Here is a 115343-nt window from a genome sequence, read left to right on the forward strand (position 1 = left end):
AAAAATACAGCATGTCTTATTAATAAGTATTCCAATATAATCATTTCAAATGAAATAATCATCTCTTCTAAATCATCGCTAACACAACTACTTAAAACTTTTGATACAATACAGTTTTCAATTAAGTTATCATATTCTTTAAATAAATTCTTAAGGTCTTTCCAATTATTAAAAAGCTTTTCTATATTAATTTCTTCAGCAAATTTATAAATATCCTTTAGAACTTCTTTAAAAATAGGAACATTTCTATAGTTTTCTATTATATCTATAAACAATGAATTTATTTCTTTTAAATTTTCTATAGTATCTTTATTTACATAGTCTTTGTATTTATTTAATTCTTCTTTTATATATTTTTCGGATTTATAATTATCTAAAAACTCTATTAAATTTTCATAATCTAAATCATCACTTTCTAGCATATTAAAAAGCATATCATAAGAAAGAATAAGTTTATTTTCTATGCTTATATCTTCTTTTTGAAATATCTTAACTAGACTCTCCCTTATTTTTAAACATCCTAAATCTTCAATATAAGATAGTGAGTCATTAGAATCTATATAAACTTTTTCTTTCATATTACTAATTATGTTAACTACCTCGGGACAAGAACAAGATAAAGTAAGCTCTTTTACATAATCAAAATTATTTTCTATTCTAGGGAAGTTCTTACAAGTTAAAGATAAGTATTCATCTCCATGATCTATAACTATATTACATAAACCTTCATTAGTTAATAAAGGACACTCTCCCTTTGTTTCTTTCTTAATTAAATATGTATTTTCCCCATGACTTTTTATAAGCCTTACATTATCTAAAAGATAATTAAGATTATCTTTTTCTCTCCATTTATTATAAGTATTAGTATCTACATTAATATCCCAACCCTTACAACAAGTGAACTTGCATTTATCTGCTGTACACTTAAATTTATGATATCCTTTTATCTTTAAGATATTTTCTATTTTGTTCATATAATAACTCCAACTTCAAATTTAGTCTTTATGGATTTAATTTTGCTATTTCTTCTTTAGTTAATTCTCTCCACTTTCCTGGTTCTATTCCCTTAGAAAGTATGTTTACTATCCTTATTCGTTCTAATTTAATAACATTATATCCTAAAGTTTTGCACATTCTTCTTATTTGCCTGTTTAATCCTTGAGTTAAAATTATATTGAATGTATTATTATCTAATCATCCAACTGAAAAAACATATTCCTCATAGTTTAAAAAATCAATTATATTATCTTTTATTTCTCTTGATGAAGTACAAACTATTCCTCTAGGCTTATTCAAGGCTATATATATCTTTTCCTTTTTCTTAATCTTTTCTCCATCTAATAATATATCATCACTTTCTTCAACCCACTGTCCTTGCTCACAGAGTCTTTCATTAACCATTATTCTTTTCTCTTCAATTAATCTACTTACTTCTTTTCTTGAGCAATATCCATAGTTGCTTAATAGTTTATTTATTCTCAAAGCTAATTATCCTTCCTATTTACGAAAATTATCTTATCTATATTTTTTTATTTCATAATTTTTCATTTGAATTTAATATAGTAAATTCTAGTATAAATTAATGAAATTACCTAATTATAATAACATATTTAAGGCTATATTTCTTAAGTTAGTATAATTCAGTAGACACATTAAGTCTAACTAAGTAAAATAATACTTAGTTAGACTTAATTTGTCCATTATGAAAAAGTATAAAAGATACCATAGGAATATAAAGCTATTGCCATATTTTTAATTATTTACGATATATACATTTTGTATTATCATATTATAATGTATTTTGCATTTTAGAAATGAGGTGATTATTATTACTATAGAACAAGTACAATATTTCCTTGCAATAAAAAAATTCAATGGATTTTCCCTAGCTGCTCAAGAATTATGTGTTTCACAATCATCTCTATCAAAACAAATAAAAGCATTAGAAAACGAACTTAATACAATATTATTTGACAGATCTTCTAGGGTTACTAAATTGACAGCTGCTGGTGAAGACTTTTATAAATATGCTGAAAAGTTTTTAGAAGAGTATAATAACATTATCCAAGGCATGAAAAGGCACTCTATGTCAAAAAAATTAGATTTCAAATTAGGTACTATAGCTGTATTAACACAATATGGATTAACATCAACAATAGCATCTTTTAAAAATAAATATCCAAATATAGATATTAGTATTTTTGAGGATGAAAATGATGTTATATTAAATATGCTTATAAAAGGTGAAATAGATTATGCAATTATTAGAGATTTTAACTTATCTAGGGATTCCTTTGATGTAACTACTTTAGCAGAGGATGAATTAGTTGTAGTTACATCTAACACTCACCCATTTACAAAGAAAAAATATATTTCTTTTGCTGATCTAAAGGATGAAAAATTTATCATTTGTGCTAAATCAGGAGTTTATGATATTTGCATTAAGGAATGTGGCAAACTAGGTTTTGCTCCAAATGCAGTACATAATATAAACAAAATAGAAACTATCTTAGGCTTAGTCTCAGAAGGTCTTGGAATAACATTGATAGTAAATAATGTATTAAAACCTTTTAACAACCCTAATATATCTATTCATCCACTTAAAACACCAATAAGCTCAAATTTAGCTTTAGTTACAAATATAGACTCTACTAAGTCTAATGAATTTAATACTTTTAAAGAATTTATTATAAATAATACTAAGTTAAAAAAATAAGATATATTAATATAAGAAGCAATATTTTACTATTGCTTCTTATATTAGGATAAAAATTAATTTCTATTATTTATGTTAATTATTTCATTATATAAATCAAATGCAACCTTAGGATGATATAGATATACTAAAAATGAATCTAAAATATATGGAGAATAGGTTAATTGTAATAACTCCTTTGCAAATGCCATTCCTGCTATTTCACCTAAACATACTATGTTAGAATCATTTTTTAAAGGTCCAAATTTCCATAATCTAATCTTCTCTCTTTGTGTAAATAATTCTTCTCCATTATGTTCTTCTATATAATGAAAAATCTCATGGGCTAATAATATTTCTTCAATATTTACATTTAAAAATAAATCCTTTAAATTTTCTTTTTCTATTAAATCTACAGCTTTATCAACACTATCTTTAAATACGGTTACCTTATTAGGATTTACAAACTGAGCAAATATAATATGTCCTCCTCCATTAGGTCTTTGTGGATAATCTACATCTATTCCTAATTTCTTAGCAAGTTCATATATATCTCCACTTCCATATTCCTCTCTTATTTTCCTTGCATATTCTCTACCACATTCATTAGCCTTTTTTATTAATTCTATTTTTTCATCCTTACTAAACTTACCCCTTAATGGTTCCCTACGAAATGCATACATTCCCCAATCTTCATCACAAACTTTAATTAAATCTTTCAACATTACTTTTATATGTGGTATCTTAACTTCATTTTTTTCTTCTTCTTTTTTACCTATAAAAGATTTCATAAATTTTTGTGCAAAATTATCATTATATTTCATTTTTAACTCCTATAACTAATATATCATCATCTTCTTGTACATCTTGAACTATTACATCCATTAGCATTAAGTTTTGCTTAAGTTCAGTCCCTGAATCAAAATCCATTACTCTAGGACCTACACATAAATAGAAATCTGGTCTTAACACACTATCTGCTTTAAATACAGTAAGTTTATCATATATATTTTTAACAGCTTCCTTATAGTCTTTTGCCTTTACCTTTATTACACTTCCACCATTTCTTTGTACTTTAATAAACCCTTTTTTATTTAAAATACGAATTGTCTCTTTTCCTTTTACATCACCATTAAAAACATAAAAATGATTAGATTTTTCTTCTAATTTTACTTTATTTAGTTCTAGGTGCATATCTTTTGCAGCTAATTCCTTAGCTTCTTCTTCAGTGCATTCTTTTAGTAAATCTGTTGATTTAACTTCTGCAGAGCCAGTTGCAATTGCAATAAGCTTAGATGTAATACTATCGATTTCAATATGTATATCTACAGTTGATGGGTCTGCTCCATTTTCTATTACCCTATTCATAACTTCATTTCTAATATTCTTAACATCTTGTGGTGTTGGATTAGGTATAACTCTTTCAACAGATTCTCTTATCATAGAAAGTGCTACACCTATAGATGAAATAACTTCTGCATTTCCAGGTATATTATAATTAATATCCATTTTATTAGCACAATATCCTATAAGTGATGAAGCTCCACCACCTACACCAATAAGTGAAATTTGACTTTTATCTAATTTATACTTTTCAGCTAGTTCCATAATTACAGGTTGTATTTTTCTAAAAGATTTTTCTAATATTTGAGCTGCTACATCTTCAGGTGTAGTTCCCATATAATCAGCAACAACCTGCATTGCTTTTCTTGCAGAATTTACATTCCCATAGGAAAACTCATCTGGTTTTACTAATCCTAATAGATTTGCCGCACATGTGTTAGTTATAGTAATTCTCTTACCATTTTTTAATTTTATTGCAATATAATCTTTAGGATCTCCTTCCCTAGGAGAGAAAAACTCTATTTCAGGTTCTACTATTTCCTCTTCTTCTGTAAATACTGAATAATTCATTCCTGCAATATGAGCACTTCTTGGGCCTACATCTATTACACTATTTTTATTTCCTCTAATCATACTTCCACCAGCAACACCTAAAACCCTAACATCAATAGATGAAATATAAGTTTTATGTTCATCTACTACAGAATAATCTATAGCAGGTCTTCCATTTTTAATTACTCCAATATTAGTTGATGTTCCTCCAACTTCAAAGTAAATTCCATTAGATACGCGAAGATACATTAATGATCCCATAACACTAGCTGCAGGTCCTGATAGCATTGTAAGAACTGGCCTTTTCTTCATTTCTTCAATATCCATAGCTCCACCATCTCCACGCATTATCATAAGTGGAACTGTTATCCCTGCATTTCTAACAGACTTTTCTGTACTATTAGCAACTTCTAACATCTTAGGTAATATACTTGCATTAATAGCACCTGTTTTTGTTCTTATTGTAAGTCCATAAAGCTTTGTAATATCAGAAGCTACTGTTATAGGTATTCCCATTTCTTTTGCTACTTCTGCCACCATTAATTCATCACTCATATCATCTACACCAAAAGCTCTAGATACAACAAGTACTTGTGCTCCTAAATTTTTCAATTCATTAATTTTTTCTTCTATATTAGTAATAGTTAAATCTCTTTTATTTATAATTACATTAGATATTCTTATGACTCGTCCTGTACCTAAATCTATATCCTTTAATTGAACTTGCTTTTTAGCTAAATAGCCTTCTATTCCTCTATCTACAATTCCTATAATTCCAACATGAGCTACATCCCCTTCTAATAATGCATTAGTTGCTTGTGTTGTACTATGAGCAACAAAAATAACATCTTCTGGTTTTATATTATTAGTATCTAGGCAGCCGTTAAATGCATTTATTACACCTGTAGCTACACCAAATTTATCATCATGAGTAGTTTTTACTGAATACTTTCCTATAATTTTATGTGTATTATTATCAATAGCAACTGCTTTGGTATGTGTTCCTCCAACATCAATTCCTATTCTAACTACATTGCTCTTCACGAAGACACCTCTTTTTCTACTTAATATATAACTAAGAAATGCTTTTTTATATTATTCCAATATAAAAACTCTTTATATTAATGTATATACTCTTATACCACTAAGTTTTTAGATTATATCATAGTCTCCAGTATAAGTATGTAAAAAATAATTTCCGCCCTACACAGTGATAAGACGGAAATTAGAAATTTTATCTTACATACCAAACATAATGAATGTTACTATACTTAATATAGCACAGATTATCCATCCTAGTGGTATACTTCTCTTTAAGAAATCTTTTGTATCTACTTTTGTATATCCAAGTCCCCAAACTATCCATGATTGAGTTATACAACTTGATATATTCATTGTTACTGTCGGCGCATACATTAATGGGAATAATAATAGGTTTGAGAATCCAACACTCTTTAATATTCCTAATGTAGCAGCTCCACATCCAGCTAATGTAAATGGTCCTCTGAACATTCCAAGTGGTGCAAGTATTGCAAAAACAATACAAATTACTATTGGGCTATTTGGTATTATTCCACCTAATACTGCATTGAAGTATGGTACACATAATTCAGCTGCTTTATTAAACATTGGTATCATAAGCATAAATCCAACTAATGGAGCAGTATCAATTGCACCATCATAAAACGTCTTACTAAATACTTCAGTTGAAGCTTTGTATGAAGTTAACTTTCCGCATACTGCCAAAGCAAAGAAACTTGCTACTAAGAATCCAACAATTACTGGTATGTTAAATCCTATTGCTAATACAACTGGTATAAATGGAGTTATTAATGCAATAGTTGGTGCTGACTTAACTTCTTCATTAGTAGGAGCTTGAGCTGCCCATGCATGAACTCTCTTTTTCTTTTTTAAAGCTATCATAGGAACTAATATAGCTACTAATAATTGAACTCCTAAAGCTACAAATCCCCATTTTAAATATGTAGAATCATAGAAGTAGGCTTGTTCCCCATTTGGCCCTAAATAAAATGCTTGATATTGGTTAAATATAACTGGATTTATATATAAACCAGCTCCAATTGATAATAAAAATGATATAATTGCTGTAACCTTAGGAACACCTAATGATAATAATATTGGAAGTACAATTACTCCTATAGCAACAACTGCCCCAGCTCCAAACATACTTGAAAATACTGCTGTTGTAACTATAGCTAAAAGAGTTGAAGTAACAATTGGCTTATCTCCACCAAATTCAACTGTCTTTTTAATCATAGTAGATGCTATACCTGTTTCTAGCATTATTCTACCAAACCATGCTCCAAATATGAAGTTAACTAAAACTCCACCCCATCCTTCAGGACCTCCTTGGAATACATGTTTAAGGGCATCAACTACACCTATACCCACTATATTACTATTTTGGGCTATAAAATCTGGATTTGTAACAAATGCATTTCCTATAAGAGGTAATACTGTCCAAATCACTGCCATAATTAAGATACCTGTCATTAAGTTTCCACCCTTAACAGCATATACAACTAAACCTGCAAATGATATTAATAGTAAAATACCGATAATAAATTCAATACTCATCTTAGTTTCTCCTTAACTTTTCATTAGTTCGTTAATTTATTAATTAACAATATTGTTGAAAATTTTTAGTTTTGCATTGCTAATACTGCCTTTATTAATAATAAGATCTTAGTCCAATATTAACAATGCAATTTACTAAAATTTAATTAATATCTTTTTCTATACTCTTCTAATATTTCATCCATTACTTTTATAACGTGTGCTGCACTTTCTAAGTCAGCTGGAGATTTCTCTTTTCCAATTAACTCGTTAACTATAGTTTGAATATATGGTTGAGCTACATGTTCTGGCTCTTGATAGTCAATAACTTCTTCTTGTCCATCAATTATAACCTTAATTGGTCCATAGAATAATCCTGTAGTGCTTATTCTACCCTTGTCACCTACTATTAACATTTCTTCTTCATCATGGTCTGCAACGTAACACCATATTCCGTTACCCATAACTCCACTTTCAGTTTTGAAGATTGCATTTACTGTATCTTCAACATCATAGTATCCACCGTAGTTTTCAGCCATACCACTTACATTTTCAATTTTTCCAAATAAGTACTCAACTATATCTAAAACGTGAGCAACCATATCTACAAACTTACCACCGCCTGCAGCTTCTGGTTTCAATCTCCATGGTAAGTTCTCTCTATCTAAATCAATATCTTCAACTTTCATAAATTGTCTTAAGTGAACAAAGTTGATTTTTCCTAATGCCCCACTCTCTATTATTTCTTTTATTTTTCTGTACTTATCCATACCTCTTCTGTAGAATGCTACGTATATTGGTAGGTTAACTTCCTCTGATTTTGCAATCATTTCTAAACATTCCCCATAAGTTAAAGCCATTGGCTTTTCAGTGTAAGGAATCTTACCTGCTTCTAAGCACTTCATTGAATAATCTTTATGGAACTTTGGAGGTGTTGGGAGATATACTGCATTTATTTCTGGATCTGCAAGCATTTCCTCTACAGTCTTATAAACAACTGGTACTCCATGTCTCTTAGCATAATCACATGCTCTATCATAATCTAAGTCAAATACTGCCTTTAATTCTGAGTTTTCTGATTTGTATAAGCCTGGTCCACTTTTCTTTTCAGTTACGACTCCGCAACCAACCATACCCCATACTACTTTGTCAAACTTTTCCATTTTAATTTCTCCTTTATATAAATTTAATTTTATAATGTAGAAACTTTAACCTTTATAACTATCTTTCTTATTGTCATTGCTTCATCCTTGATTATTGCTGGGATGTGAACATCATGTGGATAGAATACTGCATAAGAACCTTCTTCCATTTCTAAATGAGTTTCTCTTGCATTCTTATTATTCTTATAGAATATAAGATCTCTAGTTTCTAAAAGATTTTCATCTATTTCATTGTCTCCCATATCTGGATAACAACCTATTTTTTCCTTACCTTTTGCTAAGAATTGAACATCGATATATGTTTCATGTACTTCTGGACGCAAATTACATCTTTCAGTAGTTTCTACATCTAATACTTGTAAGATCATATTATCGCCATCTAGCTCATATCTTCCCGGTTCCATAGCTACTAAATCATTTTCTTTAAGATAATTAATAGCTTTTTGAATAGCTTTTGGGTAACTTGATATATTTTCATTACACTTTATATTTCCGAAAATCATTTTATACCTCCCTGAAATTTACATATAAATCAACCTGTGTTTTAATTGTTATTTTTTCTACAAATCCAAATAAAATTTTTACAAGCTTTACATCTGCTATCTTACATAGAATATTATATATATTCAATTCATTTTAGGAATATTATTATTCCTTTTTTGAATATAATTATAGAATCAAATTAATCCCTTTGTTATTGTTTTATCATTATTATAGAGTTTTCAACGGTTAAGAATATTTTTCTATCTACACTATGAAAAGTGTTAATGACATTTTTTTATTTAACTTATTTATTTTCTTAAAGAAAAAAACTATCACAATAGGGTATTAAATCCCCTTAGCGATAGTTGTTTTTTGTCTAATTTATAGTACTATATTTTTTTATTAAAATTATATTTTATAGTTATGCAAATTTACAATATCCTTCTTATCAACAAATCCTGCATTAAACCATGGAAATTCTTTAATTAAATTTTCTATTGATTGTGATAACCATCTAACATAAGGGTCATATATATAATTTATTAAATTCTCATCCTCTATGTGATAATAAGGACATAAGTCAAATTCTCTTCTTCCTAATATGGTTAGACCAGAGAAATGGTAAAATAATAAAGGTGAATCATCTAAATACACTACATTATTCTTTTTTGAAACTTTATAATTTTTTATATTCCACAATGCAGCATTTGCTCCAATAGATTTTACTATATGAACATTTTTAAATATATTAGGCCAGTCTTCTACATACCTTTGGTCTCCAAAAGTTTTATTAACTGTATCATATTCAATAGTACACTTTTTTAAGCACCTATCCCCCCAAAGTTTTACTGCAGCTTTTGCTTCATTATTATTTTTGAATCCCACAAATCCTGTATTATATAATCCGCTTAATTCATAATAGTGCTTAAATTCTTCTGAGTTTCTATGATCTATAAGAAAAATTGATGCCTCAGGATTCTCATTGAAAATATAATCTAAGTCAGAAAAAAAGAATAAATCTGCATCTACATGTGCATAATATTCTGCATTGTCATATTTATTAACAATATAATATAAAAAAATAGGCTTTAGTGTCCAACAATATTCATGAAATATTCTATTAGACTTAGCTATTTCTAAATCATAATTATTTTCTTCTATATCCTTAAGTTTTACTAAAATGATGTTTTTAAAACTTATTTTGTTTAATATATTATAAACAGAGTCATCCATACATAGAATAAATAACTTAAAATCACTGCAAGAGTTTTCTAAAGAAACATACATTGGTATTAATTTAAATAAATTTGATTCTGATAAAATCATTGATAAATGATATTTGCTCATTGTTATCCTCCTCTTCAGTACATTTTAAAATTTAATAATAAACATTATAAATGTCTTTTATTAAGGCTAACATGGCTTCTGTAAAATATTTAATTCCAAATATATCTCTTAAAATTTTAACTTCCATAATTAATTTGTTTACATCTATATCTATAGTTGGCATAACTTTATTTATATCCGTAACACCTTCTATAACGTAGCGTCGTCTACATGTCTGAAGTAATTCTAAAAATATATCTAAAAGAGGCATGAAATAGCTTACAGCTATCATATTATTTATATCTTTAGTTAATTCATTAAAATCATAATCATTAATTGATGTTATACCATAGGTACAAACTAATATTACATCTATAAAATAATTATTATTGTATTTTTTACATATATAATTTATATTTTCACGGGTTTCAAATATATTATTATTTGTAGGATGTTCTTGGTGAACACTTAATATATTATTATCAAATATAAATTTGCTACCAGATTTATATAGCCTTATTCCTAAGTCATAATCTTCAAATCCATATCCAACTATATTTTCATCAAACATTCCTACTTCTATAACTCTGTTTCTTTCTGCAGAAGCATTATTAGTTAAAAAAAATCTCCAGGGCAGAAGATAGTCTTTTAATTCGTCATTGTGATTTTTCAATATCTCTTTTAGCCCTCGTATAAATTCTGCATCTAAGTCAAAAGATTTATTTAAATAACTTCCATCAATTATTGATTCAACATCTATTAATGGGTATTTATCTATCAGATTAAAATTTTCATCTGGCTTACTCACTGTTTTATCTAAATAATTCTCAATGCTTAATTTTAATTCTTTGTAATAAAAAGTAAAAATCCTTTTCCACAGAATTCCACATACAACTATATTTTTTTCTTCATGATTTTTTAAATGCCTAGTTATAAAATCTCTGCTTGCTATCATGTCACTATCATGAAATATTAGAATATCACCAACTGCTCTTCTTATTCCTTCATTTCTTCCACGAGCTATTCCTCTATTTTCTTCAAGTCTAACAAATTTAAAGTTAAATTTAGCTTTAAAATTTTCTAACATTTCTAGAGTATTATCATTAGATCCATTATCCACTACAATAACTTCAAAAATGTTGAAGCCACAATCTTGATTATTTAAGGATATAAGATTATAGTATAATCGCTCTTTAGAATTATATGCTGGTATTATAACACTTGCTTTCATTTCGTCTCTTCCCCTTTTAATCTTTTCTAATTATCATCAATAGCTGCTACCGTAAAATATTCCTTAAACTCTGGATCTATCTTTTCAACATCATCAATAATTTTTTCCAATGCTCTTCTGTATATTTGATAAATAAATGGGATATTTACTCTATTTTCTTCATGAACCTGCCTAATATCATATTTACTAATTATTCTAAAGCCACTAAAGTGATAAAATATTAATTTGTTATTATTCACCACTATAGTATCATTTAAAACTGTAAACTTATATTTTAAATAATTCCAATGTCCAATATTTATTCCTGGAGTGGTTATTTCGTAAACATTGTTAAATAGAAATGGCATGTCATCAAGATATTTTTGATCTCCAAATTTATTATCTTTAGGATTTGAAGTACAACTTTCTATACACATTTTATCCCACCAATTAACACAAGCTAATCCGTCGATGTCTTTTTTAAAGCTAATGAACCCCGAGTTAAAATTTCCAGTTAGAGATTGTACAGTTTGATTAATATCTTTCGAAGCCATAGGCAAAAATATTTCTCCACTAGATAGTAAGACAGAAGCATCTGGTTGATTTTCAAATATTAAATTAGGATTTTGATAAAAGAATAAATCTGAATCTATATAAGTTACTCTTTCAATTGAATCATCTAAAGTAAAGATATACTTAATAAAAGCAGGTTTTAATGTCCAACAATATTGATTTAATTTTCTCGAAGCTTTGATTTCTAGCAAATCTTTTCTATTTAATTCATCAATTGTTACTAAAACTATCCTATCTAAATTTATTTTTTTAAGAAATTCATAGCTTTTTTCATCTACACAAAGAATATATATTTTAAAGTCATCCATAGTTTTATATAAGGATAGAAAACATGCAATTGCTTGAATTAATCTAGTCTTTGATACTACCATAGAAAAAACACTATTTTGCATTTTTATATCTCCTTTTTAAGGAAATTTTTATACCATTCTATAGTTTTACTTAGCCCCTCATCAATTGTATAATTTGGACTCCATCCTAATACAGTTCTTGCTTTCTTTGCTGATAAATATTGATGTATTATCTCATTACTTCCTTGATTTAATATTAGAGGCTTTATATCACTACCCATAATTTTCAATATTTTATCAACTAATTCTAAAACTGTTAATTGTATTTCATTACTAAAATTAAAAGATTGTCCCCCTAAGTTGAGAGCAACAAGTTTTTCTGCTAAATTAATATATGCATCTACTGCATCTTCTATATAAAAATAATCACGAATAAAGCTTCCGTCACTTCTTATTACAGGAGCTTCTTTGTTTAATATAGATTGAATACTTTGTGGAATAATTCTATTGAAATTTAAATCTCCACCACCATAAAGATTTCCACATCTTGTAATACATACTGGTAGCTTGTAAGTCTCGTAATAAGTTTGAGCAATTAAATCTGCACAACTTTTTGAAACATCATAAGGGTGCTTTCCTTGAAGCGGCATATTTTCATCATATGGAAGTTTTTCTTGGTCTCCATAAGCTTTATCACTAGATGCTACTATCACTTGCTTAATCAATGGACTTTTTCTTGCTGCCTCAAGTATATTCCAAGTCCCTTCTATATTAGATTTAAAAGTTCCTAATGGGTTTCTATTTGCAACTCCAACAATAGCCTGAGCTGCTAAATGAAATACTGTATCTATCTCATATTCTCCAAGTGCTCTTTCTATTAATAAATAATCTTCTAAGACACCGTGTACAACATTAACCTTCTTATATTCTTCTCCAATATATATATTTGATTGTGGTATATAATCTCTTACTAATATAGTTACATTAGCCCCATAGTTTACTAATTTTTTAACTAAATAACTTCCTAAAAATCCAGTACCACCAGTTACAAAAACATTTTTATTATTCCAAAACTTATTTACCATATTTTCCATACTCCTTTTCCTTCGTTCCAAATTTTATTAACATTATTTATATCATTTAAAGTGTCCATAGCAGTCCAAAAACCATTATGAATATATACTGCCAATTCATTATCTTTAACTAATTTTTTTAATGGATTTTGTTCTAAAACGCATGTTGTATCATCATCCAAATAGTTAAATATTTCTGGTTCAAAAACAAAAAATCCGCCATTGATTATTCCATCAGTACTCTTCTTTTCGTCAAAAGATTTAGCTAATCCATCTTCTATAGTTAAAATTCCATATTGACTTTTCTTATATATTCCTGTAACTGTGGCTATTTTGCCTTGTTCTTTATGAAATTTTAATAATTCATCTATATTTATGTCTGCTAGTCCATCTCCATAAGTTAACATAAACCTTTCATTTCCAATATACTTTTGAGCCCTTTTTAATCTTCCACCTGTCATAGTTTCAATACCTGTATCAATGAAGTTTATCCTCCATGGCTCTGGTTCAGAATCTATATTAATATCTCCACTTTTCATATCTAAAAGAAAATTTCTAGTTTTCCATGAAAAATCTATAAAATATTCTTTTATTTTTTCACCCTTATAGCCTAATAAAAACATAAAATCATTAAATCCATAATGACTATATATTTTCATTATGTGCCATACTATTGGCATATTCCCAACCTCACATAAAGGCTTAGGTATATTCATTGTTAACTGACTCATTCTAATTCCTTTGCCTCCAGCAAGTATAACAACTTTCATCTTTTGCCCTCCGTTATTTATCTTTTAATTAGTTTTGTTATTTTTCAAATCTACTATTGAATCAAGATCTAAATATCCGCCATGATTGTATTCATCGTATAAAATTATAAATACCAAAATATTTATACACCTGTCATATATCTTAGAAGTTACTATCTCATGACTTATTTTTATAATACATTTATCTTTCATAAACTCATTAATTTCACATTCTAAATTTTGTATATTTGTGCCTTTAAACATCTTTACTTTCATTTTAATTCCCTATCCCTCATCAGTTTTCATAATATATATATTATTCACAAAATTTTATTGTGCTACTTATTTTTATATCTCACTAAATATAGATATTTCTCTGATAACACATTTATTTAGTCTATATTGGTATACAATAATAAATTAGATATCCAAATTAAGTTAACAGAATGATTAGATCTCTATATAAAAAAGTACTTCTATATAATTTTGCTTATTCCGTCGCAAGCTCCAAGTCATCGCAAAATTAATAGAAGCACTTCAAAGCTGAAGGAAGAAAATTATAAAAAAGTTATTCACGGGGTAACATCTTTATAATTTCCTAAAGAGTAAAAAATCCACGAAAATCTAATATTTAGATTTTCGTGGATTTCATTGTGAAAGCGAAGTATAACATACATAAGCAGTTCTAATATAAATATTAAAAAGTGTATTAATCTATAGCCAATATTTCCTCTTTAGTTAAATATCTCCACTTACCAACTTCTATTCCATTAGAAAGTATATTTACTATTCTTATTCGTTCTAACTTTATAACATTATATCCAAAAGTTTTGCACATTCTTCTTATTTGCCTGTTTAGCCCTTGAGTTAAAATTATAGTAAATGTATTATTGTTTATTCTTGTTAACTTGCAAGGTCTTGTAACTGTTCCTAGTATATTAACGCCCCTTGACATTTTATAAATAAACTCATCATCAAAATCTTTATCTAAAGTTACTGTATACTCCTTTTCATGATAGCTTTCTGAAGATAATATTTTATTTGCAAAGTCTCCATCATTAGTCATTAATATTAGACCCTCTGAATCTTTATCTAATCGTCCAACAGGGAAAACATAATCCTTATAATTTAAAAAATCAATTATATTATCTTTTGTTTCTCTCGATGAAGTACAAAGTATTCCTCTAGGCTTATTTAATACTATATATACCTTTTCCTTTTTCTGAACCTTTTCTCCATCTAATACTATATCATCACATTCTTCAACCCACTGGCCTTGCTCACACAGTTTTCCATTAACCATTATTCTTTTATCTTCAATTAATCTACTTACTTCTTTTCTTGAGCAATATCCATAGTTGCTTAATAGTTTATTTATTCTCAAAACAAAATGTCCTTTCTATTTATTAAAATTATCTTATGCATATTTTTTATTTTATAATTTTTCATTTAAATTTATTAAAAGGCTCCTGATCCACCTCCGCCTCCTCCTGAAAAATCATTACCGCTAAAGAAATTAGTACTATTACTGTCTATTGTTGAGTTAGGTGGATTTACTGTGTCATATGCTTGATTAGTAATGCTATTAAACATTGCTATATAGAAAAAATAATCATTTATATACATATAGTGAAAATCATTGAATGACTCCATATTTAAGCTTGCTCTATCTATAATTAAATTAACAATCTCTTTTAAATCATTCTCATTTATTTCTAAAGCTAATGCATAAATTATTGTTAAATCACTTAATGAATTCTCATCAATATTATTAGTTTTGTACATATTTTTCAAGTAATTCTTGTAACTGATCCATTTTTTCTTTTCATTATACCAATTATTTTCAAGTACATTCTTATTTCTTATTTTTATATAAAACCCTATTTCCTCTCCATCTTCTTTTACTTTAGAAATCCATTTTTCTAAATTATTTATAAATTTATTTGCATTTCTTTTAGATGAAACTTGATTCTTTATTTGCTTCATAGAGAAGCTACCATTAACTTCATACTCTTCAAACCAATCTAATATATATTGCAAATGACTATATTCTGGAGTTTTGCTATAATTTATTCTAGTAAAAACTAAATCTTTCTTCTTTTTCTTAGATTTATTATTTTTTTCTTCTATTGTATAATAGCCCTTATTAGCTAAATAGAATAATGTTGAAATTAACATGTCATTAGATACTTTTTTCTCATCTATTAATAAGTTCACTAATCCAGGTGGCATCTCTGATGGTGGCTCCATAACAAACTCTTCATTACTAAATATATATTTTGATCTATACTCATCAAGCTCCTTTTGAAATTTACTTTTATTTAAAGCAAAAAGCAAAATACCTCCACCTGCTCCTATAAAAATAAATAATGCTAGAATTCCAAACCCTTCATCATTTCCTTTATTGTCGTAATAATCTACATCACCAAAATTATAATTTTCATCATAATCATCAATTACTATTTCTTCTGACATTGATAAATAATCTTTTTGGAAATTCATATTTATACCTATTAAGTTTGTTAAATCTTTAAAGTTAATAATTATAGATTTTTCTGTATTACTTGCTGTAATATCACCATCACCATAAATATCATAAGTTAGGTTATTAATATCAAGATTTTCATCTTTTAATGAAATTTTAAGTGTACCTTCTTTAACCGAAGCTATATTTTCAACATCATAAAAATTCCAATATAACTTAGAATAATCAGTGTACTTTTTAGCTGCACCTTTTATAGTATAATTTAAATTAAACTTTTTGCTTTCATTACTACTTTTACTAAAAATCTTAATCTGAGTTGTATTATAATCTTCATTTATCTGGTATGTATTATTTTCATCATTATACTCTTCTGTAGCCTCTATAGTATTCCCTGTATTATCGATAATTGAAATTCCATTTACTAAATAGGTATCTGCTCCTTCTAAATTTAAATTTCTATAAATCCCATTAAAATCACCATTAAATCTATATTCAATTATTTCATTTACAACTACATCTCCATTATTAAGAATCTGTGCCTCAATATTTAATTTATCAACAAAATATTCTTTATTATCTGCATATACACTTTGAGGTGCCATTAAAATAAATATCATTAGAAAAATTACCCATACTTTTTTCATCTTTTTTCTCACTCCCTTTACTAAATTTATATTCTACTCCGAAAGAAATTATTTTATAAAGTTTCTATATTTATAGAAACTAAGCTTAACTTTCCAATATCTCAACAAACTTTGTAGAGGCTAATGAAAGTGGAACACTCTTTAAATGACAAACACCAATACTTCTGCTTGGAATTTCCTCTAAAATATTAACCTCATACAATAATCCCTTTTCTAAATAATCTTCTGAGAATTCTTTTACTACACAGGCAATACCTAGGTTTATCTTTGCAAATTCTAATAATAAATCAAAGGATCCAAGTTCAAACTCTGGAGATATTTTTATCCCTTTAGATAGCATGAATTTCTCTACATACTTTCTTGAATTTGAATTAGGTTCTAGAAATATTAAAGGATATTTCACTATTTCTTCTAATGAAATTTTTTCTTTTGCTAAATCTTTATACTTCTCACCACAAACAAAAATATCTCTAACTTCTCTACAAGGTATTACTTCTAATGAAGGATCATTAATTGGAAGATTACAAATTGAAATATCAATTTCTCCTGATTTAATTAATGCACAAAGCTCTAAAGTAGTTCCATTTATAATTTTAAATTTAAGATTAGGATATTTATTATGGAATATTTCTAAATATGGAAGCAAAAAGTACTTAGATATAGTATCTCCTACTCCAATCTTTAACTCTCCTACAGTTAAATCTTTAAATTCCAATATTTTTTCTTCTCCTACATTTATTAAATTAATTGCTGAATTTACATATTCAAATAAAAGATTTCCTTCAGTAGTTAATGATACCCCTTTTGGTGCTCTATTAAAAAGCCTAATATCTAACTCTCTTTCTAATTGCATTATAGCCTGACTAACTGCTGGCTGTGTCATGTAAAGTTCCTTTGATGCCTTTGAAAAACTTTTACTTTTTGCTACCTGACAAAATACTCTATATAAATCTAATTTAGTTATCATATAAGCACTCCTTATATCATATATTGATTCTATTTATTTTACTTATATCATTAATTGATGTATATTACAAGAGTATGAAATATTTAAAATGAATTTTAAATTGTTAGGAGAGATTGTTTTGGAAAGAGTTGTTGGTACAGTTGTTAGAGGACTTCGTTGCCCAATCATTAAAGAAGGTGATAAAATTGAGGATATCGTTGTAGAAAGCGTACTTAAGGCTTCAGAAGCTGAAGGCTTTACTATAAATGATAAAGATATAATTACTGTAACTGAATCAATAGTTGCACGTGCTCAAGGAAATTATGCTTCTATAGATAATATTGCTACAGATGTTAAAGCTAAGTTTGGTGACGATACTATTGGTGTAATATTCCCAATCTTAAGTCGTAACCGTTTTGCAATATGCCTTCGTGGTATAGCAAAGGGAGCTAAGAAAATAGTACTAATGTTAAGCTATCCATCTGATGAAGTTGGAAATCACTTAGTTGATTTAGATATGTTAGATGATAAGGGAGTTAATCCTTGGACAGATGTTTTAACAGAACAAGAATTCCGTAATCTATTTGGATATAATAAACATACTTTCACAGGTGTTGACTATATTGATTACTATAAATCTTTAATAGAAGAATATGGTGTTGAATGTGAAGTAATATTCTCAAACAATCCTAAAACTATATTAAATTATACAAAGAATGTTCTTACTTGTGACATTCATACAAGATTTAGAACTAAGAAAATTTTAAAAGCAAATGGCGGAGAAAAAATTTACAGCCTTGATAATATATTAAGTGAATCTATAGATGGAAGTGGATATAATGAAGCCTATGGATTATTAGGTTCAAATAAATCAACAGAAGAAACTGTTAAACTTTTTCCTCGTAACTGTCAACCAGTAGTTGATAATATACAAGCTATTCTTAAAGAAAAGACAGGAAAAGATGTTGAAGTTATGATTTATGGAGATGGAGCTTTCAAAGATCCAGTGGGTAAGATTTGGGAACTTGCTGATCCAGTTGTTTCACCAGCTTATACATCAGGTTTAAATGGTACTCCAAATGAAATAAAATTAAAATATCTTGCAGATAATAACTTTGCTGATTTAAAAGGTGAAGATCTTAAGAATGCAATATCAGAATATATTAAAAATAAGGAGTCAGATTTAGTTGGAGCTATGGAATCTCAAGGTACTACTCCAAGAAGACTTACTGACCTTATAGGATCATTATCAGACTTAACATCAGGAAGTGGAGATAAAGGAACACCTATAATCTTCATCCAAGGTTACTTCGATAACTATACAAAGTAATAATTCAAACTAGCTACAATTAATAAATTAAAATTCTGTTAATTGCCAATATCGAGAAAGTAACTAATTTTGTATAATTGTTATTTTTATTATTTTAATATTACTGGAAATTTAAAATTCCAGTAATATTTTTTATATTTTATCTGAAAAATGCCATTTAAGTACCTTTCATTTATATATTTTTATAACATAAATTACATTTAGCATATTTATTATTTTCTATTTCATTACCAGTAACTAAAAAATAACAGATACCTAAAAGGAAAGATATCTGTATATTTTTTATTTCTTTATTCCATATTTAATTATCATTGGGGTTATTATACTTGTTATTATTGATGCTAATGCTATCTGAGACATTGCAACATCCATAAAAGGAGTATACACATTACTAATTTCAGCGGCTAATGATGGTACTGAAATAGATAATCCTGCTACAGATGACATTGCAATAGCTGCATAACCAGGTCTCTTTATAACTTTTCTATCTATTAATACTAGCGGTAAAAGACTTGTTAAATAGAATATTACTGTAAGAATTATTCCTGATATTCCTGCTTTTAAGGCTACTATAAAGTTTATACTACTCCCAAAGCATATTCCCATAAAAGGTAAAAGTATTACTGTAGCTGGTGCATATAACTTCTTAAAATCACTATCTAAATTTCCTAATACCATTCCTAATAAAAATGGAAAAAGGTTAGCCATTATTATTTTTAAATCTATTCCTTGTCCACTTGCCGAACTTAAAATCATTAGTGGAACTGCAGGTACCACTATTAGATTTAAAAATCCAAAAGCTGCACCATCTATTTCATCTCCATAATCATTAACTAAAGCTAAATATAATCCAGGGTTACAGCTTGTAATTGTAGCGATAATAGCAACTGCTGATATTCCAAATACTCCTTCTATTCCAAAGAATTTTATTACTAATAATCCACTAATATATGACATTAATAACTTTCCAACACATAATATACCTGCTCTTTTAATAACGTAAACTGTCTTTTTTAAATTGAATTGTGTTCCAGAGGCAAATAGCATTAGTCCTACTAAAACCATAGTACTTTTATTAGTAAAAAGTGCTGTTGTTGGATTCCCTATTTGAAAAATCTCAGGGAAAAAAGTATTTATTATTGCAGAAAGTATCATAGGGACTATAAGAAGTCCCCCTGGTACTTTCTTAATACTATTTAGTATTTTCATAAATATTAAAGCTCTTCTCCATTAGTATCTATAACATTCTTATACCAATAAAATGAATCTTTCTTGTAACGTTTCATTGTTCCATTACCATAATCATCTTGATCTACATATATAAACCCATAACGTTTTGACATTTCTGATGTTCCTGATGAAATCATGTCAATTGGTCCCCACATTGTATAACCAATAACTTCTACTCCATCTTCAATAGCAAGCTTTAATTGTTCAATATGTTTACGTAAAAAATCAACTCTATATGGGTCATGTACTTTATTATCCTCTGTTAATGTATCAAAAAATCCTGAACTATTTTCAAGTATAAATACAGGTAATCCAAATCTATCATATACATGATTTAATGTATATCTTAATCCTATTGGGTCAATTTGCCATCCCCATTCATTTGCATCAAGATGTGGATTTTTATAAACACTATGAACATTACCCGCAGTAAGCTCTAATTGATCTCCATCATTACTAGATATCATAGAGTTATAGTATGACATTCCTACAAAGTCAGCTGTATTTTCCTTAATAACTTCTAAATCTCCATCTTTTATATCTAAATTAATATTATGTTCCTCAAAATATTTCTTTGAATAATATGGGTACTTACCACCATTTAAAATATCTAAATAGAATAGATTCTTCATTTGGTCATCCTTTTGCATTGCTAAAGCATCTTCTGGCTTGCATGTATAAGGATAAGTAGTAAAGTATGCTACCATGCTACCTATCTTATTTTCTTTATCTATTTCATGAGCAAGCTTTGTAGCCTTTGCAGCTGCAACAAATTGATGATGAAGAGCTTGGAATAACATTTCTTCATAGTTTTCTTGCCCTTCATCTATTACACCCATAGTTTTAGGACCTGCTTTAATACTCATATTTATTTCATTAAATGTTACCCAATACTTTACTTTTCCTTTATATCTATTGAATATTACCTCGCAATATCTTAGGTATAAATCGATTAATTCTCTGTTATACCATCCACCAAACTTCTCAACTAGAACTATTGGAAAATCAAAGTGTGATATTGTTATTAATGGTTCCATACCATTTTTTAAGCATTCATCTATGATACTATCATAGAATTTTAATCCTAATTCATTTGGTTCTCTGTCATCCCCATTTGGGAATAAACGTGCCCAAGAAATTGAATATCTAAATACCTTAAATCCCATTTCTTTAAATAGAGCCATATCTTCCTTATATGTATGATAAAAATCTATACCTCTTCTCTTTGGATATTTTATTGTATCTGGATCATTTTTAGCTTCTTCTATCATTTCTCTTGTAATTTTAAGTTGCTTAGTTACTTTTCTATCGTTTTTAGGATTAAATGGCATTACTTCTGGAATAGTAAGTGTCTTACCATCTACATTGTAGGCACCCTCAGCTTGACAAGCTGATAAGGCACCTCCCCATAAAAAGTTCTTTGGAAATCCTTTATTCATATAAATCTACCTCTTTCGCTACTTATTTATACTAAGTTTAATAAATCATCATTATTTGTTACTTCACCATTTTTTACAGCTATAACATCATTAAATTTATCAGAATTTGTAATTATAAATGGGGTTATAACATCATATCCTTCTTTTTTAATTCCATCTATATCAAATTCAACTAATAAGTCTCCTGCCTTTATTCTTTGTCCTTTAGTTATATGACTCTTAAAATATTTACCTTCTAAGTTTACAGTATCTAATCCAATGTGAATTAATACTTCTACACCATCGTTAGATTTTAAACCAATAGCATGATTTGTATTAAAAATCGCTTCAACTACTCCATCAAATGGAGCTATTACCTTACCTACCTTGGGTTCAATTGCAATTCCTTTTCCCATTAATCCATCAGAAAATACAGTATCATTAACTTCAGCTAAATCTTTAACTGTTCCTTCTACTGGGCTTTTTACCATAATACTTTCACAAGAAATCACGTTTTCTTTTTTATCTTCCTTCTTATCTTCCTTCTTATCTTCACCCATTACAGAATCATCAACTCCAGCAATAAGAGTAAATACACATCCTAAAACAAAAGCTGCTACTACACCAATTATTATATAAATATATTTATTTGCACTAAATGTTGTAAGAGATAAAATTCCTGGAATAGCGATAGCATTTGCCTTTGCATTAACCATACCATAAAATCCGCTTACTAAACCTGCTGCTAAACACCCAGCAAAGAAAGGTTTTTTATATCTTAAAGTAACTCCGTAAATAGCAGGTTCTGTAATTCCAAATACAGCTGTTAATGAACTTGATCCTGCTGCTGCCTTCATAGTTTTATTTCTAGTCTTTAAGAATACAGCAAAGGCTGCACCACCTTGTGCAATATTAGCAGCTAAAGCACTTGCTGTTAATACAGTAAATCCTGTATCTGCAACTTGTTGAACTTGCATTGGCATTATTGAATAGTGCATACCAAACATAACAAGTATCGGTCTAAAGAATCCTAATAAAGCTCCTGCAACTATTCCACTTTTTGCAAATAATATATCTAATCCTTCTGCAATCCATGTACCTACATATGAACCAAATGGTCCTATTGCAATCAATTGAACTGGAACCATAATTAATAAAGTAATCATTGGGACAATTAATACCTTAAGCATATCTGGAACTATCTTTTCAACAAATCTATAAACATAACTTAATAGCCATACTGATAATATTATTGGAATTACCGTAGAAGTGTACTTAACTAATAAAATAGGTAATCCTAAAAAACTTATCCTATCAACACCAGTTTGAGCAATCTTACCTGCTGCATCTAAAATTGTCGGATGAAGTAAACATCCTGCTAAAGCAACTGCTAAATATTCATTAGTTTTGAATTTTCTTGCAGCACTAACAGCTAAGAAGAATGGCATAAAATAAAATACACAGTCAGCTATCATATTGAATATTGTAATAAACCCCATTGATGGATCTACCATACCTGTTGTAGTCATTAATGATGATAAACATTTCATCATCCCACATCCAACAAGTGCAGGAAGTATAGGTGTAAATATTCCTGCTATAGTTTCTATAAATACATTAAAAGGATTTTTCTTAACCTTTGGCATATCTTCTCCATCATTGTTTGAGAAATTACCAAGTTGTATAAATTCTCCATATACTTTATTAACCTTAGCCCCAATTACAACTTGTAATTGTCCACCACTATGTTGTGCTTTTAAAACACCTTCTAAAGTATCTATTGCTTTTAAATTCACTTCTGCTTCTGATTTAACAACAAGTCTTAATCTTGTAGCACAATGAGTAACAAGATTAATATTCTTTTCTCCACCACTTAATTCAAGAATCTTTTGAGCTAATTCTTTATTATTCATCTATCTCTCCACCTTTTGCTTTATGATAAATATATTTAAAACTTTTAAATCTAGCTAGCATTTGATTTATAAGTTATAAAATCAAAATAAAAATGACCAAATATTAGCGTAATTATAGTTATAATAAATAATCACATTAATATTTGGTCATGCCTGATCGAATCAGTAACAGTCCTAATTTTTTTCTTTCCTTATTCTTTGGATATGAAGCATTAAATATAATTTTTCATCATTTGTACACTTCCATCCATAATTTTTATTTAAATGTTTCTCTATTACTTCAACACACTCTAACTCTTCAGTTAATTTGTCCTTCATAAGAGCAAACATGTCATTATTATCATTATCTAATGGTTTTTTGTTTACTTGTCTTATAATAAAATATCTTATATGAGTTACAAATCTAGTAAACTCAAAGGAGTCTTCATTAAATTCTATTTTAAACTTATATTTTATTAAATTAAGAATTTCTCCCATAATAGTTGTTATCTTTGTTGTTTCAGTCATATCATGCTTACCAATCTGAGCATTTATAAAATGTAGTGCTATAAAAGCTGCTTCATTTTTATCTAATTTAACTCCAAGGTCATTTTCAATAATATCTAGTGAATGAAATCCTATCTCATACTCCTTAGGATAAAGATGTTTGATTTCCCATTGAAGAGGACTTCTCATTCCTACCCCTTCTTTACTCCTTTGAATAGCAAAATTAATATGGTCAGATAAAGTTAATAAAATATCTGCATTGAACTCCATATTAAGTTCTTTATATCCACTTCGTATAACCTTTTCTGTTACCTTTATTACTTCATTAGGGATAGATTCTAAGATTTCAGAAGCTTTTGTATTTTGAGGAATTATATACTTTTTCTCTATTAAAGATAGGTCTTCTAAAATATATGGCATTTTACGGAATCCTAATCCCTTTCCAGTAACTATAATTTCTTCTCCTTTATCGTTTAAAGCTAATACAACATTGTTATTTAACTTTTTTAATATCTTCATCTTTAGCATCTTCCCCCCTATTTATTTTAAAAAGCAAAAAATGACCAAACATTAATATAATTATACATAAATAATCACATTAATTTTTGGTCATGCCTGATCGAATCAGTAACAGTCCTTACATGAATACGATAACAGAACATTTCATGCTTGTCAATATTTTTTGAATTTTTTTTGCTAAACTCCTTACAAAAATAATATTATTTACATGATCATACTCAGCTAAAGAAACTATAATCTCCTTATTAACTGTAAAGTATTCTTTTTCGTATCCTGAATTCTCAAGTCTTAGATAAACTCTACAGCTACAACGAGCCTGTTTAAAATAAACTCTGACTATCCCATTGCAAACATTAATTACACTTCCTAAAAACTCAATTGAGTCAATCTTCCTAGAAAAATAATTCATATATTAAGTCAAAAATGTAATAATAGGTAAAATTCAGTAGAAATCCCAACTTATTTCTTTATGATAACCTCTCTTCTGGTTCAATGGAAGTATACAAACTTTGATAATATTTTTCCTAGGTATATAATTAAAATATTAATAAAAATATACTACGGAAGGATACTATTGAAGGTGAAAAAATGAAATTTATCCGAAAAGATGTTATTAATCTAACCTTGCCAATATTAGCTGAACAATTATTTGTAATATCCATGGGAATGGTAAATACAATGATGGCAGGTCATATAGGAAAAGAAGCAGTTTCTGCAATTGGTATGGTAGATTCCATAAACAATATAGTAATTGCTTTTTTTTCTGCTCTTGCAGTGGGTGGAATGGTAGTAGTTGCTCAATTTATAGGACAATCTAATATAAAAAAAGCAAATTCCGCTATGAAGCAAGCTCTTTACTCATCTATACTTATATCTGTACTTATTACTTTGCTAATGTTTATTTTTAAAAGATTTATACTATCTTTTCTTTTTGGTGCTGCTGAGGCTGAAGTTATAAGTTCAGCAAATACATATTTATCTATAACCCTACTAACTTATCCTTTAATTACAATGGATCTTATTTGTAATGGGATTTTAAGAGGAGCAGGAGATACTAAAACACCTATGAAGATAACAATATTTATGAATGTTATGAATGTTATTTTTACTTTTACATTTATAAATATTTTAAAACTTGGCATAATAGGTGCAGCTTTAGGAATAGCTTTAGCTAGAAGTATAGGGGCTTTTATTGTTCTATTTGTTCTATTAAAAGGTTCAAGTATATTAAAATTAACAAACCTTAGAAAATTCAAGTTTGATTTAACTCTATTAAAACCAATTTTTTCAATTGGAGTCCCTGCAAGTATAGAATCTCTATTATTTAATGGTGGAAAATTAATAACTCAAGTATTTATTGTTGATATGGGTACAATATCTATAGCTTCTAATTCTATAACTAGTTCTATTGGTAGTATGCTTAATATACCTGGAAATGCCTTATGTATAGCTGCTACAGCTTTAGTAGGTCAACATATGGGTAAGGGTGAAACCGAGGAAGCAAGTGATACTTTAGCTTATATAACAAAATTATCAACTATTTCATTAATTGTTATGGCTTTAGTATTCCTACCTTTTTCAGGTTTAGCTCCTAGATTATATACAAGTGATACTAATATAATTAATTTAAGCAGAAATGTATGTATATTATATGCAATATTTATTCCTATATGGTCTATATCATTTGTTCTTCCTGCTGGATTAAAGGGTGCAGGTGATGCAAAATACACAATGGTTACCTCCTTAATAGGTATGTGGTTATTTAGAATTACCCTTGGTTACTTTTTAGGAATAAATCTAAATTTAGGCCTTATTGGTGTTTGGAGTGGAATGTTTGTTGACTGGGCTGTAAGAGGAGTTTTATACCTTATAAGATTTAAAAAAGGTACTTGGAAAGAAAAACAAGTAATAGCACGAGTAACTTCTAGCTAACTAAAACTTGTTTTCAAATTTCATATATTAAACACCATAAATTGTAATCTCTATGAAATAAAAAGACTTATATTTTTATAATCTAGTACCTTTTAATTATAAGTTTAATATAATAAACATAATCACTTGTTTTAAGGTAATAAAATGAATTTTAATGGATGGGGTAATTTTGAGGATTTATTAAAAGCTTGCGGTTATACTAATTTTTCTGATGACAACGCTAACTCCGGATGCAATGATATACCAAATGGATTTCAGTCTCTTCCACCAGAACTTTTTGCAATAATAGGTGAAATACTTGGTAATATAATAGCAGGAAATATTCCTTTTAATGTACAAAATGTAATTGGAAACTGGCTCGAATTAGTTGGCCAAGTTATTTTAGTATTTAATTCTCAGCAACAGTATTTTGAATCAGGTCCAGGTAGATATTATAATCCTAGTAATTATAATGTTGATAATCCTTTTTGTAGCACTAACTCTACAAGTTCTACTTCCAATACCTCAAGCACCTCTACTACTTCCAAATCTTCTAACTCCAAAAGTAATGACATAGATAAAATAAAAGATTTAGAAAAACAAGTACAAGAGTTAACTAGTGAAATAAATAAAATTAAAATATTATTACAAAAAGAATAAGCTAGTAACTATTTTTATATAAGTTATTAGCTTATTCTTATTTTAATATCTAGGAAAGTATAAAAAGTCTACCCGCTTAATAATTATTTATACTTTACTTCCTTTAGCTTTGAAGTAATTCTATGGCATAAAAATTCATAATTCCGAGGAATGAGGAATTATTACCTTTAGTTTGTGGAAGTAAATAAGTTGTGTTAGGGCGACTTGGAGCTTGCGACGGAGCAACTAATATAACTTATTTACTTCTTTTTTTATTCTACAGATTTTAATGCATCTATCATATTAATATTCTTTAATTTTATATGCATCATTATCATTACTAAAAATGCAAATAATAAAGTCATTAGTCCTGATAATACATAACTACTCATATAAACATCTGGTATCATCATCATTGTATCTGTTTCTGCAGTATTAAGTATAAAGTTATAAAGAATTTTTCCCATAAAGGAACCTACCAATATACCTACCAATGTTAGTATTATATTTTCTCTAAATACATACATTGTAACTTCATTATCAAAAAATCCTAAAACTTTTATAGTAGATAGCTCTCTTATACGTTCAGATACATTAATGTTAATTAAATTATATAAAACTACAAAGGCTAAACAACCTGAAGCTATTATTATAACTAACATTACTAAACCTAAACTAGAATTGTTACTTGAACTTCTAACCTTAGACATCATTGTAATGTTCATAACTTTATCTGATTCCATAATAGTAGTTTGTATATCTTCTTCATTTACATCAGATTTTAAATTTAAAAACTGTGCATTGTATGTGATATCCTTATTGAATATCTCTTTATAATACTCCGGTGACATATATATATAATGTGATACGTAATTTTCTGCTATATCATCAATCCTAACTTCATAGGAATTTTCATCCGAATCCTTTAATGTTACAAAATCACCAACAGATGCATTTAAAAGTTTCGCTAATTTTTCACTTATAATCACACCATTATTTGATAACTTATACTCTATTTCAGTTTTCCTATCATTTAATGATACATATTTATTTAATTCATCTACTTCTTTAGGAACGTACATCATAGCACTTTGTTTATTCATTCCCTCTTTACTGAATGTTATTGATTCTTGATGTATATCTAGGCTTGATTCGTATTCATCTAATGAAGTTAAAGTACTATTATAATTTTCATCTTCCTCTTCACTTGAATCATCATTAAATACTACTATAGCATCATATTTCATTAATTTATTAAACTGCTTTTCTATCATAGCGTTATTAGACTTATTTAAAGAAAATCCTGTTACAAGCATTGCCATACATCCAGCTATACCTAATATAGTCATTATCATACGTTGTTTATATCTAAAAAGATTTCTAAATGTTACCTTCTGATTAAAATTAAATCTTTTCCATAAAGGAGTTATTCTTTCAAGTAGTATCTTTTTACCTATCTTTGGAGCTTTTACCCTCATAAGATTTGAAGGATTCTCTTTTAGTTCTGCACTTAATACAAATAAAGATGCCCCTACTGTACAAAGTATTGATATTAAAATTGATTGAACTATATAGGAAGTATAATAATGTATTTCTACTTTTGGTAAATTAAACATATCTCCATAAGCCATGTTCACTATATATGGAAGCCCATTACTTCCTACTAATATACCAAGTACACTACCTACTATACTTGCTAAGGCTGCATATATAACAAACTTCTTAGAAATTTCTAAGTCACTGTACCCTAAAGCCTTTAGTGTACCTATTTCTGTTCTATTTTCTTCTACCATCCTAGTCATTGTTGTTAAGCAAATTAAAACTGCAACTAGAAAGAAAAATACTGGAAATACTGCAGCTATGTTATCTAGACTTTGTATTGAATCTCCATATGTTGAATACCCAGGATTATCATCTCTATCAAAGAAATAATACTTACTATTATCTAAATCATTTAATTTAGATTGTTGCTCTTCTACTTCTTTTCCTACATCTAATAAATTTTGATTTCCATATTCTATTTCTTTATATAACTCATTAAATTTCTGTTGAAATTCTAATTTTACTTCTTCTATTCTTTCTATTGATCTATTAGCAAATAAATTTTTAAGATACTTAATATTTTCCTCCATCTTATCTTTATAATCATCACTATAAGCATCAATATTTTCTACGTTTTTAAATCTTACATAAACTTCAGTATATGCATCCATTGATATATCTGAGCTATTTATTACTGCAAAATAATCAATACTACCAGTTCCTATGGTTGTACTACCTCTAGATTCTTTATCTATATACATTGGACTTTTTATAAAACCAACTATTTTATAAGTTTTACTGTTAAAATATCCCATAGTATCTTTATCAGATTCTATTGTATACTCATCTCCTATATTTAATCCTTCATCTAAAACTTTTTCATCTAATGCTATCTCTCCAGAAGTTTGAGGAAGCCTTCCATCTACTATTGTGAATTTATTTATATAATTAATATCTTCAGGATTATACTCTATAAATTTAACCACACTATTCATATTAGTTAGGTTGACATCTAAACTATGGGTTGGATAATAATCTAAAATATTTTCATCATTCTTTAACAGTTCTAAATCATTATCATTAAGACCTAAATCTGATACAATTTTACTATCCATAAGATTAGAATCCCTATAAAAATTACTTATAGAAGCTTCTAAATCTGGTCCACTTGATTTAATTCCTGAATAAAATGCTACTCCTAAAAATATTATTGCTAGTATTGAAATAAATCTTGCCTTTGATGATAAAATTTCTCTTATTATTGATTTACTATGTGCTTTAACTCGCATTTATTGTCACTCCTACCATTCTATCTTATCAACTGGTACTGGATTTTTATTTACTTCAATGCTTCTAACTTTTGCATCATTAATCTTAATTACTCTATTTGCAATTGGAGCAATCGCAGAATTATGAGTTATAATTATAACCGTTGTCCCTGTATTCTTACAGGTATCTTGCAATGTTTTTAAAATTTGTTTTCCTGTTTTGTAATCAAGAGCTCCCGTTGGCTCATCGCAAAGTAAAAGCTTTGGATTCTTAGCTATAGCTCTTGCAATAGCAACCCTTTGTTGCTCCCCTCCTGATAGCTGTGATGGAAAATTATTTTTTCTATGACTAAGACCTACGGCCTCAAGAGTCTCATCCACATCTAAGGCATTTTTTGAAATTTGAGAAGCAAGTTCTACATTTTCTCTAGCTGTCAAATTTTGTACTAAATTATAAAATTGAAATACAAACCCAACATCATTTCTTCTATAATTTGTTAGCTTCTTATTATTAAACTTAGCTATATCTATATTATCTATTATTATCTTACCTTCATCACAAGTATCCATTCCACCAAGTATATTAAGAACTGTAGATTTACCAGCACCACTAGGACCTAATATTATAACTAACTCTCCTTTTTCTACTGAAAAAGTTATTCCATTATTAGCAACAACAACACTATCTCCCATTTTATATCTTTTATATACATCAATTATTTCTATATATGGCATACTCAACCTCCATTTATTCTATTAAAATTGTCATCAATACTAAATGTTATAAAATATACACTACGTATGATTAATAATAAAATAGGAATAGTAGTTAATTTTGTATAAAAACAAAACTAACTACTATCCTTTTATTCACCTATAAAACGCATTATATCATCAACGTCTTTTCTTTGCGTTGCTTTTGGGTGTTCATCTTCATAACCATAAACAATAAGTGCTGCTACTGTTTCTTCCTCTGGTAATCCTATAATTTTAGCTATTGACTCCTCATCAATAACTCCCATGATACACGTTCCTACACCTTTAGCATGAGCTGCTAAGCAGAAGGTTTGGCATGCAATACCAGCATCAAATACTTCCCAAGCATTAGCTTTTGAAGTTGCATAGTTATCTTCGTCCATTTTACCACTTTTGCACTTGACAAAACTTAATACCGCAACACCTTTTGCATTTTTTAAAGTCTTAATATTATAAACAAACCCATTAACGCCTTCAGTTGCAAGTTGCTTAATAATATCTTCATTATCAACTAATGTATATCTTGCTATTTGTAAATTCTTCCATGATGGAGCCCATCTACTAATTGAAATAATCTCCTTCATAGTTTCTCTATCTACTTTTTCATTTTTAAATTTACGAACACTTCTTCTCTCTTCTATCATTTTTATTGCATCCATTTTAGATACCTTCTTTCCATTTTCAGATATTAAATTCTGTACAAGTTTCATGGGACAAAGTTCATATTTATTCGTTGTATCTTTAAAATTAAAAATACAATTATTACCCTGTACCATTTATACCCTCAATTATACCTTATTCACGTTTAAATCTTCAAGGCATATTTTCCGTTACCTTTTATTTACTTTCTTTTCCCTATAACATATTTTTATATAAAATAAGGATATTACTTATAGTTAGAAACTATTTGTAATATCCCTATAAATTTATATGTTATTCATATACTTATATAATATTTCTTTAAATCTATCTTAAAAGATTTTTTATATCTTCAACTATTAATTCATCTGTTAAATGATAACGTCTATATAATTCATTTATATTAGCTTTATCAGTAAATTCCTTAGTAGCTCCAAAGTTTAATACTTTCATATCTTTATCTCCATAGAATCTTGATATCTTTTCTCCAAATCCTCCATCAAGTATTCCATCCTCTAAAGTTATTACTAGCTTGTGATTTTCTAATAAACCATTTAGCATATTTTCATCTATTCCAGTTATAAATCTTGGATTGATTAATGTTGCATTTATATTTAATTCTTCTTTTAATTTAATTTGTACTTTTTCACCTAATTGATAGAAGGCTCCAAGTCCTATTATAGCTACTTCTTCACCTTCATTTGTTTTTTTATAAGTATTTAGATTAGAAAAGTCTGCTTCTACTCTTTCTCCAGTTAACACTACACCATTGCTTGGCACTCTTACTACAACAGGGTGCTCATCTTGCTCTATTCCCCACTCCATCATAGCTAGATACTCCTCCTTATTTGTAGGTGCAAGGTATACTATATTAGGTATATTAGATATTAAAGGTATATCAAATATTCCTAGATGAGTTATATCTGATCCACTTATACCATTTCCATGAATAAGTATTAAAGCTGGATTATCATTTATAGCTAAGTCTTGTGATAATTGGTCATAAGTTCTTTGAATAAATGAACTATAAAAAGATGCTACTGGCTTACAACCTTGTGATGCCATCCCTGAAGCTAAAGCTATTGCATGTTCTTCAGCTATACCTACATCAACAAATTGATCTTTAAATTTATATCTAAATTCATTTAATCCTACTCCCATTGGTGTAGCTGCTGTTATACCAACTATTTTTTTATCTTTGCTAGCTTTTTCGCATAAAAAGTTGTCAGTTATTTTTGAATAGCTTTCACCAGAAAAATTAGATAGAGGTTTTTTAGTTTTTAAATCAAATGGCATAACCCAGTGGAAAGCTTCTTTATTTACTTCAGCATCTTCATAACCCTTACCTTTTATAGTATGCATATGTATAACTACTGGATGATCTATATCCTTAACCTTTGTAAATACATCTATTAAAGACTCTAAATCGTGGCCTTTTACATAATGATATTCAAATCCAAATGATTTGAAGAAGTTATCTTCTGATTTACCTTCAGTTTCACGAAGCTTTGCTAGGTTTTGATATATACCCCCATAGTTTTCAGCTATAGACATATCATTATCATTTACAAGTATTATTATATTTTTTCCTGAAGCTGATGCATTATTAAGACCTTCTAAAGCTTCTCCACCACTTAATGATCCATCACCTATTACAGCTATTATATTTTCACTATCTCCTTTTACATCTCTTGCCTTAGCAAGACCACAAGCTAAGCTTATTGAAGTAGATGTATGACCAATTCTAAAAAAATCATGTTTACTTTCTAATTGAGAAGTATATCCTGTTATACTATTAAATTTATCTGGATCTAAAAAACCATACTTTCTACCTGTCAAAATTTTATGTGGATATGATTGGTGAGAAACATCATATACAATTTTATCTACTGGTGAATTAAATACATAGTGTAGTGCAATTGTTGCTTCAACCATTCCTAAATTTGGTCCAAAATGTCCTCCAGTTTGGCTAACTTTATTTATTATTACTTCTCTTATTTCACTAGCCAGCTCTTTTAAGTCACTTATATTAAGTACTTTTAAATCCTTTGGCGAATCTACTTTATTTAAAATATTCAATTTCATATGTATTCCTCCTTGAATATATAAGTTTAATTTTATTTTAAAATTATATCCATGTAAATTAGTATATCTCTTAGAGTTAACTCTAAGTCAATACTTTTTTCATTTTTATATACTCTACGCTTCAAAATAAATTACTTGATAAATCTCTTCATTATAGGTGTCAATTCTAATACTTATATAAATATAAAAATATCCTAGTAAAGTAAATTAATATCTTTACTAGGATAACTTTAATTTCTATTTCAACATATTATAGAAGCTTTAATATCTCTGTGTTTTTCAAAATATCCTTTAATGTAATATCCTTTATTGGTAATTTATCTACTCCAAGACATGTTTTAGCTGCATTAACTAATACACGAATATCATATTGACTAGGGAATACTGGATCAACTACTTTATTAAGCTTCATCAATCCATATACAGCCATCATTGCACTTCTAATAGAATATTCTACAGTGAATACACAATCATTAGGTACTTCCGAATATTGTCCTATAAATCCAAAGTTTTCGCTTCCCTTAGGAATAACATCAGGTCTATCACCTTTCACACGAGGCATAAATTGAGAAGTTATATATGGCATCATACTTGGAATTACATTAATTGTATGTTTAAGAATTTCTGGAATTCTGTCCTTTAATCCCATATGATATAAAAGTTCCTCAAACATTTCACGGCCTGTACATTCAGATATTGATTTATTTATATAATCACCTTTAATATCAAGATTTAATGCATATGCCCATAATACTTTAACATTATCAGGTTGATTGATAAAGTGAGGATGTTTTGGAACAACCCAGCTCATAAACCATTTTGAATCCTTTATGGTTACAAGACCACCCATTCCAGGCTTATCTCCAGTTAAATTATATAAATAAGGGAAAACTATATCATCATCTTTTAATGTAATTGTAAATGATAGCCACTTAGTTTTATCTATATCATTACAAAATACTTCTGGTTTTCCAAAGTCTTCTGATTTCTTTGCAATCTTTTGCCATACACTAAAGCATCCTTTATCATCTGAAGTGTTAATAACTGCTGGATGATCTAAATCACCTCTTGTGGTATTTTCAGTCATTGATCCATTAGTAAATAAAACTAAATCATCTTTATTTATATCTATTTTTTCATAACTATTATCTTTTACATAATGAATTGATTTTGCTACTTTTTTATTATTTGAAAAATCAAAATCTATATCTGTTACTTTATATCCAGTATCAAAACATACATTATTATCTTTTAACCATGTTATTAGTGGAAGAATTAATGAATCATATTGATTGTACTCAGTATGCAAAATCCCTTTAAGTCTATTCAATCCACCTATTAAATGCATAAACCTTTCCATATAACGTTTTACTTCTACAACACTATGCCACTTTTCAAATGCAAACATTGATGCCCAGAAGAACCAAAAGTTTGTTTCAAAAAATGATTGTGAAAAATATTCTTCAATTGTTGTTGCTCCAAGAGCCTCTTCTGTTAACATATGAAGTTTAGCAAGTTCCATGGCATTTTCTTTTGATAACCCTAAACTAGAAAAATCAGCTTTTTCTCCTTGATTATGAACTAAACGACAATGTGACTCAATCGGTTCTTCAAGATTTAAATCTCTAAACTCATCTAAAACACTTCTATTTTTATCCTTTAATGATGGTATAAAGCTAAATAACTCCATGAAGCATTCAAAATGTTCTTCTATTTCTCTTCCACCTCTTGCAGTATATCCTTTAGTTGCATTACCAGCTCCATCCATTGAGCCTCCATAAACCTTAGATTCTTCTAAAATATGAATATTTTTACCTGGCATATGAGCATCTCTAATTAAAAAAGCTGCTGCAGATAGTGAAGCTATTCCTCCTCCAATTAAATACGCCTTTCTTCCATTAATATTCTTAGGTATAGATGGATTAATTTTTTGATAATTTCCCATAATTAAGCACCTCTTTTTTAATTCTTTATATTAATAGCTTATTCCTCTAATAAATCTTCTTCAATAAACACAAAAAGGAAATTGAGAAAATATTTCACACTATTATTAAGGTGTGTAATATTTTCTCAATTTCCTTTAATATATTATTATTTTTTACTTTTATCATTTCTCATCATCACATAAGAAAGAGTGCCTGTCATTATTCTTTCTATCCTATCTAAAATACATTTTGAGTCTTCCTTCAATCCATTTCTAAGCCATAATATAAATTCTCCTACTATAGCTAGTGTATAAAATCTTATTGTTTCATTTTTTATATTCTCCTCAATATCCATATCTTTCGTAATATCTATAGTTACCCCTTGTAATGCACTATAAAAAATATTGTATAAAAACTTCTCTAAGTGATCACGTCCCAAAGAATTAAATGTATTAATGCATATTATTTTATTATCTATAGTATACTGAAGCACTCTATTTATAGCTATCTTCCATCCATCTAAATTATAGTATTGTTCTAACTCCTCTATTACCTCATGTTCATAAATCCACTCAAGTAATTCATAAATATCATTGAAGTGATTATAAAACGTACGTCTTGTAACTCCGCATTCATTTGTAACTTCCTTAACTGTAATTTTGTTTATAGAATGCTTCTTCATTAGCTTCTTTAAGGCATTAGCTAAAGCAATCTCTGTTATTTGTGAATTAGACATATTTTTCTCCTTTTATTACCAAATTATAAATATCTTAAATTAAATTTACTTTTTATAATAATAACATGTAAATATTGATTCTCCAAACTCCATCTTTGCTCTAAAAACCAATTTAATTCTTTTATCTGTAAGCTTGCTTAATTACTTAGTTAGTAAATATTTTTACTAAAATATCTATCTCCTCTATCAGGTAAAATGGTAATTATATTACCTTCATCTATTTTATCTGTTAATTTTAAAGTAGCAGATAAAGCTGCTCCAGATGAACTTCCTACAATAAGGCCTTCCTTTAGTGCAATTAGTTTTACCATGTCATAGGCTTCTTTATCTGAAACCTTTATAACATCATCTACTAATTTCATATCCATTGTACTTGGAATAAAGTTATTTCCTATACCTTCTATATCATAACAGCCTTCGATACCTCCACCCATTGTAGAACCTTCTGGATCTGCTAATATAGATTTTATATTTTTATTTTTCTCCTTCAGAAATTTTGCTACTCCAGTAAATGTTCCTCCACTGCCGGCACCTGAAACGAAATAATCTATTTCTCCATTCATTGCTTCATATATTTCTGGACCAGTTTTTTCATAATGAGCAAGAGGATTTGCTTGGTTTTCAAATTGCCTTAAGCTTATTGAATTTTCTATAGTCATAAGTAATTCATCTGCTTTTTTAACAGCACCGAGCATTCCATCTTCTCTTGGGGTATTTATAATTTTAGCTCCTAGAGCTCTCATTAATGTCTGCTTTTCTATAGAAAACTTAGTTGGAACTATAAATATTATATTATAGCCTTTATTTATTGCTGCAATAGCTATTCCAAGACCAGTATTTCCAGCAGTTGCTTCAATTATTGTATATCCCGGCTTTAATTTTCCTTCTCTTTCTGCCGCTTCAATCATGTAAACTCCTATTCTATCTTTGACACTTCCACCAGGATTATTACTTTCAAGCTTTACAAAAATGTTTACCCCTTCTTTAATATTTAAATTATTCAGTTTAATTATTGGGGTATTCCCTATTAACTCTTGAATATTATTTAAATATTTCACTACTAAATCCCTTCTTTATTGCTTTATTAGCATATTCATGTGCAAGTTCTATAGAATGATCTCTGTAATTACCACATTGAAGCTCATTAGCTGCTGGAACTTCTTCTGTGTCTAATACTTTTTTCAAGCTATATTCTAATGCTTTTATTACATCCTTAACTTCAACTTCTCCCCAAGCAGTTAAATAAAAACCTGTTCTACATCCCATTGGTGAAATATCTATTATAGTATCTATTTTTTCTCGCATAAATCCTGCAAGTAAATGTTCTAAACTATGAATTGCAGCAGTTGGCATTACTTCTTTATTCGGTTGCATAAATCTTAAATCAAATTTAGATATGCTATCTCCATTAACACCTTTTTGAGTGCCACATTTTCTAACATATGGTGCCTTAACCTTTGTGTGATCTAGTGAAAAACTTTCTACTTTAATCATCTTATTTACTCTCCCTTAACGCACTTTCTATATCTTTTATTAAATCTTCAATATTTTCTATCCCAATTGATAATCTTATTAAATTATCAACTATTCCAACCTTTTGTCTTATCTCATATGGTATAGAGGCATGAGTCATTGAAGCTGGATGACAAGCTAGTGACTCAACTCCTCCTAGACTTTCACCAAAAGTTATTATTTCAAGATTATTAAAAAACTTTTTATAGTCATATCCTTTCTTTATTACAAAAGATATTATTCCCCCATAACCTTTAGCTTGTTTATTTTGAATTTCATATCCTGGATGATCTTCAAAACCTGGATAATATACCTTTTCTATTTCTTCTCTATTTCTTAAAAATTCAGCAATTGCTTTTGTATTTTCATTATGCCTATCCATCCTAACTGCTAATGTCTTAATACCTTTTATTAGCATAAATGAATCAAAAGGTGATAAAACTCCCCCTGTTGAGTTTTGAATAAAATGAAGTCTTTCTGCTAAATCTTCACTATTAACAACAACTACTCCTGAAACTGTATCACTATGTCCACCAAGATATTTAGTAGCGCTATGAATAACTATATCAGCACCAAGCTTAATTGGTTTTTGAAGATATGGAGTCATAAAAGTGTTATCAACTATAGTGTATATACCTTTTGCTTTAGCTATATTTGAAACTGCTTCAATATCACTTATATCCATTAGCGGATTTGTTGGACTTTCTATAAATATAGCCCTTACAGCCTCATCCATACTATTTTTTACTTCTTCCAAATTAGAAGTATCAACTATTTTATATTCAATTCCAAAATGGTTAAAAACCTTATCTAAAACTCTAAATGTGCCTCCATATACATTGTTTGAAATAACTATTTTATCTCCACATTTGAAAAGAGAAAGAACGGCAGTAGTAGCTGCCATTCCAGAAGCAAATCCAAAACCTGCATAACCCTCTTCTAAATCTGAAACAAGTTTTTCTAAAGCCTCCCTTGTTGGATTTCCTGTTCTTGAATATTCATACCCCTTATTTATACCAAACTTTGGTTGTTTATATGTGGAAGTTTGATATATAGGTATATTTACTGCTCCTGTTTTCTCATCTCCATCTATTCCACCATGAATTAATAATGATTCTATTTTCATCTTCTAACTATCCCTCCTACTATTTTTTAATTCCTCTAGCTATAAAAATTCCTGTTTCAGTATATTCACCCTTACTTGAATATCCTTTGCAGCTTAAATCTGTATTTTCTATTTGAATATTATTAAAACCAGCTTCTTCTAGCCAATTTTTTATTTGCTCATTTGAAAATCCAAGCCATTCATCAAACATTTCTTCTCTAGCCCACTCACCATCATGCTCCATAACATCAGATATAACTACAACCCCATCTTTTTTTAGGACTCTATGCATTTCTGATATAGCTTTTTTTGCATCCTTTATATGATGAAGTGCCATATTTATAAAAATAATATCTACAGACTCATCAAAAAGTGATAAATTATCAAGTGATGATTTAATTAGATATAAATTTTTATAATTTTTATCTGATGCATTAGCCTTTAACTGCTTAAGCATATTACTTGAATTATCTACAGAAAAAACTATACTTGCTTCATCTGATAATGCTAAAGAAACAAAACCTGTCCCACATCCTAAATCAGCCACAACTTTATCCTTTATATTAGCTATGGATAAAAGTTTATATTTTAACCTCTCCTCAAAATATTCACTACGAATAACATTCCACTTTTCAGCTATAGAATCAAAGTATTGTACAGAATTCATAATAAACCTCCTTCGTTTTTATTAATAATATTTTGTAAATTTTTATAAAATCATTTGAACTTACTTACTGTAATATCAGTTAAGTAACACTTAAAAATATTTATCTACTAACAAAAAAACTTCTGCCTCTAAACCTTAGAGGCAGAAGTAATCTTCCGCGATTCCACTCTAATTATCTTTTATACAACCTAATAATTATATAAAAAGACATCTTATCTTTTGGTACATATATACCTCAACGCTGTAACGGGCATTCCCGCTGAAGTCTACTAAAGTTTCGATTCAGAGCTCAGAGATGCACTTCAATTAATATCTACTTAAAATCTCTTACACCCAAGGAGATTTCTCTCTGAAAGCTTTTATTAAGCTACTCTTCTCATCTTAGCTATTATTCCTATCGGACTACTTTTTTATAATAACATTATATAACAAACTTTAAGATTTGTTCTTAAAATTAAAAAAATTTAAAATCTAATTCCTTTATATTCTCCCTTATCTTCTTTTGTAAGTTAACTATGAATAATAAATTTCTATACAGTAGATACTATTTTTAAACAAATAAAATTTTTATATAAAAGGAGATAATCTATATGTCATTAATAGGAAAACAAGTAGAACCTTTCAAGGCAAATGCCTATCAAAATGGAAATTTTATCGAAGTAACAGCAGAAAGTTTTAAAGGTCAATGGAGCGTACTTTGCTTCTATCCTGCTGATTTCACTTTTGTTTGTCCTACAGAACTTGAAGATTTGCAAGATCAATATGCAACCCTTAAGTCTCTCGGAGCTGAAGTCTATTCTATTTCAACAGATACTCACTTTACACATAAAGCATGGCACGATACTTCTGATGCAATTGGTAAAATTGAATATATTATGATTGGTGATCCATCACATACAATTTCAAAAAACTTTGATGTACTTATTGAAGAATCTGGTCTTGCAGATAGAGGTACATTTATTATTGATCCAGATGGTACTGTGCAATGTGTTGAAATTAATGCAGGTAATATTGGTCGTGATGCAAGTGTTGTAGTAGATAAAATTAAAGCTGCTCAATATGTAAGAAATAATCCGAAAGAAGTTTGCCCTGCTAAGTGGAAAGAAGGTTCTAAAACACTAATACCAGGTCTTGACCTTGTTGGCAAAATTTAATAGGTGAATTTTTATGTTAGATAAAAATATTAAACAACAATTAGCTTCATATCTTGAGATGCTAGAAAATGATATTGTTATAAAGAAAAATGTAGGCAATGACAAAACATCATTAGAAGTAAATGAACTTATTGATGAAATATCATCTATGTCTCCTAAAATTCATGTAGAGATAGCTACTTTTGATAGAACACCTAGTTTTAGTATAAATCGTATGCATGAAGATACTGGCGTAACTTTTGCAGGAGTTCCACTAGGACATGAGTTTTCTTCTTTAGTATTAGCACTATTACAAGTAAGTGGAAGGCCACCTAAAATAGATGAAAGCCTAATAAAAAGTATAAAATCAATTGATAGAGATTTGTCCTTTGAAACTTATATAAGCTTAAGTTGCCATAACTGTCCTGATGTAGTTCAGGCTTTAAATCTTATGAGTATTCTTAATCCACGAATTACTCACACAATGATAGATGGTGAACCATTTCAAGATGAGGTCGAGTCTAGAAATATTATGGCTGTTCCAACTGTCTTTTTAAATGGAGAGCATTTTGATAGTGGTAGAACTAGTTTAGAAGAAATTTTATTAAAACTTGGAGAAAAGAAAGATAATACAGCTCTTAATGATAAAGAAGTATTTGATGTACTAGTTATTGGTGGTGGTCCATCTGGTTCTAGTGCCGCAATATATTCTGCTAGAAAAGGACTGAATACAGGTATTGTAGTTGAACGCTTTGGCGGTCAAGTTATGGATACAATGGCTATTGAAAATTTCATTAGTGTAAAATATACAGAAGGTCCAAAACTATCTAGAAATTTAGAAGAACATGTTAGAAACTATGATGTTGATATTATAAGTGGTGAAAGTGCAAAATCACTAACTAAAAATGGTGATTTTATAGAGGTAGCTTTAGAAAGTAATGCAACTCTTAAAAGTAAAACTGTTATTATCTCAACTGGTGCTAAGTGGAGAGAACTTGGTGTCCCTGGAGAAGAAAAGTTTAAAAATAAAGGTGTAGCCTTCTGCCCACACTGTGATGGCCCTATTTATAAAGGCAAGGATATTGCAGTTGTTGGCGGCGGTAATTCAGGTATTGAAGCTGCTATCGATCTTGCGAATATTGTCAAACACGTAACTGTATTGGAATTTTTGCCTGAATTAAAAGCAGATGCTGTTTTACAAGAAAAACTATACTCTCTATCTAATGTTACTGTACTTAAAAATGTTCAAGTAAAAGAAATTACTGGAACTAATAAAGTAGATGGTATCATTTATATTGATAGAAGTACAAATGAAGAAAAACGTATAAACCTAGAAGGTATTTTTATTCAGATTGGCTTAGCACCAAATACAAAATGGATAAGCGAATCTCTTGAACTCAATAGAATAGGTGAAATTGTTGTAGATAAAAAATGTTTTACAAGTCTAGATGGTGTTTTTGCAGCTGGAGATTGTACTGATAGTCCATACAAGCAAATTATTATTGCAATGGGATCTGGTGCAACAGCATCATTAAGTGCTTTTGATTATCTTATTCGCAATAAAAAATAATATATTCATATAAAAAAGATATTACAAATACTTTAATTAGTTTTGTAATATCTTTTACTATTATATCTGCATTATTTTTCATTTATGCATCTAAATTATTTTTATAAGTTTCCTCAAAAACAAATATATCACCTATTCCATTAAAGAAATATTTATGATATGGAGCTGATTGTATTATATGTTCAAATATCTCTGGCTCCTCACCTACTGGTATTCTGCAACCTGGAGATATTCCTGTATCTGTATCTATCCCTACTTGAGCATGTAATAAATGATGTCCTTCAAAACACTCTACATATTCTGATTTATATGAAGATACTATATCATTAAGCTTCTCTATTATTTTTTCTCCTAAATCATTAGCTATTTTTGAATGAAAAGCTTGTTCCATTGTCTTTCTCCTCACATTTTATATATTATTTTAATCTAAGTTCCATACTACTATATCTTCAAGAGGATTTGTACTAGATAATGCAATTTTAGTTATGCTCCCACTAAAAATAGTAAAATTATTATCTAACTCTTGAAATCCTAACATTAACTCTTCCCTAGTCAACTTTTTCGCAATAGTTATGTGTGGTATCCATTGAAATGGTAAATAATATTTACTAATATCTATATTTTCTACTAATGATATACCTTCATATATACCAACTGATAGATTATGTAAGTATTCATTTAAAACTGGTGATAAAAATATAACAGATGATTTGAATATTCCTATTGATGCCAATGTTATCATGGCTCTATTAATATCCCTAATTATTTTATCCAATATTTCTATAACCTTGTCTTCATCATCAGTTTGAAATGATGCAATAGTTATATGTGGTGGAACATTATTATCAGTCATAAAATTATTTCCACTTTTTTCAGCTACTTTATTTATAAATCTCTGTATTTTTCTTTCTGATTTATTATCAAAATATAAAGATACTAAATACATTTTTCCTCCACTAGATTTATATTTATTACTTTTATTATAACTTAATCACTAAGTCTTATTATTTATTTCTTATAACATATAATAACTTATCTACATATATATTATCCATTTGTACATACTCTGAGCCTTTTTCACTAGAATTCTTTTTAGCTCCACTATTCATAATATATTGATCTATATCAACATATTCTTGCCATGTATCATTATCATACTTCTCAGAAGGCTGAGTCATAGATGGATGAGCCAATTTTATTGTTTTACCATTTTTAAATTGAATATTATAAAAAAATTCACCCTTATTTCTTCCACTATCAACAAACCCAGTATCTACATACTCTACATCACTAAAGCTATATTTACTGCCCTTTAAGTTATAAAAACTATAATCATAAATCCCATCTTCTGTAACTACAGCTACACTAGTTAGTATTATATATATAAGTGGAATTATTATTAATATATCAAACTTTACCCATTGGAATAATCCCTTGTTAATAGAATCTAGTTTTTCTTTTCTTGAAAATAACATACTTATTCTAGTACCAACTATTATCAGTATTACAAATAGTAAATATGAATATGGCGATTTTGTAAGATACGTTAAATATTCTCCTTTTATAAATAGTTTTTCTTGTATAAATGCGATTCCAGTATAAAATGCTAGAAATGATATTACTATTACTGCTATTAATAGTATGTAAAATATAAAGGATACTATATGCCTTAACAAATCTAAAGCTATATTATCTTTTTTATTGTACACTTTTAAATAATTTCTAAGATTATATAATACTAAAGTAATTCCAAGAATAACAAAAACTATGTTAAATACTATAGTTTTATAATTTTTATCATATATGTTTATGAATAGCCAAAGTATAGGACCTAATGCTATAAGTATGGATGTAAACAATCCATATTTAATATTTTTTTCATCTTTCATGTATATTTCCCCTTAATATTAAATGGCTTACTTTTTACGTATTAATAGGTAAGATAATAATAAATTCACTACCTTCTCCAATTTCACTAACTACTCTAATATCTCCTCCATGAAGATTAATTAAATTTTTAGTTAACGTTAATCCTAACCCACTTCCTCCAAATTCTTCTGATGATCTATTATAAACTTGTCCGAACCTATCAAAAATACTCTTATGATATTTTTCTTCGATTCCTACTCCAGTATCTTTAACACTTATCTTAACCTTATCGTCTAATTCACTAATAGTAACAATTATATTTCCTTCTGATTCTGTAAACTTTATAGCATTACCTATTAAATTAACTATACATCTCTCTATATCTAGCTTATCACAACGTATAGTTAACTCCTCTATTTCAGGGTCAACTATAAGATCTATATTTTTTGATTTTGCAAGTTCAACCATAGATAGTGCTGTATCTTCTACAAGGCTTACTATATCAACCTCTTCTATATTTAACCTATAGGAACCTGAATCTATTTTAGAAGTATCGATAATATTATTTATTAAATTTAAAAGACGCCTTGAATTTCCACCTAAGGTATTCATATATTCTTCCATTTTATCATTCTCTATCTGTATTCCCGATTTAATTAAAGATTTTATTAGTTGCTCTATAGATAAAATAACATTTAACGGTGTTCTTAGCTCATGAGATAGGTTAACAAAGTAATTATTCTTATATTTTTCTGCTTGGATAAGCATTTTGTATAAACTTTCATTTTCATTGAGCTTAACATTTAATTGATGAGTTCTTTGCTTTGCTAAAGCATCTAATATCTTCATTTGATTGTAAAAGTAATATACCATCGTTACCAGTATAACTATGTATATAAAATATGCAAATGGAGTTTTCCAAATTGAATTTTTCACCTCAATATTTATACTTGATATATCAGACCAAACCCCATTATAGTTTCTTCCTGCTATAAGCATTTTATATTTTCCTGGTGGAAGGCTTGCATATCTTGCATAATTCTCGCTCCCTGAAAACGTCCAATCATTATCCATGCCTTCTAATTTGTAAGCATATTGCATCTGACTTATATTTTTATACTCTGGTATAAAAAACTTTACATATAACTCCCTTGAATCATAATCTAAAACAATATTATCATGTACTTTAACTTCAACTCCTCCACTTGTCTTTATACTATCTACTATTACATTACTTGTCTCAATATTTAGCTGAATATTTAATGGATTGAATTTTGTTAATCCATTTACTCCACCAAAATAAATTTCACCTTTTTTATTTTGGTGATATGAAAAGCCATTAAACTCATTAGTTGCAAGCCCATCAGCTTCATAATACCTTACAAACTTATCATTAACTTGGTCATACATAGATACACCATAATTAGTACTAGCCCAGATATTATCATTACCATCTACAAGTACTCCGTAAATAAAATTATTAGATAATCCATCAGTATATGTATATACTGTAAAATCATCATTTTCCTTATCCAGCTTACTTAGTCCATCTTGAGTTCCTACCCATAAGTTTCCCTTGCTATCTTCTGTAATAGACCTAACAGTATTATTACTTAAAGAATTCTCATTATTATTATCATATAAGTAATTTTTAACTTCTCCAGTTTCTCTGTTATACTTTACTAGACCCCCATCATTTCCAAGTCCAAACCACATTATCCCTTGGGAATCTTCATAAATAGCACTAATAGTTTTTTCATAAATTCCATTTGCTTCTAACAGCTGATTATATGAAGTAAATTTACTTTTCCTATCAAAGGTAGATATTCCCCCTCTAGTTCCTATCCATAGCAACCCATCTTTATCTATATACAATACCCTTATTTCACTATTTACTATACTATTCTCATCATCTGATTTTTTATATACAGTAAAGTTTCCTGTACTTTTATCATATTTATTTAACCCATTATCTGTAGCTATCCAGATTTCATTTTCTATTCCAGTTATATCTTTTATTCTATTACTACTCAAGAAGTTTTCATTATTAACATCATTATAGAATCTGCTGATATTACCGCTAGCTGTGTCTATTCTATTTATACCTGAATTAAATGTTCCAACCCACACCATTCCTTCATCATCTTCATATATTCCACATACACTGCTGCTACTTAATGAATTATCATCTTCTAGTTCATTTCTATATACCTTAAAATCATTATTGATATAAAATTTACTTACTCCTCCAAAGGTTCCTATCCACATTACTCCTAATCTATCTTGATATAAACTAATAACATTATTATCACAAAGGCTATATTTACTTGTATTACTTGTATATGTATAGAAAGTTTCATCACTTTCATCAAAAGTAGCTAGACCTTGATCAGTAGCCAGCCATATGTTACCATCCTTATCCCTAATTATATCTCTTATAAGGTTACTAGGTATAGATTGCTGGTTATCTGCATCATGAGTATATTTCTTTATACTATAATCCTCTATATCCATAACATTTAATCCACCTATTTTAGTACCAATCCATAGCTTTTTTTCACTATAATAAATAGAAAAAATATTATTTTCACTAATTGTATTTTCATCATCTTCATCATGATAAAAAGCTTTTATTATGCCCGTATCATGATTGTATTTAAATAGCCCTTCCATGGTTGCAATCCAAATATTACCTTCATCATCTTCAGCAAAATCCTGAAGACCTTTATTATCTAAATACTCCTCTGCTACCTTAACAAACTTATCATTTTCCATATCATATAAATTAAGCCCATTTACACTGCAAACCCAAAGCCTCCCCTTTGAATCTATCATGAGTTCATCAACAACAGTATTAGAATAAAGTTTGTCCTCATCTGAAACTAAATACCTAGTTATCTTTCCATTAATTAAATTCATCTTATTTAATCCGCCATCAGTGCCTATCCATAAGTTTTTATCATTATCCTCTACTATAGAGCTAACCATATTATTACTAAGACTAGTGTCATCATTTTTAATATTCTTATATACCTTAAACTCATTTCCATTATATCTATTCAATCCATCATTAGTAGCTATCCATATATACCCGTTGCTATCTTGATATATATACTCTACTAAAGATTGAGACAACTCATCATCTATAGTTAAGTTTTGAAAATTAATGTTGTTATTTTTTATGGCAAAAGCATCATACCTAAACAAACATATAAGCATAAATAAAAAAATTGTACTCTTTTTTATAATTTTTTTCATTTTTCACCTTACTTTAAAATATTAATATGGACGTATTATACAAATTCACGTAAAATAACCATTCTATATCTTATAATAGTTTGTACTTAATTTCAATTATATCAAAGAGTTCTTAACACAAAAAAAGAAGTAAATATGTTATATTAGTTGCTCCATGGTGCTCTCCAAGTTGCCCTAATATAACATATTTACTTCTACATACTAAAGGTAATAATTCCTCATTTCTCGGAATTATTTTGTTTTTAATCCTTGTTTAGCAATAGCATCTTTAACTTTTGGATAATAAACTGATTGATAAATTCTTGAAGTAACAGTACTCCAGTTTGTTTCTTGTTCAGATCTTCCAATTTCCTTTAAATAGCTATCCATTTGCTCATCGTAAGTATTAATTGACTCTTCAACAGCTTTTATATCATAACTTTCGCTATGTTTAAAACTATCAAAAGGTACTCTAGGCTTTTTATGTGATTCATCTGCTGGATATCCAACTACTAAACCTACCATTGGAAAAGTATATTTAGGTAATCCCAATAGTTCTATAACTTCTTCTGGATTTTTTCTGATACCACCAATAGGTACTGTGCCAAGTCCAAGGGATTCAGCAGCAACAACGGAAGCTCCTAAAGCTATACCAACATCTACAGATCCTGCAAGAATACCTTCTATATCTTCATGAATTACTTGCTTAAGACCAGTTTTTTCACCTGCAAGATAAGTTCTATAAAAATCCATGACAAATACTAAGAATACTGGAGCTTTTGCAACATATTCTTGATTTCCAACCAATTCTGCTAATTTTTCTCTCTTCTTTTTATCTCTTACAACTATAACAGATGTCTGTTGTCCATTTATTGAGTTAGGCATAGCTTGAGCACTTTTGATAATTTCATCTATTAATTCATCTGAAACATCTTTGTCTAAATATTGTCTTATTGATCTATGATTTTTCATTGTATCTATTGTATTATTCATAAATAATCACCCTTCTTATATGATTTAGTCATAGCATTTTATAGAAAACTCAATACTAATCTAACAAATCTTACAACTAATCATTATTTTTTACATATATATAAATAAAAATATTAATAAAAGTATATGTACTAAATTTAAGGTTTAAATAAATTTAATTTTATTCAACTTAATTTGACTTAATTAGATTCTACTCTCTTAAATTACAATTGTCAATATACACTTTTTATAAAGGTTATAAATCAATTAGAAATTATTATTTATCTGTATCCTCATGAAATGTCTCTTACCATATTTTTTTCTATTATGCCCACATAAAATTATCTTTTCCTGCTCCTATTTCAAAATGTAATTTAACTATTCCTAAATCCAATTTGCTATAAAATGCAGGCAATGCTTTAATACTTACCTTATTTCCTTCTAAACTAATTTGAAACTTCTGCTGATTCATAGCTGTAGGTGCAAGCATTGCTGCTTCCATCCCATTTTTAAACCATTCTGGCATATCTCCATTTATTTTAGAAAGCTGATCCATTGACTTACTTTTATGTGCAACCCCTTGATTTTCTCCATAACCTAAAGCTATTACACAACATAATTTTTCTCCTTTTTCGATATTGCACATTGTATTACCTTTACTAAAAGTAAGTGCTACCCAACATGTATTCAATCCTAATTGTGTTGCTTTAAGCACTATCTTTTCTCCATAATATCCACATCTTTCATTAAATTCGTTCCCCTTTTTTCCTACAATAGCAATATAATTTTTAACATTGCTAAATTTCCCATAATGAGCCATAAGGCTATCAAATGCCTTTGGTTCTTCTGTACATAATTGAATATTTAAATCTCCTTCCCTATTACACTCATCAATAACTTCCAATAACTCTTTTTTAATATTCTCATCAATCTTCTTATCAGTAAACTTACGAACTGAATGACGATTTTTAATTGCTTCAATAATATCCATTATTAATTCCTCCAAACTTTTAATATGTATTTGTTATATTAATTTACAATACTGAGTTTTACATATATATGTACTTTATTTATCTTTTTAAATGAACTCTTTCTCAGATTCTATTTCAATTTGACTTTTATTGCAGTCTCTTTCTGATATGTCTTCAACGACTTCATTTATTTTATTGAATAGATTTCTTATTTGATTCCATATAGTTTCATCGGCACTTACATAATAATAATTTTTAGTTCCTTCTCTATACATATTTATTATTCCAGCTTCCTTTAATATCTGTAAATGGTGTGAAACTGCCGGCCTTGAAAGATGTGTTTTTTCTGTTATCTCTCCAACTCTTATGCCATGAACTTCACTTTCAAGTAATGCTACTATAATCTGTTGTCTTGTTTCATCTCCCAAAGCTATAAATGCCTTCTTGCATGCTTTTAACTCTTTTGCTAGCTCAATTCGCCTCTTATAACAATTTTCCATCAATCAACCTCTCCTTTTATGCATTTTTTATAAATATTTCATAAGCTATTTTAAACACTATATTTCTATAAAATAATAGTACTTTCTTTAACTTTTGGATCATGTGTAGCAAATATTCCTATAGACTCCTTTTTATATGCCATATTTCTAACCCATTTTAAAGATGTAATCATATCATTTTTATTAACCAATGGTCCAGGTATACGTAAACTTTTCCATGACTCTTCTGCATATCCACAATCGCCTGTAATTAAAGCAAACTTATCACCATTTCTTACCATTACAATAATATTCCCTTTTGTATGCCCTTTTGCATCTAAAATCAATATAGTTCCATCACTAAAGATATCATATGCTCTTTTAAAGGGACCATATTCTGATTTTTCCATCTTGTTTGCTTGCCATATATAATAATGGTGTTAGATGCTTTATTGGATTGGTTCTAACATCAGTATGCCACCCAGTATCAATCAATATCTTTCCTTTTGGATGTTCTATTAAATAAGTTGTAACTGGTAACCATGTTCTTAACTTTTTACTTCTTCCTATACCTGTATATGCTATAGGATTTTTCGACACATCTCTAAATGGAACTGCTGGATCAACTCCAACTTCGCCACAGTGTAAAATATGAATTTTTATATTATCTTTCAAAATTACATCTCCTATAATTACTTTAAGTTTGTTTATTAGTTTATACCCTTAAACAATTATATCACTATATTTTTTATAAAATTTAATGGTAAAGAAAATAGATACCATTGTTTTTACTTCTAAAATTATCTACTAAAAATTTAAATATTTTCTGCTACTTATAATCTATATTTGAGCAATAAAAAAGTACTTCTATATAATTTTGCTTATTCCGTTCCAAACTCCAAGTCATCGCAAAATTAATATAAGTACTTTATCTAAGTGAGAATAAATACTATTTCTAAAAATCTAATATTTTTAAATTTCTTGTTGCATACATGTCTTTAAGTCATCCTCTGCTGTGCTTATAGGTCTTAAATTAAAAGTATCAACTAAATATTGAAGGACATTTGGACTTAAAAAGGCTGGAAGTGTTGGTCCTAAAAATATCCCTTTTATTCCAAGGGATAATAATGCTAAAAGATCAGCTACTGCTTTTTGCTCATACCAAGATATAATTAATGATAATGGTAATCCATTAACATCAGTTCCAAAAGCATCTGCAAGTGCTGTTGCAATTCTAACTGCTGAATATGCATCGTTACATTGACCTACATCTAAAAGCCTTGGAAGTCCTGCAACCTCTCCAAACTCCAGCTTATTAAATCTATATTTACCACAAGCTAAAGTTAAAATTATACAATCTTCCGGTACCATTGTTGCAAATTCTGTATAATAATTTCTACCAGATCTTGCTCCATCACAACCACCAATCAAGAAGAAATGTCTTATCTTACCATCCTTAACTGCATTAACTATAGTTTCAGCCTTACTTAAAGTTGCATGATGTCCAAAGCCTACAAGTATTTCATGTGGCTCTTGATCCTCCTCATACCCACCTAATTCTAAAGCTTTATTTATAATTTCACTAAAATCTTTTTTACCATATTTATCTTTACCTATATACTTTACTCCATCCCATCCAACAACACTAGTTGTAAAAATTCTATCCTTATAAGTTTCTCTTGGTTTCATAAGACAGTTGGTAGTCATAAGTACACATCCTGGTATATTATCAAACTCTTTTTGTTGATCTTGCCAAGCTCCACCAAAGTTTCCTACTAAATGAGGATATTTTTTTAATCCTGGATATCCATGACTTGGTATCATTTCTCCATGAGTATAAATATTTATCCCCTTTCCTTCTGTTTGTTCTAATAACATTTCAAGATCCTTTAAGTCGTGTCCTGAAACTACTATAAATGGCCCCTTTTTAACATGTATATTTACCTTATGTGGAGATGGATTTTCATAAACTGTAGTATTCGCTTCATCTAGCTTTTTCATAACAGCTACACTCATTTCACCAGTTCTCATAGTCCATCTTATTAACTCTTCTACTGACAAAGTATCATCAGTAGTTGCTTCTAATGCTCTTATATAAAAATTATCAACTTGGTCGTCATAATATCCAAGTTCCCTTGCCTGATGTCCATAAGCAGATATTCCTTTTAATCCATAAATTATTGTTTGTCTTAGCGAGCGTATATCTGGATCAAGTTGTTTATCATACATTATACCTGCCTTTTTTGCATCCTTTAACATTTCTGCTTTAGTTTCACTTAAATTATAAGTGGCGTGGTCTGTATCATTTTTAATCTTTCCTACTTGCTTTCTTAATTTCTCCTTTATCTTTTGTGATTCCTTTAGCATTTTAACATGTACATCTGCGTCAAAATTTACATTTGTTAAAGTTGTAAATAATGAATTTTCAACAAAACTTACTATACTTTTATCTACATTTTCACCCTTTTCAACTATTTCCTTTGCATAACAGCTTATTCCCTTTACTTGGTATATAAGTAAATCTTGAAGTGCTGCTATTTCTGGGGTCTTACCGCATACCCCCATCTTTGTACACCCTTTTCCACCTGCTGTTTGCTCACATTGATAACAAAACATAGGATATTCCATATCCATACCATTGGTCATATCAAAGCCTCCTTGTTAATATTTCGTAACTCTATAATATAGTTTCCTAAATATGATTAAAATATAACTACTTACTTGTTATCTGGTTCATTATTATTGATTATAAAATGTAATAACCCTGGACAGCACATTCTGTATTGTCCAGGGTTTTATGTTGTAGTGTAGACTCAAACTTTAAAACTACCATTATTCTTTCTATAAGTATTTTGTTGTAAATTTATCTTAACATAGAAAGTAATCCTATTGATTTTTTATTTAGTTCAATTTCATTTTACAACTAGCCTAAAATTTATGAATATAATATTTAATTATTTGCAATAACTTTATCATATCTTATTTTTGTAAAAATAGCACAAGCTATTCCTACAACAAATATTATCATAATAAAATAAAATACATGTAAAATATCATAATATTTTAAAATTATTCCTGTTAATGCTGGAACAACTGCTGATGCTATTCCACCAGCTGTAGAAACCATTCCCATTGTTGCACCTTTATTTTTCCAAAAAAGTTCACCCATTGTAGTTTGCGCCATTTGTAATACTCCAGCTGATGATAACCCTATTAAAGTAAAACCTATTGTTGTAACTATTTCTGTTCTTATTAGTAATACTACTACAAGTGAAATTACTCCTATTATTGGATATATAACTAGTACTAATACTGGCTTTACTGTCTTTTGCAAAAGTTTTGCTAATATAAAAACTGAAACAAGAGATCCTATGCTATAGTATGTTATTAATTTTAAGGAATTCACTTGACTCATTCCTAAAATATTTTGACCATAAGTAGGCATCCATATTTGAAATGCAGTATATATAGCATTAGATGTAAATCCTATTATTATAATAGTTAATCCTTCTTTTTTTAATACTGGTTCTGAAATGAAATTTTTTTCATTTAATATTTTTCCATCTTCAGATACTTCTGCTTGGTTTGCTTTAGGAAATTTTCTAGTAAACAAAAATAAACCATTTGTAAGATACATTATTGCAATTAAGAAAAACGTATTTCCATAAAACATATTTCTATTCACAAAAAATGCTATTATTATTGGTAACATTATACCACCAATTGCTATAAAAGCCTTTATTATAACAGTTGCTGTTCCTGGAGTTTTTGGAAAACATTCCATTAAGGAAGGATAACTTGAAGAATCTACGAAGGCATGTGATAGTCCTGCAAATACTGATAATACTACAGCCATTCTATAGTCATGTACAAAAGGTATACCAATTAAAAAAATTATTTCAAATATTGGAGACAAACATAAAATCTTTTTTCTCCCAAATTTATCTGATAATCTTCCACTAATATATACTGTTGCTGAACGTACTAGCCCTTCTATTGAAATTAAAAAAGTAATCCCTGCTACATCTGTATTTAATTGTTTTGTTACAAATTCCATGTTTGATGAAAGTAAAATAAGAACCATACCCAACATAAAATAACTTATGTATATTCCTAGTCCAGTTGTAAAGTATTTATTTCTAAACATAGTAACACTCCTCTTAAATGTATATTTCAAAATTCTCCATATAATTCTATATATTAATTTGATTTACAATTCCAGAATTATTTTTAATCAAACTTTGTCTTTTTTTTAACATTCTTATATGTAAAATTATATCAAATTTTATAGCATTCAACTAATAGAAATATAAATTTAATTTATAAATTAAATTTATAAATTAATATTCCTATAGCTTTATATTTATGGAAAGAAAAATTGTACGCAACAGCTATAACTACTTGGGAGTGATTTTATTAAGATTGAGCGAAATAATAAATTCATGCAACAGAAAATATATAAAATTATGATTAAATATGATGAAAAACTAAGTGACTATCGCCACGCCTGCTTCGTGGTGTCAATTTTATAGTTTTAAATCTTTAAACCTATTGATATCACTATCTTTACGACTTCAAAATTTTTATGCTTTCATATACATTAAAAATAACCCTCGACAATGTTGCCGAGGATTTCATGGTGGAGGCGATTCTCAAAAATCATACCCACAATTAAGTTTTTATATGTACCTTTATTAAAAATATTTATTTTATCACTTTTTAATATCTTAATAATGGTTGTGTACTACATCTAAATGATCCGCCTAAACTTCTTGAAATTTCAAAATCAATATATTCAACAGTTATACCCTTACTAATTAACTGTTTTCCTATATATTCAAACTCTGGGTCTAAAATATATACTGAATCATTAACTGGCAATCCATTTACAGCTAATCTTGATACATCACTATAAGGTACTGATATTTTATCCCAATTCTTTAATTCCTCTGGAATACCATTTATTAAAGCTTCCTCACATACAATCATTAGTCCATCCCTTACTAAACTTAATGCACAATCTAAGTGTAGCACATTACTTTTTAATGGCACTTGAACTACCTTATATCCAAAATGACCTAAATATGATTTTAACCATCTATATCCATTGTCATTTGATGCTTGACCTGAGTTTCCTACAAAAACTACTTTATCAAGAACTAAAACATCTCCACCTTCTAAAAATGGTCCTAATTCTGAATTTAAACCTTCTGAAGTATCTACCATAGGTAATGATACATACATAGCATCACTAGAATATGCAATTTTTTCTAAAATACTACGTATAGGTAAAATTTCTTTCCTTCTATGATGGTATCTTAACGAGCCTTCTATTATATTATTTCCTATTGTAAAAAATGGATCTCTAACAAAAAAGTTGCTACACCCATATTCTTTTCCAGTTTCTTTTTCATAACCTGTTAATAAACGAGGTCTAACAACTTCGACACCATACTTTTCTAATACTTGTTTTAGATTTTCTCTTTCTTGTTCCCATTTAATTTGTTTTTCTGGAAATGCCTCTTCATAACTTTTTCCATCTACATCTTTATACATTTGCAGAACTTCTTCCTCTAATATTTCTGCTGGATCATTACCTATAGTATTCATAGGAAATATAAATTCAGATTGTGTTAAAACAACTTTCTTTAAAGGTGCAAACTCACTTTTTACCATAACTATTTCTTTTTTCATGTAAATCTCCTTTACTTTCTATATATTTTATGGCTAGATTACTCTTTACTTATCTATTTGAGCAAAACTTTTTCACTCTGATATGTAATTCTTAAGTATCTTACTTACAAAATAATAAACCTTCCAGTTAGGTCAGTGTCAATAATATTTATTTTTTTAATATATCTAATTTTATTAAACTTCTCTCTTCTAAGTTCTCATCCATTTTGCCAATAATCCATGTTTCATTAAAATCTCCAACTACCTCAATATTATTTTCATTTATATAATCTAACAATATTTTATAATATATAATTGAGTCACTTGGCCCACCCTCATATATTATAGTTACATAGTCACCTTCTTCTAGATAACTTGTTTTTTTATCTTGATTTATAAAAACTTTAAATCCTTTATATATAATTTTATCTTCTTCTTTTAACTCTTTATATGATACTGTTGCTCCTAATAGATTAGAAGTTCTTTCTATATTTTTGTCTAAATCAAATATCACATTTCTTAAATTTAAATCTAGTTCTTTTGGGTTATATGATATAACGTCATATTTTAAATAACTGCGTTTTTCATTATGTTTTATAAATACTTTATTAAGTCCATATTCTATATTTTGAGATATTTCTTTATCCAAATAGTCTAGATAGCTTTTTATTGCCGATAGCTCTTTTATTTTTGCTTCTACTACCTTTGATTGATTTCTTATATTCTCTACTATAAACTCTAAATCAGTCTGTGAGCTTAAAATTTGTTTTATTAATTCTAGTGACATTCCTGTAGATTTAAACAATTTTATTAAATCTATTGTTGTTAATTGTTCTATAGAATAATATCTATATTTATTTTCTTTATTTACATATTTAGGCTTAAGTATCCCAATTTCATCGTAATATCTAAGTGTTTTTAACGAAACATTAGATAACTTCGATATTTCTCCTATTGTAAAATAACTTGCCATAATAATCTCCTTTTATAGTATTTATATTTTTACATTATAAGCTATATATCTATTTATAAGATATTAGATTTGTTATAAGTTGAATTCTATTAATATATTTTACACTTTTGAAATAAAGTAACTAAAACAACTTCATATCCTAAATTAAAAATTAATTTTTTCTTAATATATTCAATACTATAAAAAAATTAAAAAAATGTTGCTCTATTAGATTATTCTAATATAAATTTATAATAACTACATCTTCAAAATTATTTTCATTTAATCCATCATTTATATTGATAATGATTCTTAAACAAATCTTTGTTATTATTTTATTATTTATACTATGTACATACCAAAAACACATTGATAAGTTTTTCGTGGATTTCAATGGTGAAGAACTTAAAAAAGCAATATCAGAATATATTAAAAATAATGAATCAGATTTAGTTGGAGCTATGGAATCACAAGGTACTACTCCAAGAAGACTTACTGACCTTATATGGTCATTATCTGACTTAACATCAGGAAGTGAATATAAGGGACCTCCTATTATATTCATCTAATGTTATTTCGATAATTATACAAAGTAATAAATAAAAAAATGGCTACCATTTCAGCAGATTAAAAATCTGTTAGTGGTAGCTCATTTTTTAGTTATTAAAATAATCGGTCATGTAAAGAATTTTATAATGAATTTATATCTACAAAGCAAAAATCCACGATATATCTATAGTGGATTTCAATGGTGGAGGCGAGGGGTCATGTGCATCCATAATTTCTTAATGGCACTGACTATATCTTAGTGTAAAATATCTTTACACTCTTGGCGTATTATAGAAGCTCAGTATAGTTTATGTCTTCTATCCTAGTATTCCATAGCTTTTGCTTTAGGAACCTATAAGTCGATACGAGGCTGTTGAATTTCTTCACATACCTCTCGGTATTGTCGTTAGCATTACCTATTACGAGTTCACCGATAAAGCCAAGTTATCACTTATGAATCACTTCATAAGGCGACTCATCTTACGAATCGAACCCCTGTCCGAAAGTAGACCAATCTGACTTTCTACGAGCGTAGTTTGTGACTAAAGTTTCGGTCCTTAGTTCGCTCACAAACAAACTCCTAATTCCCTAGCTTCATAAATACCCCTTTAGCTCAAAGCTTTGCTAAACTTCGTTTCCCACTTTAATGACACCAGTGATCCAGAGCGTGGGCACCCTGGGCTGATGAGCGGCTATATTAAGCTGCTAATGCAAAATTGTCTTCTGCGTTTATCTTTAATGCATACTTTATTATCGAGGTGACATGCTTGCCTCGGCTCGCTTATCAAACCCATCTTACCCCCGTCGAAGCCAAAACGCCCCCAGGTTAAAAATTAGTTTAACGCGAATATTCAATTTTCACTCTGTGTTGTAATTATATATTATAAAAATTTTTCTGTCAACAATCTTAAATATTGCATTTTATCTATATTTTTCTTTTTAAATAGATACATTGAATTTATCTAAATTAATTCTTTTAATTTCTTAAATTTAGATATATTTAGTCCTATTTTCTCTGATTGTACATAATTATGTTATAATTCTAAAGTAATATTTTTAAGTTCATGGTTTTATAGTTAATCCTTATAAAAATTTCTAATCATGAATTCATTTAATTAAAATTATTACATAATTATAACTAATGAAAGGAGTTTAAAGATTGAAGAAAAAAACTAAAGAAACTGTGATTATAGGCATTGGTCTTGTAGTATTATCATTACTATTACATTATGCACATTATTTAATATTTAAAGATGCTCATCACACATTGATATTTTTATTTGCTGATATAGCTTTTATTCCAATGGAGGTATTCTTTACAACTCTTATTATTGATAGGCTACTTGAAAAAAGAGAGAAAAATCATTTCCTAGAAAAACTTAATATGATGATAGGTCTATTCTATACTGAAATAGGAAGAACTATGCTTGCTGAATTTGTTAAAGGTGATGAAAATATAGGCGAACTTATAAATTCAAATATTTGTGCAAGCAATTGGGATGATAGTTCTTCTAGGAAACTTAAAAACAAAGTAGAAAATCATAACTTTAATTTGAATATAACTAAAGTAAATATAGATACAATAAAAAGCATACTATCAAAAAATAGAGATTTTTTAATGAACTTAATAATTAATGAAAATATTCATGAACATGAAGAATTTACAGATATGCTTATGGCTTTATTACATGTAAAAGAAGAGATTGAATCTAGATACTGTGATAAAATTCAACCTTTTGAATTAGATCATTTGGCTAGCGATATGGCTATAGCATATAAATATTTAACACTTGAATGGTGTGAATACATGAATTATTTAAATAAAAATTATCCAAGGCTTTTTGTGAGAGCTTTAATTGATAATCCATTTGATACTAGAGATAAAAAAGAAAAAGATAAAATTTATCTAATTAAATAATATTAATTATGTCCTATAATTTATAAAACATATTTTTTATTATAGTAGATTTATTCCTATTCAACTGTTCTTCATTATACATAATTTAAAGTTATTATTAGCTATTTTAGTGATATTCAAAATACAAAAATGCACATTGAAGATTGCTTCAATGTGCTCTTTATAAATTAACTTTTTAATTATCTTTATCAGCTGGATATACTACTCCTACTTGTTTCCTTGCTTCTTCAATTACTTCAATAATATCTCTTGATACCTTTAATGAATTAATCTTAGATTCTCTTTCTCCTGATTTAATTAAATTTACAAACTCCTCTACTTCATAGCACATATTTGCTTCTTTATGTTCTAAGGATAAATTCTCTTCTCTTCCATCTCTATATATTATTTTTACATTATTAAATGTATTAATTCTATCTATTATAATGCTTCCTTCTTCTCCTTGTATTTCTGATGGAAGATAGGAATTACTTATTTTAGAGTAAATAACAACTCCCTCCATATCATCATATCCAAAGACAATGCTACCTTCTCCATCTACTCCAGTTTTAAGCATAATTCCATTAGCTTGTACACTATTAGGTTTTCCAAATAGATTAACCATAGGAGCTATACAGTAAACCCCTATATCCATAATTGCTCCATTAGACAATTCATTTTTAAAGGCATTTAATACTTCTCCTGCCTTATACTTATCATACCTTGATGAATATTGACAGTAGCTTGCAAAGTATTTTCTAACCTTTCCTATCTTATATAAATTATCTCTTACTACTTTAAAATTAGGTAAAAGTGTAGTTTTCATTGCTTCCATAAGAAGAACATCATTTTCTTTTGCAGCCTTTATCATTTCATCAACTTCTTTAGTATTTGAAGCAAAGGCCTTTTCTCCTAATACATGCTTCTTATTATTTAAAAATAATATTGCTTGGCTAGCATGCAATGCATTAGGTGATGCAATATAAACTGCATCTATTAAATCACTTTTTGCCATTTCCTCTAAATTAGTAAAAGTATGTTCAATTCCATGCTTTGCTGCATACTCTTTAGCTCTATCTTCACTTCTAGAATAAACAGCAGCAATTTTTGCATCTTTTACTTCTTTGGCACCTTCAATTAGTCTATCTGTAATGAAATTACTTCCTATAACCCCTATTCTAATCATAATTACTCCTTTTTTTAGAAAATTAATATACTCTAATTATAACATATATCACCATCACTTAACTCCAAAAATCACCAAAGAATTTTCCTTATAATATTGCGCATACTAATAATATTCTAAATTGGATTATTAACCTAAGAATTTCTATAAAATTAACTAAGGAGGATTTTTATGAAAAGATTAATGCCTTTATTATCAAGGTTTTTCATTTACATTTTTCTTGTAAGTAACTTTATTTATTTTATATCTACAACTAAAAATACTAATTCTCCATCTTCTGAATTCTTTACAAAACATTATAAATCAATTTATTCTAATGACATTACTGCAAATGTTGGTACTTTTATAACTGATAGAAATGAAAATATTGAGGAAAGTATAGCAAATTTTTTTCAAGATGTATTTACTATAAGAAATGAAGCTTTCCTAAATGGTAATGTAGAAAAACTTTATAAATTTTATGATACTAGTCAAACTTTTAGTGCCTATTCTTTAAAATATGAATTCAAGAGAATTGCCTTCTTAAGAGATTGGGCTAATGTAAAAAATATAACCTTTAAAAATATTCAATCTACTTCAAATATTAAGGATTTAAAAGTAAGTAATGAAACTTATAATTTAACTTTAGGAGAAGTATATAAATTAAATTATTTTTATAATACTGATCCTGAAAAAATTAATACCTTCGAAATAGAATTAATTCATACAATAGAACTTAAAGATACTGGTGATACCTTTATTATAAATAAAGATTACTATGAAGATTATTTTAAAAATTGTCTTAATGATTATGACTTTGATTTAACTGAAAAGAATATTCCTTTAAGTAAAGGTAATATTAAAACTTTTAATTTTAATCTAAAATAAGTATTAGTTAATAGAGTAAGGCTGAATCAAAATATAAAGCTTAATCTTTACACTTGATTCAGCATCTTTTCATTCCCCCAAAATTATTTAATTATAATACATCATTTAATGTATATTTGGAGAATTCATGAAGAAATGCATCTAAGGACTCTCTCATTATTCCTTTGATCTTACATTTAGATCCTATGTACGGACAACAATTTGTTTTATTAAAACATTGTGCTATATTTAAGTTATCTTCAGTTATTTTAATCACTTCTCCTAAGTTTATATCTTGAGGATCTAAACCTAACTTTAACCCACCTGTTCTACCTTTCATAGATATAATTAAATCAGTTTTGGCTAGCTTATGTATTATCTTCTTTAAATGATGTTCTGATATTTCTAAATTTTTTGCTAGCTCTTCTACAGTACAAAGTTTATCTCTGTTTTGTGCTAAATATACTAATGCCCTAAAAGAGTAATCAGTAAATTTGGATAAATACATGGAAACCCCTCTCTTTCGTATAATATTCAATTTGATTAAATTAAAATTTGACGAATATTAAATACATAACTGTTACAATTTAATAAATGGATTATCTCTATTCTATCCAATTTACATTTTATCTTATGCAAAAATATTCCCTTCAAAATTATACTATAAAACAGCCTATAATTCCTTAAAAAAATATATAATTTTTACAGATTTTTAATATTTACAGAAATTTAATATTTCTCTTATTTTATTATTTAAAATAATTAAGGGATACATCAATCAAAATTCATATTGTTTGAGATATCCCTTTAAATATATTATTTACTTAAATATTTATCTATAGCAGCAGCTGCTTTTTTACCAGCTCCCATAGCTAAAATAACTGTTGCTGCCCCTGTTACAGCATCTCCTCCAGCATAAACCCCTTCTTTTGTAGTTAAGCCGTTATCATCAGCAATTATACATTTCCACTTGTTAGTTTCAAGTCCTTTTGTTGTTGATGAAATTAATGGATTTGGAGAGGTTCCAAGAGACATAATAACTGTATCAACATCCATAATATATTCTGAACCTTCTTTAACTACTGGTTTTCTTCTTCCAGATTCATCTGGTTCTCCTAGTTCCATTTCAACGCATTTCATTCCCTTAACCCAACCATTTTCATCTACTAAAATTTCTGTTGGATTAGTTAGTACGTCAAAAATAATTCCCTCTTCCTTAGCATGATGTACTTCTTCAATTCTTGCAGGAAGCTCAGATTCACTTCTTCTATATACTATATGAGTTTCAGAACCTAGTCTTAGTGCAGTTCTTGCTGCATCCATAGCAACATTTCCTCCACCAACTACTGCAACTTTTTTACCAATTTTAACTGGAGTATGGTACTCCTCTTTAAATGCTTTCATTAGGTTAACTCTTGTTAAAAATTCATTTGCAGATAAAACCCCATTTGCATTTTCACCTTTTATTCCCATAAACTTAGGAAGACCTGCTCCTGATCCTATAAATACTGCTTTGAAATCTTCAGCTTCCATAAGTTCATCTATAGTTATTGTTCTACCTATAATTACATTAGTTTCTATTTTAACTCCAAGCTTTTTGATATTTTCAATTTCAGCTTTTACAACGTCATCCTTAGGTAGTCTAAATTCAGGAATACCATATACTAAAACTCCACCTGGTTCATGTAAAGCTTCAAATATAGTTACATCATAACCTTTTTTAGCTAAATCTCCAGCACAAGTTAATCCTGCAGGACCACTACCGATAACTGCTACTTTTATATTCTTTAATTCTTCTCTTTCTGAAAGGTCAACATTATTTTCTCTTGACCAGTCTGCTATAAATCTTTCTAGCTTACCTATAGATACAGGTTCACCTTTTATTCCTAATACACATCTACCTTCACATTGACTTTCTTGAGGGCAAACTCTTCCACATACAGCAGGTAAAGCACTATATTTAGCAACTTCCTTAGCTGAACTTTCAAAGTCTTCATTTTTTATATAAGATATAAAGCTTGGAATATCTATTGATACTGGACACCCATCAACACATTTTGGATTTTTACATCCTAAACACCTACTAGCTTCTTTCACAGCTTCTTCATTTGAATATCCAAGACATACTTCTTCAAAGTTTTTTGCTCTTACTTCTGGAGCTTGTTCTGATACTGGTACTCTTTTCATTCTATCTTGCACTTGTGTACTCATAACTAATCCACCTTACAACCACAACCACCATGATTGTGAGTATCCCCTTCTTCTATTTTTAACTGTGCTCTACCTTCCTCAGTCTTATACATAGCCTGTCTTCTCATAGATTCATCAAAATCTACAAGGTGTCCATCGAATTCTGGCCCATCAACACAAGCAAATTTAACTTTTCCGCCAACAGTAACTCTACATGCACCACACATACCTGTTCCATCTACCATTATTGGATTCAAGCTTACTGTAGTTGGGATGTTAAGTTCCTTAGTTAGCATAGCCATAAATTTCATCATTATCATAGGTCCAATTACTACAGCATGATCATATTTATTACCTTTTTCTTCAACTAAATATTTTAAACAATCAGTAACTCTTCCATTAAATCCATAAGTGCCATCATCAGTTGCTATGTATAAGTTTCCAGCAACCTTTTTAAGCTCATCTTCTAATATTAATAAGTCTTTAGTTCTGCTACCAACGATTACGTCACAATTGATACCATTTTCTTTCATCCATTTAACTTGTGGATATACAGGTGCTGCCCCTACTCCACCTGCTACAAAAATAATATTTTTTTTCTTAAGCTCTTCAATATCTTCGTGGATAAATTCACTAGGTTGTCCTAAAGGCCCTACGAAATCAGCAACATATTCGCCAACTTCAAATCCTGCAAGTTCTTTAGTTCCTCTTCCTACAGCTTGGAAAACTATAGTAACAGTACCTTCCTCTTTATTATAATCAGCTATAGTAAGCGGAATTCTCTCGCCCTTATCATCATTTTTAATTATTATAAATTGACCTGGATTAGCTGATCTTGCAACTCTAGGTGCTTCAATATCCATAAGGTATATGTTATCAGTAAGCTCCCTCTTTTTAACTATTTTATACATAATCGTCCCCCCTGATTTTTATCTTTCTTAATAATGTTATCACTTTTTGAATTTTCATACAATTGATTAATGTATTTTTTTGTATAAATAACCAAAAAAGGTTATCATAAAAAGAATCTAATTCAGTTTAAGATAACCTTAGAATTGAATTTCTATTTAACAAAACTAATTATTATTAAAAATCAACCTTAGTTCCGTAGAATGTACATTCAAATAATTTTTCCATAGTCTTATCATCAATTTCTCTTGGATTAGATCCGGTACATGCATCTAATACTGCATTATGAGAAATAAATTCTAAATTTGCCTTAAAGTCTTCTTCTGTTACTCCGTATTCTTTTACTGTGTGAGGAATATTTAATTCTGTATTTAAATCATTTATTAATTCAATTAATGAATCTGTTAATTCTGCGTCTGTTTCTCCCTTTAATTTTAAAGCCCTAGCTATATCAGCATATCTATCTTCACATTTAACTCTATTATATTGTATTACATATGGTAAGAATATTGCATTTGCACATCCATGTGGAATATGGAATACAGCACCTGTTTTATGTGCCATTGAGTGAACAATTCCAAGTAAAGCATTTGAGAATGCCATTCCTGCTAAGCATTGTGCTTCGTGCATTAAGTTTCTTGCTTCTTCATCACCTTTAAATGAAGCTATTAAATTTTCTCTAACCATTTCTATAGCCTTCATTGCTAATGGATCTGAAAAGTTTGATCTAAGTGATGCAGTGTATGCTTCAATTGCATGTGTTAATGCATCCATTCCAGTATGAGCAACTAATTTAGCTGGCATAGTTTGAGCTAATTCTGGATCTACTATTGCTACATCCGGAGTTATATTAAAGTCAGCTAGAGGATATTTAATCTTTGCTTTGTAATCAGTAATAACTGAAAATGCTGTAACTTCAGTAGCTGTACCACTTGTTGATGGAATTGCTACGAATTTAGCCTTTTGTCTAAGTTCTGGTAATCCAAATGGAACAACTGCTTGTTCAAAAGTAAAATCTGGATATTCGTAGAAAATCCACATTGCTTTAGCAGCATCTATTGGTGATCCACCACCCATAGCAACTATCCAATCTGGCTCAAAGCTTCTCATTTCTTCTGCACCCTTCATAACTGTTTCTACTGATGGGTCTGGTTCAACTCCTTCAAATAGTTTAACTTCCATTCCAGCTTCCTTTAAGTAACTTTCTACTTTATCTAGGAATCCAAAACGTTTCATTGAGCCTCCACCAACTACAACAAATGCTCTTTTTCCTTTTAAATCCTTTAATGCTTCTAATGATCCTTTTCCATGATATAAATCTCTTGGTAATGTAAAACGTGCCATAATGACCTCCAATATTATCTAGAATTTATTTTCTTATTTCAATAAATATAATAAGCAAGAGTCATGCCAAAATGTTTTTTATTTAACAATCCTGTTAAATAATTCACTTTTCTTAGTATCATTGTATTTATCAAAAATATTACTGTCCTAAATTTGAACATCTAATTATATTTATATTGTTAAGTTTTATGACATTGTCTTATTTTTGAACACTATTAGTTTTTAATTTCTATGTTATACTTTTTTATTTTTAAATATAAGGTATTTCTACTTACTCCTAGAGATTTAGCTGTTTTAGTAACATTATAATTATTATATTTTATAGCATTAATAATGGCTTCCTTCTCTATATCTTCTAAATTGAAATTCTCTTCTACTATATTTTTTGATATTATCTCATTATTATTGCTGCTTATATTGAATAATTCTTTCTTTATATCATCACTATCATCTAATATTTCAGATGATAGCTCACCGTTTAAATTCACTATATTTTCTATACAATTTTCCAGTTGTCTTATATTACCTGGCCAATTATAGCTTAATAATTTATTTATTAAGTCATTACTTATATCTGGTATCTCTTTTTCTAACTTCATTGATTTCATACCTAAAAAATACTCTATAAGCATTCTTATATCTCCTTTTCTTTCTCTTAAAGGAGGTAATTTTATTGGAATAACACATAATCTATAATATAAATCTTCTCTAAAAGTTCCTTCTTTAATTTCTTTTTTTAGATTTTTATTAGTAGCTGCAATTACCCTCATATCTACTAGAATTTCTTTACTGCCACCTAATCTTGTTACTCGTCCTTCTTGTAAGACCCTTAAAAGCTTCACTTGCATATCAAGAGGCATGTCCCCTATTTCGTCTAAAAATAATGTTCCTCCATTGGCTAATTCTATTTTTCCTATTCTTCCTCCCTTTTTCCCACCAGTAAAGGTGCCATCTTCATATCCAAATAGTTCACTTTCTATAATATTAGCCGGTATTGCTCCACAGTTTATTGCTACAAACTTATTATTTTTTCTAATACTATAATTATGAATGGATTGTGCTAAAACTTCCTTACCTGTTCCACTTTCTCCTTGAATTAAAACTGTGGATGGACTATTAGCTATAACCTTACAATTTGTAATTACATTTTTTATAGCATGACTTTCTCCAATAATATCATTAAAGGTAAAGAATGCTCCTGTAAAGTCAATTTTCTTATCATTCTCCTTTACTTTTGTTAAAATAGCTACAATTCCAATTACTTTTTCATTATGTTTTATTCCCTTAAGTGTAACTTCTGTCTTATATTTACTATCATGATTTAATTTTATTTCTCTTTTTATTATTTCATTATTATTTGATATTCTATCTACAATATTTTGAAAATTAGGTATTATATAATTTATATCTTCATTTATTAAATTGTTATTCTTCTTTTCTAGAATTTTAAGTCCTAATTCGTTTATATTTATAATTATCCCATGTGTATCTATAATTATAATTCCTTTGTCTACGTTTTCTATAACAGTTTTCATATAGTTATATGTTTGATTTAGTATAAAGTTAGTCTTAATTCTAAATAACTCATTTTCTATTGCAGTTACTCCAAAAATAACTAACCCTAAAGTATGCGGATGTTTCATATTACTTTTCCCAGTTAAATTTAAAGTACCAATTATCTCACCTTTACTATTATGAATTGGAGCCGCTGAGCAAGTTAAACTTTGAAATATAGATATATAATGTTCCTTAGCAGTTATCTGAATACATCTATCTTCTGATATAGCTACTGCCATTGCATTAGTTCCTATATTCTTTTCATCCATATAGGCTCCAACTATTAAGTTTAATTTTTCTAATTCATCTTTGATTTCTTCAGCACCCTTTATATAAAGAATGCATCCATTATTATCTGTTAAAGTTATTATAAAGTCTTTATCCTCAACAGCTTCAAAGACATTATCTATATACGGTTTAGATATTTCTATTAATTCCTTATTTATTTCAAGTACTTTCTTCAGTTCATCATTCCTTAATATTATTTTTGAATGATTTATATCTTTATTTACTCCATAACCTTCACTTCTCTTATGAGACTTCTCAATTAATTTGCTTTTATTTTGCATAGTTACCTCATACCTCTTATGTTACTTTTTATTACAAATATAGTTTACTCCTATATAGATTATTTTTCCATAAAAAAAGTGCAGCTATATAATTTTGCTTATTCCGTCGCATTCGCTCCAAGTCATCGCAAAATTAATAGATGCACTTCAAAACTAAAGGTAATAATTCCTCATTCCTGGGAATTATTAATTTTTATTCCGTAATTTTACTTTTAATTAGTATCTATTAGAGTTTTTTAATTCTCTCTCAATATCTCTCTTATGAGCCTTTTCTAACATAGAATCTCTCTTATCGTAGTTTTTCTTACCTCTACATAATCCAAGAGCTACTTTCACCCTACCATTTTTTAAATATAATGATAACGGAACTAATGTATATCCTTGTTGAGATACTAATCCATTAAATCTAGCTATTTCTTGCTTATGAAGTAAAAGCTTTCTTTCTCTTAATGGATCTACATTAAATATATTTCCTTGCTCATAAGGACTTATATGCATATTTTTTATAACAATTTCTCCACTATCTAAATCTGCATAAGAGTCTTTTAAATTACATTTTCCGCCTCTTATAGATTTAACTTCAGTTCCAACTAAAGCTATCCCAGCTTCTATAGTTTCTTCAACGAAATAATCATGTCTTGCTTTTCTATTTTCAGCTAACGAATTACTATTTTTCTTTCTTACCATACTCTCACCACACATTTTATTATTAATTCTTAAAAACACTATAAAAATGCGAACATTTTTATAATGGATAATTGATAATGCATAATGAATAATTAAGGAAAAAAATCCTTAAGGATTTTTAAATAAAATGTGCTTTACAACAATTCAATTTAAGTTTTGCTGTGCAAAACATCCTTAATTATCCATTATCAATTATGCATTTTTCATTTTAAATTTTGCGAAGCAAAATTTTATAGTTCTTCAATATTATTATCTTCTTCTAATAAGGTAGCCTTTATTTCTACTTTTGCTTCTTGTATCTTTTCGTTTAGTTTTTCACTTGGTAATATTTCTTCTTTAGATTCTTCTTCTACTAAATCGAAGTAAATTTCTCTATTATCTATATCTACTCTAGTACATCTAACCTTTACTTCATCACCTAATCTATAAACCTTCTTAGTTCTTTCTCCAATTAAGCATAAATGAGTTTCATCATAAATATAATAATCATCATCTAATGCTGTAATATGAATTAAACCTTCTATTGTATTTGGAAGTTCTGCAAATAATCCAAAGGAAGTAACAGAAGAAATAATTCCTGAAAACTCTTCTCCAATTCTTTCTTTCATATATTCTGCTTTCTTTAAATCATCAACTTCTCTTTCAGCCTCTTGAGCTAATCTTTCCATTTCAGAAGATTGTTTAGATGCAACTTCTACTATATTAGATAATTTAACTGCTCTTTTTTCATCTATCTTTCCATTTAATTGTTCTTTTATTATCCTATGGATTTGTAAGTCTGGATATCTTCTTATTGGAGATGTAAAGTGGCAATAATACTTAGCTGCAAGGCCAAAGTGACCTACACATTCTGGTGAATATTTAGCTTGCATCATTGAACGTAGTAACAATGTACTAACTACTGTTTCTTCTTTTTTCCCCTTTACTTTGTCTAATATATCTTGAAGAGCTCTTGGATGAGTTTCTTGTCCCCATCTAACTACATATCCTAAATTATATATAAATTCTTTGAACTTTTCTAACTTTTCTTCATCTGGTTCTTCATGAATTCTATATACAAATGGTAAGTTAGTCCAATACATATGTTCTGCAATAGTTTCATTACAAACTAACATAAATTCTTCTATAATTCTATTTGCAATAGCTCTATCATAAGGCTTTATATCTATTGGTTTTCCTAAATCATTTAATATAATTTTTGATTCTTCAAAGTTAAAGTCAATAGCTCCTCTTTTCATTCTCTTTTGGCGAAGAATATTACAAAGCTCTTCCATAGCCTTAAAGTCATCAACTAAGTAATCGTATCTCTTCATAAGCTCTTCATCATTATTTTCAAGAATCTTTGTAACATCTGTATAAGTCATTCTTTCACTAGTTTTTATTACTGTTTCTTCAATTTCATGTTGAATAACCTTACCCTTACTATCTATAATCATGAAACAACTTAAAGCTAATCTATCAACTTTAGGATTTAAGGAACAAATTCCATTTGATAGTTTCTTAGGTAACATCGGAATAACTCTGTCTATTAAATAAACTGATGTAGCTCTTTTTAATGCTTCTCTGTCTAGAGGATTTTTTTCTTTAACATAATGAGATACATCTGCAATATGAACTCCTAGTCTAAACTTACCATTATCAAGTCTTTCTATAGATACAGCATCATCTAAATCTTTAGCATCTTCTCCATCTATTGTTACCATTCGTAAGTTTCTTAAATCTACTCTTCTTTCATATTCTTTTTCTGGAATTTCTTCATCAATATTTTCTGCATAGTTTAGAACTTTATCTGGGAATTCTTCAGGTAATCCATACTTTTTAATAATTGTAAGTATGTCTAAACCTCTATCTCCTTTTTTACCTAAAACTTCTTTAACTATTCCTTCTGGACTTCTTCTCTTATCAGCCCATTTTACTATTTCACAAATTACTAGATCTCCTTCTGTAGCACCATTTCTATCTTTCTTAGATATGAATATATCTTGATTTAATCTAGAATCTTCAGGTACTACAAAGCCAAAGTTTCTACTATCTTCATAGACACCTATTACTTTCTTATTAGCTCTATCTAGTACTTCTTGAACTTCACCTTCACGCTTTTTACCATTAATATCTTCTCTTGTAATTTGAACTAAAACTCTATCTCCATTCATAGCTCCATTCATAGAAGAACTTGGTATAAATACATCTTTTTCTCCTTCAGCATCAGGTATTAAAAATCCAAATCCTTTTTGATGAACTTCAAGTTTACCTGAAACTAATCCAAGTCTTTCTGGTACTCCGAACTTATCTTTTTTAGTCCTAACTATTAAGCCTTCTTTTTCCATAGATTTCAATACTTTTTTAAAAGACTTATATTCATCTGAATTTATATCAAATACAGCCACTAACTCTTGTATATCCATTGGTCTATATGCTTCTTCTCTCATAAAACTTAATAAAGTTTGTTTTATTCCCATCTATCTCACTTCCTTCTTTTATCTTATATAATTTAGTGTTCTATATCTTATTAAAATATTTAATATTACTTCTATATTTTGCCCCATTTAAGTCATAATAAACACTCTTTTAGCTATCTTAAACAGTATTCCGCCAATACTCTTTGCAATTCATAAACGTTAAGACTACTATTAAATTGCTTCTGAATAGGAAGAGCCGTTCCAGAAATCCATATTTTTAGTTCTGCCTCTAAATCAAAATGACCAGCTGTCTCTATACTAAAATGCGTAATTGATTTATATGGTATAGAATGATATTCTGTCTTCTTACCTGTTACCCCTTGCTTATCTACTAATATAAGTCTCTTATCTGTAAATATAAACATATCTCGTATTAATTTATATGCTTTTTCTATTCTTTCTGTAGATGAAAGTATATTATTATACTCTTTTCTTATGCTTTCTAAATTTACTTCCGATGCATTTCCCATTAATCCATTAAAAATTCCCATATATATTCACTTCCTTTATAGTATAAAAGAGCCACACAATGTAGCTCTTTTTATAACATTATATTAAGTTTAAAGCTATTGTATTCACAGCAAAAAGCAGCATTGAAACAACTGTTAATTTTAATAACATAGCTTCCTTAGTTCTAGCTTTATTCTTGGAAAAAAATGTTTCTGTTTTACTTCCTTGAATAAGTCCACTTAATGCATCTGTCTTACTTGGTTGTAATAATACTGTTACTATAATCACTATTCCTAAAACTGCTTCCAATACTAATAATGAATTTTTAAGCATTGCTATACCTCCCAACCTCAATAAAAATGGTCGTATTTACATAAGGTTATATTACCATATTGAATGTTATATTACAAGTAATTATGCTCAAAAAAATAAAGGATTGTAAGAATTATCCTACAATCCTTTTTAATTATTTTAATTACTTCTTAATGTTGAAGAATGCTTTTCTTCCTCTGAATTCAGCTACGTCGTCTAATTCTTCTTCAATTCTGATTAATTGATTGTACTTAGCAACTCTTTCAGATCTTGCTGGAGCACCAGTCTTGATTTGACCAGCGTTAACAGCTACAACTAAATCAGCTATAGTTGTATCTTCAGTTTCACCTGATCTGTGAGAAATAACTGCTGTGTATCCAGCTCTGTTAGCCATTTCTATAGCATTTAAAGTTTCAGTTAATGTACCAATTTGGTTTAACTTAATTAAGATTGAGTTACCTACTCCTAAGTCGATACCTCTTTCTAATCTTTCAGTGTTAGTAACGAATAAGTCATCACCAACTAATTGAACTTTCTTACCTAATCTTTCAGTTAATAGCTTCCAACCTTCCCAGTCTTCTTCAGCCATACCATCTTCGATTGAGATAATTGGGTATTTGTTAACCCAGTTTTCTAAGAAGTCAACCATTTCAGCTGCAGTTAAAGTCTTTCCTTCATGTTCTAATACATACTTTCCATCTTTGTAGTATTCTGATGAAGCAGCATCTATAGCTATGAACATGTCTTCTCCAGCTTTGTATCCAGCTTTAGTTATAGCTTCGATTATAACTTCGATAGCTTCTTCGTTTGATTTAAGGTTTGGTGCGAAACCACCTTCATCTCCGATAGCTGTTGAATATCCTTTATCATGTAAAGTTTTCTTTAATGTATGGTAAACTTCAGCACACATTTGTAATGCATCGCTAAAAGTCTTAGCTCCAACTGGCATTACCATGAATTCTTGTAAATCTACTGAGTTATCAGCGTGTGATCCACCGTTGATTATGTTCATCATAGGTACTGGTAAAACTTTTGCATTTACTCCACCTACATATTGATATAATGGTAAATCTAATGATTTAGCTGCTGCATTAGCTACTGCTAAAGAAACACCTAATATAGCATTAGCTCCTAACTTAGCTTTGTTTGGAGTTCCATCTAATTCTATAAGTAACTTATCTATATATGGTTGATCATATACATTACATCCTATTAATTCTTCTGCAATTGTATCATTTACGTTTTGAACAGCCTTTAAAACACCTTTACCTAGGTATTGGTTTTTATCTCCATCTCTTAATTCAACTGCTTCGTACATACCAGTTGATGCTCCTGATGGAACAGCAGCTCTTCCTACAGTACCATCTTCTAAATAAACTTCAACTTCTACAGTTGGAAAACATCTTGAGTCTAGAATTTGTCTAGCTACAACGTCTACTATTTCGCAATAATTTTTCATTACGTATCCTCCTTTATTTTAATGTTATTTATCACATTCTCTATATTTTATTACCCTTATTATTATATCATACTCTGATATAATTATTCACAAAAATATTTTAATATAGAAATTGCTACACTTAATAACATATTTTAGCAAATAATAATCATTATCACATTCCAACTATTATTATACCACTTTGTCCATATATTTCAATATAATTTTAACTATGTAATCATTTAAAAAAATATTTTTTTAGTGTATCTGCCCTTGCCAAATAAAAACCGACAAGAGCAATTTATTCTATTTTATTATTTAGAAACTTATCCTCTTTATATTTATAACAAAGTTAAATTTATACATAAATTTAACTTTGTTATAATTTTCTAAATAATAAAAGAGTCCATTTTTAGACTCTTTTATTTACTCTATTTCTCTATTTTTCAAATATTGATTGTATCTTTTTTGCCAATCCTTTGCAACTTTTTTATCTATTAATCTAATATCCTCTAGAAAACTTTCCAAAACACCTGCTTTTTCTAATCCCTTCATCAAATGTCTTGGATAATTTACTTTTCGTTTATAACATTGTTTTGGATCTATTACCATAACCTTATTATCATTAGTTATATATATATCCCTGCATCTTGCATCCAATTTAGTAAACTTAAGTTTTTTAAACTCTTCTATTAAATTATACAGACCTTCTGCAATTTCATAATTAAAGCCTTTTTTCTTAATATAATGATCTAGTCTATTTCCATCAACCTTATCTCTTACTATATAATATTTACCCATATTATATACTCTAGGAAAATACTTAGATTTACTCACTTTTTTTAGGGTATCTCCTTCTTCCTTACAACACTTTGTTTCTTGAAAAATCTTAATTGCTTTATCATTCGGAAGCTCATAAACTATTCCATTATGTCCTTCCCCAAGAAAAATAGCTTCTTTAAAAAGTTCTTCAGTTTCAGCATCAAAATCCGCTGAATAAGAATACGTCCTAGGCATATAACTCTCCCATAAAAATACTATTATTATATATTATTATTTATATAGTTTTTTTATAACAATTTTTCTATTTAATTAAATATTACTGATTCTGGCTTTACAGTATCTCCATAAGCCGGTTCTAAAGTCTTTTCAAATGCCTCTTTAAAGAATCCGTCTTTAGTTAAAGTATCTATTTCGTCATTAAGCCATTCTAATAATTCAGTATCACCTTTCTTTACTGCTGGTGCTATAGCATCTTCATCTCCTAAGCTTGAAATGAAGGTTGTGTATCCTGGATTCTCCTTTGCCCATGCAAATAATAAAGTATTATCATGAGCTAATGCATCTCCTCTTCCGTCAGTTAATGCTGCAAAAGTTTCTGTATTTTGTTCAAATTTAACTAGTTCTATATCTGGATAATTTTTTGTAAAGTAAGCTTCTGCTGTAGTTCCTTTATTAACTAATAGTTTTTTACCTTTTAAATCTTCTACTGATTTAATTGGAGATCCATCTGGTGAAACTACTCCTAATGAAACCTTCATATATGGAGTAGCAAAATCTACTTTTTCTTTTCTTTCAGGAGTTACAGTAAAGTTTGCCAATATAATATCAACCTTATTAGATTCTAAATATTCTACTCTATTAGCTGCTTCTACTAATATAAATTCAACTTTATTTTCATCACCAAGTAAATCTTTTGCAATTCTCTTTGCTAAATAAACATCATATCCTTGATTTTCACCTTTTTCATCTACATAACCGAAAGGTGGCTTATCACTAAACACACCAATTCTTACTTTTCCTGCTGCCTTAATTTCCTCTATAGATGATTGATTTTCCTCAGATGTTTGGTTATCATTTGTTGCTTGACCACATCCTACTAACGCTCCTACTGCTAATACTAAAGTTAAAATTATTGATAATAGTTTTTTCATATTATTTACACCCTTTCTTTACTAAACTATATTTTTTTTATTTATATAAATCAAATGAAGCTAAAAAGCTCTTTGCCCTTTCAGTTTTTGGACTTCTGAAAAACTCTTCTGGAGAAGACATTTCAACTATCCTTCCCTCTTCCATAAAAACTATTTTATCTGCAACATTCTTTGCAAATTCAAGTTCATGTGTAACTACCACCATTGTCATCCCATTCTTCGCAAGTTCTAATAAAACCATCAAAACCTCTCTAACCATTTCTGGATCTAAAGCTGCTGTAACCTCATCAAAAAGCATTATTTCAGGATTCATGCACAAAGCCCTAACTATTGCAATCCTTTGTTTTTGTCCTCCAGATAACTCTCTTGGATAAGCATACTTTCTATTATATAAACCTACCCTATTTAATAGTTCATCTGCCTGCTTTTCTACTTCTTCCTTTTTTCTATTTTGAGCCTTAACTGGCCCCAGCATTATATTATTAATAACATTTAGATGAGGAAATAGTTCATAGCTCTGAAAGACCATTCCTACTGTTCCTCTTACCTTTTCAAAGGGTATCTCCTTTCCTAAAAGACCATATCCCTCAAGATATATATTACCTTCATTAATTTTCTCAAGCCCATTTAAACATCTTAAAAATGTACTTTTCCCACAACCTGAAGGTCCAAGTATAACTACCACTTCACCCTTTTTAACATCTAAATCTATTCCTCTTAAAGCTTCTATATCACCATAGTCTTTCTTTAAATTACTAGCCTTAAGTAATACTTCATCACTCATAATCTATCATCCCCTTAATTTAACTTTCTTTCTAAAGCCTTTGCTCCTAATGAAATTGGGAAGCATATCAAGAAATATACTATTAGCATAAATCCATATATCCAAAATGGTGTTAAAGGCTCTGTTAATATAGATCTTTCAATTATTTGTTGTCCAACTTTAACTAAGTCAACAGATCCAATTAAGGTCATTAATGTAGTTGTTTTAATCATTCTTGTAGTTAAGTTAATAATCCCTGGTAATACTCTTCTTATACTTATTGGAATAATTATATATCTATAAGTTTTAAACTTATTTAAGGATAATGCAGCAGCAGACTCATAATAAATTTTAGGAATAGAAGTAATAGCCCCTCTAACTAAATCTCCTATTTCTGCTGTTCCCCAAATCGTAAAGACAATGTATCCAACTATTAATGAATCTATATGAATATTAAATAATGTTGGCACTCCAAAATAAAATATAAATAACCATACCATTACTGGAATTATTCTAACGCTTTCTAGATATAAAAAAGATAATGCCTTGATTGGTTTGCTTTTGCTAGTCATAATAATTCCAAAAACAATCCCTAAAATAGTAGATAAAATTACTGATACTAGTGCAATATTTAAGGTAACCCCTAATCCTTCCATAAGTCTTTTTAAATTGTCTATACTAAAAATTTGATTATCTGCCAAACTCCCCATACCTTAACCTCCTTTCTATAATTCTGCTAACTATGGAAATTGGAAGTAATATTATAAGATAGAATAGAACAACTAAAATCAGAGCTTCATTAGTTTTATAGTACATACCTATTACATCTTTAGTGACGAACATAAGCTCAGCTACTGCAATAGAAGCAATTATTGATGTTTCTTTAACCAAAAATATACAATTAGCAACTACTGCTGGAATCGATATTGAGAAGCTAATTGGTAATATTATATCTGTCAATATTTGCATCTTACTAAGCCCTAAGGCTTGCCCGCTTTCTATTTGCGACTTTGAAACTGCCTCCACCCCGCCTCTAAAGGATTCAGCCATGTAAGCTCCACCTAAAAAAGCTAGTCCAATAACACCACATGTAAAACCACTTAGTTTTATTCCAAACTTAGTTAATCCATAAAAAAGGAAAAATACTTGGATTAATAATGGAGTATTTCTTGAAAATTCTATATAAGCCTTTGATATTGCAGTTAAAATTTTTAAATTAAAATATCTAGCAGCTTCTATTAATAATCCTATTATTATTGATAATAGAATAGAAATAACTGCAAGCTTCAAAGTCATAATGGTTCCTTGGACATACGTTGGTATTATTTCTGTAATAAAATTAAAATCTATCTTCATTTGCATTCCCCCTATTAAAATACATAAAAAAACTTCATCCCTTAAAAATAAGAGACGAAGTAAACTCCGCGGTTCCACTCTAGTTGAATATAATTTCCACTTTTGTATGCTATAAACGGCATTCCGTTAAGATACTACTACAACTTCATACCTTATACTCCGAAGGGCACTTCATATATAAAATAATTGAAGGCTTCCAGCTCTTGCCTTCTCTCTGTAAATTATAATTATATATTACTTTCTTCATCATTGTATTATTCCTACTATTCCGATATGTTTATTTAAATTATATTTTTATTGGTTATTTTTGTCAATAGCTTTTTTTACACTTACTCTAATATATGATAACTATAAAAAAATGATAATGTTTTTTAAGCAAAAAAGAAACCTAAAGTAATTTAAGTTTCTTTCTTAATCATATGTTATAATTTTTATCTTTCTTTTCCTATAAACACTACTCCTAAAGTTCCAGGCCCCCCATGAGTTCCTATAACAGCTCCTATTGAAGTAATAATTATATCTCTAACTTTATATTTATATTCTTCTAATATCATTTTCTTTACTTCTAATGCATCTTCTATACAATCAGCCTGACAAATAAAAATAATTTGGTCCTCTATATTTTCTCCATTTGTTTTAATTTGTTGTACTAAACTCTTTAAGGCCTTTTTTCTTCCCTTGAACTTTTCAGCTGATAAAACTCTTCCTTCATCATCAATCTTTAATGTTGGCTTTATTCCAAGTAAACCACCAACGGCTGCTACAGCGCCTGAAATACGACCTCCTCTTTTTAGATGATTTAAATCATCTACTGTTATAGCATGAATTACTTTTCTTTTAATAGACTCTAAATAATCTATAATTTCTTCTATAGGAACATTATTCTTTATCATTTCAACAGCCTTATAAACTAATAGGCCTTCACCTACAGATACACTTAATGAATCTAAAACATATATATTTGCATCTGGATGCTCTTCTAATACCATATTTCTTGCAGTTATTGCACTACTTACAGTTCCACTTAGTGCTGAAGATAAACCTATATATAATATATAATTTCCTTTCTCAACATACTTTGTAAACATTTTATGAAAAGTTCCAACATTAACTTGAGTTGTTGAAGGCATTGCTCCTTCTTTAACTAGTTTAAAAAAATCTTCATGATTTAAAGTTTGTCCTAAATCATCTGGTATAAATTCTCCATTTAAGTTAACCATTAAAGATGCCACATCAATATCATTCTCTTTTATAAAATCTATAGATAAATCACAAGCTGAATCTGTTATTAGCTTTATATTCATATTTTTCAACTCCTATATGTCTTATTTGTTTCGTACTGATATTATATATATTACTTCTTTTATTGTCAAATGTTTTGAGAATCAAACTAAATATATATGTATATATTATCTTTCTTGCTCAATTCGCAAAAAAGAATAATTTAAAATTATTTTACTTTTTTATTTAACTTTTTCTCATATTGGATTATAGATGATTCGATTACTATTACTAATATCCATAATATAAATTTTAATAGACTGTGATTCATATAAAAATGAATTGTATATAGTAGAACAAAAGCAAGTATTAAAGCTAATATTGTTAATTTATATTTTTTTAAATTTGTTAATTAATTTACTCATGAAATTCTCCTAACTTAAATTTTCCTTTTCTATTTCAGTATAAGGGGATTATAAATTGTAATATTTTTAACAGATTTATGCCAAAAATTCTTAAAATCATTTTCCTCTAAAACTATTGATTCATCTCTAAAATATTGTTCTCTAAATTTACACATCCCTATCCCCTTTAGTTCTATATTTCAATACTAATGTAATTTAATTAATAATTTTACTATAATTATAATATATAATAAATCATATCACATTTTAAAAAATTATTTATAGACTTTTTTCCTATTTATAGTTAATTTTTACAATTTAGAATTATATATATTGACAAAAATTTATCAAATAGGTATACTTTTATATAACAAATGGTAAAGGAGGATATTATGGGACGTTTAAAAGATAAGGTTACAATTATTACAGGGGGTAATTCAGGAGTTGGTGCTACAACAGCACTACTTTTTGCAAAGGAAGGTGCAAAAGTTGTAATAAGTGCACGACGTGAAACTCAGCTAATTGATGTTGCTAATAAAATAAAACAAGAAGGTGGAGAAGTTCTTACAGTAGTAACTGATATTTCAAAACCTAATGATGTGAAAAATCTAATTTCCAAAACAGTAGAAACCTTTGGCAAAATTGATGTTTTAGTTAATAATGCTGGTGTACTAGAATCTGGCTTAAAGCCAATCGACTGTGTACTTGACGAAGATATAGACTATATCGTAGATATAAATATAAAAGGAACTATGTATTGTATGCGCGAGGCTACAAATGAAATGTTGAAAACAGGAAAAGGCTCTATTGTAAACGTATCTTCAATCGCAGGTGTAAGTGGGTGTGGTGGTGCTGCTTATGTTTCATCTAAAGCAGCTATAATAGGATTAACAAGTCATACTGCTTTACGCTTTGCTGGTACAGACATTCGTTGCAACGTTGTATGTCCTGGAAGTATAGTTACTCCAATGGTGTCTGACATGAATCCAACAAACCTTGACAAGAACATGATGGCACAGATGGCTAAACATAGCGATATGTCTATTCAACCATGTATGCCTGAGGATGTTGCAAATATTCTTCTATTTTTAGCAAGCGACGAATCAAGATCAATTACCGGACAAACAATTATTTCAGATTTCGGTAGCACACTATAAATTTGAATCTTAAAATTTTAATAGAGACTTGAGATAGTTTTGTGTAATTGAGATTTTTATTTATTAAATATTACTGGAAATTTGAGTTTCCAGTAATATTTTTTTCTTATAATGAAATACTAATAATGAATTATTCTGTTTACTTATAGTATTTAAAAAAAATCGAATAATATGCATGATTTTCACAAAAAGTACAAGCTTTTATGCTAATTCATCTTTTAATTTGTCTTCAAATATTATTGAAAGCTCCGCTAGCGTAATGCCCCAATTTGATGTGGGTTGAGTCCATTCCCCAATTATTTCCATAGTCGCTAAGTAAACAGCTTTATTTAAAGATTCATCTGTTGGAAAAATAATTCTATTCTTTGTGAACTTACGGATTTGTCGGTTTAATCCTTCCAAAAGATTTGTAGTGTATATCATTTTTCTAATATCTCTCCATAAAATTCAAATTTTTTAATCACTCATAAATTCCATACTAGACTTAGTTCTGAAGTTTGTAACATGCTGTCTTAAATTATCACTAAACATTAAATTTTTCTTTTCTATTTCAGTATAAGGAATTCTAAATGGATGATTGTAATGTATATAGTTTACTATATTAGATCCTGTTATAGTGCCTTCAGGAATATCTATTTTATAAAAAACATAACCTCTTTGTTCTTTAGAATTATAAGGATAATTCATGACTCCCGTAATTTTATTATCTTGCCTTGTATATACAAACATATCATTACTTGTAACTATTTCTCCATTTAATCTAGGTATAGGAGCTGTATAATTTATGTCCTCCTTTTCATATAACAATCTTCCATTTATAAGTTCTAAAGACCATGTATTACTAATCGCAAATCCATCCTGCCAATAAGGTCCTTTTCCGCCAAAATTAAAATATTCAATTGCATACATTTCATTATCCTTAAGTTCAATAAAAATACTTGTTACGTTCAAATTGTTTTCTGAAGTAGAATTAAAATTTAACTCTTCACTAAAGGTTTCAACATTTATTATATCCTTAAGAATAGTAATATCATCATCTAATATATCTTTAACAATTTTTAATGGAACTCCCTTATCTATTAGCATATTTCTAATTGAAAATTCTTTTACTGGAATAACTTTAATTGAATCTAATTTGATATGATTAGAGAATACACAACAAACTGCAACTATAAATATACATATTATCATATAGCCACAAAGAAGCTTTTTCTTATTAAATCTTATACTTTTCTCTGAATACATGTAATTAATAGTTTCAAGTTTATAGCTTAATTTATATATTGATCTAAAAATATAAAAGTAATAAATAATTATTGGAATAGATATAATCCAAATTTCTCCCAATTCTGTTATTCCACAAATAACAACTATAATTCTCCAAATAATCAAACCTAAAATAGGATCTTTTTTAGTTAGTATATCTGCTCTATAAAAAATATTCTTAAAACCTTTTCTAAAAATAATAAGAAAACTCACTTGAAAAATTGTTGAGATAAAAGCCATTATACTAGTATTTTTATAATTAATACTTAAAGGTGTATTTATATATATTAAATTTAATATATGAAATATCATATTTATTATAGAAAAAATCCAAGCCATATTAAGTGACTTATTTTCTTTTCTTATACTACGAAAGCCAATATATAAAAATGCTGCTCCTATTGTTGGCAAAATATACTGTAGCCATAAAAAATTAAACGTCATTACAGTAAACATAAAACCAAGTGTAATATTTTTCATAGATTCATGCCAAAAATTCTTTAAATCTTTCTCTTCTAAAACTATTGAGCTATCATTAAAATACTCTTCATCAAATTTACTCATTTATATACCCTTTTCCCCATATTTTTTCTTCTTAATTATTCTTAATACCCATTTGATTTTATAATTAATTATATTATATCCCCAAAATTGTATTTTTTCTACATTTCAAATAATTGTTATCATATATGCCTCTATATAATGGTATCATGCTTTTATAATAATTTTTTCATTAGTAACAAAGTAAGAAACCTCTATTAGACTATTTATTTGTCTAATAGAGGTTTCTTGATTATTTATTATTTTCTCTTTTTCTTTAATAATATACTTCCTGCACCAATTGCAGCAAGTCCTATTCCAACAACTACTGTACTTCCAACTACAGCACCTGTTTTAGGTAAATTGGAGTTATCTAAATAGTCTCCCTTTATATACGTATTTGTATCTCCCGGTTTTTCTTTATCATTATCTGAATCTCCAGGATTGCTTGGGTCTATTGGATTACTCGGCTCTACAGGCTTAATAACATCTTCCTTACTATCCTTAACATTCTTTATAGCAGCTTTTATATTAGAAATAGCCTTACTTACTTCTTCTTCTGAAGTATATGGAGCCTTAACTATGTTTTCACCTGCTTCTATAAAGCTCTTTAATTCCTCTATAGCTTCTGAATCGTATAAACTTTCTTCAGATTCAATTTCTATTAAAATTTTATTAGCATTGTCAATAGTTTGCTTTAATCCACTAATATCTATTGCACTTGCACTAAAAGCTTCTACATCACTCTTTAACTCTTCAAACTTAGCTTCAGCTTCATCAATTGTAAGTGATTCAACAATAGAATCTGCATATTCATTTAATAAAGCTTCATATGCTTCTACTACTTCTTTTTCATATTTCTTTTCAGTTTCAGCATTTTTAACTAATTCTATAAACAACCTTTGATCATTTATTAAGCTTTCAATCTTAGATACATCCCCTGCTGGAATAACACTTTCTAAGAATACTTTAATTTCATTGTTTAACTTAACTATTTCTTCATTAAACATTTCATCAGTTATCTCTTCTTCACTATCAACTAAGACTTGTAGCTCTGATATAGCTGTCTTCAATGCTTCTACTGAAGCTTCTGTATAATTTCCAGGCCTATCACCTATTACAGCTTTATTTACTAATCCATTACTATATTCTAATAATTTAATAGCGCTTACCTTACCATCACTTGGATTAACTTTATCTTCTAAAATTACTTTAGCATTATTTATAACTTCTATAGCATTTGAAATATCTTCATCAGTAGAAGCTGGATCATAATATATATCAATAACACCTTCTAAAGTATCACTAAACTCATTAACAGCTTCTTCTGGATATTGTCCTGCTTCAGTTCCTACTAATAAATTATCTCTAAATTCCTTCATAGACATAATTACATTAAATAATTCCGACTTATCATATACTTCATTATCTTCAATATTTATCTCATACTTATCTAAATTAGCAAAAATTCCTGTAGGTTTATCTAAAAGATATCCTGTTAAAGTATAAGATCCATTTGGCTCTCCTTGTTCTGGAAGAAATTGAGTGCTAAATAAACTACTTTCAAAGTCTTCTAATTCATAAACAACATCACCAGTCGGTCCAACTATGCTTAACTTCCAAGTTAGTGATTTTTGTACTGCACCATAAATATAGCAAGTGTTTTCATAATTTACATAATCTCCAGCAACATGAAAGTATAATAACATAGTTTCTGCATCTATTTCTTTAGAATCACCATATACACCAATCCCTGCGTTCTTTGCATTATCAAAAGCAACTACTACTAATTCACTCGGCATTTCTTCAACAAAATGGCTCTTTTCTCCAGTAGATAAAGGTACATATTCATTATCTATAAATAATATCGAACCATTATAACCAGAAGTTTCATCATATACATCAAAGGTTATTTCATATCCACCATCAACCTCTGTAATCTTTATATCACTAACTTTAGGATCAGTAGCATCTACCTTAACATTCATTTTAGTTTCTTGAATTTCAGAACCTTCATAAGCAAATTTACTTTTTATAACAAAAGTATAAAGACCATCTTCAACTAACACATTCTCCTCATTAGTTCCATCCCATGGATTATTATCAGCAATACTATAAAATATATTTCTATTATAGAAAGTATTTTTAGTTACATATTCATCTTCATATAGCTCTTTAACAAAATTTCCATTTTCATCTTCTACAGATACATTTAAATACTCAAGATTTCTTAAAACAGTAAATTTAGGTCCAATTAAATTTTCATATCCCTTAGGTGAAAATGCTATCTTATCTTCATTTATTGTAGCTGTATCTCTACTAAATCCAAGAGGAGTATCTGAATCATATGAAAATATTGCTGTATATTCAGCATAAGGCTCACCCCCAACCATAGGTTCATCTACATTTGCTGCATCATTCCAATCCCCGTAGAATCCCATAAGAGGAATGCTTACTTCATCATAGCTTGAATTTTGAGGTATAAATCTTACAAATCCTTCTACATAAGACTTATCTAAAATATCAGAGTTAGATAAATTAACATCTACATTTAATGTTGTAGCTCCATCAACTGTTACGTATTTATTTTCAGAAACTGCTTCACCATTTATAGTAATATTAGCACCATTTACTTTTCTACTTGTAAGCTTAGTTACTTCCTTATTAAAATCAACCTCACCATCAAGATTTATATCTACATCCTCTGTATCTCTTTCATCAGTATATAAATCAACAATAACTTCAAATTTTAAATCTTCATCTGCAAATGATTCAATTCCTAAATTAAACTCAAAATCATTTTCAACTTCTTTTAATGCTACAGCGCTTCTCTTTTGAACTTCTGCATCAGCATCATAAACAACTATTGGAGTTGTAAGTGCATTTCCTAATTGTATTAACCCTGCTCCTTGCTTTCTTGGCGAATATGGAGCATCTGCACTTATTTCTTCAACTATTTCAGTATTATTCATAAGAATATTTTTAGCTGTCATAACTGTTTCAAAATCTAAATTATTATTTTTTTCCTTCATTGATTGGAGTAAAATAGCTACTGCTCCTGCTACTTGTGGTGATGCCATAGAAGTTCCTGACATAGTAGTATGTTGACTATCTGGTGTAGTAGAATATATATCACCACCAACTCCAGAAACCTCTGGTTTAAAATCTAGTGTTGAAGTAGTTCCCCAACCTGAAAAATCACTTGCTTCAACTCCATCAACTGATGGTACTACTGTAACCTTATTAGTAAATTTAATAGATAGTTTTTCACCATCCTCTAATAACTTTGATATTTTATCACCATTTTCTTTATTAGTTGATGCAACAGGCACTTTATAATAAGAATCTATATTATATCCATTTGTATATTCACCAGATACGATTATAGCTACAGCCCCATACCTATTTGCTATTACTTGCAAGCTTAAATTCACAAAATATGGATTATCTACTTCAAGTAAAACTACCTTTCCTTTACAATCTACATCTTTAAAATCCTTTTCGTTTGTTCCATTTACTTTAACAACTTCATATTCTTCTTGTCCAATAACTTCTGTTAAAATTGGATAAAATCTAACTTGATTTAAGTATTCAATTTTTTCACCATTACTCAATTCAGCTACATTTGCAGTAATTTTATTATTATTCATTGATGCTACTGATAAAGCATAAGAGGATATTGACGGATCTCCAACTGTACCTATATCAAAATTATCAGCATAGGAGCTTGGCCTATAGCTATAAAGATCTTTTGTTGAATAGTAAGCATTACCTGCCGCAACAACTACTAATACCCCTGCTTTAGATGCATTTTCTATAGCAATTTGCATTAAATCGCTATCTTCTAGAACAAATCCAGCATCACTTCCAAGACTCATATTAATTACATCAGCACCAACTTCAACAGCATGATTTATACCTGCTATAATATCATCTTCATACCCTCTTCCATCATCTGCAAATACTTTTTCACCTACTATTTGCACTTCTGGAGCTATACCTTTAACTCCTCCATTTTCAACATCTCCGTTTGCACCTACTATACCAGCTACATGCATACCATGACTAGCGTTAAACGGATCAGCTGGTGATATATCATTATCTTTATTAGCCCAATCATATCCTGTTGGAAATTTTTCATTATAATAAATATCATCAACTTCTGTGCTATCTAAAACATTATTTAAGTTTTCTTCTGTTAATTTGGCCTTTTCACTGCCTTCTTCTCCTAATAAAAAGTCTGGATGGTTAACTTGAAATCCTGTATCTAAAACAGCAACAACCATGCCTTCACCTTTATATCCATATTCATCCCAAACTTGTTGAGCTTGTACCATATTATTAGAATTAGCAAGATCTACATAATACTCTCTAGCTACTCTTACAGATACTACATTGTCAAGAGACTCAATCTTTTTTATATCACCATATTTAACATCCCCAGTTATGGTGTTTACATCTTCAGTAAATTGGTATCTTACATCGAAACCAATATCTGAAGATTCCATTTCATCTAAAGTTAATGCTTGAATTTCAAAATTTTCTTCTGAAATTCCACTTCTAGTTAGTCCATTTCCCTCTTCAAGCGTAACTATAACTCTGACATTGTCACTATCTTCATAAGTTTTTGAAGTTTCTACATTGTATAAGTCCGATTTTTCATTTTTTTCTTGTAGCTTCTGATTTTTGTAAAGCTTTATAGCCTCACTTTTAATCTGCTCTAAATTTAATTTTTCCCCATTTACTGTAGCAAGATTACCTGCAAATACTTTTGTAATTGGTAAATAACTAGCTACCAATATAGCTGCTAACATTACAGCTACAACCTTCTTCTTTACCATCTAATAGCCCCCTTTTAATAAAATATATATTTTTAATACTTTAAATTATACATTTTATTACATTTCTGTCAAGTTTTATTAATTATTGGCAATCTACTAATAATATTATATTTATTATAAAAAAGTATTAAAATATCATATCTAGGTTCCGTCGCTTCGCTCCAAGTCACCTTGCTATGATATTTTAATACTTCAAAACTGAAGGATTGAAATTATAAAAAGTTATTCACAGGGTAACATCTTTATAATTTTCTAAAGAGTAAAAAAGCGCAGCTTATAGCTGCGCATATTTTTTATTACTTATTTACTATTAAACATTCTCCAGTCATTTCAGCTGGTTTTTCTAGACCCATTTCATTTAACATTGTTGGTGCTATATCAGCTAGCTTACCTTCTTTTAATGTTCTTCCTTCTGTGTTGTTTGATACCCATAGGAATGGAACTGGATCTGTTGTATGAGCTGTAAATGGATTTCCTGTTGAAAAATCTATCATTGTTTCAGCATTACCGTGGTCAGCAGTTATGAATAATGTTCCGTCTTTTTCTAATATTTTATCTGCTACTCTTCCTAAGCATTCATCAACGGTTTCTATAGCCTTAACAGCCGCTTCCATTACCCCTGTATGACCAACCATATCTGGGTTAGCATAGTTTAGGATAATCATGTCATACTTATCTGAATCTATTCTATTAATTAATTCATCTGTTACTTCATAAGCACTCATTTCTGGCTTTAAGTCATAAGTTGCAACCTTCGGAGATGCTATAAGAGCTCTATCTTCACCTGGGTTTTCCTTTTCTACCCCACCATTAAAGAAGAATGTAACGTGAGCATATTTTTCTGTTTCAGCAATTCTTAATTGGTTTAAGCCTTTATTTGAAACATATTCACCTAAAGTATTGTTTATACTTTCTGGTCTGTATGCAACATTTACACCTTCTAAAGTCTTATCATATTGAGTCATTGTAACAAATGTTAAGTTTAGTGTTTCTCTATTAAATCCAGTAAATTCTTTATCATTAATAGCTCTAGTTATTTCTCTAGCTCTATCAGGTCTGAAGTTAAAGAATATTACAGAATCTCCATTTTTAATCATTCCATCTTTGTCTATAACAGCTGGTAAAACAAATTCATCTGTTTTGTTGTCATTATATGACTTTTCCATAGCTTCAACTGCTGAAGATGCCATTTCACCTTTACCAAGTATCATTGCATTGTAAGCAAGTTCAACTCTTTCCCATCTATTATCTCTATCCATAGCATAGTATCTTCCAGCTATAGTAGCTATCTTACCTACACCAATTTCTTTCATATAATTTTCAAGTTCAACTATAAAGTCTTTTCCTGATGATGGTGGAACATCTCTTCCATCCATAAAGCAATGAACATACACTTTAGTTAATCCTGCTTCTTTTGCTAAGTTTAATAATCCTTTTAAGTGATCTATGTGTGAGTGAACTCCACCATCTGATAATAATCCCATTAAGTGAAGTGCTGCATTATTTTCTTTTGCATTTTTAACTGCTAAAGTTAATGCTTCATTTTTAAAGAAACCACCTTCTGCAATTTCTTTAGTTATTCTAGTTAATTCTTGATATATAATTCTTCCAGCACCAATATTTAAGTGTCCTACTTCAGAGTTACCCATTTGTCCATCTGGTAATCCTACATATAATCCACTTGCTTGTAATTGAGTGTGTGGATATTTTCCAATTAATTTATCGAAATTTGGTTTCTTTGCTGCTTCAACAGCGTTTCCATCTGACTTTGGAGCTATTCCAAATCCATCTAATATCATTAACATTACAGGTTTCTTCGCCATAATTCCCTCCAAATTTTTTCAATCTATATTTGAAATAATATTGACAATAATAAATAATATAATATTATCTTTCTTTAATTTCCTCTATATTATACTATATTTAATTAATATAAACAATAAATCTACTTATTAGTTAAACCTTTGCAAAAAATAATTATTTTTTAACTAATTTACTAAACTGTATAAATATATTTTAAATCATATTACATAGAAAAGAAGGCTATTACCAAAATTAATTGGTAATAGCCTTCTTTAAAATATTACTTTTTTTCTTTTTTCTTTCTTAACAAAATTACGCCAACAGCTACAATAATAACTGCTATAGTTGCTACTACAGCTGAAGAAATCATTGCACCTGTATTTGGTAAGTTAATGTCATTACTACCTTTTCCGACATTGGTGTTATTATTACTATTATTATCTTCACTAATAGCACCATTATTACTACTATTCACATCATCTTTTTTATCATTTTCTGATAATGCTAAATTATTTATAGCATTCTTTAAACTTTTCTCTGCATTACTTACCTCTTCTTGTGTTGAATCTTCATTATCAAAAACTGTTTTAGCATTATTTAATACCTCATCTAACTTATTCCAAGATTCTAAAGTGTAATTTTCTTTATTTAATAATTCAGCTTTATTTATTAATTCATTGAGTTTATCCTTACTTGGTTTTAATCTCAAATTTAAATAAGCTCTCATCAAGTTATTATATGATTCATCCACTTCTTTTTGTATAGCATCTTCATTTGTTAAAATATCCTTAGAATTCTTTAAATTATCTTGTAAGTTCTCCCAAGTTGTTTTAATATATTCTGATTCTTCTAACTTCTCAATAACATTTACTAAATCTTTAAGCTTAATCTTATCTACATTCTTCTTTATTAGCTCATTTATTGCATTTTGTAAATTATGTGAAGCTTTTTCAACTTCATCTTTTAACGCATTTTCATCTTCGTAAACAGCTTTAGCTAATTCTAATTTATCTTGTAATTTTACCCAAGTCTCTTCTGTATATTGCTTTTCATTTAACCCTTCAGCTAAGTCAATCATATCTTTTAATGCTTCTTTGTCACCATTTTTATATTCAAGCATCCAAATTGCATTTATTAATCTATTAAATGATGCATCAACTTGAGCTTCAGTTGCGTCCGGGTCTGCTAATATTAATTTAGCCTCTTCTAATGCTTCATTAAATTCCTTTACTACAATTGGTACTACATCCTCTAATGCACCATCTAATTTTGCTTCTTCTGCATACTCTACTGCATATTGTAATAATAACTTATCTACTTCTACCTCTGGATTTTTTCTTTCTACATTTATTGTATATTTAACTTCTTTCAACCCATCTTCTGAATTAATAATTACTTCTATTAATTCATTGTTATTAACTGCATACTTAGATGTTTCAGAACTTTCTACCTTGTATATAACTGTTGAGGATGCATTATTAGTTGCATCAACTGTAACACTTGGTAGCTTTTCATCATTTTCAAGTATCAATGAATACTCTAATATATCCTGAGCAAATCCTTCTAAATCTTTATCATTTACTTTTATTGTATTTACATCAAAATTAGTATTTGAAACTACCTTTTCTTCAAAGGCTTTTATTTCTGTTATAGCTAGTGCCATATTACTTTGAGCGGTCATCTTAACTCTTAATGCATAAGTTTTTACTTTATCAAATGTATACACATTTGTACCTAATCCTGATATCTCTTCGGGATTTGTCACTAAATTAGTTACATCTATCCAGTTATTATCATCATTTAATGGAGAACTTTCTTCTTTAGCAACATGAGCTGGATTTTTAGGTAATGTTATTTCATCACCAACATAATATTGAATTACTACATTAGAAGGAATCTTTGTTCCACTATCTTCAAAATAGTCAATATTTAAGTTATCTATATATTTTTTCTCTGCTACTCCTGTTCCAAATATAATACCAACCCAGTCTGTTGTATTCATATTAGTTTTCTTCCAGTTACACCATCTATTATTAGTTGCATTTGGATCATGTTCAATCACATTATCATTTACCTTAGTTATACTATCCTTAGAAGATGATGAGACGCTAGTATCATTTGTATATGATGCTATAGCCATTGGTAAATCATATCCATTTCTAGCTCCTGCAATATTATCTCCAATTATACTTTCATTTGTAACTCTAACATTAGCCTTAGCTTCTATATCAATTCCTTCAACAACACCTGTAATTGTAAATTCACCTTCATTGTTTAATAATCCTTTATCATATTGATTCCAAATTACTGAACTATTTTTAACTGTTCCATCTGTACTATATACTTTTAAAGTAGTTGGTAAAGTAGGTTCTACTTTTATATTTGTAGCAACTGAAATATTTTCTACAGCTGAAACACCTTTTACAACTACCTTTGCAATAACCTTCAGCTCTTGACCTTCAACCGTACCATCTACTTCGAAAATACCATATTTATTATAATCTTCTTCATTTATTTTATCCCATTTAACCTTAACTTCTTTTGGTAATCCAATATCAAATGTTGCTTTAACCTTCTCTGGAAGTTTAGGAATTACTCCTTTTTCTGTTTCAACTATAACTTTTTCATAAGAAATTATTGTTTTTTCTTCTGTATTTTCTAAAATAGTTGTGCTTATTATATTAGTTTTCTTTGTAACACCTTTATATGTTACATCTGCATATATATCTATATCCCCAGCTTTATATAAATATAACTTATTATCTATTATTTTAGCCTCTGCACCACTTTCTGATACTACATTATATTTAATATCTAAAAGATTCATATCTATGCTATTTCCACTTTGCAATTTAGCATCAACTATTAAATCAATAATATTATCTTCAAGTAATTCACCTTTTCCTAAAGAGATAGTTGCACTATTTAGAATTGGATCATTTTCTTTAAACTTTACATAATATGTCTTTTCCAATTTACCATCCTCTGCAATAACTAATATTTTAGTTGTTGAATTAGATGTTAGTGCTGGTATTACAAATATACTAGCATTATCTTTAGCAGTTGCTGTTACTTCTGGAATAACATTTCCATATGGTAAATTAATAGTATATGATTCTGTATTTTCGTTAAATCCTTCTAGACTTTCTCCATTAACTTTTATTTCTTGTAGCAAAGCTGTCCCTTGAATTTTTAATACCTTTGAATATACTAATAGTTCTGTTAACCCAACTGCTTTATTTTTTGATGTATCTTCTTTTAATAAAACTCTTATTTTATTAGTGTTTACTGTATCAAATGTTATTTGTTCTACCCCTACGCCTGTGAATTCATTCTTTTTACTTTGATTGCTAACTGGAACCCAATTTGAACCATCAAAGTATTCAACTATAATCTCACTTGGTAAAGCAACACCAGAATCTGAATATAAAGCAATTCCAATCTTATTAATATAATATGATTCGCTAAATTCTATTCCAACATAATCATCAAAGTCTTGATTTGATTTTCCCCAGTTTGTCCATCTATTTTTAGGAGTACTACTTTGAGATACTACTCCATCATTTATTGTGCTTACGGGATCTGATCCAACATAAGTTGCAAATGGTTTAGGATATGTTGTACCATCATTTTTAGCAATATTGTTTTCTACTGAATTCTCAGAAACAACTACTATTGCTTTGGCTTTTAATGATGATAATCCTGTTACTAAGCCTTCAATCTCGATAGTTCCTACATTACTAACATCTTCTTTTGATAATTCTTTATCCCATTCTACTGGATATTTTTCAATACTTCCGTCATTGAAAACTGCTGAAACCTCTGTTGGAAGAGATTCCACTATTCCAACAGGTACTAGTATTCTTGTATCTAAAATTCCTATTATATCTTTAACTATAACTCTAATTGATACAGTTATCTCACTACCATTTACCTTCCCATTAACATTAAATACTCCTGCTTTTGAAAGCTTATCAGCTGACACTTTATCCCATGTAACATCAACTTCTTGTTTTTCCTCATTTGCAAATACAGCTGTTACTGTACTAGGTAAATTTAATTCACCATTTATAGGTACTGTAACATCATTAACATCATATCCAACTATCTTATTTTCTTCTAAATCGCCTTCTTCTACTGTATATATATTAATACTGTCTGATGATAATCCATTACTATTTGCAGTTAATGTAAATGAACCTGCATCTTTTGTAGATTGTACAATTACTAGAGCTTTCCCACTAAAAGCTTGTCTTTTAGTATCCTTATATCTTTCCACACTTGCTGCATTTCCATTATCAACTCCAACTATCTTTCCATTTCCTGATATTTCAAAATCAATTAAATTATCAGCTGTTGGAACTAATGTACCGTTTTCATCAACTATATCAACAGTTATATATGATAAATCATATCCATCTGCCTCTATAACTTGCCTATCAGCACTTAAATTTACCTTCTTTGCTTCATTTGCTGTTTTAACTATATCTCTTGCAATTTCTTTTCCATTTTCATCCTTCGCAACTGCTGTTATTTTTCCTGGCTTATATTCCACTTTAAACTCTAAATGAAGCTTTCCTTCTTCTGTCTCTTTATACTTACCATTATATCCAGCACTTGTTACTTCATATCTATCACTTGCAACTAATTCACCTAATTCTTCACTGTTTACATCTGAATTATAATATAAGTCAACACTATTTGCATTTGTATAAGCATACATTAAAATTTTATTACCATCTACTTTTATACTATCATCATTTTCCCAACTCCAATGAGGTAATAAATGCACCATTGGAGAATCTGACCATTGACTTTGATAAAAATAGAAAATATCCTTTTCAAACCCTGCTGTATCTATAGCTCCAAAATATGAAGATTTCGATGGATATGAACTATAGTATGGAGTTGGCTCACCTATATAATCAAATCCTGTCCAAATATATTCTCCTGCAATATATCCCCTATCCCTATCTCTTTTCCAAGCCTCTTCAGCAGTTTTTCCCCAACTAACATAATCATTATCATATGATGATTGTTGTAAATCTGGATACTTTGTCATTTGAGTTGATGTACCAGGATGTCTATAAATTCCACGACTTCTTGTTGCAGAAGAAGTTTCTGATCCATATAAATTCCAATCAGAATATTTGCTATGGATTTTATCGTATTTATCTTCGGCATAATTAAAACCAACAAGATCCACAATCTTAGCAACTTCTTCATGTTGTCCTTCTCCAGTTCCAGATCTAAACTTATCTTCACCCATTGTTGTAGGTCTAGTTGAGTCGATCTCTTTTACCCATTTATTCAAATTTGTAGCAGTTTGAACACCTTTTGTTTGAGCTGTCTCCCGTATCTCATTTCCAATAGACCATGCTATTATACTTGGCGCATTTTTACCTCTATTGACCATTTGTTTTATATCAAATTCAGCCCATGTCATATCACCATGGATTGACTTTTGTTCAAAAAATCTTCCATAATCATATGTTTTCTTTCCACTATACCATGTATCAAAAGCTTCTTCTATTAAAAGTATACCTTCTTCATTACAGATATCAATTAAGTGCTGAGATGCAGGATTATGTGTTACCCTTATAGAATTTACTCCCATCTCTTTTAATTTTTTAACTTGTCTTCTTATTGCTGCTTCATTATCAACTGCACCTAAAGCCCCCTGGTCATGATGCATACAAACTCCTTCTAATTTCATTTGTTCTCCATTTAAATAGAAGCCATTATCACTTGTAAATTCAAACCATCTTATCCCAAATTCAGTTTCATATTCATCTACAACTTCATTATTAATCATCACAGTTGTAACAATATTATATAGATATGGATTTATTGTACTCCAAAGTTGTGGGTTATTAACTACTATATCATCGTTAAATTGAAGCTTATTTCCTTTAAGAACAATTTGTAAATTAGTTTTTTCTGCTACCTTTTTACCTTCATTATCATAAATAGCTGATATAACTTGAACTTCTCTATCTACTGATTCCTCATTTACTATATCTGTCTTAACATTTACTGTAGCCATACCAGTAGAATATTCTTCTGATAAATTTGGAGTAGTTACATATGTTCCATATTGATCTACATGAACTTTGTCTGTAACCGTTAACTTTACATCTCTATATATTCCGCTTCCAGAATACCATCTACTACTAGCTTGTTTATTGTTTACCTTTACAGCTATAACATTTTCTGTTACTCCATCACAAACTAAATTTTCTGTTATATCAAAAGAAAATGGTGTATATCCATAAGGATGATTTCCAACCTGAACTCCATTTACATAAACATAACTGTCCATATAAACTCCTTCAAAATCAATTGATAGTTTTTTTCCTTCCATTTCAGAAGGTAAAGTAAACGTTTTTCTATACCATCCAGTTCCTCCATCTAAGTATCCACCCTCATGAGTTGATTCTGAATTGCTGTTAAAATCTAGCTCAATACTCCAATCATGTGGTAAACTTAACTTTTCCCAATTGCTATCATCAAAATTCTTTTCCTTCGCACCTTGAACATCCCCTAAGTTGAATACCCAGCCATCATTAAACAAAGTTGTTCTTTCAGAATTACTTTCTATAGTATTCGCAGTAGCAATTTTTTTACTAACTGTTTCTGCAAATACTGTAATTCCTGAAGAATTTGTGATTAACAAAGTAGCCAAAATAGTACTTAGTATTTTCTTACACTTCATATTACTTATCCCCCTCATAATTATGATTTATATAGTAAGTTCACTTACTAACTTTTTATTTGTATATTTTCAGTTAAATATTACCAGACATATTAATTATATTTGATAATTTAACTTTAATACATATGAATTTCTTCACTCTTTTATGAATTTTCTTAATTTTAAATCCAATTAAGAAAATAGTAAGATAAGTATATACACATTCCTACATTTATAAAATTTACTATAACAATGAAAAAACTATGTAAAGTATAAATTTAAATACGTTACATAGTTATAAAAACATTTAATAAAAGACTCCATAATAATTATAAGATAATTATTATGGAGTCTTCATTAATTAAAAGTTAACTATTTGTGAAAAATCAGCTGGAACTAAGCTAGCACCACCAACTAAAGCACCATCTATGTCAGACATAGCCATTTGATCTTTAATTGTATTTGGTTTAACTGATCCACCATATTGAATTCTTACTTTATCAGCAACTTCTTTTCCAAACATTTCAGCAACAACGTCTCTTATAGCCATTATTGTTTCATTTGCTTGTTCATTAGTAGCAGTTTTACCTGTTCCTATAGCCCAGATTGGTTCGTAAGCTATAACAACTTTTTCAGCTAATTCTTTTGATAATCCTTCTAAATCAGCTTTGATTTGAGCTCCAACAACTTCATTAGTTGTTCCATTTTCTCTTTGCTCTAAAGTTTCTCCACAGCAAAGAATTGGAGTTAAGTTGTGAGCAAATGCAGCCTTAACTTTTTTGTTTAGTGCTTCATCTGTTTCATTGAAGTATTCTCTTCTTTCACTATGTCCTAAAACAACATAGCTAACTCCCATTGCTTCTAACATTCCTGGAGCAACTTCTCCAGTGAAAGCGCCTTTTTCTTCAAAATGCATGTTTTGAGCAGCTACTTTTATGTTTGATCCTTCTACTGCCTTTAACACAGCATCTAAACAAACAAAAGTAGGACATACTACTACATCACATGTAGCATTAGCTACTAATGGTTTTAATTCTTCTACAACTTTTACAGCTTCTGCTGGAGTATAATGCATCTTCCAGTTTCCAGCTATTATTGGTTTTCTCATTTAAATCACCTCATATATAATTAATAATTGATAATGGATAATTGATAATTATAGAAATTATTCAACACAGTTGAATAATAAAAATTAAAATCCATAACTCCACCGAAGTGGAGTTATTTCATTAATTATGCATTATCCATTATGCATTTTTCATTCAACAAATAGATTTATCTATTTGTTATTTAGTGCTTCTATTCCTGGTAAAGCCTTACCTTCTAAGAATTCTAGAGAAGCTCCACCACCTGTTGAGATGTGAGTCATCTTATCTCCAAATCCTAAGATATTAACAGCTGCAGCTGAGTCTCCTCCACCGATAACTGTTGTTGCATCTGCATCAGCCATAGCCTTAGCAACTGCAATAGTTCCTTTGTTGAAGTTTTCGAATTCGAATACTCCCATTGGTCCGTTCCATATAACTGTTTTAGCATCTTTAATTGCATCTGCATATAAAGTTTCAGTCTTAGGTCCAATATCTAATCCCATGCTTCCTGCTGGAATATTTTGATCTTCTGTAACTACTGGTTCTACATCTTTGAATTCTGTAGCAACTCTGTGATCAACTGGTAATAAGAATTTAACTCCCTTTTGAGCTGCCTTTTCAATCATTTCTTTAGCATAGTCAATTCTATCTGCTTCTACTAAAGATGATCCAACTTCATATCCTTGAGCTTTTAAGAATGTATAAGCCATTCCTCCACCGATGATTAATGTATCAACTTTTTCTAATAAGTTGTTGATAACAGCTATCTTATCTGAAACTTTAGCTCCACCTAATATAGCAACGAATGGTCTAACTGGATTGTTAACAGCTTCTCCTAAGAATTTTAATTCTTTTTGAATTAAGTATCCACATACAGCTGTATCTAAGAATTCAGTAACTCCAACTGTTGAACAGTGAGCTCTGTGAGCTGTACCAAATGCATCATTTACAAATATATCAGCTAATGAAGCTAATTCTTTTGAGAATTCTTCAACATTCTTAGTTTCTTCTTTTCTACATCTTGTATTTTCTAATAATACAACATCTCCATCTTTCATTGCTTCAACAGCAGCTCTAGCATTTGCTCCTACAACTTCTTCATCTCTTGCAAATACTACTTCTTTGTTTAGCATTTCGCTTAATCTCTTAGCAACTGGAGCTAATGACTTAGATGCATCTTTTCCTAAGTGTGAACAAAGGATAACTTTAGCACCATTGTTTATTAAGTAATTGATTGTTGGTAAAGCACCATTTAATCTGTTTTCATCAGTTATAACTCCATCCTTTAGTGGAACATTGAAGTCACATCTTACTAAAACCTTTTTACCTTTAACATCTATATCTTCGATAGTTTTCTTATTAAAGCTCATTGATTTCACCTCTTAATTTATTTTTAATTGAAACTCTTAAAAGTTTCATTTTATATAATTAAACTTTTATTCAAAACAATAAATGCTTAATTTAAAAGTGGCCTGGCCTCATAGATTTTCTATAAAACCAGACCAACATTTAATGTCATATTCTAAGTATTTACTTAACTATTTAATTATCTAGTTACGAAGTACTTTAAAGTTCTGATTAATTGGTTAGTGTATGACATTTCATTGTCGTACCAAGCAGCAACTTTAACTAATTGCTCATCTCCAACTGTCATAACTTTAGTTTGAGTTGCATCGAATAATGAACCGTAAGTGATTCCGATAACGTCTGATGAAACTATTTCATCTTCAGTGTATCCAAATGATTCGTTAGCAGCAGCAGCCATAGCAGCGTTGATTTCTTCTACAGTTACTTTCTTGTCTAAAGTTACAACTAATTCAGTTAATGAACCTGTAGTAACTGGAACTCTTTGAGCACCACCATCTAATTTTCCTTTTAATTCTGGAATAACTAAACCAATTGCTTTAGCAGCTCCAGTTGAGTTAGGAACGATGTTTGCAGCAGCAGCTCTACCTCTTCTTAAATCGCCTTTTCCGTGAGGACCATCTAATGTATTTTGGTCATTAGTGTAAGCGTGGATTGTAGTCATGAATCCTTTTTGAACTCCAAATTTATCATTTAATACTTTAGCCATTGGAGCTAAACAGTTTGTAGTACATGAAGCACCTGAAATAACTGTTTCAGTACCATCTAATATATCATTATTTACGTTGAATACAACTGTCTTTATATCTCCAGTTGCAGGAGCTGAGATAACAACTTTCTTAGCACCAGCTTCTAAATGTAAACCAGCTTTTTCTTGAGAAGTGAAGAATCCAGTACATTCTAAAACTACGTCAACGTTTAATTCTTTCCATGGTAAGTCAGCAGGATTTCTTTCTGCAGTAACTTTAATTTCTTTTCCATTAACTACGAAAGCTCCTTCTTTAACTTCGATTTCTCCGTTGAATCTTCCTTGTGAAGAATCATATTTGAATAAGTGAGCTAAAGTCTTAGCATCAGTTAGATCGTTGATTGCTACCACGTTGAATTCTGGGTTTTCAATCATTAATCTTAATGCTAATCTTCCTATTCTTCCAAAACCATTAATTGCTACATTTACCATTTGCAATTACCTCCTAAAAATAGTTATATTTAAAATTTTTAAAATTTTAAGCTTATTCAGTATGATCCTTAATAAACTCCATAATTTTTCGTCCAGCTGCTTCATCTGTTACTAAAACTGCATTATGATTATTCATCATAGTTGCAATAATAGCATCAACTTTATTTTCCCCAGCTGCCACTGCAATATGTGTGTTAATTTTTCTTGCTTCATTAATATTTATTCCAATTGAAGTATTTTCTGATACTACATGTGAATCTTTGTTAAAATAACATCCGAAGGCTTCTCCAACAGCTCCAAGAGATTTTAGTTTATCATATTCTTCCTTTGAAACATCTCTTTTTTCTGCCATAACTAAAGCTTCTCCAATTCCATATATTAAAATATTTGCTTTATGTATGTTATCTATTACTTCTTTTATCTCTTTTTCTTTTAATAGAGTGTCTAAAAGATTTAAACTAAGATTTTCTGGAATATGAAGCAATTTATAAGAACCATTTAATTTTTTTGCTAAAGATGCTGCTAAAGTGCTTGCTTGAATTTCAACTTTTCTTCCCATACCACCTCTAGCTGGTACAACAAGAATATTTGAAAGACTATTCATCTTTGGCATTGCTTCTACAAACTCTTTAATAGTATTTCCACCTGTTATAGCTATTATGTTATCATTTTCTATTGTTGATTTTAAATATTGAGCTGTAGCTTTTCCAATTTCTTTTAATATTGTTTGATTTTTTTCAACATCTCCTGGAACAATTACTACATTTTTTAACCCAAGGAAGGATCTTATGTTTTCTTCAATATCTGATAAGCCTTTAATTTCGTGAATAAAATCTTTAAGCTTACCAACTATTTCTCGCCCCTCCTCAGTCACTGTCATCCCCGGAGTATTAATTTCAATTAAATTTTGAGATTTTAAAAAATTAATTTCTGTTCTAACTATTCTTTCTCCAAGATCTAATTGATTTGCTAAAACACGTCTTCCAATAGGTTGATTGTAATATATAGTCCTAAGAATACTATATCTTTTTTCCAGGACTTCTACAAGTTCAGGAACTATTTTTTTCTGTAAAGACAATATTTCCTGCACATCCAACCCTCCTCTTTGGTCTAAAAAGGTCCCGCATATTATTTATGTGTCCCACATTTATTATTATAAAACACTTCTATAAATTTTAAAAGTACTTTCTTTAAACTTTTCCAAAACTTTTTACAAAATTTAAGTGTTTTATGTTTAAAAAGGAAAGTTAATACAAAATAAAGTTCTTTATTTAACTTTCCTATTTTAAATAAATTTTATTCTATTCTTTTTCTTTTACTTGAAGATTTTATTCCAAGTTCTTCTCTATACTTAGCTACCGTTCTTCTAGATATATTTAATTTTTTTTCATTTAAGTAATCACAAATAGCTTGATCAGATAAAGGTTTCTGCTTATCTTCTCTATCAATGATATCTTTTATATTATTTTTAATATTAACTACTGCAACTTCTTCTCCATCACTTTTATTAACACTTAACCCTGTAGCAAATAAATCTTTTATTTTCACTGTACCAAAACTAGTTAATATATACTTGTCCTTAATAGCTCTACTTACTGTAGACTCATGGATTCCAAGCATCTCTGCCATTTCTTTCAACGTCATTGGCCTTAAGTACTTTTGTCCCTTATCAAAATATTTTTCTTGCTTTTCAACTATCTTTTCTAATATTCTAAGTAATGTACTTTTTCTTTGCTCAATACTTTTTATTAAAAACATTGCACTATTCAATTTTTCTTTAACATAATTTTCTGTATTTTTATCTTCCTTGTTATTTAATACTTCTTTATATATATTACTAATTGATAATTTAGGTATAACTCCATCATTCATGACTACAAAATACTGCCCATCAATTTTTCTAATAGCTGCATCTGGTATTATAAATTTAACCTCATCCCCAGTATAGAAACCTCTTGATGGTTTAGGTTCTAGATTTTTTATTATATCTCCTAAATCTTGGGCTTCTCTTGGAGTAATTTTTAATTTTTTTGCAATTACATTAAATTTATTATCTGCAATTAAATCTAAATATTCATCAATAATTATCTCTAAATTATCGTCTAATAATCCTTTTTTTATTAATTGTATTTTTAAACATTCCTTTAAATCCCTAGCCCCTATTCCATCTGGATCTAGGTCTTGAAGAATTTCTAAGGAATCTTGTGCTAACTCAATAGAAATATTTAATTCCTTACAAATATCTTCTAGAGACATATCTAAATATCCTCTACTATCTATATTTTCAATCATGTAAGAAACTATAGCCTTCTTATATTCATCCTCTTCACTTTCAATTAGTTGCTCTTTTAAATACTCAGTTAAAGATTCTTTTTCCGAAATAAAATTAAATGGTGACACATCATCTTCCTTATTATATTCACCATAACTTTGAGATCCATAATTATCAAACTCTAAGTATTTAATCATTTCTTTATAATCAATTTTATCGTCATATTTCTTATCTTCTTGAACAAAATCAAAATTCCCTTCAAGAATTGGATTTTCTAAAAACTCATTTTCTATATAATCTCTCAAATCATAAGTTGACATTTGAAGTAGCTTTATAGAAAGCTGCATTTCTTGAGTCATTATTAATCTTTGTTCTTGAGTAAGATTTAAATTAAAATCTAATTTCATAAAGTAACACCTTCATTCAATAAACTACAACTTTTACTTTTTCATTAATAATATGGACTTGTCCTCACTACTAGTATATACAAAAAGTAAACGTTATAGCAAGTCTCAATATTTCTTTTATTCAATCAATTCAAAATTATAAAAAATAAGAGCATTGTTTTTCTGAAACAAGCTCCCATTTTTGTATTATTATAACAAATTATTCACTTAAGTAAAATAAACCACAAGCTCCAAGACCAGAATGAATACCAACAGCACAACCTGGTGTAGTTTCTATATAATTGATATTATTTTCATCTAAATACTTTTTAAGTTCAGCTTTAATTTCTGGACTTCCTATTTCAATTAGCATGACAGGTTCATTTTTGTCTACATTAGAGTTTTCAAACTCAGAAATTATCTTCTTTATAACTTTTTTATTTCCTCTAACTTTATCTTTTGCTACCATCATTCCATCTTCAAATCCAATTATAACCCTAAGACCTAGAGCTGTTCCTATAACTCCAGCTGTCTTGGAAATTCTTCCACCACGTACTAAGTTTTCTAAAGATTCAAAGCATAATGACGCAGTCATCCTAGGTATCATTTTTTCAATTTCTGTTTTTATTTCTTCAGGACTTAATCCCTTATCTCTAAGTTCACAAGCCTTTAACACAAAAAAGCCTTGTGCAGATGTTATAACTTGTGTATCTATTATAGTTATATCTTCTGATCCAATCATTTCTTTTGCTATATTAGCTGAATTATAAGTTCCACTCATATTTGAAGACATAAGTACTGCTACTACTTTGTATCCTTCATTTAAGGCATTTCTAAAGTATTCTTCAAATCTATTTGGAGTTATTTGTGCAGTAGTTGGTAAAACTCCCTCTTTATCAATTTTATCTAGCATTTCTTTTAGATTAATTTCATCTCTATCTATATAACTTTTATCTCCAAAGTTAATTAATGCTGGTAATATATCAATATTATTCTTTTGAATCAATTCTTCTGGAATGTCTAAACAACTATCCGTCAATATTTTAATCTTCTCCATTATTATTCCCCCTAATTATTTCATTTCAGGAAAACCAATCTGTCTTAATGCCTCATATGCAATAATTGCTACTGTATTAGAAAGATTTAAGCTTCTTGTGCTAGTTTTTATCATTGGTATTCTTATTCCTTCATGAGCATTATGTACTTCCTCTGGAACTCCTGAAGTTTCTCTTCCAAACATTATAAAATCTCCTTCTTTAAAGGAAACCTCATCATAATGCTCTCCTCCATGTGTAGTAGCTAAGAACATTCTTTCTTTTCCATATTTTTTCATAAAATCTTCATAGCTTTCATGAATTTCTAATTTCAATTCGCTCCAATAATCTAAACCTGCTCTTTTTACTTGCTTATCATCTATTTTAAATCCCATAGGTTTAATTAAATGTAATGTTGAATTAGTCAAAACACAAGTTCTTGCAATATTCCCTGTATTTTGAGGTATTTCTGGTTGATATAAAACTATATTTAAATTCATTATAAAACCTCCATATAAAAAAGTAAGATGAAATCACCTTACTTAATTAATACCATATAACAAATAATACTATATGAAAACTTATTAGTCAAAGTCATTTATACTTTATTAACAGAATATTTTCTTATATATTAAAAATTTTCTTTATTGCCTTTGCAACTCCATTGTCTTTATTAGTATCAGTAATATAATCTGCTAATTTTTTTACTGGCTCTATTGCATTTCCCATAGCAACCCCTAACCCAGCATACTCAATCATAGATATATCATTTTCATTATCCCCTATACACACTATTTCATTTCTTTTAAATCCATAGTAATCAGCTAAAGCTTTTACAGCTTTCCCTTTTGAAACACCTTTATTGTTAATTTCTACACTCCTAGAACCAGCTCCAAAGTATACTACACAATCAAGCTTATCTAGTTCTTTTTTTAAAGCAATAATCTTTTTAGGCTTAGCTGAAAAAGCGATGCATTTTGTAATTTGACCATTAGTCTTTCTAAAAAATTCTTTCCATTTTTCTAAATCTTTTATAACATAATAATTTATCTTTAAATTATCATAACCAACTTGCTTAGTCATATATAATTTAGTCACAAATTTTGTTGCTTCACTTCCACAATAAATTCCATCTAAAGTGTAAAAATGAAAAAGAAACTTCATTTTGTACAATATTTCTATTAACTTTATACATTCTTCAGTCTTTATTGGATTTTCATATATTACTTTATTAGTATATTTTTCTCTAACAATAGCCCCATTTGCGGCGATAACTGGGGATTCAACTCCAAGAAGATGCGAATAATAAGCTGCATTATTGTATATTCTTCCTGTAGTTACAACTATCTCTACACCTTTTTCATGAATTTCTTTTATAACTTCTTTGCTTTCTTTAGATATTTTTCTTCCTTTTCCAAGTAAGGTTCCATCCATATCAATACAAACCATCTTGTATTCCATAAAATACTCCTTTTCCACCTTTATTATATTAATAATATCATTTGCAAAAGTATTCGACAATAAACTTAAGAGTAAATAAAGTAAAAAACATTTTACAAATGTAAAATGTTTTTAATATCAATACCGTTACTAATTTTGTTCCTTATTTTCTTCTTTATTTTGGTCTTTGTTTTGATCAGAATTTTGATCAGCATTTTGGTCTTTGTTTTCATCAGAATTTTGATTTTGAGTTTCTTCCTTCTTTGTTTCTTCCTTTTTCTTAGTTCCCTTCTTTTTAACTGTATTAGTTGTCATATAAACATCTGTAGATATTAACTCTCTATCTACTTCCACTCCATTTTCATAAGTAACTTGATAGGAATTTGCCTTATATCCCGGCATACCATAGGATACAACTTTTTCAGTTCCCTCTTCCATAGTTGAATCTTCTTCATACTTAACTTCTGGATCATACTTTTCAAGTATCTCATTTACAAGGTCATAAGTCTTATTTCCCATGGCTTCAACATTTCCGTATATTGAAAAATTAACTACTCCTCCACTAACATAACCTTGAATATATATTGGAAAATCATAAGTGTTAACAAACTTATAATCTAAATAAGGATTTGCTACTGTAGCATCTAATCCTGGTTCTGAGTATGAAACTGTTAATGAGTGATTAGTTCTTTCTGTGGATCTTATATTTGCTCTCATTACAGCTCTGTATAAAGTAGTTGATACTTGACAAATACCTCCACCATAATCAGGCACTATTTCATTACCTACATATGTATTAGCTTTTTCATACCCTTTTTCTGGTGTAGTATCTCCAATTAATGCATTGTAACTAAACTCTTCTCCAGGCATAACTATAGTTCCATTAATAGTACTAGCTGCTATTTCCATATTTTTAACTCTACCATCACCAGTATTAGAATATTTACTACTATAGCTACTAATAACTCCAGTTATTTTCTTTAAATCTTCTGCTTTTATTTTTGCTTCTTGTTCTACTAAATCAAAAGTTAATTCTACTTCATCACTTGGATCTCCATTAATACTTTCTATTAATTTATTATGAAGTTCTTCTTTGTCAATAGTCTTTCCTGAAACTTCTGGAGTAATTGTTATATTACCAGAATTTATTACTATCTCTGCATTTTTAGGTTCAATATTAACTTCTTCTAACACTTTATCTTCAAAAGCTACTAATGATTCTTCATCAAAAGATATATCAGCATTTAAATTTATAGTATTCTTACCTTTAATTAAAGATTTCTTAGCAAATAATCCCTCATCTTTTCCATAAGCTAATGCTTCAGTAGCTATATCCTCAGTATTGTATGTTAGATTTAATTCGCTATAGCTTAATTCTAGACTCTTATCTCCAACAACAACCTTTAACTCCTTGTCCATAATCGCCTGCGCTAGCTTATCATTTAATACAGATACAACCCCTTCCTTATTTAATCCACCTATATTTACCCCATAAACGTAAACCTCTGGATAAACTTTATCTTCCCAAGCTGCAACTTTTTTATTTAACGAAAAAAAGTATCCAATAATTCCTATTATAACTAATGCAAGTATAACTCCTGCAGCTATTAATGTATTTTTATTAATTTTTTTCAACATCCCCACTCCTTCCTACTAAGCATAATAATTCACATGTCCATAATATTATATTACATTTTTCACTTAAATTTAACATAAATATATTAACATTTAATTATTATTTTCAAGTAATTATTTCCAATTATTATATATAAAAAATAGATGGAAAATCTATTTTTTATATATAATAAACCTTCCATCTTTATTCACTAACTTTATATAGCAACTTTACTTCTAACTTGTGATGTTTCACCATCAGCATCAAAAGCTTCTATAGATATTGTTACTGGAACATTAGTTTTAACAGGAAGCTCTGATAAACTAATCTCAAAACTAGTATCATTTTTATCTACAGTTCCAATCCAGTATCCATTTTCAAATATATTATATCCTAAAAGATCTATATCAGGGTTCTTACTCCAAGTAATTTTTAACATTCCATTTTGCTTAACTGCTCTTAAATTTCTAACTTGTTTAGGTTGCATCAAAAGATCTAAACTATCTGGACCCCAGTTAGCATCTACTGGATTTCCAACTCCTTGAACCACTTCACCTTCACTATATTGCCATATTCTCCATCTAGTCCAACCTCCAATATTTGGAGGATAATCTGGATTTATTTCTACATTAGTATACATTGCAATCCATAAAGGCATAGTTTTTAAAGGTTGACTTCCATCAGGTAATTTAAAATCATTATAAAGTTCTATAAAGAAAGCTCCTGTATATAACATTAATCTACGCCTAGTTTTTCTCTCAAACCTTTGTCTAAATCTTTGTATCCAATCAATCAATGCTTTTGTGCTTATTTTATTATCTATAGGAGTTTCCACATCTAATACAGGAAATAAATCACCATAGTTCCTCGTTCCAAAACCCTCCTGTAATATGTTTATGAAATCATCACATTGTGAATCTGCTGTAGTTAAGTCATAGGAAGGCACGGCAAAGTGATATGCTCCTACTGGTATTCCATAATTTCTAGCTGCTTTTGCAAACTCTAAAAACTTTCTATCTACTCTAAACCTTCCTGATCCAGAACCTGAAGATCTCAAGTATAAAAAGTCTATAGTTCTTGCTAAAGTTTGAAAATTAACATTTTGAGTATATTCATTTATATCTATTCCAAAAGTGCTGTTGGGATTTTTATTTTGCATTTTTCCTCCAAGAAAAATAATCTCTATATTAGTTTATTAACTACCTTCTTAAAGGTTACTTTAATATTTAATTAATGCACTTTAACTTTATACAAAAGCTTACATCATTCCCTACGCATTCAGCCCAAATATTCCCATCATGTAATTTAACTATATTTTTTGATATGGCGAGTCCAAGGCCACTACCTTTAACATTAGAGTTTCTAGCTTCATCTACTCTATAAAATCTATCAAATAATCTTTCTACCTTTTCCTTAGGTATATTATCGCCTTTATTTTTAATTACTATATTAACATAACCATCATTTTTATATGTAGATACTATTACTTCACCAGGTTTATATGAGTATTTAATAGCATTAGAAAGTAGATTTTCAATTACTCTAACCATTTTCCCTGCATCTATTTCAACTATATACTTCTCATCTACAAATTTTTTAACTATCTCTATTTCATTTTCCTCAAACATAGGAATATACTCTTCTATAATTTGAGATAAAAATTCAACTATATTAACTTTATTTTTTTCTAACACTATACCTTGATTATTAAGCTTAGTATATTCGAACAAATCCTCTATTAATTCCTTTAGCTGATTAGATTTATTAAAGGCAATATTTAAATACTCCCTCATCATAGCTTCATCTTCATATTTACCTTCTTTAATTAACCCTATATAACCCATAACAGATGTTAATGGAGTTCTTAAATCATGAGAAACATTGGTAATAAGTTCACTTTTAGTTTTTTCCGATCTTCTCTCCGCTTCTATTCTACTTTCTATTTCTTCTGCCATAGTATTAATATTTCCAGCTAAATTTTTAATTTCATCCTTTCCCTTCTCTTGAACTCTATAAGATAAATCTCCACTTGATATTATCCTAACTCCAGATGCAATTTCCTCTATGTACTTCATTTTCTTATTAGTTACTATTATAAATATAGAAATAAACACAATCACTGAGAGCACAAGGGCTAAAAAGGAGTTTGTATCTGTATAATAGTCATAAGAAATATATGGTGTAGGTGTTTTATAATATATAAGATACGCTCTATCACCACTTATATTAACAGGATAAATATAAACTCTCTCGGCTCCCTCTTCTTGTACTGTATTACTTCTGTCTAATATAGTATATATGTCTAGCTTATCTTGTCCATCTCCATTTACCTTATATAAAATATTTCCATCTAAATCAGTTAGATATATTTTAGATTTTTCATTACTATAATTATTCAGTATATTATTTATCGTTTCTTCATCTTCAAGTCCTTGAATTTCATTGTAACCATAATCACCACTTAGACTTTTGGCAATATAATTAGCATTATCTTGAATTTCACCATAATCATATTCAAGTTTAGTGATAGTTTTATCTCTAGCTAATAAATTATTCGCAAAGCCATAAAATAAAAATGAAGCTATAAAACAAATACCAAAGACTAACATAAGCTCAAATCTAATGCTTTTTTCTATTCTTCTATATACCCACTCTAAAAGCTCTCTAAATTTAATTCCAAGTTTTGATTTGTAAAACTTATAAAAAATTCTTAGGATAAGCTTCTTTAATCTCTTAAAAAATCCAATCTTCTCTTTTTTCACTTTCTCCTTCTTTTCTTTTTTTCTACCTATCAATTTTATATCCAACCCCCCACACAGTCTTTATGTATTTTGGTTTTCTAGGATCATCCTCTATCTTTTCTCTAACCTTCCTTATATGAACCATAACGGTATTATCAGACTGCATAAAATCTTGTTTCCATACACTATTGTAGATATTTTCTATACTAAAGACCTTCCCCCTATTTCCACCAAGTAATACTAATATATCAAATTCAGTTGGAGTAAGTTTAATTTCATCCCCTTCTTTAAAAACTTCATGAGTTTCTAAATTAATACTTAATTCCTCTATTTCTAATATATTATCTTCTTTTTCTTGAGTATCAACTTGTGCTAATGCCTTATTAAATCTTTTATATCTTCTAAGCTGAGATTTTACTCTTGCAACTAACTCCAAAGGATTAAAAGGTTTAGTTAAATAATCATCTGCTCCAGTATTTAATCCTAAAATTTTATCCATATCTTCTGATTTAGCAGAAAGCATAATTATTGGCATTTCTCTTTCTTCTCTTATTCTTAAACAAGCTTCAATACCATTAACCTTTGGCATCATTATATCTAAAATTATTAAATCAACATTTTGCTTTTCTAAAATATTTAAAGCTTCTTCACCATTTTCAGCCTTTAAGGTATCATATCCCTCACCTTTTAAATATATATCTATTAAATCTCTAATTTCTTTTTCATCATCAACAATTAAAATTCTTTCTTTACTCAAAATATACACTCCCCTTCTTTTCTAAGATTAGTTTATCATACTCTAAGCTTTTATCTATATTCTAGATAAAATATCTTAATAATAAAGTTTATAATTTCTTAAAAAAAACTTAAAAATATAAATAACATATTACTTGTTCCGTCACTTCGTTCCAAGTCACCGTACTATGTTATTTATATTTTATATACCAAATGTAATAATTCCTCATCCTTCGGAATTATAAATTTTTGTTCTGTTTCTAGCTTCCAAGCTATCGAAAAATTAATATATGCGCTTCAAATCTAAATGATGGAAATTATAAAAAGTTATTCACAGATAATATTTTTATAACTGGTCTAAAGATAAAAAATACTGCACTCTTAAGAGTGTAGTATTTCTATTAATTATGGATTTATATATTCATTTTTTCTATAATACTCCAAAAGCAAGTATTAATGTACCAAATACTATTGATACCATTGACATTAATTTTATTAATATATTTATAGATGGTCCAGTTGTATCTTTAAATGGATCTCCTACTGTATCACCAACTACTGCTGCCTTATGGCAATCTGATCCCTTTCCACCTAAAACTCCTGATTCAATATATTTTTTAGCATTATCCCAAGCCCCTCCTGAATTTGACATCATTATTGCCATAGCAAATCCTGTTACAGTTGAACCCGCAAGTAACCCCGCTACTCCATTAGGTCCAAGAATTAATCCTACAATTACAGGAGTTGCTATTGCTATTATTGCTATTGTAATAAGTTCTTGTTGAGCAGACCTTGTACAAATGTCCACACAAGATTCATAGTCTGGTTGCCCTTTTCCTTCCATAAGACCTGGAATCTCTTTAAATTGTCTCCTTACTTCTACTACTATCTTAGAAGCAGCTCGTCCTACTGCATCCATTGTCTTCGCTGAAAACAAAAACGTTACCATACCACCAATAAATAATCCTATTAATACTTGTGGGTTTAATATAGATAAATTAAATTCAAAGTTATATATTCCACTTTTAACTATATTTTCAATAGAATCCTTATATGCCGCTATAAATGCAAGAGCTGTTAAGGCTGCTGAACCTATAGCAAATCCTTTTCCTGTTGCAGCAGTAGTATTGCCTAGAGAATCTAAAGCATCTGTCCTCTTTCTAACTTCTGGATCTAACTCTGCCATTTCAGCTATACCTCCTGCATTATCTGCAATAGGTCCATAAGCATCTGTTGCAAGAGTAATCCCTAATGTAGATAACATTCCAACTGCTGAAATTGCTATTCCATATAATCCTAAATTAAAATTTTGTGCTCCTCCTGATAAATTAAAGCTTATTAACACCGATATTGCTACTATTATTACTGGAATTGCAGTAGATGCCATTCCTAAAGAAAGTCCCCCTATTATAATAGTTGCTGGTCCTGTTTTACTCATATCAGCTAATTTTTTAGTTGGTTTATAATTATCTGAAGTATAATACTCTGTAAAGTATCCTATTAGTATCCCTGCAATAAGTCCTGATAATATACTAAAATAAATTCCTATGTTTTCTAATCCTAATAATTCTCTTACAATAAAGAAGGATCCTACAGCTACAATTGATGAAGAAATGTAAGTACCTCTTCTTAATGCACTTAAAAGATTTTTTTGACTTGCATCTTCCTTAGCGCTAACGAAGAAAGTTGAGAATATAGAGGCTATTACTCCTAAGCTTGCTACTAATAAAGGAACTGCTACTCCTTCTGTTGATAATCCAGCTGCTACTGCTAAAGCACATGAAGATATTAATGAACCAACATAAGATTCATAAAGATCTGCCCCCATACCTGCCACATCACCAACATTATCACCAACATTATCTGCTATAACTGCTGGATTTCTTGGGTCATCTTCTGGAATTCCAACTTCAACTTTTCCAACTAAATCAGCACCAACATCTGCTGCCTTTGTAAATATACCACCACCAACTCTTGCAAATAAAGCCATTGAAGACGCACCAATTCCAAAAGTTAAGATATTAGTTGTAACTTGAAGTAATCTTTCTGCTTCTGCTAAATCACTATAATACCAATCCAAGAATGAGTAACCTAAAGCTATATATAAAAGCCCTAAAGAAACTACTACTATACCAATTATTGAACCACTTTTAAATGAAACTTTTAAAGCTCCATTTAGACTTTTCTTAGCTGCAGTAGTAGTTCTTGAATTGGCATGAGTTGCTACCTTCATACCTATAAATCCAGTAAGTCCTGATAAAAATCCACCAATAACAAAAGAAAAAGGTAAAAATATTGAAACATATCCAAAAAAACTCATTACTAAAAACACAAGAAACATCAAAACAAAAAATATTGCGACACCCTTATATTGTCTTTTTAAATATGCATCTGCCCCTTTTCTAATCTTAGCAGAAATACTTTTTACTTTTTCATTTCCTTCATCAGCCTTCATAACTATTCTTGCCTGATAAGCAGAAAAAAGTAAACCTAAAACAGCTCCAAATAAAACCCAAAGAATAAAATTCATAAAAATTCCTCCCATTATATATAAAATAATTACTCTTACTTTATTATATGTTCCAATTTTTAGTAAATCACTTTGGTTTATTTATTTTTGTCTTAGGTTTATCTATATTTTTTCTTAAGTTTTATTAATTCTTCTTTAAAGAATATTCTATTATCATATCTATGAATTCAGAGTAGTTTATTCCTTTTTCTCCTGCACTTTGTGGAAAAAGGCTAGTTGCTGTCATACCTGGTAATGTATTAACTTCTAATACATATGGTACTCCTTCTTCAGTAATAATCATATCAATTCTAGAATAAACAGAACACTTTAATGCTTTATAAGTTTCTAAAGCCATTTTTTTAACTTCTTCATAAATCTTTGGTTCTAGATCTATAGCATAATGTTCTGCTCCATTTGCAGAGTACTTTTGTTCATAATCATAAAAATCTGTCTTCGCTTTTATTGCAAGTACTGGGAACAACTCATTATCAAATACTGGGCAAGTTATTTCATCACCTTTTATAAACTCCTCAATCATAACTTCTTTATCCCACTTTAATCCTTCTATAACAGCTGCTTCAACATCTTCTTTATTAGTTATTTTAAATGTTGCAACACTTGATCCACCGTTTGTAGGCTTAATAAATACTGGATATCCCATTTTTTCTATTGCATCATAATCTATTTCATCAACTGAAGATACATTTATCCATCTTGCAGTTCTAATTCCTTTAGCCTTTAATATAGTTTTAGTTAAATCCTTATCCATACATAAAGAACTACTTAAAGTATTGCAACCTGAATAAGGGATTCCTAAAGTTTCTAATACAGCCTGAACTGTTCCATCTTCACCAAACTTTCCATGTAAAGCAAGCAAAGCAAAATCTAAGCCCTTAACTTTTTCTAATACATCTTCTTTCTTATCTATAACAACAGGAACTACTTCATATTTCTTCTTATTGATATGTTGAATCATAGAATTACCACTACTTAATGATACTTCTCTTTCTGAAGATATTCCTCCCATTAAAACTCCAATTTTCATATATACCGTCCCTCCAACATCAAAAATTTACTATAAAGTTTTTCATTTTAGTTATTTTTTATTTCTTCTTAATTTCCTTTTTCTTAACTTCTTTATAATACTTACAATACTGAGTTAAGTTACATATTTCACATTTAGGATTTCTAGCTATACAACATCTTCTCCCATGGAAAATTAATAAATGATGTGTTAAACTCCATTCTTTTTTGGGAAGTTCTTTTTGTAATTGCATTTCAACTTCTAAAACATTATCTGAATTAGCCATAGCTAGCCTATTTGATACTCTAAAAACATGCGTATCTACTGCAATAGATGGAACACCAAATGCATTTGATAAAACTACATTTGCAGTTTTTCTCCCTGCTCCAGCTAATGAAGTTATTTCTTCCATTGTTTTCGGAACTTCTCCATTAAACTTTTCTTTAAGTTGATTACACATCATAATTAAATTTTTAGCTTTACTTCTGTATAATCCTATTTGCTTAATTCTCTCTTCAAGTTCTTCTACTGAAAGGGTTAAAAAAGCATCTAGATCTGGATAATCTCTAAATAAAGTTTCAGTAACTTCATTTACCTTCTTATCTGTTGTTTGTGCAGAAAGTATAGTAGCTACTAAAAGCTGAAATGGAGATTCATGATTTAGCTCACATTTAGCATCCGGATAATCCTCTTTTAAAATATCTAAAATAGCTTTAGTTCTTTTTTTCATTAAATCACCTACTTATATACTCCTTTATATTTTTCAGGAAGTAAGTTTGCAATTGACTTCATTATGTATTCCATACATCTTTCATCATATTCATGTTTACCTTCTTCTTTTTCCTTACTTGGTAATGATATAGGCTTTCCAAATTTAATATTTACATCTGAATAATTAAATTTTTCTCCCCCCATATCTCCATTATCATTTATAGGAAGAAGAATTTCTGTACCAGTCATACCAATTGGAACTATTGTTGCCTTAGTAAGTCTTGCAATTAATAATATACCTTTCTTACCTTCTATCATAGCTCCTGTCCTACTTCTAGTTCCTTCTGGAAAAATCATAAGATTCTCTCCACCTCTAACTAATTTAACTATATTGGTTATTGCTTCTTTATCAGCTGAATTAGGTTTAATTCCTATATTCTTAACCATCATAGTACCAAATCTAGTTACTGGATCATTTGATAATTTTATTCCAGCTACAAAGGTTGGATCATATTTTTCCTTAAGTATCTTATCTAAAATTAGGCCATCTGCATTGCTTAAATGGTTGCATATAAAAATTATAGGTCCTTTAGCATTTTCTATATTTTCAAATCCTTCTATTTTAATATTAGCATATTTTTTAAAATACTTATTTACAATAAATTTTGTTATCTTTACTACTACTGACTCTGGTAACGCATTTATTACCTTTACTAATGTTGGTGATAACATTATTTTCCCTCACTTCCTAGCTTTATATTTAATATTATATTTTATTACTATTTAAAAGTCTATCAACATAATCTTTTAAATATGGAGAATCTGTTTTAACTATACTAATATCTCCCTTATCATTATTAATTTTAATTAAAGCATTTCTTTTTAGAACATTCTTTCCTCTCCATCCGCAAGAAGTTTTGAAAAAACTATCTTTGAATTCTTTTGTACTAGCATTTATTAATTGAATACTATTCTCTTTATTCATAAAATCATGAGGATAAAATTCCTCTATTTTAGAAAATTCAATTTTTTCATTGTATGGGCAGCTATTTTGACAACTATCACATCCAAAAACTCTTCCTTTTAGTAATTTCATATGCTTATCATCTAAATCTTTTTTTTGAGTTAAATAAGAAACGCAAATATTACTATTTTTCTTATATGGATTAATTGCTTTACTTGGGCAAGCTTTATAACAAAGTTCACAATTTCCACATTCCTTGAAGTTTTGAATTTCTTTATAATTTCTTTCATTAGTTTCTATTTCTAAATCTGTTATAATCTCTCCTAAAAATACATAAGACCCATACTTCTTAGTAATTATTAAGTTATTCTTTCCTATAAATCCTATACCTGCTAAATACGCTATATGTCTTTCGGGTAAAAAATTACTATCCACAAAAGCTAGAGCCTTCCCTCCAATACCTTCTATAAATTCACATACTTTACTTAAATAAGATTTAACTACTCTATGATAATCAGTTCCTCTAGTATAAACTGAAAAACCATTATCAAAATAATTAACATCATGCAGATAAGGGAAAGCTATCGAAATAATAGTCTTTCCCTCTTCCATATAATTAAAAGGATTTATTCTTTTTAATACATCCTTTTCTTCAAACTCATTTTCAAGGCCTTTTTCTTTTCTTTCATAAAAGAAGTCTTTAAGCTCTGTAAATTCCCTACACTTTATAAATCCTAAAGTATCTAAACCTAAAGAATTACAAAATCTTATAATTTCATCTTTTTTCATAATAAACCTCTAAATCATCATGTTATTATATATGGTTTTTCTATTTCCGTCTTCATCTACTACTTCAATTATATCATTTACGTTTTTAATTATATTTCTTCCTGCACAACCAACCACAGTCGCCTTTTCGGGAACATCCTTTAAAACAACAGTATTAGCACCTACCCTGCTACCACTCTTTAAAACTATAGGTCCAAGAACTTTTGCTCCTGCTCCAATTATAACATTATCTTCAATAGTTGGATGTCTCTTTCCCTTTTCCTTTCCAGTTCCCCCAAGTGTAACTCCATGATAAATTGTTACATTATCACCAATTTCACTAGTTTCTCCAATGACTACTCCCATTCCATGATCTATAAATAATCCTCTCCCTATTTTTGCTCCTGGATGAATTTCGATTCCTGTAATAAATCTAGCAATTTGTGATATTAATCTAGCAGAAAAAAATCTTTTATGACTGTATAAAAA

At 28.8% G+C, this 115343-nt stretch carries 90 protein-coding genes, 1 other RNA gene, 4 pseudogenes and 2 other annotated features (1 of these 97 running past the window's edge); of the genes and pseudogenes, 10 read left to right on the forward strand and 85 right to left on the reverse strand.

The annotated features are described in order from the left end of the window. Together fliB and ACQPUY_RS14315 are read right to left on the reverse strand one after the other, a co-directional pair. The coding region (gene fliB / locus ACQPUY_RS14310) for a flagellin lysine-N-methylase (RefSeq protein WP_430842119.1) at positions 1-974 on the reverse strand (974 nt) is incomplete at its 3' end. A gap of 28 nt (positions 975-1002) precedes the next feature. Continuing rightward, positions 1003-1482: pseudogene (locus tag ACQPUY_RS14315) on the reverse strand (S4 domain-containing protein). Positions 1483-1819: 337 nt separating this feature from the next. On the opposite strand from ACQPUY_RS14315, the gene ACQPUY_RS14320 reads away from it, so the two are divergent. Beyond that, positions 1820-2716 carry a LysR family transcriptional regulator gene (locus ACQPUY_RS14320; RefSeq protein ID WP_430842121.1) on the forward strand — a complete coding sequence of 299 codons (897 nt, stop codon included), beginning with the start codon at positions 1820-1822 and terminating at the stop codon, positions 2714-2716. 56 nt (positions 2717-2772) lie between these two features. Here ACQPUY_RS14320 and ACQPUY_RS14325 read toward each other — a convergent pair whose 3' ends face one another. The 14 genes from ACQPUY_RS14325 to ACQPUY_RS14390 all read right to left on the reverse strand — a co-directional run bounded on the left by ACQPUY_RS14325 (position 2773) and on the right by ACQPUY_RS14390 (position 18131). After that, positions 2773-3519 (reverse strand): hypothetical protein, encoded by a 747-nt coding sequence (locus tag ACQPUY_RS14325; RefSeq protein WP_430842123.1) that lies wholly within the window; start codon positions 3517-3519, stop codon positions 2773-2775. After that, positions 3509-5635 (reverse strand): hydantoinase/oxoprolinase family protein, encoded by a 2127-nt coding sequence (locus tag ACQPUY_RS14330; RefSeq protein ID WP_430842125.1) that lies wholly within the window; start codon positions 5633-5635, stop codon positions 3509-3511. Before ACQPUY_RS14330 ends, ACQPUY_RS14325 begins: the two co-directional genes overlap by 11 nt. Positions 5636-5830: 195 nt before the next feature. Beyond that, entirely contained in the window at positions 5831-7189 is a 1359-nt protein-coding gene (locus ACQPUY_RS14335; RefSeq protein ID WP_430842127.1) for a citrate transporter, read from the reverse strand. Positions 7190-7335: 146 nt separating this feature from the next. Next, positions 7336-8331, reverse strand: coding sequence for a Gfo/Idh/MocA family protein (locus ACQPUY_RS14340; protein ID WP_430842129.1), 996 nt, complete (start codon positions 8329-8331; stop codon positions 7336-7338). A gap of 29 nt (positions 8332-8360) precedes the next feature. Next, on the reverse strand, positions 8361-8834 hold the full coding sequence (locus tag ACQPUY_RS14345) for a YhcH/YjgK/YiaL family protein (RefSeq protein WP_430842131.1): 474 nt from the start codon (positions 8832-8834) through the stop codon (positions 8361-8363). Positions 8835-9222: 388 nt separating this feature from the next. Continuing rightward, entirely contained in the window at positions 9223-10161 is a 939-nt protein-coding gene (locus ACQPUY_RS14350) for a hypothetical protein (protein ID WP_430842133.1), read from the reverse strand. A gap of 31 nt (positions 10162-10192) precedes the next feature. After that, positions 10193-11371 (reverse strand): glycosyltransferase family 2 protein, encoded by a 1179-nt coding sequence (locus tag ACQPUY_RS14355; protein WP_430842135.1) that lies wholly within the window; start codon positions 11369-11371, stop codon positions 10193-10195. A gap of 26 nt (positions 11372-11397) precedes the next feature. Beyond that, positions 11398-12315 (reverse strand): hypothetical protein, encoded by a 918-nt coding sequence (locus ACQPUY_RS14360; RefSeq protein WP_430842137.1) that lies wholly within the window; start codon positions 12313-12315, stop codon positions 11398-11400. Between the two features lie 2 nt (positions 12316-12317). Beyond that, positions 12318-13298 carry a GDP-mannose 4,6-dehydratase gene (locus ACQPUY_RS14365; protein ID WP_430842139.1) on the reverse strand — a complete coding sequence of 327 codons (981 nt, stop codon included), beginning with the start codon at positions 13296-13298 and terminating at the stop codon, positions 12318-12320. Next, on the reverse strand, positions 13292-14056 hold the full coding sequence (gene rfbF / locus ACQPUY_RS14370) for a glucose-1-phosphate cytidylyltransferase (protein ID WP_430842141.1): 765 nt from the start codon (positions 14054-14056) through the stop codon (positions 13292-13294). The genes ACQPUY_RS14365 and rfbF overlap by 7 nt, the downstream gene beginning before the upstream one ends. Positions 14057-14080: 24 nt before the next feature. Beyond that, complete coding sequence (locus tag ACQPUY_RS14375) at positions 14081-14311, reverse strand: hypothetical protein (protein ID WP_430842143.1); 231 nt, start codon at positions 14309-14311, stop codon at positions 14081-14083. A gap of 433 nt (positions 14312-14744) precedes the next feature. Then, complete coding sequence (locus ACQPUY_RS14380) at positions 14745-15419, reverse strand: pseudouridine synthase (RefSeq protein WP_430842145.1); 675 nt, start codon at positions 15417-15419, stop codon at positions 14745-14747. A 74-nt stretch (positions 15420-15493) separates the two neighbouring features. Continuing rightward, entirely contained in the window at positions 15494-17164 is a 1671-nt protein-coding gene (locus tag ACQPUY_RS14385; RefSeq protein ID WP_430842147.1) for a DUF2207 family protein, read from the reverse strand. Positions 17165-17249: 85 nt separating this feature from the next. Beyond that, the gene (locus ACQPUY_RS14390) at positions 17250-18131 is read right to left on the reverse strand and encodes a LysR family transcriptional regulator (RefSeq protein ID WP_430842149.1); all 882 of its coding nucleotides are present in this window, start codon (positions 18129-18131) and stop codon (positions 17250-17252) included. 118 nt (positions 18132-18249) lie between these two features. Here ACQPUY_RS14390 and ACQPUY_RS14395 point away from each other — a divergent pair, with 118 nt between their 5' ends. Continuing rightward, positions 18250-19440 carry a coenzyme F420-0:L-glutamate ligase gene (locus tag ACQPUY_RS14395; RefSeq protein WP_430842151.1) on the forward strand — a complete coding sequence of 397 codons (1191 nt, stop codon included), beginning with the start codon at positions 18250-18252 and terminating at the stop codon, positions 19438-19440. Positions 19441-19722: 282 nt separating this feature from the next. Here the strand turns inward: ACQPUY_RS14395 and ACQPUY_RS14400 are convergent, their stop codons facing one another. From ACQPUY_RS14400 to ACQPUY_RS14415, 4 genes are all read right to left on the reverse strand, one after another. Continuing rightward, on the reverse strand, positions 19723-20649 hold the full coding sequence (locus ACQPUY_RS14400; RefSeq protein WP_430842153.1) for a 2-keto-3-deoxygluconate permease: 927 nt from the start codon (positions 20647-20649) through the stop codon (positions 19723-19725). 5 nt (positions 20650-20654) lie between these two features. Beyond that, the gene (locus tag ACQPUY_RS14405) at positions 20655-22109 is read right to left on the reverse strand and encodes a glycoside hydrolase family 1 protein (RefSeq protein ID WP_430842155.1); all 1455 of its coding nucleotides are present in this window, start codon (positions 22107-22109) and stop codon (positions 20655-20657) included. A gap of 26 nt (positions 22110-22135) precedes the next feature. Beyond that, positions 22136-24001: a beta-glucoside-specific PTS transporter subunit IIABC gene (locus ACQPUY_RS14410; protein WP_430842157.1), complete on the reverse strand. Its 1866-nt coding sequence runs from the start codon at positions 23999-24001 to the stop codon at positions 22136-22138. 174 nt (positions 24002-24175) lie between these two features. Then, the gene (locus ACQPUY_RS14415) at positions 24176-25006 is read right to left on the reverse strand and encodes a PRD domain-containing protein (RefSeq protein ID WP_430842161.1); all 831 of its coding nucleotides are present in this window, start codon (positions 25004-25006) and stop codon (positions 24176-24178) included. A 588-nt stretch (positions 25007-25594) separates the two neighbouring features. On the opposite strand from ACQPUY_RS14415, the gene ACQPUY_RS14420 reads away from it, so the two are divergent. Beyond that, positions 25595-26938: an MATE family efflux transporter gene (locus ACQPUY_RS14420; RefSeq protein ID WP_430842163.1), complete on the forward strand. Its 1344-nt coding sequence runs from the start codon at positions 25595-25597 to the stop codon at positions 26936-26938. 144 nt (positions 26939-27082) lie between these two features. After that, a complete protein-coding gene (locus ACQPUY_RS14425) occupies positions 27083-27577 on the forward strand; it encodes a hypothetical protein (RefSeq protein WP_430842165.1) in 495 nt (164 codons plus the stop codon). A gap of 251 nt (positions 27578-27828) precedes the next feature. Here the strand turns inward: ACQPUY_RS14425 and ACQPUY_RS14430 are convergent, their stop codons facing one another. The 10 genes from ACQPUY_RS14430 to ACQPUY_RS14475 form a co-directional block, all read right to left on the reverse strand. Next, complete coding sequence (locus ACQPUY_RS14430) at positions 27829-30387, reverse strand: FtsX-like permease family protein (protein WP_430842167.1); 2559 nt, start codon at positions 30385-30387, stop codon at positions 27829-27831. Positions 30388-30399: 12 nt separating this feature from the next. Continuing rightward, positions 30400-31101, reverse strand: coding sequence for an ABC transporter ATP-binding protein (locus ACQPUY_RS14435; RefSeq protein ID WP_430842169.1), 702 nt, complete (start codon positions 31099-31101; stop codon positions 30400-30402). Between the two features lie 131 nt (positions 31102-31232). Beyond that, complete coding sequence (locus ACQPUY_RS14440; RefSeq protein WP_430842171.1) at positions 31233-31832, reverse strand: nitroreductase family protein; 600 nt, start codon at positions 31830-31832, stop codon at positions 31233-31235. A gap of 256 nt (positions 31833-32088) precedes the next feature. Next, the gene (locus ACQPUY_RS14445; protein ID WP_430842173.1) at positions 32089-33846 is read right to left on the reverse strand and encodes a 1-deoxy-D-xylulose-5-phosphate synthase; all 1758 of its coding nucleotides are present in this window, start codon (positions 33844-33846) and stop codon (positions 32089-32091) included. Between the two features lie 250 nt (positions 33847-34096). Beyond that, positions 34097-35791 carry an oleate hydratase gene (locus tag ACQPUY_RS14450; RefSeq protein WP_430842175.1) on the reverse strand — a complete coding sequence of 565 codons (1695 nt, stop codon included), beginning with the start codon at positions 35789-35791 and terminating at the stop codon, positions 34097-34099. Between the two features lie 146 nt (positions 35792-35937). Further along, positions 35938-36507 (reverse strand): TetR/AcrR family transcriptional regulator C-terminal domain-containing protein, encoded by a 570-nt coding sequence (locus tag ACQPUY_RS14455; RefSeq protein ID WP_430842177.1) that lies wholly within the window; start codon positions 36505-36507, stop codon positions 35938-35940. A 149-nt stretch (positions 36508-36656) separates the two neighbouring features. Further along, positions 36657-37565 (reverse strand): PLP-dependent cysteine synthase family protein, encoded by a 909-nt coding sequence (locus ACQPUY_RS14460; protein ID WP_430842179.1) that lies wholly within the window; start codon positions 37563-37565, stop codon positions 36657-36659. Beyond that, positions 37549-38001 carry an S-ribosylhomocysteine lyase gene (locus tag ACQPUY_RS14465; RefSeq protein ID WP_430842181.1) on the reverse strand — a complete coding sequence of 151 codons (453 nt, stop codon included), beginning with the start codon at positions 37999-38001 and terminating at the stop codon, positions 37549-37551. Before ACQPUY_RS14465 ends, ACQPUY_RS14460 begins: the two co-directional genes overlap by 17 nt. 1 nt (position 38002) lies before the next feature. Further along, complete coding sequence (locus ACQPUY_RS14470) at positions 38003-39145, reverse strand: trans-sulfuration enzyme family protein (RefSeq protein ID WP_430842183.1); 1143 nt, start codon at positions 39143-39145, stop codon at positions 38003-38005. Between the two features lie 19 nt (positions 39146-39164). Then, positions 39165-39791 (reverse strand): class I SAM-dependent methyltransferase, encoded by a 627-nt coding sequence (locus ACQPUY_RS14475; protein WP_430842185.1) that lies wholly within the window; start codon positions 39789-39791, stop codon positions 39165-39167. A 134-nt stretch (positions 39792-39925) separates the two neighbouring features. Further along, positions 39926-40183 (reverse strand) — a binding site (T-box leader). Between the two features lie 198 nt (positions 40184-40381). Here ACQPUY_RS14475 and ahpC point away from each other — a divergent pair. Together ahpC and ahpF are read left to right on the forward strand one after the other, a co-directional pair. Further along, the gene (gene ahpC / locus ACQPUY_RS14480; protein ID WP_430842187.1) at positions 40382-40945 is read left to right on the forward strand and encodes an alkyl hydroperoxide reductase subunit C; all 564 of its coding nucleotides are present in this window, start codon (positions 40382-40384) and stop codon (positions 40943-40945) included. Positions 40946-40958: 13 nt separating this feature from the next. Further along, positions 40959-42494 (forward strand): alkyl hydroperoxide reductase subunit F, encoded by a 1536-nt coding sequence (gene ahpF, locus ACQPUY_RS14485; RefSeq protein WP_430842189.1) that lies wholly within the window; start codon positions 40959-40961, stop codon positions 42492-42494. Positions 42495-42579: 85 nt separating this feature from the next. On the opposite strand, the pseudogene ACQPUY_RS14490 reads toward ahpF, so the two are convergent. From ACQPUY_RS14490 to ACQPUY_RS14550, 13 genes and pseudogenes are all read right to left on the reverse strand, one after another. Continuing rightward, positions 42580-42870: pseudogene (locus ACQPUY_RS14490) on the reverse strand (glycyl radical enzyme domain-containing protein); the annotation flags it as partial. A gap of 45 nt (positions 42871-42915) precedes the next feature. Next, positions 42916-43440 carry a 2'-5' RNA ligase family protein gene (locus ACQPUY_RS14495; RefSeq protein WP_430842191.1) on the reverse strand — a complete coding sequence of 175 codons (525 nt, stop codon included), beginning with the start codon at positions 43438-43440 and terminating at the stop codon, positions 42916-42918. A gap of 58 nt (positions 43441-43498) precedes the next feature. Further along, on the reverse strand, positions 43499-44383 hold the full coding sequence (locus ACQPUY_RS14500) for a hypothetical protein (RefSeq protein ID WP_430842193.1): 885 nt from the start codon (positions 44381-44383) through the stop codon (positions 43499-43501). 34 nt (positions 44384-44417) lie between these two features. Then, positions 44418-47621 carry a ligand-binding sensor domain-containing protein gene (locus tag ACQPUY_RS14505; RefSeq protein WP_430842195.1) on the reverse strand — a complete coding sequence of 1068 codons (3204 nt, stop codon included), beginning with the start codon at positions 47619-47621 and terminating at the stop codon, positions 44418-44420. Positions 47622-47852: 231 nt separating this feature from the next. Continuing rightward, positions 47853-48593 (reverse strand): NADPH-dependent oxidoreductase, encoded by a 741-nt coding sequence (locus ACQPUY_RS14510; protein ID WP_430842197.1) that lies wholly within the window; start codon positions 48591-48593, stop codon positions 47853-47855. Positions 48594-48897: 304 nt separating this feature from the next. Continuing rightward, a complete protein-coding gene (locus ACQPUY_RS14515; RefSeq protein ID WP_430842199.1) occupies positions 48898-49563 on the reverse strand; it encodes a nitroreductase family protein in 666 nt (221 codons plus the stop codon). 87 nt (positions 49564-49650) lie between these two features. Continuing rightward, entirely contained in the window at positions 49651-50043 is a 393-nt protein-coding gene (locus ACQPUY_RS14520; RefSeq protein WP_430842201.1) for an ArsR/SmtB family transcription factor, read from the reverse strand. 65 nt (positions 50044-50108) lie between these two features. Beyond that, on the reverse strand, positions 50109-50432 hold the full coding sequence (locus tag ACQPUY_RS14525) for a hypothetical protein (protein WP_430842203.1): 324 nt from the start codon (positions 50430-50432) through the stop codon (positions 50109-50111). Next, complete coding sequence (locus ACQPUY_RS14530; protein ID WP_430842205.1) at positions 50404-50697, reverse strand: MBL fold metallo-hydrolase; 294 nt, start codon at positions 50695-50697, stop codon at positions 50404-50406. Before ACQPUY_RS14530 ends, ACQPUY_RS14525 begins: the two co-directional genes overlap by 29 nt. 297 nt (positions 50698-50994) lie before the next feature. Next, positions 50995-52668 (reverse strand): hydroxylamine reductase, encoded by a 1674-nt coding sequence (gene hcp / locus ACQPUY_RS14535; RefSeq protein ID WP_430842207.1) that lies wholly within the window; start codon positions 52666-52668, stop codon positions 50995-50997. 304 nt (positions 52669-52972) lie between these two features. Beyond that, positions 52973-54169, reverse strand: a complete 1197-nt coding sequence (locus ACQPUY_RS14540) for an MFS transporter (protein WP_430842209.1) — start codon at positions 54167-54169, stop codon at positions 52973-52975. Positions 54170-54741: 572 nt separating this feature from the next. After that, a complete protein-coding gene (locus ACQPUY_RS14545; RefSeq protein ID WP_430842211.1) occupies positions 54742-55716 on the reverse strand; it encodes a dimethylarginine dimethylaminohydrolase family protein in 975 nt (324 codons plus the stop codon). 148 nt (positions 55717-55864) lie between these two features. Beyond that, positions 55865-56668 (reverse strand): MerR family transcriptional regulator, encoded by an 804-nt coding sequence (locus tag ACQPUY_RS14550; RefSeq protein WP_430842213.1) that lies wholly within the window; start codon positions 56666-56668, stop codon positions 55865-55867. Positions 56669-57042: 374 nt separating this feature from the next. Between ACQPUY_RS14550 and ACQPUY_RS14555 the strand changes: the two are divergent. Further along, positions 57043-57216, forward strand: a pseudogene (locus ACQPUY_RS14555) (coenzyme F420-0:L-glutamate ligase); the annotation flags it as partial. Positions 57217-57679: 463 nt separating this feature from the next. Here ACQPUY_RS14555 and ssrA read toward each other — a convergent pair. Then, positions 57680-58011, reverse strand: a transfer-messenger RNA (tmRNA) gene (gene ssrA / locus ACQPUY_RS14560). A 344-nt stretch (positions 58012-58355) separates the two neighbouring features. On the opposite strand from ssrA, the gene ACQPUY_RS14565 reads away from it, so the two are divergent. Further along, complete coding sequence (locus ACQPUY_RS14565; RefSeq protein WP_430842215.1) at positions 58356-59114, forward strand: hypothetical protein; 759 nt, start codon at positions 58356-58358, stop codon at positions 59112-59114. Between the two features lie 175 nt (positions 59115-59289). Here ACQPUY_RS14565 and ACQPUY_RS14570 read toward each other — a convergent pair whose 3' ends face one another. Continuing rightward, positions 59290-60279 (reverse strand): Gfo/Idh/MocA family protein, encoded by a 990-nt coding sequence (locus ACQPUY_RS14570; RefSeq protein WP_430842217.1) that lies wholly within the window; start codon positions 60277-60279, stop codon positions 59290-59292. A gap of 171 nt (positions 60280-60450) precedes the next feature. Here ACQPUY_RS14570 and ACQPUY_RS14575 point away from each other — a divergent pair, with 171 nt between their 5' ends. Beyond that, a complete protein-coding gene (locus ACQPUY_RS14575) occupies positions 60451-61146 on the forward strand; it encodes a hypothetical protein (protein WP_430842219.1) in 696 nt (231 codons plus the stop codon). Between the two features lie 91 nt (positions 61147-61237). Here ACQPUY_RS14575 and ACQPUY_RS14580 read toward each other — a convergent pair whose 3' ends face one another. From ACQPUY_RS14580 to ACQPUY_RS14660, 17 genes are all read right to left on the reverse strand, one after another. Next, on the reverse strand, positions 61238-61633 hold the full coding sequence (locus ACQPUY_RS14580) for an RrF2 family transcriptional regulator (RefSeq protein ID WP_430842221.1): 396 nt from the start codon (positions 61631-61633) through the stop codon (positions 61238-61240). Positions 61634-61941: 308 nt separating this feature from the next. Continuing rightward, entirely contained in the window at positions 61942-63336 is a 1395-nt protein-coding gene (gltA, locus tag ACQPUY_RS14585) for an NADPH-dependent glutamate synthase (protein ID WP_430842223.1), read from the reverse strand. 2 nt (positions 63337-63338) lie between these two features. Further along, positions 63339-64226: a sulfide/dihydroorotate dehydrogenase-like FAD/NAD-binding protein gene (locus tag ACQPUY_RS14590; RefSeq protein ID WP_430842225.1), complete on the reverse strand. Its 888-nt coding sequence runs from the start codon at positions 64224-64226 to the stop codon at positions 63339-63341. A gap of 175 nt (positions 64227-64401) precedes the next feature. After that, on the reverse strand, positions 64402-65568 hold the full coding sequence (locus ACQPUY_RS14595) for an iron-containing alcohol dehydrogenase (protein WP_430842227.1): 1167 nt from the start codon (positions 65566-65568) through the stop codon (positions 64402-64404). A 215-nt stretch (positions 65569-65783) separates the two neighbouring features. Then, on the reverse strand, positions 65784-67694 hold the full coding sequence (locus ACQPUY_RS14600; protein WP_430842229.1) for a sigma-54-dependent Fis family transcriptional regulator: 1911 nt from the start codon (positions 67692-67694) through the stop codon (positions 65784-65786). Positions 67695-67910: 216 nt separating this feature from the next. Next, complete coding sequence (smpB, locus tag ACQPUY_RS14605) at positions 67911-68381, reverse strand: SsrA-binding protein SmpB (protein WP_430842231.1); 471 nt, start codon at positions 68379-68381, stop codon at positions 67911-67913. Positions 68382-68611: 230 nt separating this feature from the next. Further along, complete coding sequence (gene rnr / locus ACQPUY_RS14610; protein WP_430842233.1) at positions 68612-70840, reverse strand: ribonuclease R; 2229 nt, start codon at positions 70838-70840, stop codon at positions 68612-68614. Between the two features lie 113 nt (positions 70841-70953). Continuing rightward, positions 70954-71331, reverse strand: coding sequence for a PH domain-containing protein (locus ACQPUY_RS14615; protein ID WP_430842235.1), 378 nt, complete (start codon positions 71329-71331; stop codon positions 70954-70956). 58 nt (positions 71332-71389) lie between these two features. Beyond that, positions 71390-71623 carry a preprotein translocase subunit SecG gene (gene secG, locus ACQPUY_RS14620; RefSeq protein ID WP_430842237.1) on the reverse strand — a complete coding sequence of 78 codons (234 nt, stop codon included), beginning with the start codon at positions 71621-71623 and terminating at the stop codon, positions 71390-71392. 142 nt (positions 71624-71765) lie between these two features. Continuing rightward, positions 71766-73061: a phosphopyruvate hydratase gene (gene eno / locus ACQPUY_RS14625; protein ID WP_430842239.1), complete on the reverse strand. Its 1296-nt coding sequence runs from the start codon at positions 73059-73061 to the stop codon at positions 71766-71768. Positions 73062-73466: 405 nt separating this feature from the next. Further along, complete coding sequence (locus tag ACQPUY_RS14630) at positions 73467-74057, reverse strand: protein kinase (RefSeq protein WP_430842241.1); 591 nt, start codon at positions 74055-74057, stop codon at positions 73467-73469. Positions 74058-74128: 71 nt separating this feature from the next. After that, on the reverse strand, positions 74129-74974 hold the full coding sequence (locus ACQPUY_RS14635) for a cysteine ABC transporter substrate-binding protein (protein ID WP_430842243.1): 846 nt from the start codon (positions 74972-74974) through the stop codon (positions 74129-74131). 37 nt (positions 74975-75011) lie between these two features. Continuing rightward, positions 75012-75758, reverse strand: coding sequence for an amino acid ABC transporter ATP-binding protein (locus ACQPUY_RS14640; protein WP_430842245.1), 747 nt, complete (start codon positions 75756-75758; stop codon positions 75012-75014). Positions 75759-75772: 14 nt separating this feature from the next. After that, complete coding sequence (locus ACQPUY_RS14645; protein WP_430842247.1) at positions 75773-76447, reverse strand: amino acid ABC transporter permease; 675 nt, start codon at positions 76445-76447, stop codon at positions 75773-75775. Continuing rightward, positions 76428-77093, reverse strand: a complete 666-nt coding sequence (locus ACQPUY_RS14650; RefSeq protein WP_430842250.1) for an amino acid ABC transporter permease — start codon at positions 77091-77093, stop codon at positions 76428-76430. The genes ACQPUY_RS14645 and ACQPUY_RS14650 overlap by 20 nt, the downstream gene beginning before the upstream one ends. A 47-nt stretch (positions 77094-77140) precedes the next feature. Further along, positions 77141-77352, reverse strand: a binding site (T-box leader). A 172-nt stretch (positions 77353-77524) separates the two neighbouring features. Further along, positions 77525-78397, reverse strand: a complete 873-nt coding sequence (locus ACQPUY_RS14655) for a DegV family protein (protein WP_430842252.1) — start codon at positions 78395-78397, stop codon at positions 77525-77527. Between the two features lie 371 nt (positions 78398-78768). Then, positions 78769-78894 (reverse strand): hypothetical protein, encoded by a 126-nt coding sequence (locus tag ACQPUY_RS14660; protein WP_430842254.1) that lies wholly within the window; start codon positions 78892-78894, stop codon positions 78769-78771. A gap of 216 nt (positions 78895-79110) precedes the next feature. On the opposite strand from ACQPUY_RS14660, the gene ACQPUY_RS14665 reads away from it, so the two are divergent. Beyond that, positions 79111-79875: an SDR family NAD(P)-dependent oxidoreductase gene (locus tag ACQPUY_RS14665; protein WP_430842256.1), complete on the forward strand. Its 765-nt coding sequence runs from the start codon at positions 79111-79113 to the stop codon at positions 79873-79875. A gap of 201 nt (positions 79876-80076) precedes the next feature. Here ACQPUY_RS14665 and ACQPUY_RS14670 read toward each other — a convergent pair. The 23 genes and pseudogenes from ACQPUY_RS14670 to epsC all read right to left on the reverse strand — a co-directional run. Then, positions 80077-80310: pseudogene (locus ACQPUY_RS14670) on the reverse strand (transposase); the annotation flags it as partial. Between the two features lie 21 nt (positions 80311-80331). Further along, positions 80332-81705: a hypothetical protein gene (locus ACQPUY_RS14675; RefSeq protein ID WP_430842257.1), complete on the reverse strand. Its 1374-nt coding sequence runs from the start codon at positions 81703-81705 to the stop codon at positions 80332-80334. Between the two features lie 236 nt (positions 81706-81941). Continuing rightward, entirely contained in the window at positions 81942-86522 is a 4581-nt protein-coding gene (locus ACQPUY_RS14680) for a S8 family serine peptidase (RefSeq protein WP_430842259.1), read from the reverse strand. A gap of 296 nt (positions 86523-86818) precedes the next feature. After that, positions 86819-88345 (reverse strand): 2,3-bisphosphoglycerate-independent phosphoglycerate mutase, encoded by a 1527-nt coding sequence (gpmI, locus tag ACQPUY_RS14685; protein ID WP_430842261.1) that lies wholly within the window; start codon positions 88343-88345, stop codon positions 86819-86821. 260 nt (positions 88346-88605) lie between these two features. Next, positions 88606-95040, reverse strand: a complete 6435-nt coding sequence (locus ACQPUY_RS14690) for an Ig-like domain-containing protein (protein WP_430842263.1) — start codon at positions 95038-95040, stop codon at positions 88606-88608. Positions 95041-95380: 340 nt separating this feature from the next. Further along, a complete protein-coding gene (tpiA, locus tag ACQPUY_RS14695) occupies positions 95381-96127 on the reverse strand; it encodes a triose-phosphate isomerase (protein WP_430842265.1) in 747 nt (248 codons plus the stop codon). A 171-nt stretch (positions 96128-96298) separates the two neighbouring features. Beyond that, positions 96299-97477, reverse strand: a complete 1179-nt coding sequence (locus tag ACQPUY_RS14700) for a phosphoglycerate kinase (protein ID WP_430842267.1) — start codon at positions 97475-97477, stop codon at positions 96299-96301. A gap of 176 nt (positions 97478-97653) precedes the next feature. Beyond that, positions 97654-98652, reverse strand: coding sequence for a type I glyceraldehyde-3-phosphate dehydrogenase (gene gap, locus ACQPUY_RS14705; protein ID WP_430842269.1), 999 nt, complete (start codon positions 98650-98652; stop codon positions 97654-97656). 52 nt (positions 98653-98704) lie between these two features. Continuing rightward, a complete protein-coding gene (locus ACQPUY_RS14710) occupies positions 98705-99742 on the reverse strand; it encodes a sugar-binding transcriptional regulator (RefSeq protein ID WP_430842271.1) in 1038 nt (345 codons plus the stop codon). 206 nt (positions 99743-99948) lie between these two features. Beyond that, the gene (rpoN, locus tag ACQPUY_RS14715; RefSeq protein ID WP_430842273.1) at positions 99949-101331 is read right to left on the reverse strand and encodes an RNA polymerase factor sigma-54; all 1383 of its coding nucleotides are present in this window, start codon (positions 101329-101331) and stop codon (positions 99949-99951) included. A gap of 199 nt (positions 101332-101530) precedes the next feature. Beyond that, positions 101531-102367 (reverse strand): DegV family protein, encoded by an 837-nt coding sequence (locus ACQPUY_RS14720; protein WP_430842275.1) that lies wholly within the window; start codon positions 102365-102367, stop codon positions 101531-101533. Positions 102368-102382: 15 nt separating this feature from the next. Then, positions 102383-102844 carry a tRNA (uridine(34)/cytosine(34)/5-carboxymethylaminomethyluridine(34)-2'-O)-methyltransferase TrmL gene (trmL, locus tag ACQPUY_RS14725; protein WP_430842277.1) on the reverse strand — a complete coding sequence of 154 codons (462 nt, stop codon included), beginning with the start codon at positions 102842-102844 and terminating at the stop codon, positions 102383-102385. 124 nt (positions 102845-102968) lie between these two features. After that, on the reverse strand, positions 102969-103805 hold the full coding sequence (locus tag ACQPUY_RS14730; RefSeq protein ID WP_430842279.1) for a Cof-type HAD-IIB family hydrolase: 837 nt from the start codon (positions 103803-103805) through the stop codon (positions 102969-102971). 129 nt (positions 103806-103934) lie between these two features. Then, complete coding sequence (locus tag ACQPUY_RS14735) at positions 103935-105422, reverse strand: VanW family protein (protein WP_430842281.1); 1488 nt, start codon at positions 105420-105422, stop codon at positions 103935-103937. 194 nt (positions 105423-105616) lie between these two features. Further along, a complete protein-coding gene (locus ACQPUY_RS14740) occupies positions 105617-106558 on the reverse strand; it encodes a glycoside hydrolase family 25 protein (protein ID WP_430842283.1) in 942 nt (313 codons plus the stop codon). Between the two features lie 67 nt (positions 106559-106625). Continuing rightward, a complete protein-coding gene (locus ACQPUY_RS14745; RefSeq protein WP_430842285.1) occupies positions 106626-108194 on the reverse strand; it encodes a sensor histidine kinase in 1569 nt (522 codons plus the stop codon). Next, positions 108184-108897: a response regulator transcription factor gene (locus ACQPUY_RS14750; RefSeq protein WP_430842288.1), complete on the reverse strand. Its 714-nt coding sequence runs from the start codon at positions 108895-108897 to the stop codon at positions 108184-108186. The genes ACQPUY_RS14745 and ACQPUY_RS14750 overlap by 11 nt, the downstream gene beginning before the upstream one ends. 408 nt (positions 108898-109305) lie before the next feature. After that, complete coding sequence (locus ACQPUY_RS14755) at positions 109306-111405, reverse strand: sodium-translocating pyrophosphatase (RefSeq protein ID WP_430842290.1); 2100 nt, start codon at positions 111403-111405, stop codon at positions 109306-109308. 124 nt (positions 111406-111529) lie between these two features. Then, positions 111530-112432, reverse strand: coding sequence for a D-alanine--D-alanine ligase (locus tag ACQPUY_RS14760; RefSeq protein WP_430842292.1), 903 nt, complete (start codon positions 112430-112432; stop codon positions 111530-111532). A gap of 58 nt (positions 112433-112490) precedes the next feature. Further along, positions 112491-113141, reverse strand: coding sequence for an endonuclease III (gene nth, locus ACQPUY_RS14765; RefSeq protein WP_430842294.1), 651 nt, complete (start codon positions 113139-113141; stop codon positions 112491-112493). Between the two features lie 8 nt (positions 113142-113149). Next, entirely contained in the window at positions 113150-113854 is a 705-nt protein-coding gene (locus ACQPUY_RS14770) for a lysophospholipid acyltransferase family protein (RefSeq protein WP_430842296.1), read from the reverse strand. Positions 113855-113888: 34 nt separating this feature from the next. Continuing rightward, positions 113889-114875, reverse strand: coding sequence for a tRNA epoxyqueuosine(34) reductase QueG (gene queG / locus ACQPUY_RS14775; protein WP_430842298.1), 987 nt, complete (start codon positions 114873-114875; stop codon positions 113889-113891). 9 nt (positions 114876-114884) lie between these two features. Beyond that, positions 114885-115343, reverse strand: the 3' portion of a protein-coding gene (epsC, locus tag ACQPUY_RS14780) for a serine O-acetyltransferase EpsC (protein WP_430842300.1). Its footprint extends 126 nt past the window's final position; 459 of the gene's 585 nt are visible here — the last part of the coding sequence; the start codon falls outside the window, past its right edge — the gene reads right to left on this strand; its stop codon occupies positions 114885-114887.

Source organism: Clostridium nigeriense, assembly GCF_050585245.1.
Classification (GTDB): Bacteria; Bacillota; Clostridia; order Clostridiales; family Clostridiaceae; genus Clostridium; species Clostridium nigeriense_A.

Excerpts from the sequence above, each read along its gene's own strand:
- ACQPUY_RS14345 (WP_430842131.1), bottom strand. The coding sequence starts at position 8,834 with ATGATTTTCGGAAATATAAAGTGTAATGAAAATATATCAAGTTACCCA.
- nth (WP_430842294.1), bottom strand. The coding sequence starts at position 113,141 with ATGAAAAAAAGAACTAAAGCTATTTTAGATATTTTAAAAGAGGATTAT.
- rfbF (WP_430842141.1), bottom strand. The coding sequence starts at position 14,056 with ATGAAAGTTGTTATACTTGCTGGAGGCAAAGGAATTAGAATGAGTCAG.
- ACQPUY_RS14375 (WP_430842143.1), bottom strand. The coding sequence starts at position 14,311 with ATGAAAGTAAAGATGTTTAAAGGCACAAATATACAAAATTTAGAATGT.
- ACQPUY_RS14425 (WP_430842165.1), top strand. The coding sequence starts at position 27,083 with ATGAATTTTAATGGATGGGGTAATTTTGAGGATTTATTAAAAGCTTGC.
- ACQPUY_RS14355 (WP_430842135.1), bottom strand. The coding sequence starts at position 11,371 with ATGAAAGCAAGTGTTATAATACCAGCATATAATTCTAAAGAGCGATTA.
- ACQPUY_RS14400 (WP_430842153.1), bottom strand. The coding sequence starts at position 20,649 with ATGAAAATACTAAATAGTATTAAGAAAGTACCAGGGGGACTTCTTATA.
- ACQPUY_RS14580 (WP_430842221.1), bottom strand. The coding sequence starts at position 61,633 with ATGTATTTATCCAAATTTACTGATTACTCTTTTAGGGCATTAGTATAT.
- ACQPUY_RS14410 (WP_430842157.1), bottom strand. The coding sequence starts at position 24,001 with ATGAATAATAAAGAATTAGCTCAAAAGATTCTTGAATTAAGTGGTGGA.
- ACQPUY_RS14520 (WP_430842201.1), bottom strand. The coding sequence starts at position 50,043 with ATGGAAAATTGTTATAAGAGGCGAATTGAGCTAGCAAAAGAGTTAAAA.
- queG (WP_430842298.1), bottom strand. The coding sequence starts at position 114,875 with ATGAAAAAAGATGAAATTATAAGATTTTGTAATTCTTTAGGTTTAGAT.
- rnr (WP_430842233.1), bottom strand. The coding sequence starts at position 70,840 with ATGGGAATAAAACAAACTTTATTAAGTTTTATGAGAGAAGAAGCATAT.
- ACQPUY_RS14730 (WP_430842279.1), bottom strand. The coding sequence starts at position 103,805 with ATGGAATACAAGATGGTTTGTATTGATATGGATGGAACCTTACTTGGA.
- ACQPUY_RS14615 (WP_430842235.1), bottom strand. The coding sequence starts at position 71,331 with ATGGGAATTTTTAATGGATTAATGGGAAATGCATCGGAAGTAAATTTA.
- ACQPUY_RS14435 (WP_430842169.1), bottom strand. The coding sequence starts at position 31,101 with ATGCCATATATAGAAATAATTGATGTATATAAAAGATATAAAATGGGA.
- secG (WP_430842237.1), bottom strand. The coding sequence starts at position 71,623 with ATGCTTAAAAATTCATTATTAGTATTGGAAGCAGTTTTAGGAATAGTG.
- ACQPUY_RS14430 (WP_430842167.1), bottom strand. The coding sequence starts at position 30,387 with ATGCGAGTTAAAGCACATAGTAAATCAATAATAAGAGAAATTTTATCA.
- smpB (WP_430842231.1), bottom strand. The coding sequence starts at position 68,381 with ATGGTAAGAAAGAAAAATAGTAATTCGTTAGCTGAAAATAGAAAAGCA.
- ACQPUY_RS14420 (WP_430842163.1), top strand. The coding sequence starts at position 25,595 with ATGAAATTTATCCGAAAAGATGTTATTAATCTAACCTTGCCAATATTA.
- ACQPUY_RS14760 (WP_430842292.1), bottom strand. The coding sequence starts at position 112,432 with ATGAAAATTGGAGTTTTAATGGGAGGAATATCTTCAGAAAGAGAAGTA.
- ACQPUY_RS14690 (WP_430842263.1), bottom strand. The coding sequence starts at position 95,040 with ATGAAGTGTAAGAAAATACTAAGTACTATTTTGGCTACTTTGTTAATC.
- hcp (WP_430842207.1), bottom strand. The coding sequence starts at position 52,668 with ATGACCAATGGTATGGATATGGAATATCCTATGTTTTGTTATCAATGT.
- rpoN (WP_430842273.1), bottom strand. The coding sequence starts at position 101,331 with ATGAAATTAGATTTTAATTTAAATCTTACTCAAGAACAAAGATTAATA.
- ACQPUY_RS14720 (WP_430842275.1), bottom strand. The coding sequence starts at position 102,367 with ATGGAGAAGATTAAAATATTGACGGATAGTTGTTTAGACATTCCAGAA.
- ACQPUY_RS14470 (WP_430842183.1), bottom strand. The coding sequence starts at position 39,145 with ATGAAAATAGAATCATTATTAATTCATGGTGGAATAGATGGAGATGAG.
- ACQPUY_RS14550 (WP_430842213.1), bottom strand. The coding sequence starts at position 56,668 with ATGGCAAGTTATTTTACAATAGGAGAAATATCGAAGTTATCTAATGTT.
- ACQPUY_RS14590 (WP_430842225.1), bottom strand. The coding sequence starts at position 64,226 with ATGTATAAAATAGTTAAAAAGAGGGAGCTTACTGATAACATATACCTT.
- ACQPUY_RS14635 (WP_430842243.1), bottom strand. The coding sequence starts at position 74,974 with ATGAAAAAACTATTATCAATAATTTTAACTTTAGTATTAGCAGTAGGA.
- ACQPUY_RS14500 (WP_430842193.1), bottom strand. The coding sequence starts at position 44,383 with ATGAAAGATGAAAAAAATATTAAATATGGATTGTTTACATCCATACTT.
- ACQPUY_RS14365 (WP_430842139.1), bottom strand. The coding sequence starts at position 13,298 with ATGGTAAATAAGTTTTGGAATAATAAAAATGTTTTTGTAACTGGTGGT.
- ACQPUY_RS14540 (WP_430842209.1), bottom strand. The coding sequence starts at position 54,169 with ATGTTTAGAAATAAATACTTTACAACTGGACTAGGAATATACATAAGT.
- ACQPUY_RS14545 (WP_430842211.1), bottom strand. The coding sequence starts at position 55,716 with ATGAAAAAAGAAATAGTTATGGTAAAAAGTGAGTTTGCACCTTTAAAG.
- ACQPUY_RS14770 (WP_430842296.1), bottom strand. The coding sequence starts at position 113,854 with ATGTTATCACCAACATTAGTAAAGGTAATAAATGCGTTACCAGAGTCA.
- ACQPUY_RS14640 (WP_430842245.1), bottom strand. The coding sequence starts at position 75,758 with ATGAGTGATGAAGTATTACTTAAGGCTAGTAATTTAAAGAAAGACTAT.
- ACQPUY_RS14660 (WP_430842254.1), bottom strand. The coding sequence starts at position 78,894 with ATGTGTAAATTTAGAGAACAATATTTTAGAGATGAATCAATAGTTTTA.
- ACQPUY_RS14755 (WP_430842290.1), bottom strand. The coding sequence starts at position 111,405 with ATGAATTTTATTCTTTGGGTTTTATTTGGAGCTGTTTTAGGTTTACTT.
- ACQPUY_RS14405 (WP_430842155.1), bottom strand. The coding sequence starts at position 22,109 with ATGAATAAAGGATTTCCAAAGAACTTTTTATGGGGAGGTGCCTTATCA.
- ACQPUY_RS14675 (WP_430842257.1), bottom strand. The coding sequence starts at position 81,705 with ATGAGTAAATTTGATGAAGAGTATTTTAATGATAGCTCAATAGTTTTA.
- ahpC (WP_430842187.1), top strand. The coding sequence starts at position 40,382 with ATGTCATTAATAGGAAAACAAGTAGAACCTTTCAAGGCAAATGCCTAT.
- ACQPUY_RS14510 (WP_430842197.1), bottom strand. The coding sequence starts at position 48,593 with ATGAATAATACAATAGATACAATGAAAAATCATAGATCAATAAGACAA.
- ACQPUY_RS14595 (WP_430842227.1), bottom strand. The coding sequence starts at position 65,568 with ATGGCACGTTTTACATTACCAAGAGATTTATATCATGGAAAAGGATCA.
- ACQPUY_RS14645 (WP_430842247.1), bottom strand. The coding sequence starts at position 76,447 with ATGGGGAGTTTGGCAGATAATCAAATTTTTAGTATAGACAATTTAAAA.
- ACQPUY_RS14505 (WP_430842195.1), bottom strand. The coding sequence starts at position 47,621 with ATGAAAAAAATTATAAAAAAGAGTACAATTTTTTTATTTATGCTTATA.
- gap (WP_430842269.1), bottom strand. The coding sequence starts at position 98,652 with ATGGTAAATGTAGCAATTAATGGTTTTGGAAGAATAGGAAGATTAGCA.
- ACQPUY_RS14465 (WP_430842181.1), bottom strand. The coding sequence starts at position 38,001 with ATGATTAAAGTAGAAAGTTTTTCACTAGATCACACAAAGGTTAAGGCA.
- ACQPUY_RS14350 (WP_430842133.1), bottom strand. The coding sequence starts at position 10,161 with ATGAGCAAATATCATTTATCAATGATTTTATCAGAATCAAATTTATTT.
- trmL (WP_430842277.1), bottom strand. The coding sequence starts at position 102,844 with ATGAATTTAAATATAGTTTTATATCAACCAGAAATACCTCAAAATACA.
- gltA (WP_430842223.1), bottom strand. The coding sequence starts at position 63,336 with ATGAGTACACAAGTGCAAGATAGAATGAAAAGAGTACCAGTATCAGAA.
- ACQPUY_RS14495 (WP_430842191.1), bottom strand. The coding sequence starts at position 43,440 with ATGTATTTAGTATCTTTATATTTTGATAATAAATCAGAAAGAAAAATA.
- ACQPUY_RS14515 (WP_430842199.1), bottom strand. The coding sequence starts at position 49,563 with ATGGATATTATTGAAGCAATTAAAAATCGTCATTCAGTTCGTAAGTTT.
- ACQPUY_RS14455 (WP_430842177.1), bottom strand. The coding sequence starts at position 36,507 with ATGTCTAATTCACAAATAACAGAGATTGCTTTAGCTAATGCCTTAAAG.
- ACQPUY_RS14700 (WP_430842267.1), bottom strand. The coding sequence starts at position 97,477 with ATGAGCTTTAATAAGAAAACTATCGAAGATATAGATGTTAAAGGTAAA.
- ACQPUY_RS14475 (WP_430842185.1), bottom strand. The coding sequence starts at position 39,791 with ATGAATTCTGTACAATACTTTGATTCTATAGCTGAAAAGTGGAATGTT.
- ACQPUY_RS14655 (WP_430842252.1), bottom strand. The coding sequence starts at position 78,397 with ATGAATATAAAGCTAATAACAGATTCAGCTTGTGATTTATCTATAGAT.
- ACQPUY_RS14445 (WP_430842173.1), bottom strand. The coding sequence starts at position 33,846 with ATGAAATTGAATATTTTAAATAAAGTAGATTCGCCAAAGGATTTAAAA.
- ACQPUY_RS14340 (WP_430842129.1), bottom strand. The coding sequence starts at position 8,331 with ATGGAAAAGTTTGACAAAGTAGTATGGGGTATGGTTGGTTGCGGAGTC.
- ACQPUY_RS14570 (WP_430842217.1), bottom strand. The coding sequence starts at position 60,279 with ATGATTAGAATAGGGGTTATAGGAAGTAATTTCATTACAGATAGACTA.
- ACQPUY_RS14385 (WP_430842147.1), bottom strand. The coding sequence starts at position 17,164 with ATGAAAAAAGTATGGGTAATTTTTCTAATGATATTTATTTTAATGGCA.
- ACQPUY_RS14680 (WP_430842259.1), bottom strand. The coding sequence starts at position 86,522 with ATGGTAAAGAAGAAGGTTGTAGCTGTAATGTTAGCAGCTATATTGGTA.
- eno (WP_430842239.1), bottom strand. The coding sequence starts at position 73,061 with ATGAAAAATTATTGCGAAATAGTAGACGTTGTAGCTAGACAAATTCTA.
- ACQPUY_RS14630 (WP_430842241.1), bottom strand. The coding sequence starts at position 74,057 with ATGCCTAGGACGTATTCTTATTCAGCGGATTTTGATGCTGAAACTGAA.
- ahpF (WP_430842189.1), top strand. The coding sequence starts at position 40,959 with ATGTTAGATAAAAATATTAAACAACAATTAGCTTCATATCTTGAGATG.
- ACQPUY_RS14575 (WP_430842219.1), top strand. The coding sequence starts at position 60,451 with ATGAAAAGATTAATGCCTTTATTATCAAGGTTTTTCATTTACATTTTT.
- ACQPUY_RS14360 (WP_430842137.1), bottom strand. The coding sequence starts at position 12,315 with ATGCAAAATAGTGTTTTTTCTATGGTAGTATCAAAGACTAGATTAATT.
- ACQPUY_RS14440 (WP_430842171.1), bottom strand. The coding sequence starts at position 31,832 with ATGAAACTTGTACAGAATTTAATATCTGAAAATGGAAAGAAGGTATCT.
- ACQPUY_RS14450 (WP_430842175.1), bottom strand. The coding sequence starts at position 35,791 with ATGGGAAATTATCAAAAAATTAATCCATCTATACCTAAGAATATTAAT.
- gpmI (WP_430842261.1), bottom strand. The coding sequence starts at position 88,345 with ATGGCGAAGAAACCTGTAATGTTAATGATATTAGATGGATTTGGAATA.
- ACQPUY_RS14735 (WP_430842281.1), bottom strand. The coding sequence starts at position 105,422 with ATGTTGAAAAAAATTAATAAAAATACATTAATAGCTGCAGGAGTTATA.
- ACQPUY_RS14415 (WP_430842161.1), bottom strand. The coding sequence starts at position 25,006 with ATGAAGATATTAAAAAAGTTAAATAACAATGTTGTATTAGCTTTAAAC.
- ACQPUY_RS14600 (WP_430842229.1), bottom strand. The coding sequence starts at position 67,694 with ATGCAAAATAAAAGCAAATTAATTGAGAAGTCTCATAAGAGAAGTGAA.
- ACQPUY_RS14390 (WP_430842149.1), bottom strand. The coding sequence starts at position 18,131 with ATGATAACTAAATTAGATTTATATAGAGTATTTTGTCAGGTAGCAAAA.
- ACQPUY_RS14335 (WP_430842127.1), bottom strand. The coding sequence starts at position 7,189 with ATGAGTATTGAATTTATTATCGGTATTTTACTATTAATATCATTTGCA.
- ACQPUY_RS14740 (WP_430842283.1), bottom strand. The coding sequence starts at position 106,558 with ATGCAAAATAAAAATCCCAACAGCACTTTTGGAATAGATATAAATGAA.
- ACQPUY_RS14665 (WP_430842256.1), top strand. The coding sequence starts at position 79,111 with ATGGGACGTTTAAAAGATAAGGTTACAATTATTACAGGGGGTAATTCA.
- ACQPUY_RS14650 (WP_430842250.1), bottom strand. The coding sequence starts at position 77,093 with ATGAAGATAGATTTTAATTTTATTACAGAAATAATACCAACGTATGTC.
- tpiA (WP_430842265.1), bottom strand. The coding sequence starts at position 96,127 with ATGAGAAAACCAATAATAGCTGGAAACTGGAAGATGCATTATACTCCA.
- ACQPUY_RS14525 (WP_430842203.1), bottom strand. The coding sequence starts at position 50,432 with ATGGAAAAATCAGAATATGGTCCCTTTAAAAGAGCATATGATATCTTT.
- ACQPUY_RS14325 (WP_430842123.1), bottom strand. The coding sequence starts at position 3,519 with ATGAAATATAATGATAATTTTGCACAAAAATTTATGAAATCTTTTATA.